This window comes from Paraflavitalea pollutisoli, assembly GCF_029360705.1.
Taxonomy (GTDB): domain Bacteria; phylum Bacteroidota; class Bacteroidia; order Chitinophagales; family Chitinophagaceae; genus Paraflavitalea; species Paraflavitalea pollutisoli.
On sequence record NZ_JARKMX010000006.1, the window covers coordinates 1 to 115,343 of the forward strand.

At 50.7% G+C, this 115,343-nt stretch carries 93 protein-coding genes (1 of these 93 running past the window's edge); 48 read left to right on the forward strand and 45 right to left on the reverse strand.

Annotated features, from left to right (window positions below; all coding sequences use genetic code 11):
• The coding region (locus tag P2W70_RS13150; protein ID WP_276481931.1) for a group II intron maturase-specific domain-containing protein at nucleotides 1–300 on the forward strand (300 nt) is incomplete at its 5' end.
• Between the two features lie 93 nt (nucleotides 301–393).
• On the opposite strand, the gene P2W70_RS13155 is transcribed toward P2W70_RS13150, so the two are convergent.
• The 3 genes from P2W70_RS13155 to P2W70_RS13165 all read right to left on the reverse strand — a co-directional run bounded on the left by P2W70_RS13155 (nucleotide 394) and on the right by P2W70_RS13165 (nucleotide 2,803).
• Complete coding sequence (locus P2W70_RS13155) at nucleotides 394–954, reverse strand: inorganic diphosphatase (protein WP_276481932.1); 561 nt, start codon at nucleotides 952–954, stop codon at nucleotides 394–396.
• Nucleotides 955–1,045: 91 nt separating this feature from the next.
• Nucleotides 1,046–1,462, reverse strand: a complete 417-nt coding sequence (locus tag P2W70_RS13160) for a nuclear transport factor 2 family protein (protein WP_276481933.1) — start codon at nucleotides 1,460–1,462, stop codon at nucleotides 1,046–1,048.
• 303 nt (nucleotides 1,463–1,765) lie between these two features.
• Entirely contained in the window at nucleotides 1,766–2,803 is a 1,038-nt protein-coding gene (locus tag P2W70_RS13165) for a PhoH family protein (protein WP_276481934.1), read from the reverse strand.
• A gap of 277 nt (nucleotides 2,804–3,080) precedes the next feature.
• On the opposite strand from P2W70_RS13165, the gene P2W70_RS13170 reads away from it, so the two are divergent.
• On the forward strand, nucleotides 3,081–3,449 hold the full coding sequence (locus P2W70_RS13170; RefSeq protein ID WP_276481935.1) for a winged helix-turn-helix transcriptional regulator: 369 nt from the start codon (nucleotides 3,081–3,083) through the stop codon (nucleotides 3,447–3,449).
• A 145-nt stretch (nucleotides 3,450–3,594) separates the two neighbouring features.
• Here the strand turns inward: P2W70_RS13170 and P2W70_RS13175 are convergent, their stop codons facing one another.
• The 4 genes from P2W70_RS13175 to ahcY form a co-directional block, all read right to left on the reverse strand.
• Complete coding sequence (locus P2W70_RS13175) at nucleotides 3,595–3,723, reverse strand: hypothetical protein (protein ID WP_276481936.1); 129 nt, start codon at nucleotides 3,721–3,723, stop codon at nucleotides 3,595–3,597.
• Nucleotides 3,724–3,730: 7 nt separating this feature from the next.
• Nucleotides 3,731–4,237: a YdeI/OmpD-associated family protein gene (locus P2W70_RS13180; RefSeq protein WP_276481937.1), complete on the reverse strand. Its 507-nt coding sequence runs from the start codon at nucleotides 4,235–4,237 to the stop codon at nucleotides 3,731–3,733.
• A gap of 141 nt (nucleotides 4,238–4,378) precedes the next feature.
• Complete coding sequence (locus tag P2W70_RS13185) at nucleotides 4,379–4,648, reverse strand: hypothetical protein (protein WP_276481938.1); 270 nt, start codon at nucleotides 4,646–4,648, stop codon at nucleotides 4,379–4,381.
• A 253-nt stretch (nucleotides 4,649–4,901) separates the two neighbouring features.
• Nucleotides 4,902–6,230 (reverse strand): adenosylhomocysteinase, encoded by a 1,329-nt coding sequence (ahcY, locus tag P2W70_RS13190; protein WP_276481939.1) that lies wholly within the window; start codon nucleotides 6,228–6,230, stop codon nucleotides 4,902–4,904.
• A 233-nt stretch (nucleotides 6,231–6,463) separates the two neighbouring features.
• On the opposite strand from ahcY, the gene P2W70_RS13195 reads away from it, so the two are divergent.
• On the forward strand, nucleotides 6,464–6,766 hold the full coding sequence (locus P2W70_RS13195; protein ID WP_276481940.1) for a hypothetical protein: 303 nt from the start codon (nucleotides 6,464–6,466) through the stop codon (nucleotides 6,764–6,766).
• 3 nt (nucleotides 6,767–6,769) lie between these two features.
• Here P2W70_RS13195 and P2W70_RS13200 read toward each other — a convergent pair whose 3' ends face one another.
• The 7 genes from P2W70_RS13200 to P2W70_RS13230 form a co-directional block, all read right to left on the reverse strand.
• A complete protein-coding gene (locus P2W70_RS13200; protein WP_276481941.1) occupies nucleotides 6,770–7,180 on the reverse strand; it encodes an RrF2 family transcriptional regulator in 411 nt (136 codons plus the stop codon).
• Between the two features lie 56 nt (nucleotides 7,181–7,236).
• Complete coding sequence (locus tag P2W70_RS13205) at nucleotides 7,237–7,461, reverse strand: response regulator transcription factor (RefSeq protein ID WP_276481942.1); 225 nt, start codon at nucleotides 7,459–7,461, stop codon at nucleotides 7,237–7,239.
• 317 nt (nucleotides 7,462–7,778) lie between these two features.
• Nucleotides 7,779–8,495, reverse strand: coding sequence for a 4-hydroxy-tetrahydrodipicolinate reductase (dapB, locus tag P2W70_RS13210; protein WP_276481944.1), 717 nt, complete (start codon nucleotides 8,493–8,495; stop codon nucleotides 7,779–7,781).
• A 17-nt stretch (nucleotides 8,496–8,512) separates the two neighbouring features.
• Nucleotides 8,513–9,223, reverse strand: a complete 711-nt coding sequence (locus tag P2W70_RS13215; RefSeq protein WP_276481945.1) for a DUF5683 domain-containing protein — start codon at nucleotides 9,221–9,223, stop codon at nucleotides 8,513–8,515.
• Between the two features lie 11 nt (nucleotides 9,224–9,234).
• Complete coding sequence (locus tag P2W70_RS13220) at nucleotides 9,235–10,155, reverse strand: ParB/RepB/Spo0J family partition protein (RefSeq protein ID WP_276481946.1); 921 nt, start codon at nucleotides 10,153–10,155, stop codon at nucleotides 9,235–9,237.
• A 75-nt stretch (nucleotides 10,156–10,230) separates the two neighbouring features.
• Nucleotides 10,231–11,031 (reverse strand): ParA family protein, encoded by an 801-nt coding sequence (locus tag P2W70_RS13225; RefSeq protein WP_276481947.1) that lies wholly within the window; start codon nucleotides 11,029–11,031, stop codon nucleotides 10,231–10,233.
• 153 nt (nucleotides 11,032–11,184) lie between these two features.
• Nucleotides 11,185–11,868 (reverse strand): metal-dependent hydrolase, encoded by a 684-nt coding sequence (locus tag P2W70_RS13230; protein ID WP_276481948.1) that lies wholly within the window; start codon nucleotides 11,866–11,868, stop codon nucleotides 11,185–11,187.
• Between the two features lie 84 nt (nucleotides 11,869–11,952).
• Here P2W70_RS13230 and P2W70_RS13235 point away from each other — a divergent pair, with 84 nt between their 5' ends.
• Both P2W70_RS13235 and P2W70_RS13240 read left to right on the forward strand, forming a co-directional pair.
• The gene (locus tag P2W70_RS13235; protein WP_276481949.1) at nucleotides 11,953–12,462 is read left to right on the forward strand and encodes an NADPH-dependent FMN reductase; all 510 of its coding nucleotides are present in this window, start codon (nucleotides 11,953–11,955) and stop codon (nucleotides 12,460–12,462) included.
• A gap of 126 nt (nucleotides 12,463–12,588) precedes the next feature.
• Nucleotides 12,589–13,827 (forward strand): metallophosphoesterase, encoded by a 1,239-nt coding sequence (locus P2W70_RS13240; protein WP_276481950.1) that lies wholly within the window; start codon nucleotides 12,589–12,591, stop codon nucleotides 13,825–13,827.
• A gap of 714 nt (nucleotides 13,828–14,541) precedes the next feature.
• On the opposite strand, the gene P2W70_RS13245 is transcribed toward P2W70_RS13240, so the two are convergent.
• Nucleotides 14,542–16,752, reverse strand: a complete 2,211-nt coding sequence (locus tag P2W70_RS13245; RefSeq protein WP_276481951.1) for a PAS domain-containing hybrid sensor histidine kinase/response regulator — start codon at nucleotides 16,750–16,752, stop codon at nucleotides 14,542–14,544.
• A gap of 91 nt (nucleotides 16,753–16,843) precedes the next feature.
• Nucleotides 16,844–17,536 (reverse strand): LytR/AlgR family response regulator transcription factor, encoded by a 693-nt coding sequence (locus P2W70_RS13250; RefSeq protein WP_276481952.1) that lies wholly within the window; start codon nucleotides 17,534–17,536, stop codon nucleotides 16,844–16,846.
• 288 nt (nucleotides 17,537–17,824) lie between these two features.
• Between P2W70_RS13250 and P2W70_RS13255 the strand changes: the two genes are divergently transcribed.
• Nucleotides 17,825–18,412 (forward strand): porin family protein, encoded by a 588-nt coding sequence (locus tag P2W70_RS13255; RefSeq protein ID WP_276481953.1) that lies wholly within the window; start codon nucleotides 17,825–17,827, stop codon nucleotides 18,410–18,412.
• Between the two features lie 76 nt (nucleotides 18,413–18,488).
• Here the strand turns inward: P2W70_RS13255 and P2W70_RS13260 are convergent, their stop codons facing one another.
• Both P2W70_RS13260 and P2W70_RS13265 read right to left on the reverse strand, forming a co-directional pair.
• Nucleotides 18,489–18,983, reverse strand: a complete 495-nt coding sequence (locus tag P2W70_RS13260; protein WP_276481954.1) for a DoxX family protein — start codon at nucleotides 18,981–18,983, stop codon at nucleotides 18,489–18,491.
• Nucleotides 18,984–19,195: 212 nt separating this feature from the next.
• On the reverse strand, nucleotides 19,196–19,777 hold the full coding sequence (locus tag P2W70_RS13265; protein ID WP_276481955.1) for a Crp/Fnr family transcriptional regulator: 582 nt from the start codon (nucleotides 19,775–19,777) through the stop codon (nucleotides 19,196–19,198).
• A gap of 17 nt (nucleotides 19,778–19,794) precedes the next feature.
• Between P2W70_RS13265 and P2W70_RS13270 the strand changes: the two genes are divergently transcribed.
• The 4 genes from P2W70_RS13270 to P2W70_RS13285 all read left to right on the forward strand — a co-directional run bounded on the left by P2W70_RS13270 (nucleotide 19,795) and on the right by P2W70_RS13285 (nucleotide 24,933).
• Nucleotides 19,795–20,355, forward strand: a complete 561-nt coding sequence (locus P2W70_RS13270) for a hypothetical protein (protein WP_276481956.1) — start codon at nucleotides 19,795–19,797, stop codon at nucleotides 20,353–20,355.
• Nucleotides 20,356–20,628: 273 nt separating this feature from the next.
• Nucleotides 20,629–23,031 carry an endopeptidase La gene (gene lon / locus P2W70_RS13275; protein ID WP_276481957.1) on the forward strand — a complete coding sequence of 801 codons (2,403 nt, stop codon included), beginning with the start codon at nucleotides 20,629–20,631 and terminating at the stop codon, nucleotides 23,029–23,031.
• Nucleotides 23,032–23,257: 226 nt separating this feature from the next.
• Nucleotides 23,258–24,304 carry a type IX secretion system protein PorQ gene (porQ, locus tag P2W70_RS13280; RefSeq protein WP_276481958.1) on the forward strand — a complete coding sequence of 349 codons (1,047 nt, stop codon included), beginning with the start codon at nucleotides 23,258–23,260 and terminating at the stop codon, nucleotides 24,302–24,304.
• Nucleotides 24,305–24,528: 224 nt separating this feature from the next.
• Entirely contained in the window at nucleotides 24,529–24,933 is a 405-nt protein-coding gene (locus tag P2W70_RS13285; RefSeq protein ID WP_276481959.1) for a response regulator, read from the forward strand.
• Between the two features lie 80 nt (nucleotides 24,934–25,013).
• Here P2W70_RS13285 and bioB read toward each other — a convergent pair whose 3' ends face one another.
• Complete coding sequence (gene bioB / locus P2W70_RS13290; protein WP_276481960.1) at nucleotides 25,014–26,021, reverse strand: biotin synthase BioB; 1,008 nt, start codon at nucleotides 26,019–26,021, stop codon at nucleotides 25,014–25,016.
• Between the two features lie 94 nt (nucleotides 26,022–26,115).
• Between bioB and P2W70_RS13295 the strand changes: the two genes are divergently transcribed.
• Nucleotides 26,116–27,408: a transglutaminase domain-containing protein gene (locus P2W70_RS13295; RefSeq protein ID WP_276481961.1), complete on the forward strand. Its 1,293-nt coding sequence runs from the start codon at nucleotides 26,116–26,118 to the stop codon at nucleotides 27,406–27,408.
• Here P2W70_RS13295 and P2W70_RS13300 read toward each other — a convergent pair whose 3' ends face one another.
• From P2W70_RS13300 to P2W70_RS13320, 5 genes are all read right to left on the reverse strand, one after another.
• Entirely contained in the window at nucleotides 27,409–28,911 is a 1,503-nt protein-coding gene (locus tag P2W70_RS13300; protein WP_276481962.1) for a sulfatase-like hydrolase/transferase, read from the reverse strand.
• A 25-nt stretch (nucleotides 28,912–28,936) separates the two neighbouring features.
• The gene (locus tag P2W70_RS13305) at nucleotides 28,937–30,313 is read right to left on the reverse strand and encodes a class I SAM-dependent methyltransferase (protein WP_276481963.1); all 1,377 of its coding nucleotides are present in this window, start codon (nucleotides 30,311–30,313) and stop codon (nucleotides 28,937–28,939) included.
• Nucleotides 30,306–30,488, reverse strand: coding sequence for a hypothetical protein (locus tag P2W70_RS13310; RefSeq protein WP_276481964.1), 183 nt, complete (start codon nucleotides 30,486–30,488; stop codon nucleotides 30,306–30,308). The genes P2W70_RS13305 and P2W70_RS13310 overlap by 8 nt, the downstream gene beginning before the upstream one ends.
• Nucleotides 30,485–31,597 (reverse strand): M42 family metallopeptidase, encoded by a 1,113-nt coding sequence (locus P2W70_RS13315; protein WP_276481965.1) that lies wholly within the window; start codon nucleotides 31,595–31,597, stop codon nucleotides 30,485–30,487. Before P2W70_RS13315 ends, P2W70_RS13310 begins: the two co-directional genes overlap by 4 nt.
• Nucleotides 31,598–31,751: 154 nt before the next feature.
• Entirely contained in the window at nucleotides 31,752–32,213 is a 462-nt protein-coding gene (locus P2W70_RS13320; protein WP_276481966.1) for a hypothetical protein, read from the reverse strand.
• 51 nt (nucleotides 32,214–32,264) lie between these two features.
• Here P2W70_RS13320 and P2W70_RS13325 point away from each other — a divergent pair, with 51 nt between their 5' ends.
• Both P2W70_RS13325 and P2W70_RS13330 read left to right on the forward strand, forming a co-directional pair.
• Nucleotides 32,265–33,251 (forward strand): long-chain-fatty-acid--protein ligase, encoded by a 987-nt coding sequence (locus P2W70_RS13325; RefSeq protein WP_276481967.1) that lies wholly within the window; start codon nucleotides 32,265–32,267, stop codon nucleotides 33,249–33,251.
• A 48-nt stretch (nucleotides 33,252–33,299) separates the two neighbouring features.
• The gene (locus P2W70_RS13330) at nucleotides 33,300–33,683 is read left to right on the forward strand and encodes a hypothetical protein (RefSeq protein ID WP_276481968.1); all 384 of its coding nucleotides are present in this window, start codon (nucleotides 33,300–33,302) and stop codon (nucleotides 33,681–33,683) included.
• Here P2W70_RS13330 and P2W70_RS13335 read toward each other — a convergent pair whose 3' ends face one another.
• Together P2W70_RS13335 and P2W70_RS13340 are read right to left on the reverse strand one after the other, a co-directional pair.
• Nucleotides 33,684–34,757: an oxidoreductase gene (locus tag P2W70_RS13335; protein WP_276481969.1), complete on the reverse strand. Its 1,074-nt coding sequence runs from the start codon at nucleotides 34,755–34,757 to the stop codon at nucleotides 33,684–33,686.
• A 45-nt stretch (nucleotides 34,758–34,802) separates the two neighbouring features.
• Nucleotides 34,803–36,152 carry a gluconate:H+ symporter gene (locus P2W70_RS13340; RefSeq protein ID WP_276481970.1) on the reverse strand — a complete coding sequence of 450 codons (1,350 nt, stop codon included), beginning with the start codon at nucleotides 36,150–36,152 and terminating at the stop codon, nucleotides 34,803–34,805.
• A gap of 100 nt (nucleotides 36,153–36,252) precedes the next feature.
• Between P2W70_RS13340 and P2W70_RS13345 the strand changes: the two genes are divergently transcribed.
• Nucleotides 36,253–37,269: a metal-dependent hydrolase gene (locus P2W70_RS13345; RefSeq protein ID WP_276481971.1), complete on the forward strand. Its 1,017-nt coding sequence runs from the start codon at nucleotides 36,253–36,255 to the stop codon at nucleotides 37,267–37,269.
• Here P2W70_RS13345 and P2W70_RS13350 read toward each other — a convergent pair.
• Nucleotides 37,237–38,439 carry a phospholipase D-like domain-containing protein gene (locus P2W70_RS13350; protein ID WP_276481972.1) on the reverse strand — a complete coding sequence of 401 codons (1,203 nt, stop codon included), beginning with the start codon at nucleotides 38,437–38,439 and terminating at the stop codon, nucleotides 37,237–37,239. The two genes, P2W70_RS13345 and P2W70_RS13350, sit on opposite strands and share 33 nt — an antisense overlap.
• A gap of 425 nt (nucleotides 38,440–38,864) precedes the next feature.
• On the opposite strand from P2W70_RS13350, the gene P2W70_RS13355 reads away from it, so the two are divergent.
• Entirely contained in the window at nucleotides 38,865–39,869 is a 1,005-nt protein-coding gene (locus P2W70_RS13355) for a helix-turn-helix transcriptional regulator (protein WP_276481973.1), read from the forward strand.
• 48 nt (nucleotides 39,870–39,917) lie between these two features.
• Here the strand turns inward: P2W70_RS13355 and P2W70_RS13360 are convergent, their stop codons facing one another.
• The 3 genes from P2W70_RS13360 to P2W70_RS13370 all read right to left on the reverse strand — a co-directional run bounded on the left by P2W70_RS13360 (nucleotide 39,918) and on the right by P2W70_RS13370 (nucleotide 43,419).
• The gene (locus tag P2W70_RS13360) at nucleotides 39,918–40,196 is read right to left on the reverse strand and encodes a hypothetical protein (RefSeq protein WP_276481974.1); all 279 of its coding nucleotides are present in this window, start codon (nucleotides 40,194–40,196) and stop codon (nucleotides 39,918–39,920) included.
• A 1,422-nt stretch (nucleotides 40,197–41,618) separates the two neighbouring features.
• On the reverse strand, nucleotides 41,619–42,149 hold the full coding sequence (locus P2W70_RS13365; protein WP_276481975.1) for an RNA polymerase sigma-70 factor: 531 nt from the start codon (nucleotides 42,147–42,149) through the stop codon (nucleotides 41,619–41,621).
• Nucleotides 42,150–42,753: 604 nt separating this feature from the next.
• Nucleotides 42,754–43,419 carry a sugar transferase gene (locus P2W70_RS13370; protein ID WP_276481976.1) on the reverse strand — a complete coding sequence of 222 codons (666 nt, stop codon included), beginning with the start codon at nucleotides 43,417–43,419 and terminating at the stop codon, nucleotides 42,754–42,756.
• Nucleotides 43,420–43,539: 120 nt separating this feature from the next.
• On the opposite strand from P2W70_RS13370, the gene P2W70_RS13375 reads away from it, so the two are divergent.
• Nucleotides 43,540–44,475 carry a hypothetical protein gene (locus P2W70_RS13375; RefSeq protein ID WP_276481977.1) on the forward strand — a complete coding sequence of 312 codons (936 nt, stop codon included), beginning with the start codon at nucleotides 43,540–43,542 and terminating at the stop codon, nucleotides 44,473–44,475.
• A 148-nt stretch (nucleotides 44,476–44,623) separates the two neighbouring features.
• Here the strand turns inward: P2W70_RS13375 and P2W70_RS13380 are convergent, their stop codons facing one another.
• The 4 genes from P2W70_RS13380 to P2W70_RS13395 all read right to left on the reverse strand — a co-directional run bounded on the left by P2W70_RS13380 (nucleotide 44,624) and on the right by P2W70_RS13395 (nucleotide 49,200).
• Nucleotides 44,624–46,048: a B12-binding domain-containing radical SAM protein gene (locus tag P2W70_RS13380; RefSeq protein WP_276481978.1), complete on the reverse strand. Its 1,425-nt coding sequence runs from the start codon at nucleotides 46,046–46,048 to the stop codon at nucleotides 44,624–44,626.
• On the reverse strand, nucleotides 46,045–46,854 hold the full coding sequence (locus P2W70_RS13385; protein WP_276481979.1) for a class I SAM-dependent methyltransferase: 810 nt from the start codon (nucleotides 46,852–46,854) through the stop codon (nucleotides 46,045–46,047). Before P2W70_RS13385 ends, P2W70_RS13380 begins: the two co-directional genes overlap by 4 nt.
• Nucleotides 46,847–48,307, reverse strand: coding sequence for a B12-binding domain-containing radical SAM protein (locus tag P2W70_RS13390; protein WP_276481980.1), 1,461 nt, complete (start codon nucleotides 48,305–48,307; stop codon nucleotides 46,847–46,849). The genes P2W70_RS13385 and P2W70_RS13390 overlap by 8 nt, the downstream gene beginning before the upstream one ends.
• 92 nt (nucleotides 48,308–48,399) lie before the next feature.
• Nucleotides 48,400–49,200, reverse strand: a complete 801-nt coding sequence (locus tag P2W70_RS13395; RefSeq protein ID WP_276481981.1) for a hypothetical protein — start codon at nucleotides 49,198–49,200, stop codon at nucleotides 48,400–48,402.
• Between the two features lie 448 nt (nucleotides 49,201–49,648).
• Here P2W70_RS13395 and P2W70_RS13400 point away from each other — a divergent pair, with 448 nt between their 5' ends.
• Together P2W70_RS13400 and P2W70_RS13405 are read left to right on the forward strand one after the other, a co-directional pair.
• Nucleotides 49,649–50,656: a glycosyltransferase family 2 protein gene (locus P2W70_RS13400; RefSeq protein ID WP_276481982.1), complete on the forward strand. Its 1,008-nt coding sequence runs from the start codon at nucleotides 49,649–49,651 to the stop codon at nucleotides 50,654–50,656.
• Nucleotides 50,653–52,200: a hypothetical protein gene (locus P2W70_RS13405; protein WP_276481983.1), complete on the forward strand. Its 1,548-nt coding sequence runs from the start codon at nucleotides 50,653–50,655 to the stop codon at nucleotides 52,198–52,200. The genes P2W70_RS13400 and P2W70_RS13405 overlap by 4 nt, the downstream gene beginning before the upstream one ends.
• A gap of 10 nt (nucleotides 52,201–52,210) precedes the next feature.
• Here the strand turns inward: P2W70_RS13405 and P2W70_RS13410 are convergent, their stop codons facing one another.
• The 3 genes from P2W70_RS13410 to P2W70_RS13420 are packed head-to-tail and all read right to left on the reverse strand — an operon-like array spanning nucleotide 52,211 to nucleotide 56,335.
• Nucleotides 52,211–53,458 (reverse strand): glycosyltransferase family 4 protein, encoded by a 1,248-nt coding sequence (locus P2W70_RS13410; protein WP_276481984.1) that lies wholly within the window; start codon nucleotides 53,456–53,458, stop codon nucleotides 52,211–52,213.
• Nucleotides 53,455–54,579, reverse strand: a complete 1,125-nt coding sequence (locus P2W70_RS13415; protein ID WP_276481985.1) for a glycosyltransferase family 4 protein — start codon at nucleotides 54,577–54,579, stop codon at nucleotides 53,455–53,457. The genes P2W70_RS13410 and P2W70_RS13415 overlap by 4 nt, the downstream gene beginning before the upstream one ends.
• The gene (locus tag P2W70_RS13420; protein WP_276481986.1) at nucleotides 54,572–56,335 is read right to left on the reverse strand and encodes an ATP-binding cassette domain-containing protein; all 1,764 of its coding nucleotides are present in this window, start codon (nucleotides 56,333–56,335) and stop codon (nucleotides 54,572–54,574) included. The genes P2W70_RS13415 and P2W70_RS13420 overlap by 8 nt, the downstream gene beginning before the upstream one ends.
• Before the next feature lie 461 nt (nucleotides 56,336–56,796).
• On the opposite strand from P2W70_RS13420, the gene P2W70_RS13425 reads away from it, so the two are divergent.
• The 8 genes from P2W70_RS13425 (at nucleotide 56,797) to P2W70_RS13460 (ending at nucleotide 75,069) form a co-directional block, all read left to right on the forward strand.
• Complete coding sequence (locus P2W70_RS13425) at nucleotides 56,797–57,669, forward strand: ROK family protein (RefSeq protein ID WP_276481987.1); 873 nt, start codon at nucleotides 56,797–56,799, stop codon at nucleotides 57,667–57,669.
• Between the two features lie 290 nt (nucleotides 57,670–57,959).
• The gene (locus P2W70_RS13430; RefSeq protein WP_276481988.1) at nucleotides 57,960–62,141 is read left to right on the forward strand and encodes a hybrid sensor histidine kinase/response regulator transcription factor; all 4,182 of its coding nucleotides are present in this window, start codon (nucleotides 57,960–57,962) and stop codon (nucleotides 62,139–62,141) included.
• A gap of 189 nt (nucleotides 62,142–62,330) precedes the next feature.
• Complete coding sequence (locus P2W70_RS13435) at nucleotides 62,331–65,198, forward strand: TIM-barrel domain-containing protein (protein WP_276481989.1); 2,868 nt, start codon at nucleotides 62,331–62,333, stop codon at nucleotides 65,196–65,198.
• A 58-nt stretch (nucleotides 65,199–65,256) separates the two neighbouring features.
• Nucleotides 65,257–68,430 (forward strand): SusC/RagA family TonB-linked outer membrane protein, encoded by a 3,174-nt coding sequence (locus tag P2W70_RS13440; protein ID WP_276481990.1) that lies wholly within the window; start codon nucleotides 65,257–65,259, stop codon nucleotides 68,428–68,430.
• 18 nt (nucleotides 68,431–68,448) lie between these two features.
• Nucleotides 68,449–70,059 (forward strand): RagB/SusD family nutrient uptake outer membrane protein, encoded by a 1,611-nt coding sequence (locus P2W70_RS13445; RefSeq protein WP_276481991.1) that lies wholly within the window; start codon nucleotides 68,449–68,451, stop codon nucleotides 70,057–70,059.
• A 29-nt stretch (nucleotides 70,060–70,088) separates the two neighbouring features.
• Nucleotides 70,089–71,297, forward strand: coding sequence for a glycan-binding surface protein (locus tag P2W70_RS13450; RefSeq protein WP_276481992.1), 1,209 nt, complete (start codon nucleotides 70,089–70,091; stop codon nucleotides 71,295–71,297).
• A gap of 79 nt (nucleotides 71,298–71,376) precedes the next feature.
• On the forward strand, nucleotides 71,377–73,299 hold the full coding sequence (locus P2W70_RS13455; protein ID WP_276481993.1) for a T9SS type A sorting domain-containing protein: 1,923 nt from the start codon (nucleotides 71,377–71,379) through the stop codon (nucleotides 73,297–73,299).
• 12 nt (nucleotides 73,300–73,311) lie between these two features.
• Complete coding sequence (locus P2W70_RS13460; RefSeq protein ID WP_276481994.1) at nucleotides 73,312–75,069, forward strand: glycoside hydrolase family 9 protein; 1,758 nt, start codon at nucleotides 73,312–73,314, stop codon at nucleotides 75,067–75,069.
• Here P2W70_RS13460 and P2W70_RS13465 read toward each other — a convergent pair.
• The 4 genes from P2W70_RS13465 to P2W70_RS13480 all read right to left on the reverse strand — a co-directional run bounded on the left by P2W70_RS13465 (nucleotide 75,066) and on the right by P2W70_RS13480 (nucleotide 78,579).
• Nucleotides 75,066–75,920, reverse strand: a complete 855-nt coding sequence (locus tag P2W70_RS13465; protein ID WP_276481995.1) for a hypothetical protein — start codon at nucleotides 75,918–75,920, stop codon at nucleotides 75,066–75,068. The genes P2W70_RS13460 and P2W70_RS13465 overlap by 4 nt on opposite strands.
• Nucleotides 75,920–76,522: a DUF5034 domain-containing protein gene (locus tag P2W70_RS13470; RefSeq protein ID WP_276481996.1), complete on the reverse strand. Its 603-nt coding sequence runs from the start codon at nucleotides 76,520–76,522 to the stop codon at nucleotides 75,920–75,922. The genes P2W70_RS13465 and P2W70_RS13470 overlap by 1 nt, the downstream gene beginning before the upstream one ends.
• 106 nt (nucleotides 76,523–76,628) lie before the next feature.
• Entirely contained in the window at nucleotides 76,629–77,390 is a 762-nt protein-coding gene (locus P2W70_RS13475) for an SDR family NAD(P)-dependent oxidoreductase (RefSeq protein WP_276481997.1), read from the reverse strand.
• 154 nt (nucleotides 77,391–77,544) lie between these two features.
• Complete coding sequence (locus P2W70_RS13480) at nucleotides 77,545–78,579, reverse strand: LacI family DNA-binding transcriptional regulator (protein ID WP_276481998.1); 1,035 nt, start codon at nucleotides 78,577–78,579, stop codon at nucleotides 77,545–77,547.
• A gap of 338 nt (nucleotides 78,580–78,917) precedes the next feature.
• Between P2W70_RS13480 and P2W70_RS13485 the strand changes: the two genes are divergently transcribed.
• The 9 genes from P2W70_RS13485 (at nucleotide 78,918) to P2W70_RS13525 (ending at nucleotide 92,737) form a co-directional block, all read left to right on the forward strand.
• The gene (locus P2W70_RS13485) at nucleotides 78,918–82,142 is read left to right on the forward strand and encodes a SusC/RagA family TonB-linked outer membrane protein (RefSeq protein ID WP_276481999.1); all 3,225 of its coding nucleotides are present in this window, start codon (nucleotides 78,918–78,920) and stop codon (nucleotides 82,140–82,142) included.
• A gap of 31 nt (nucleotides 82,143–82,173) precedes the next feature.
• The gene (locus P2W70_RS13490; RefSeq protein WP_276482000.1) at nucleotides 82,174–84,003 is read left to right on the forward strand and encodes a RagB/SusD family nutrient uptake outer membrane protein; all 1,830 of its coding nucleotides are present in this window, start codon (nucleotides 82,174–82,176) and stop codon (nucleotides 84,001–84,003) included.
• Nucleotides 84,004–84,014: 11 nt separating this feature from the next.
• Nucleotides 84,015–85,583, forward strand: coding sequence for a DUF5123 domain-containing protein (locus tag P2W70_RS13495; protein WP_276482001.1), 1,569 nt, complete (start codon nucleotides 84,015–84,017; stop codon nucleotides 85,581–85,583).
• Nucleotides 85,584–85,610: 27 nt separating this feature from the next.
• Nucleotides 85,611–87,038, forward strand: coding sequence for a pectate lyase family protein (locus P2W70_RS13500; RefSeq protein WP_276482002.1), 1,428 nt, complete (start codon nucleotides 85,611–85,613; stop codon nucleotides 87,036–87,038).
• Between the two features lie 85 nt (nucleotides 87,039–87,123).
• Nucleotides 87,124–88,113 carry a pectinesterase family protein gene (locus P2W70_RS13505; protein WP_276482003.1) on the forward strand — a complete coding sequence of 330 codons (990 nt, stop codon included), beginning with the start codon at nucleotides 87,124–87,126 and terminating at the stop codon, nucleotides 88,111–88,113.
• 21 nt (nucleotides 88,114–88,134) lie between these two features.
• Nucleotides 88,135–89,151 carry a zinc-binding alcohol dehydrogenase family protein gene (locus tag P2W70_RS13510; protein ID WP_276482004.1) on the forward strand — a complete coding sequence of 339 codons (1,017 nt, stop codon included), beginning with the start codon at nucleotides 88,135–88,137 and terminating at the stop codon, nucleotides 89,149–89,151.
• 31 nt (nucleotides 89,152–89,182) lie between these two features.
• The gene (locus tag P2W70_RS13515; protein WP_276482005.1) at nucleotides 89,183–90,826 is read left to right on the forward strand and encodes a glycoside hydrolase family 43 protein; all 1,644 of its coding nucleotides are present in this window, start codon (nucleotides 89,183–89,185) and stop codon (nucleotides 90,824–90,826) included.
• Nucleotides 90,827–90,916: 90 nt separating this feature from the next.
• Complete coding sequence (locus P2W70_RS13520; protein ID WP_276482006.1) at nucleotides 90,917–91,588, forward strand: RNA polymerase sigma-70 factor; 672 nt, start codon at nucleotides 90,917–90,919, stop codon at nucleotides 91,586–91,588.
• 129 nt (nucleotides 91,589–91,717) lie between these two features.
• Nucleotides 91,718–92,737, forward strand: a complete 1,020-nt coding sequence (locus P2W70_RS13525; RefSeq protein WP_276482007.1) for a tetratricopeptide repeat protein — start codon at nucleotides 91,718–91,720, stop codon at nucleotides 92,735–92,737.
• Between the two features lie 73 nt (nucleotides 92,738–92,810).
• On the opposite strand, the gene P2W70_RS13530 is transcribed toward P2W70_RS13525, so the two are convergent.
• Nucleotides 92,811–93,236, reverse strand: a complete 426-nt coding sequence (locus P2W70_RS13530) for an SRPBCC family protein (protein WP_276482008.1) — start codon at nucleotides 93,234–93,236, stop codon at nucleotides 92,811–92,813.
• Nucleotides 93,237–93,431: 195 nt separating this feature from the next.
• Between P2W70_RS13530 and P2W70_RS13535 the strand changes: the two genes are divergently transcribed.
• The 13 genes from P2W70_RS13535 (at nucleotide 93,432) to P2W70_RS13595 (ending at nucleotide 113,648) form a co-directional block, all read left to right on the forward strand.
• Nucleotides 93,432–94,547 (forward strand): FecR family protein, encoded by a 1,116-nt coding sequence (locus P2W70_RS13535; protein WP_276482009.1) that lies wholly within the window; start codon nucleotides 93,432–93,434, stop codon nucleotides 94,545–94,547.
• 298 nt (nucleotides 94,548–94,845) lie between these two features.
• Nucleotides 94,846–98,070: a TonB-dependent receptor gene (locus P2W70_RS13540; RefSeq protein WP_276482010.1), complete on the forward strand. Its 3,225-nt coding sequence runs from the start codon at nucleotides 94,846–94,848 to the stop codon at nucleotides 98,068–98,070.
• Nucleotides 98,071–98,104: 34 nt separating this feature from the next.
• Nucleotides 98,105–99,808, forward strand: a complete 1,704-nt coding sequence (locus P2W70_RS13545) for a RagB/SusD family nutrient uptake outer membrane protein (RefSeq protein ID WP_276482011.1) — start codon at nucleotides 98,105–98,107, stop codon at nucleotides 99,806–99,808.
• 404 nt (nucleotides 99,809–100,212) lie between these two features.
• Entirely contained in the window at nucleotides 100,213–101,781 is a 1,569-nt protein-coding gene (locus tag P2W70_RS13550) for a glycoside hydrolase family 28 protein (RefSeq protein ID WP_276482012.1), read from the forward strand.
• Nucleotides 101,782–101,795: 14 nt separating this feature from the next.
• A complete protein-coding gene (locus P2W70_RS13555; RefSeq protein WP_276482013.1) occupies nucleotides 101,796–103,739 on the forward strand; it encodes a glycoside hydrolase family 88 protein in 1,944 nt (647 codons plus the stop codon).
• Between the two features lie 170 nt (nucleotides 103,740–103,909).
• A complete protein-coding gene (locus tag P2W70_RS13560) occupies nucleotides 103,910–105,433 on the forward strand; it encodes a tagaturonate reductase (protein ID WP_276482014.1) in 1,524 nt (507 codons plus the stop codon).
• Nucleotides 105,434–105,485: 52 nt separating this feature from the next.
• Complete coding sequence (locus tag P2W70_RS13565) at nucleotides 105,486–107,138, forward strand: UxaA family hydrolase (RefSeq protein ID WP_276482015.1); 1,653 nt, start codon at nucleotides 105,486–105,488, stop codon at nucleotides 107,136–107,138.
• Nucleotides 107,139–107,153: 15 nt separating this feature from the next.
• Nucleotides 107,154–108,638 carry a glucuronate isomerase gene (uxaC, locus tag P2W70_RS13570; RefSeq protein ID WP_276482016.1) on the forward strand — a complete coding sequence of 495 codons (1,485 nt, stop codon included), beginning with the start codon at nucleotides 107,154–107,156 and terminating at the stop codon, nucleotides 108,636–108,638.
• Nucleotides 108,622–109,386 carry an SDR family oxidoreductase gene (locus P2W70_RS13575; protein WP_276482123.1) on the forward strand — a complete coding sequence of 255 codons (765 nt, stop codon included), beginning with the start codon at nucleotides 108,622–108,624 and terminating at the stop codon, nucleotides 109,384–109,386. The genes uxaC and P2W70_RS13575 overlap by 17 nt, the downstream gene beginning before the upstream one ends.
• Nucleotides 109,387–109,434: 48 nt before the next feature.
• Complete coding sequence (gene kduI, locus P2W70_RS13580; protein WP_276482017.1) at nucleotides 109,435–110,265, forward strand: 5-dehydro-4-deoxy-D-glucuronate isomerase; 831 nt, start codon at nucleotides 109,435–109,437, stop codon at nucleotides 110,263–110,265.
• Nucleotides 110,266–110,307: 42 nt separating this feature from the next.
• On the forward strand, nucleotides 110,308–111,324 hold the full coding sequence (locus tag P2W70_RS13585) for a sugar kinase (RefSeq protein WP_276482018.1): 1,017 nt from the start codon (nucleotides 110,308–110,310) through the stop codon (nucleotides 111,322–111,324).
• Nucleotides 111,325–111,329: 5 nt separating this feature from the next.
• Nucleotides 111,330–111,986 (forward strand): beta/alpha barrel domain-containing protein, encoded by a 657-nt coding sequence (locus P2W70_RS13590; protein WP_276482019.1) that lies wholly within the window; start codon nucleotides 111,330–111,332, stop codon nucleotides 111,984–111,986.
• Nucleotides 111,987–112,079: 93 nt separating this feature from the next.
• Nucleotides 112,080–113,648 (forward strand): MFS transporter, encoded by a 1,569-nt coding sequence (locus P2W70_RS13595; protein WP_276482020.1) that lies wholly within the window; start codon nucleotides 112,080–112,082, stop codon nucleotides 113,646–113,648.
• Nucleotides 113,649–114,165: 517 nt separating this feature from the next.
• On the opposite strand, the gene P2W70_RS13600 is transcribed toward P2W70_RS13595, so the two are convergent.
• The 3 genes from P2W70_RS13600 to P2W70_RS13610 form a co-directional block, all read right to left on the reverse strand.
• Nucleotides 114,166–114,483 carry a DMT family transporter gene (locus P2W70_RS13600; protein ID WP_276482021.1) on the reverse strand — a complete coding sequence of 106 codons (318 nt, stop codon included), beginning with the start codon at nucleotides 114,481–114,483 and terminating at the stop codon, nucleotides 114,166–114,168.
• Between the two features lie 79 nt (nucleotides 114,484–114,562).
• Entirely contained in the window at nucleotides 114,563–115,141 is a 579-nt protein-coding gene (locus tag P2W70_RS13605; RefSeq protein ID WP_276482022.1) for a Crp/Fnr family transcriptional regulator, read from the reverse strand.
• Between the two features lie 94 nt (nucleotides 115,142–115,235).
• Nucleotides 115,236–115,343: the 3' portion of a ThuA domain-containing protein gene (locus tag P2W70_RS13610; protein ID WP_276482023.1), read on the reverse strand. The gene runs 615 nt beyond the window's last position; the window shows 108 of its 723 coding nt (coding positions 616–723); its start codon lies off the right edge, out of view; its stop codon occupies nucleotides 115,236–115,238.

A 115,343-nucleotide genomic window follows, 5' to 3' on the forward strand; every position in this document is an offset into this window, starting at 1 on the left:
GTACAGTACTTCAGACTGAACGAGGCAAAGAGCGTATATGTCGAACTTGATAAGTGGGTTCGCTGCCGCCTTCGACAATGCTACTGGAAACAATGGAAGCTGCCTTGGACGCGGGTGAAAAAGCTCGTCAGTTTGGGGACGCCCGACTGGCAGGCTTATCAATGGGGCAATAGTCGTAAAGGCTATTGGCGGCTGAGTCACAGTCCTATCCTGAAACGGGCACTGAACAGCTCTTTACTCAAAAGAGAAGGGTACCTATCCCTTACGGAATTAAGTACCCTTCCAACGTTTTTATTCTGATGTGCCGCCGTATACGGGTCCGTACGTACGGTGGCTGGAGGGGACGGCGCGGCATAAACCGCGCCTCCTACTCACTTACCATTCAGGAGGTGCTTATTGTGTAAGCAGCTTATGGCTGAAATGTTCTTTGTACATGCTGATGGCATCGTTGACGACTTTCAGGGCCATGGATTTGTCGCCAAACTCTTCTACTACTACGGTCTTGTTTTCCAGCTTTTTGTACTCTTCGAAGAAATGACGGAGCTCTTCAAAGAAATGGCGGGGCAACTCTTCAATGTTGTTGTAGTGGTTTACACCGGGATCGTTGGCTGCTACAGCAATGATCTTATCATCGGCATCGCCGCTGTCGACCATTTGCATTACCCCGACTACTTTCGCTTCCATCAGACACAGGGCCTGTACGGGCAGCGACGTGATCACCAGGATATCCAGTGGATCCTTGTCATCGCCGTAGGTTTGAGGAATGAAGCCATAGTTGCAGGGATAATAGAACGATGAATATATTACACGGTCGAGTTTTAGCAGACCGCTTTCTTTATCGATCTCATATTTGGCTCTCGAGCCTTGTGGAATTTCAATCACTGCATTTACGATCCTGGGGGCATTTTCGCCATAAGGCACACCATGCCAGGGATGAGAAATTGTTGTGGTCATGCTGATTTCTATTGATGTTGTACTAAAGTAATATAGAATTGAATCAGGCAGTCAATCGTTGGGGACGCAATTAGAACGTAATTCGCGGCAATTAATTTTTCAAAGTCTCCATTTTGATCACAGATTTCAGGTCAACCAGCCATTCACCGTTCACTTTTACGATGCGGATGGTGGTGGTGTCTGTGGGGTGAAAGGAGTTATTGTACTTATAGTTGGTTACGGAATCATTCACCGGTGTTACTTCGATGGGCCGGATGCTGGCTTCACTGAACGAGTGTTTGTCTGCACTTGTCATTCCCTCGTAATTCTTATGTTGCTTTTTCAGCAGGATGAGGTTGTCGTCGTCTTTCAGCAGATAGAACTTCGCCTTTTGGTAATCGCCGTCGAGAGAGGCCCGGATAAATTCGCGACCGGCATCTTGTGCGTCCGTTGCTTTTTCATATCCTCCGTTGCCTCCGCAGGCAACCAGTACGATGGCCAGGGCAGCTGCAGTAACATATCTAATCATAGCGCAAAAGTAAAGGATTCGGGGTGAAAACCATCCCGGACTCTCGTAATGCCGTTTTAATTGGGGGGAGTGGGACATTAGGCGACCTGGCCGGCCAGGAGGGCGATGGGGCAGCATTGCCAAAAGGAGGCCTTTGGGCGGTTTAATGGCCTTTACGTATGAACCGGATCGCCATGGCGCATTTTGCCGGACTATTCCCAGGGTGTTTGGGTGAAATCCGGTAAATAGCCTTCCTGGTGTTAGGGGGGCGCACAATAAAAAGCCCTCCCGGTGGGGAGGGCTTAACGTATGTCTTTGTTATGCTTAGCCTTCAGACTGTGGTCTTTCGTCGAATTTGTTGTGGCGATTGCCTTTCCAGTTGCCGGGGGTATATTCCGGCGGCGGATTGTCTTTGTGATCGCGGTCGTAGGCCTTGATGATGGCTTTTACCAGGCGGTGACGTACTACGTCTTCTTCATCGAGCTCGATATGGGCAATGCCGTCGATGTTGCGCAGGATACGGACTGCCTTTTCCAAACCACTGCGTTGGTTTTTGGGCAGATCGACCTGGGTCATGTCGCCGGTGATGATCGCCTTGGCGTTGGCACCGATACGAGTCAGGAACATTTTGATCTGCAGGTCGGTGGCGTTCTGGGCCTCGTCAAGGATAATAAAGGCATTGTCCAGGGTACGGCCACGCATGTAAGCCAGCGGTGCGATCTCGATCACCCGTGTGCTCATATAATACCCCAGTTTGTCGGCGGGGATCATATCATCGAGCGCATCGTACAAAGGACGCAGGTAAGGATCGATCTTTTCCTTGAGGTCGCCGGGCAGGAAGCCGAGGCTTTCACCAGCTTCTACCGCAGGACGCGTGAGGATTATCTTCTTGACCATTTTGTTCTTCAGGGCGCGTACGGCCAGGGCTACCGCGGTATAGGTTTTACCTGTACCGGCAGGTCCGATGGCAAACACAATGTCGTTCTTTTCCCCTTCCTGCACCATCCGTTTCTGGTTGGCTGTGCGGGCGCGTACGGTTTTGCCATTTGGGCCAAATACCAGTACATCGTTGGGATTGCGTTCGATAAAGTTATCAACGGTTTCCGCATCATCTCCGCCGAGTATCTGCTCAAAATAGTTCGAACTCATGTGGCCATTGCGCTGGAGGTATTGAACGATCAGATCGATCTTCTCCCGGGCTGTATCCACCTGTTCGGGCGAACCGCTTAATTTGAGTTGTGTACCACGTGAAAGAATTTTTAGTAGCGGGAATCTTTTTTTGAGGATATCTAATTTGCCGTTGTTAACACCGAAGAATTCAATAGGATTAACTGCGTCGAGGTTGATGATAGTTTCTGTCAAGGTGCATCAGTTTAAGTTCACAAGAGTGTACCGATTAATGCCGATACTACTTTCCCAATCCATCTATTCCAAATATAATTTTTAGAATAGGTTCAACACAAAGTTACTTATTAACAACGTGTGGAAACCGGCTCTGTTCTTAAGTTTTTGTAAAACAATTTCATGCCAGCGGATCGAACCATTTACGGCCGGATTTGTTTGGTATATTTTCGTAACCGGTTTTCCTACGGAAACCGGGTTTCCAAACGCTACCAATTTAATCGTCGTTATGGCTTTTATGACTGAGATTCTTGAGAAGCAAAAAGTTAGTGGTCCGGAATGCAGAAACCGCATGATGCCTGTTCAGGATGCGCTGGACATTTTACACGGGAAGTGGAAATTACTCATCCTGATGTCATTGTCTGACGGACCGATGCGCTTCAAAGAAATTCAGCGCCAGGTGGAAGGCATTACTGCTAAAATGCTGTCGAAAGAATTGAAAGATCTCGAGATCAATGAACTGGTAGCCCGGACTGTTTACGACACCACGCCTGTGGCTGTCGAGTACACAAGAACCCCTTATGGGCATAGCCTGAAAAAGGTGATCGATGAACTCCATGCCTGGGGATTACAACACCGCAAACGCGTGATGCGCAAAAGCAATTAACGGGTCAATCAGGGAATGGGCGTAAAGAGGGGTACCAGTGACCCTGCCTTAGCCTGTTTGTAGCCCCTGGATATCCCCAGGGTAAAAACCCCTATAAGTACTCTATAAGGTCTCTATAAGTGCTCTATATGTTTACTATAGCCCACTACCGGTTGAATAACGAAGCGAAGGCCGTTGCCTGTTGTGGGTGAGGACATCCATTGTCATTGGCGCTGTTGAAGACGGCTGGCGTGGTGCTCCAGCTGGAAGGCTGGGCTATGTGGATGAGGGGCATGTTGTAACTAATCTGTTTTCTTGAGGCTGCGTATCAGTTCCCCATAGCTCATGTTGCGTGAAAGGCCATTCACGGCCTCTGCGATGCGTTTTGTTTTGGTGGCCTCTGTTTTCGCACTTTCTATCCATTTACTGAAATAGGCCTGGTGCGAAGGTGCCAGCGATGTAAAGAACGTCATGGCCGGGGGATCATCGCTGAGGCATTCCATCAACTCGGGCGAGATGGCCTGTGGTGTCTTGTCCTCCTGCAGTTGTACCTGCAGCATCGCTCCTTTTTTCTTGCTGATGGCCTTGCGCATGCCTGCGTTGACGGCCAGTATAAAGGAGCCTCCGCCATGAGGTATCAGGGCAACTCCCTTGATGGGGTGTTTGTCAAGTTTTCCTTTTACCCGGAAGCTTTTTTTGCAGCCGGGTTTCAGGGCGGTGGCGATGTCCGGAGTGATGTGGATGTACGTCCAGCCGGTTTTATCGCCTGCTTCTGCAAACTGTAATAATGTCGATGTGAATTGCACCATGGCTGACAGCTGCGATCACCTGGTTGGTGGCTGGTGAAGTGGCAGTACTTGCAATTTACTAATCTGTGGGGAGTAATGAGTAGGGGCTGGAAGATCGGGGCTTCGGGAGGGGTATAAAATAGAAAAGGGCCTACCGGCCCATTAAAGATTGCGAAGTTCTTCTTCTATTTGGTCGTGAAATTGTGCTTCCGTATCCATTATCCAGCGTGGCAGCGACTGCGGCATGATCTTCCAGTTGCCGTCTTCTTTTTGCATCCTGAACAGGATCCGGTTACCACGATCGTCCACCACATCAACGGTAAATATACCTTCATTTACACCGCCCAGCTTTCTGAAATTAAACTCTCTGAGGCGGCCTTCTACTTTCAGCAGTTTGGTGAACTGAATGTTCTTTACAAATTGAATGCGCATATACTTCTATTAAACATTTGAGTTATCAATTCTCATGCTACACTTTGCCAAAACCTTCTTAATAAACTGAAAAGTTTTGCACAGCAGTATTAGCCAAAGGCTTAAGGTATACGTGAGGGGATATTTGATGTGTTGGTAAGCAACATCAATGAGGTGTAAAGGTACGCATTATATTTCGTTTGCCGTGCAGGTAAAAATAACCCCCGCCTGGCAAAACCGGGCGGGGGGCTTATCTTAACGCTGTACAGCGTGATTAGTACCTGTAATGTTCGGGCTTGAAAGGACCAGCCTTGGGGATACCCAGGTATTCGGACTGTGCATCGGTGAGCTCATCGAGTTCAACGCCGATCTTCTTGAGGTGCAGGCGGGCTACTTTCTCATCGAGGATCTTAGGCAGCACATATACTTTGTTCTCGTACTTGTCGGTATTTGTCCAAAGTTCCAGTTGGGCCAGGGTTTGGTTGGTGAAAGAGTTACTCATCACGAAGCTGGGGTGACCTGTAGCGCAACCGAGGTTTACGAGGCGACCTTCTGCGAGGATGATGATGTCTTTTCCGTCGATGTTGTAGATATCAACCTGTGGCTTGATGGTATCTTTGGTATTGCCATAGTTGGTGTTGATCCATGCCATATCGATTTCGATGTCGAAGTGGCCGATGTTACATACGATGGCTTTATCCTTCATGGCACGGAAATGCTTTTCAGTGATCAGGTCGCGGCAGCCAGAAGCGGTAACAACTATGTCAGCTTCTTTTACAGCGTCTATCATCTTTTTAACTTCAAATCCGTCCATAGCAGCTTGCAGGGCACAGATGGGGTCGATCTCGGTAACGATCACACGGCAACCTGCACCAGCGAGGGAGGCGGCGGAACCTTTACCTACGTCACCATAGCTACCTACTACGGCTACTTTACCGGCGAGCATCACGTCGGTTGCACGACGGATGGCATCTACCAGTGATTCTTTACAACCATATTTGTTGTCGAATTTGCTCTTGGTTACGGAGTCGTTTACGTTGAAAGCGGGGATAGGCAGGGTACCTTTCGCCATTCTTTCGTACAGGCGGTGAACGCCGGTAGTTGTTTCTTCGCTAAGACCCTTGATGTGTTGAACCAGTTCGGGGTATTTGTCGAATACGATGTTGGTGAGGTCACCACCGTCGTCGAGGATCATGTTGAGGGGGCGGTCGGCAGCACCAAAAAACAGTGTTTGTTCGATACACCAATCGGCTTCTTCAATGCTTTGACCTTTCCAGGCATAAACACCGATGCCGGCAGCAGCGATGGCGGCGGCAGCGTGATCTTGTGTAGAGAAGATGTTGCAAGAGCTCCATTTTACTTCAGCACCAAGGGCAATGAGTGTTTCGATAAGAACGGCAGTCTGGATCGTCATATGTAAGCAACCGGCAATGCGGGCACCTTTCAGGGGTTGGGTGGGACCATATTCTGCGCGCAGCGACATAAGGCCTGGCATTTCAGCTTCGGCGAGGCGAATTTCTTTGCGGCCCCATTCTGCCAGACTGATGTCCTTTACCTTATAGGGTAAGGTGAAGTCAATGTTTTTTGATGAGATTGTTGACATATTGTATTTATTTCGGTGCCAAAGCTACAATTTAGGGCTGTAACGGCCAAGTAGACAAACCTGATGTTCCCCGATATTACACTGGGCTGGCATTTGCAACCGGTTTAGGTCTTATTATTTAGTGAGAAGGCTGAATAATACGGGATAAACGATGATTTGTACCTTTAACAGCCTGAAGCATTGCCACCAAATGCCATTAATTTTGGGTCAATAATTTAATAAAAAGGTAGCCCATGTATACTTATGATACCGTATCGGAGGCGCTCAATGGCCTGCGCCAGCGGGGATATTCAGTTGATTTCAACCGGGATTACGATTGTATCATCTGCAGTGAGCGGCAATTGAGCCTTCAACCCAATGAGTTTACTATCACGGAGGTATACCGGTTTGAAGGGCCTTCGGACCCGGCCGATGAAGCGGTGGTCTATGCAATCGAATCCAGTAGCGGAGAGAAGGGCACCCTGGTAGATGGTTTTGGACCCAGCTCCGAATCAGCCAGCGACGCCATGGTTCAAAAGCTGGCTGTTCGGCGATAGGATCTAGTGTTTGGCGATATCGGCCACCGTTTTCTTATCGAGGAGCTTGAGGGTGGCATCACGTACCTGGATCATGGTATCGTGCAGTCCACATTGCTTTTCATCGCAATTCTTACAACGCTCGTAGAAATAAAGACTTACACAGGGCAACATGGCTATTGGCCCGTCTATCAGGCGCATAATCTTGGCCATGCTCACTTCTTTGGGCGCTACTTTGAAAAAATAACCGCCTCCTTTTCCCTTTTTACTTTCCAGGATACCTGCTTTTTTCAGTTCGAGCAGGATATTCTCCAGAAACTTCAGGGGGATCTTCTTCTTTTTGGCGATCTCGGCGATGAGTACCGGCTGATTGTCCTTTTTTTCAGCCATGTACATCAGGGCTTTGAAAGCATATTGGGCCTTTTTAGACAGCATGTGATGTATTGATTTGGCGGCGAGAAGTTATAATTTTTTTTTGATTGGTCATCAGCCTACACCAGCTTGTGCACATAGGCATATTTGATAAGCCCGATGACGTTATTGGTGTTGGTTTTTCTAAGGATGTTTTTCCGGTGTGTTTCTACCGTACGTTCACTAATACTTAGTTGGTCTGCGATCTGTTTGTTGTTCAATTCCTGTTCAATTAAACGAATCACTTCCAGCTCACGATGGGTCAGGGAGGCACCCTCCATGGGTGATTGCAGCTGCTTTTTCATACTATCAGATTAATTTTCAGATGATAAGGTTTGTGGTTTAACGGGCTGTTTACCGATTTATTTATGTTTAGATGCCGGATGAGGCCTTTAGGTTGCCTGAGCCGTCATAATAACGTGTGGCGGATGATGAACCTCCGGGTATCGATGTGCGGGCAAGCCGGTGATGGCCGGTTGGTTGGGTTGGTAGGGTCGGTTTAAGATAAAGGCGTTGGCAGCCATGACTCGAGTGTCCATGCAGCGCATTTTGGTTATTCCCGAAAAATTACATCAATTGTTCAATAGCAGGAAAAAAAACTGATCATTTTAGTCGACTATGATCAGATCCCCAGTACATCACTCATCGAGAATACACCTTGCTTGCCATGGATGAATTCTGCAGCCAGTACCGCACCCGTTGCAAAACCTGTACGGTTGTGGGCGGTATGCCGGATCTCGATATCGTCTATCGCCGAGGTGTAGGAAATAATGTGCGTGCCGGGCGCGGGATCGATGCGTTCGCTGCGTATCACCAGGTCTTCCCGTTGCTGGCTGGGTTGGTTGACCCATTGCTTTTTGCTATCGCTGTTGTCCAGGATCTGCTCTGCCAGGGTAATGGCGGTGCCGCTCGGTGCATCCTTTTTCTGGGTGTGGTGCACCTCGGTCATGGATACATTGTACTCCTTGTGCGGGGCCATCAATTCGGCCAATCTTTTGTTGATGGCAAAAAAGATGTTGACGCCTACGCTGAAATTGCTGGCATACAACAAGGCGCCTTTGCGGGCCAGGCTGTAATTCTTGGCTTCTTCGTAGCGCGACAACCAACCAGTTGATCCGCATACTACGGGCACACCGGCATCTACGCAGCGTAGTACATTTTCATAGGCACTTTCGGGACCGGTGAATTCAATCGCAACATCCGCCTTGCGGATATTATTGATGGTATTGTCTTCCAGGTTTTCGATTCCCACCTTCAACACGATCTCGTGACCCCGTTGTACAGCGATCTCTTCGATGGCTTTACCCATTTTCCCGTATCCGATAAGGGCTATTTTCATGTACAGTATGCCTTTTTTTAGCGCAGCGAAGATATATTTTTTGGTCGATTATTACCGATGGAGAGTACTAAACTTAAACCGGCTGCATTACCGGGTAGTAATGCAGGCTTGATGGAGAGCGACAGGTCATCGCTGACATCAAAGTCTTTGAGGTGGGCATCTACCGTGGCGTCTACCACATTGAGTCCCCAGAATACCAGGCCAAAAAGTATGGCATAGTCACGGTTCTTGCGAAAATCGTTGCGGTAATTGATGAGCGAAGAGGTTTGTCCGGCCTTTACCAGGGGGAGTAGCTGAGGATCGACCTTGTTGAGTGTGTTGGGAGGAAAGGTCATGACGCTAGTATTCGTAATCGGATCCTGTTTGCTAACTCCCAGATCCGATACTTTCACCGCATAGCTCGTACGTCTGTACCATTCCTGATTGTAATACACGAGGTATGCCGGTATGCCCACAGCGGCCCAGACGATCGGCACTTTCCAGTACTTTTTATTGTACACCTGACCCCAGCCTGGTATGAGCGCCGAGCGAAGGGCGGCTTTACGGGGGCTGTGTTTTTTGATCGTATCTACCTTTTTGGCGGAATCAATGGGCGTTATTTCCTTCACCTTGCCACTGCGCTCGTCGACGAGGAGCGTGGGGCGGGGGGGGACGGTATCCTGTTTCTGTTGTGCCGAAGCCAACAGCGGACCAAACAGTACGATGATTGCGAGGATTACTCTGAACATGCAAAAGAAACTTAGTTGGCATTCACACCAATCGCGTCCAGTATTTTGTTGAGATCCTGGATGGAGTAATACTCAATGGAAATACTACCGTGTCCTGTTTTGTTGTGGTTGAGTTTTACTTTGGTGCTGAAATGCGATGCTAAATTATCTTCTATTTTCTTGTAGGTAGGGGGGAGGGAGCTTTTTACGCTATTTTTAACAGCGGCCCCTGTCTTATAAAGTCTGCGTACCAGGTCTTCCGTTTGTCTTACGGAAAGTCCCTTACTCTTGATCTCGTTGAAGATGAAGAGTTGCTTGTCGACGGTATCCACGTTGATGATAGCGCGCGCGTGGCCCATGCTGATCACGCCGGTGCGTACAGCTACCTGGATATCGGGTGGCAATTTGAGTAGGCGGATATAGTTGGCTACGGTACTTCTTTCCTTGCCCATGCGCTCTGCTACCTGCTCCTGGGTTTGGCTCAGCTCTTCCATCATACGTTTGTAGCTGAGGGCGATCTCCATGGCGTTGAGGTCTTCGCGTTGCAGGTTTTCCAGCAGGGCGAGTTCCAGCAATTGCTGGTCATTGGCCTGGCGGATATAAGCGGGTACATCGACGAGGCCTGCCAGTTTGGAAGCTCTCCACCGGCGTTCTCCCGATATGAGTCTGTATTTATTGTTGGGCAGGGTAGCCACGGTAATCGGCTGCACCAGGTCGTGCAGCTTGATGGAGGCCGCCAGTTCATTCAGGGCTGTTTCATCGAAGTCGCGACGTGGCTGCTTGGGATTGGGTTCAATACTTTCCACGGGGATCCGCTGCATCGTAGTTACCTGCTCCACCACCTGGGTTTTGAGGCTACTGCCGGCCGTATTCTTCAGATCCGAATCAATGCTCTGCAAAAGAGACCTGATCCCTTTTCCCAATAACTCCTTGTTACCCTTTTCTTTTGACATCTTTTATTTTTTATACGCCCAGCCTTGTTGATCACCGGCTGGTGAGGCTACCGGCGTGGCCGGTATTATTTGCTGCTATTCAAGTATTCTTTCTTCCTGTTTGATCTTCGTCATATCATTCTTCTGCAGGATCTCTTTGGCCAGGTTGAGGTAGTTCATGGCTCCCTTACTTTGACCATCGTACAGGATGACGGGTTTACCCACGCTGGGCGCTTCGCTGATCCGGCTATTGCGGTGGATGATGGTATTGAATACCATTTCGTCAAAGTGTTTACGTACTTCATTGACCACCTGGTTGCAAAGGCGCAGACGGCCATCGTACATGGTCATCAGAATTCCTTCGATCACCAGCTCGGGGTTCAGTCTGCTTTGCACGATCTTGATCGTGTTGAGCAATTTACCTAGACCTTCCAGGGCGAAGAACTCGGTTTGTACGGGAACGATCACGGAGTCGGAGGCTGTTAACGCATTGACGGTGATAAGACCCAGCGACGGAGAACAGTCGATGATCACAAAATCATAATCGTTCTTCACCGGCTCGAGAATGCCTTTCAATACACTTTCCCGGTTGGGATAATTGATCATCTCAATTTCCGCACCAACCAGATCGATGTGGGAGGGGATCACATCGAGGTTCGGGATCTCCGATTTCAGGATCACATCTTTGGCCTGCGTACCGTTGACCATGCAATCATACAGGCTTTGCTGTATGTTGTGCAGGTCGAATCCTACACCGGTTGTGCTGTTGGCCTGCGGATCGGCATCTACCAGCAGGGTCCTGAATTCGAGGACGGCCAGACTGGCAGCTACATTGATCGCTGAAGTGGTTTTTCCTACACCGCCTTTTTGATTGGCTACTCCAATTACTCGCGCCATTGTTTGTATAAGGTTGTTATTTTTTACGTCTATCGTGAATCTTTTACCGGCCCTGCTGCGTCATTGATGAACATAGCTTTTTCGATCGGAGCGCCATAATACTCAATAATTCTTAAATCAGCCTGACTGATTTATTGTGTGATTGATGAAGTATTACACATCGATCGTATCGCCGATCTTTACCAGTTGCAATTGCGCACCGGTTGCTGCAAAAGTTTGAATGGCTTGCTGGTGGTCTATTTTTATATAACCAAAGGTGTCGTAATGCACTCCCACCACCCTGGTGCATTGAACCATCCGGGCGCATTCAGCAGCATCGGCAGCATCCATAGTAAAGTTGTCCCCAATCGGTAAAACGGCAAAATTTAGTTTTGCCCAGCGGGGTATCAGTTGCATGTCGGTGGTGAGTGCTGTATCGCCACTATAGTAGAAGTTTCCTTCATCTGTATAGATAATGAATCCCATTGGATTACCTCCATAACTGCCATCGGGCAGGCCCGATGAATGCTGTGCCACGACACATTTTACGGTGAAGTCGCCAAAGTTCCATTTACCGCCTGTATTCATCTGGTGTACGTTGGAAACTCCCTGTTTGGTCAGCCATTCTCCCACCTCCCAGGTAGCAATTACCTTGGCGCCGTTACGGGTAGCGATCCGTACGCAGTCGGCGATATGATCGGCATGTCCGTGCGAAACCAGGATATAGTCGGCGGCCACCTGATCGACATCTACAATATTATTAGCCAATTCGTTATAGGTAATAAAAGGATCGAACAACAGTTTCTTACCTTTGACGATCACCGAAAAACAGGAATGGCCGTAATAGGTTAATTTCATAAAAAGTTTTACAGGACGGCAAAAGTACGGCTTCGCTATAAAAAAGTAGCAACCAAATACCGTCCAGGCGATTAATGCTTTAACATGAGCGAGTTTTACACGTTTATTTCCGGTACCAACCGCGTAGGCAGCAATACCATTAAAGTGGCGCAGCACTATCAGCACCTGCTGGAGACACAAGGCCTGGCAACCCGACTGGTGTCGCTGGAGGGGTTGAAATCGGTGGAGAGGACACCCGAATACACGCAACTGGAGCAGGATATCCTGATCCCCGGCCGCAAATTTATCTTTGTATCACCCGAATACAACGGTAGTATTCCGGGCGTACTGAAGGTGATGCTCGATATCTCCGATTATAAAAAGGCCTGGTGGGGCAAAAAAGCTTTGCTGACCGGCGTTGCCCTGGGGCGTTCGGGCAATCAACGCGGTATGGATCACCTGACCAGTATACTACATTATCTTAAAGTGATCGTCCATCCCAACAAATTGCCCATCTCCTCTGTAGATAAACTGCTGAATGGCGCCGGTGCTATCCATGACCAGGCAACGCTCGACGCCATCCGCCACCAGGTAGACGAATTCATTTCTTTTTAAGCCTGTTACAATATCCTCGTCTTTCGTACGTCTACCCCGGTAATCTTTCATGCAAATCAGGCCCATCGGCAATGGCCGTGGCTGTTAAAGGTATTTGCATGCTTTTAAAAGTTAAACTCTCTTTCAATGCGTAATGCTGGTTTTACCTGGTTTTTGTTGGGACTCATGATCCTGCTGGATATTTATGTTTTCCAGGCCGTTAAAATGATCGCTCCGGCGTCGCCGAGAGGCCGCCTGATCGTAACAGCGGTATACTGGCTACTGTCGGTGGCATCTATCGCCATGATCGTGGCCTTACCTTATAGTAATTCCGCCACCTGGCCCAAATGGATCAGGAGCTATGTCTTTGCCATCGTGATCGGTTTATTCGTCAGCAAACTGCTGGCTTCGCTGTTTATCGCGATCGACGATATCCGGCGGGCTGGTACCTGGGCCATTGCCAAGGTGAGTGGCCGGGCTGCTGCGGCGCCGGCCGAAGGGGGCATTTCCAGGTCTGTTTTCCTCAGCTGGATCAGTCTGGCCGTGGGTGGCGGATTGTTTGGCACCCTGCTGTACGGGTTCAACAATAAGTATAAATATCATGTCAATAAGCTGCGGCTCAGCTTTGCCAACCTGCCTGCTGCCTTCAAGGGACTGAAGATCGTGCACATCTCTGATATCCACTCAGGCAGCTTCACCGACCGTACTGCGGTGGAAAAAGGCATCAAAAAGATCATGGAACAAAAGCCTGACCTGATCCTGTTTACCGGTGACCTCGTCAACGACCGGGCCACGGAAATGGATGACTACAAGGAGGTGTTTGCCCAACTGAAAGCCCCGTTGGGTGTTTACTCTACCCTTGGCAACCATGATTACGGTGATTATGTTCATTGGGAAAGTGCGGAGGCGAAGTCGGCCAACCTGGAAAGCCTCAAAGCCGTGCACGGAGCAATGGGTTGGAGGCTGCTGATGAATGAGCACGTGGCTTTGGAAAAGGACGGACAGCATATCGCCCTGCTGGGTATCGAAAACTGGGGTGCCAAAGGTAATTTTCCCAAGTATGGTAAAATGGAAGAAGCACATGCGGGCTCCGGGCAATACCCTTTCAAAATATTAATGAGCCATGATCCCAGCCATTGGGAAGCGGAGGTGCTGGATAAATATAAAGATGTAGACCTGATGCTGGCAGGCCATACCCATGGTATGCAGTTTGGCCTCGAGGTGCCCGGTTTCAAATGGAGCCCTGTACAATATATGTATAAGCAATGGGCTGGTTTGTATGAGATGGATAAGCAGCGATTGTATGTAAACCGTGGTTTTGGCTTTATTGGATACCCGGGCCGGGTAGGTATTTTACCGGAGATCACGGTGCTGGAATTGGCGTAACGCAGCATAAATAACTGGCCCATGGCCAACAACACACAAGGCGGTTTACCAGGGGTAAACCGCCTCTTCACCTTCATCACGAAAAAAGTAAAAGCTACTAATGCCAGAGCCGAAACCAGTTAACATTAACCATTGTACCAATCCTTCAAATAAGTTTCGCTCACGAATCACTACTGTTTGAACTGCATACTGTGTTTGGTTGGGTCACTGCATACTGAACAATTAACCTTTGGTACAGAAGAAGCACAGGAATCTTCAATGAGGTACGGGGATTAAAAACGAGCACCCAGGATTAGCAATAATTTCAATTCGGCACATTGAACTCCACAAAAAAAGAATAAGGGTAAAACGGACTGATCAATTATCTCATGTGACTTTAAAATCTTTCTCATGTGACCCGCGTCATTTATTGCTACGCCAGGTGTAGGGGTCGGGTCTTTCAGTCGGGCGAAATATGATTGGGAGCGTCTGGTAAAGTTTAGGGCTTAGGGGCGTAGGTTAAAAAATCTTTCCCTATTTGTTAACCTCTCGTTGTAATTACATTACAAATATACACCCGTGATCAGGGGGCCTGTGGCTGCAATCGGTGAGCCAGCCGTATTTGTAGCCAGAAACCTGGGAATGGCCGGTGAATGCGTTCACGGGACACAGTATCAGATACAGAAAAACCTGCTCCACAGAGCAAGTTTTTCTGTATTACATTGATTATTAGTGTTATAATGTGTACTGGGTGATCAGGCGGTTGATTTCCATGAGTAATAGCTGACGGTCTTTGTCCAGCTGCTGGAATGCCACCGACAGGTTATTGGAGCCGGCCCGACTGGTGGCCAGCTTCTCCAGGTTTTCCAGTTGGCGGAAGAATCGGGTATCCCTGCCAAACACAGACACGGTAGACTGTATATGGTGGGCCAGGCTGGCTACCTGCTTTTTGTCTTCCTGCTCGATCGCTTCCCTCAGTTTGTCCATTTCGCTGGGAAACTGATTAAGGAATTGCCGTATAATATTATTGAGGAATGCACTGTTGCCCATTACCAGGTCATAGACAAAATCGATATTGATATTACTCATACTGGCTTTCAGGTTTTCAAACGCATGTTTCTGACGGGCCAGGTATTTCTTCATCAGGTTGAGCAGTTCCTTTTCCTGTATCGGCTTGGAGATATAATCGTTCATGCCATGGCTCAGGCATTTTTCCCGCTCGCCGGCCATGGCGTGGGCCGTCATGGCAATGATGGGAATATTGCTTTTGAGCTCATGCCGTATGGTACGGGCCGTGATATAGCCATCCATGACGGGCATCTGGATATCGAGCAATACGAGATCAAATTTATCCATCTTCAGTTTATCGATGGCCTGCTGCCCGTTTTCGGCAAGCTCATAATGCAGGTTCCAGTGCTGGAAGGTGTGCTTCATCAGCAGTTGATTCATTTGGTTGTCTTCCACGGCCAGGATTTTCACATCCTCGAAGGTTCCATTGAGGGAACTTGCCGCATCGGATGATTCACCGGGCAGGGTATTGTCGTGCATAGGTAGTATTTCGTATGGCAGATCAAATATAAAAGCTGTGCCTTTGCCAGCTTCGCTTTTTACATTGATGGAGCCTTCCTGTAATTCGATCAGGTTGCGGACAATGGAAAGGCCCAGTCCGGTACCGCCATATTTGCGGGTAGTATGGGCTTCACCCTGCTCAAATCTTTCGAAAATGGAATCGAGTTTATCGGTGGGAATGCCGATGCCGGTATCCTGTACAAGGAAGCGGATCCTGATCGTATCGGCCAATTGTTGTACGGGGGCGATCTTTACCTGAATGCCGCCTTCATGTGTAAACTTGATGGCATTGTTGATGAGGTTGACGAGTATCTGCGTGAGCCGCACGGCATCTCCGGTAAGGGTATCCGGAATGGATTCCTGTATCTCGAAATGGAGTGTCAGGTGTTTTTCGCGTACCCTTGGCTGGAACATCGTTTCAAGCGAACTGCACAATCCGCGCAGGCTGAAGGGGCTTTTCTCGATGCGCAGCATACCGGCTTCTATCTTTGAGATGTCGAGGATATCGTTGATGATGGTGAGCAGGCTTTCGCTGGCCGACTGCACGAGGCGCACATATTGCTCCTGCTCGGGTGCCAGGCTTGTTTTCTGCAACAGGTTGGTAAAGCCGATCACGGCGTTGATGGGTGTCCGGATCTCGTGGCTCATATTGGCCAGGAACTGTTCTTTTACGTTGGCAGATTGCTCAGCATCCCGTTTGGCCTCTTTGAGGGCGTCTTCCGTTTTTTCCTGTTCCGACACGTCGAATACGGTTGACCTGTTGGATACATATTCATCCTGCTCATTGTAAATGGCAATCGCATTGAGTGATACGGGGATGAGAAATCCCAGCTTGTTCATCATGTTGAGCCGTAGCTCACGCAGTTCTCCGTTCTTCTTGAATTGCGGAAAGCGGGTTTCCACGATGGCGGCGCTGGCTTCGTCGAGCACATCGGTAAACTTCAATTTACCGATCACCTCCTCCCGCCGGTAACCCAGCCAGTTCAATTCGGTTTGGTTGATGGCCTGGAAATAGCCGTCTTTGTCGAGGGAGTGATAGCCACAGGGGGCGTTGTTGTACAGGTCGTGGATCTCTGCCGATACCTTCTCGAGGTTCTGGCGAAAGCGGAACTCATTGGCATGGGTCTGCTCCAATTGCAGGATCAGGCTCTGCTGGCGGCGTAGCCGGCGGATAATGATATAGCTTAATAAAAAGATGGCAACGATCGAGCCGGAGGTCAGGAAACGGCTGATGGAGAGTACCGAACGCTCTTTAGGGCCAATACCGGTAAGGATCGACTCCAGCCGCAATTGCAGCATGATGCCGGTAGCGATAAAGACGATGAGCAATAGGACGATCAGCCCAATAAAGTAACTGTGCTTAAGCTTCGTTTTCATGTGCAGGTTCCATTTGTGCTTTAGATTCCAACTGTCGGGCTACCGGCAACATGGGGTACTATGTTGCCAGCGAGCATCACGGCCATTCGTATTACAAAAATTTCAACTTCTTCATAAGCTGGCTGCGATAACTGTCGGCTACGGGAATGGGGGTGTTCATGATATTCAGTACCCCATCTTCAATACTGTCGATCTTGTCGAGGGATACTATATAGCTGCGGTGAATGCGCATTAGTTTTGCCGAGCGGATCTTTTCTTCCACCGCCTTGAGCGTGGTATGTACAATATGCCATTTGCCGGGTGTATATATCTTGATGTAGTCACCCATGGCTTCTATCCATAATATTTCATCCAGCCTGATCTTCTTCAGCGCGCCATTGTCGCGAATGAAAATATTATCATCATCGACATTGTTGACTTCCGAATTATCGCGTTGTAACACTTCACGGGCTTTGTCGATGGCCTGTAGCAGCCGGGGCAGTGTAACCGGTTTCAGCAGGTAATCGGCCACATTCAATTCAAATGCTTCCAGTGCATAATCCTTATTGGAGGTGGTGAAAATTATCAGCGGTTTTTTGGGAAGGGAGCGCAACAACTCGATACCACTCATGCCCGGCATTTCAATGTCGAGAAACACGATATCGGGTGAGTGGCGCGTGATCTGCTGATGGGCTTCCATCGCATCGCGGCATTCTCCGATCACTTCTACCAGTCCCGTTTGCGTCACCAGATGGCTGAGCAGCATCCTGGCCATTTCATTGTCATCAACTATGAGGCATCTCATATTTTTCAGAGGAATAGAAAACTTTGGTTAAAATGGTAATGTTGAAATTAAGGTATGAAAAATATAGCAATGGAGCAGCCATCAATTATTTTTTTAATCCATTCCTGATGTCATTATCGCCTGTTTGGATGGTCCAATGCGGGTATGCATCTTGCATTTCATACAGGACAGGTTGGCGAATTAATTTTTATATCTTTCTTCACGATCGATATAATGAATTAACAACCAATTTTGTTTCCTTGGCATATAAGTTGAATTTTCTTCTATGAACTAAACATCAATTGATTTATGAAAAAGAAATCACTGGCTCTGCTATCCTTTGCGCTGGCCCTTTCAACCCTTACGTTCGCACAAGGTTTTCACATTGGTGCCAAAGCAGGCGCCAACATTTTTAAAGTCGACGGTAAATCATTCAAGGAAGAGTATAAGTTTGGCTACAACCTGGGTGCATTTGCGGAGATCAACTTTAATGAAAAATGGGGTATCCAACCCGAGTTGCTGTGGAGTCAAACCAACTACAGAACCGGCGATCAATTTTCCGATCTGTATCCCGGTGGTAAGGAAGATGTGGAAGGTAAACTCAATTACATCAATATTCCTTTGCTGCTGACCTTCCGTCCGGTAAAAATATTGTCGCTGCAGGCGGGACCTCAATTCGGTATCATGACCAGCCAGGACAAAGACCTGCTGGGTGAAACCAAAGAGGCTTTCAAAAGCGGCGACTTCTCCATGTTGGGTGGCGCACAATTGAACCTGGGTGGTTTGCGTGCCGGTGCACGGTATGTGATCGGCCTCTCCAACATCAACGATATCGACAACAAAGACAAATGGAAAAATCAAGGTTGGCAGATCTATCTCGGTTTTGCGATCTTGTAATCCTGTCTACATACAGTAGCAAAAGGTCCTGTTGCCGCCGGCAACAGGACCTTTTGCTTTTCAGGGCTATCTGTTCTTATCGTATAGCCGGCTGGTGGCGGGTTGATGTTTGCGCTCCGCTAGCAGCGCGACGTGTCGTGAGCCACCTGTCGATGGAGAACTTTCCACTGCCATTGATCGCGATCACCAGGGCGATGGCCCAGTACAGGATGTCGAACTCATACCCTTCGCCCGGGTGATTGCCAAACCAGTTCATGAAGAAGCCATTGGCGGCATGGTCCAGCACGAAAGCGCCGGCGATTACGATGCCAGTCAGTGCTGCATTGATACGGCCCGCAAAACCTATGATCAGCAAGAAAGCGCCCAATGATTCGATGAGTATGATCAGTGCGGCCAGCCAGGCTGGTAAGCCCACCGTACCGGTAAAATATGCTATGGTATTGTTCCATCCATAGCCACCAAACCATCCAAATGTTTTTTGTAATCCATGGCCCAGCATCACGGTACCGAGCGCCACACGGAGAATAAGCCAGCTATAACTATCTGTCGTTGCTAATAGATCTTTGCGCATATGGGTATGTTTTTCTTGCTTGAATTGATACCACAAAATTGCACGCGGAAAGGGGGGCTTACCAATACCAGGAGATAAGAAAAACACTTAACATAGGATAAGTTTCCAGGTGATACCGGGTAGGCAGAAACCTGTTCGGAAATGGGTGACCAGGGTAACTGCAGACTGCCTTGGGGACGAAATCGTTTACTGCCGGATGGAAGATTGGCCAATCAGGACCGGTTGAGGCGGTGACGGCGTATACGGCTCAGCGATTCGGGGGTAATACCGAGGTAAGACGCGATGTGCTTTTGGGAAAGGCGTTGTTCAAATTGCGGGTATCGTTCCAGGAATTGCAGGTAGCGTTCCTCCGCCGAAAGCATCATATTGTCGCTGATCCGGCGCTGCATGGCGATATAGGCATTCTGTAGCAAAATACGGTAGAAGCGATCAAATTTGGGTATATCTATGTACAACTGTTCAAGCTGCTCTTTCCCAATTAACAGCAATTCGCAGTCTTCCAGGGCGTCTACATGGTAGATTGCAGGTTGTCCGCTCAAAAAACTATACATATCCCCGGTCCACCAGCCCTCGAAAGCAAAGTTGATGATCCGTTCCTGGCCACTGTCATCGACCTGGTAAATTCGCAGGGAACCCTTATTCACAAAGCATTCCTGCCGAAATACATCACCCGCCTGGACGAGGTATTGGCGCCGCCGCAGGCTCCGGGGCTTCAGGATCGAAGTAAATCGCTCGGTTTCCGCTGGTGTCAGGGTGATAAACCGGGCAATGTTTTTGAGAATAAGATCATACATCGGATAAAGATAGCCTTATGGATACAAACAATCCCGGTCTCGTAGCGGGTGATACAACGGTGCTGCCTCCCCCCGCCTATACACCTGTTAGAGAAAATGAACAGGTGTTACTCTCATTGGGTATAACGGCCGATCACATTGCGGCCCTGCCCCTGATCGTGCAGAATGGTGCAGCTGCCTTCCTGGTGCTGGAAATTCGCAGCGAGGAGGTTTTGCCTCTGTTACAGCCGGTATCGTCCGTTATGCACATGCTGGCGGTGCAATACCAGCTGGCTGGCTATTGTCTCTTTTACCGCCACCAGGGCAGTCGGGACGAGGTGGTAGCCCTGCCTTACACCTTACCGCTGGCAGATGAAATGCCCACGGCAGACCATGCCGAAGTCGCGTTGACGATCGCCACCCCGGCGCTGGCCACTGCCGCGCTGGCCTGTTACCTGTACGATATTGCAATGATCAAGAAAGAGGTGGTACACCTGCACCTGATCGATCAAGCGGCAGGTGCAGAGGATGCCGTATCGGCGCGCCTTCACGTTCAAGACGGTAAGATCCAGGGTGTTTCGCCGATGATGAACCGATAGCACAATCATACTGTTTTCGACTGAAAAATAGGCCTTTGGCCAGTTTTTGATGATAGATACGACAATTTAAGACAGTCGCTGACTGATACCAGTTTGTACCTTTGGATCGTCTGAAGGTCCCGTCCCGGTGGATAACCTGCCTGATTAACCGGACGTTCTGTCCTCCCTTTCCGGTTGGCATCAAACTTGACCTATACACCCTTCACTCCAAAATCTGCGGATTTTAAGACGGGACGTGTTATTTTGTCATAGATAAACTGTAGTATGAGTCGTATGAAAGAACCCTCAATCTTATTTCAGTCGGAAGACGATATGGACTTCATCCCTATAATTCCCCTCAATGAAAATGAAGGCGATAATGGACCAGAGATCCCCATCCCGGATGAGTTGCCTTTGTTGCCGCTTCGAAATACGGTATTGTTTCCCGGGGTGGTATTACCCATCACGGTAGGTCGCGATAAAAGCATTAAAGCCATCAATGATGTCTATAAGGCTGACAAATTGGTAGGTGTAGTTGCTCAAAAAGACAGCAATGTCGAGGATCCAACGATCACCGACCTCGAAGATATTGGTACGGTAGCCCGCATCATCAAGATGATCAAGATGCCCGATGGGGGCACCACGGTGATCATCCAGGGTAAAAAGCGTTTTAAGATCGAAAGCATCCTCTCGGAAGATCCTTATTTCAAAGCCCGGATCTCCCTGCTGGAAGAAGACGATTCGCCCAAACTGGAAGATTTCGAAGCCTATGTGGCCAATATAAAGGATTTGGCCACGCAGATCATCAACCTGTCACCCAATATTCCTTCGGATGCGGCGATCATCCTCAAGAACATCGAAAATCCTTCTTTCCTGATCCATTTCATCTCCAGCAACCTTAACACCGAGTTGGTCGAGAAGCAAAGGTTGTTGGAAATGAACAATATAGAGGCTCGGGCCGACCTGCTGATGCAGCTTTTGCAGCGCGAACTGCAGTTTGCCGAACTGAAGAACAAAGTCACTACCAAAACCAAGACCGAGCTCGACAAGCAGCAACGGGAGTATTTCCTGCAGCAGCAAATGAAGAGCATCAAGGAAGAGCTGGGTGGTGATACCAATGACCGTGAGATCCGCGAAATGAAGAACAAAGCGGAGCACATGAAATGGTCGGAGGCGGCCAAAGAAATGTTCAAGAAGGGCGTAGAAAAGCTGGAGCGCATGCACCCCAGTACACCCGACTACTCGGTCGTCTACAATCACCTCGATCTGATGCTTGACCTGCCCTGGGGCACCTTCACCAAAGATCTTTATGACCTGAAGAAGGCCCGGAAAGTGCTCGACCACGATCATTATGGTATGAACAAGGTGAAGGAACGGATACTCGAATACCTGGCCGTATTGAAACTGAAGGGCGATATGAAGAGCCCCATCCTTTGTTTCATCGGCCCTCCCGGTATTGGCAAAACTTCCCTGGGTCGCAGCATCGCCAATGCCATCTCACGTAAATACGTTCGCATCAGCCTGGGTGGTTTACACGATGAAAGCGAAGTACGTGGCCACCGCAAAACATATATTGGTGCCATGCCTGGCCGTATTATCCAATCTTTGCGCAAGATCAAATCTTCCAACCCGGTGATCATACTGGATGAGATCGACAAGGTGGGATCCGACTTCCGCGGCGATCCGTCTTCGGCCCTGCTGGAAGTGCTCGATCCCGAACAAAACCACACATTTTACGATAACTACCTCGAGCTGGAGTATGACCTCAGCAAAGTGCTGTTCATCGCTACCGCCAATGATATCAACAATATCCAGCCGGCCTTGCGCGACAGACTCGAGATCATCGACCTCAGCGGCTATGCCGTAGAAGAGAAGATCGAGATCGCCAAACGGCACCTGCTGCCCAAACAGAAAGATGCCCATGGCCTGAAGAATATTCCCTTAAAGGTGGGCGACAAAGTATTGGAGAAGATCATACAGGACTATACCCGCGAAAGCGGTGTACGTGAGCTCGATAGGTACCTTGCTTCAGTAATGCGTTATGAAGCAAAGGAATATGCTCTGAAGGATAAGATCAAAAGTACCGTTACCGCAGGCGATATCGAAAAGATACTGGGCAAGCCCCGATTCAGCAATGAAATGTACAAAGTGGCTAATATGCCTGGTGTAGCAGTAGGATTGGCCTGGACCTATGTAGGCGGTGATATACTTTTTGTGGAGACGAGCCTGAGCGATGGAAAAGGGGAGTTGAAGCTGACCGGTAATCTCGGCAATGTGATGAAGGAAAGTGCTACTACTGCGCTGACCTGGCTGCAGTCGAACGCCCGCAAGCTCGATATCGATCCTGCCATCTTCGAAAAGAAGACGATCCACGTGCACGTGCCGGAAGGAGCAACGCCCAAAGATGGCCCCAGTGCAGGCATTACCATGATGTCGGCTATTTGTTCGGCCCTCACAGGTCGTCGTATCAAGTCGTACCTGGCCATGACCGGGGAGATCACCTTACGCGGTCAGGTATTGCCTGTAGGCGGTATCAAGGAAAAGGTATTGGCAGCCAGAAGAGCTGGTTTGAAAGAGATCATCCTTTGTTGGCAAAATGAAAAGGATATCCAGGAAATCGATAGCAGCTTTATCAAAGGCCTTAAGTTCCACTATGTGAAGACCATGCAGCAGGTGTTGGAACTGGCGTTGGTGTAAGGCTGTTTCCCTTTAATGGGATTTTAATGAAATAGCCTTTTCATCCGTGAACAAAAGAAAGCAGACCGCGTTATATTAGCATAGTGGTCATCACGAAGACAATTCAAGATTACTATAAATTTTTCATGTTGGTTGTTTTAAGGGTTAAAGGAATTCCTCCATATCCATGGAGGAATTTTTTTTGCTACCAGCTTGAGAATTATCACTTATTTTCGTCGCATACCACATGCGGAAACTACTGCTAATACCCGTTTTAGTGATGATCCAGTTGTATGGGGTGGCGCAGACCCTGGGTGGTAATACCGTTTACAATTTCCTTCGGCTGCCCAATACCCCGGAACTCACTGCATTAGGCGGCATCAATATCTCCAATCAAACGAACGACATCGGAATGGCCTGGCACAACCCGGCTTTGTTGAGGGCATCGATGCATACGCAAGCCAACTTCGTATTCAATGCTTTCTACGGCGATATCCGTAATTATCATCTCCAAATGGGGTATCGGCATGAAGCCTGGAAGACCGATTTTTCGATGGGGGTCAACTATTTCAACTATGGTTCAATACCCGCTACAGATATGCTGGGTAACCAATACGGTGATATACGTCCTGCCGATTACGTCGTTCAGCTATCCGCCAGCCGCCAATACCTCGAACGCTGGCACTATGGGGCAACTGTAAAATTTATCTATTCCAATTATGGGACCTATCGATCTTCGGGTATGGCCATGGATATCGGTATCAGTTATGCAGATACCGCCAACCTGTTGCAGGCTTCGCTGGTGATCAAAAATATGGGCACGCAACTGAGTGCTTATGCCGGTACTGCGCGTGGTGACCTTCCTTTTGATCTGCAAATGGGTATCTCCAAACGACTGGCTAAGGCGCCCTTGCAATTCTCCCTGACAGCGCACCGCCTGCATCAATTCGATATCCTGTACCGTGATACTGCTTTCAATCAGGAGAATGGGTTTGATCAGAATATCGGCGATAAAAAGTTTACGTTCGACAAGTTATTCCGTCATATAGTCTTGTCTATGCAGTTGTACATCACGGATAAGATCGAGGTGAGTGCAGGGTACAATCACCTGCGCCGCCAGGAACTTAAAGTGGGCAACACAGGCAATGGGATCAATGGATTTTCGTTGGGAGTAGGGGCGTTGTTCAAAAAGCTGCAGATCAGGTATGCCCGCAGCTACTACCAGAATAATACCGCCTATAATCAATTAGGTCTTTCGATGGCCCTGAAAGACCTGAAGACAAAACTGCATTGAGTGAACCTTAACGGGTATAATTGTTTACCCTTAGTCGTGTTTAACCGCTTTCTCAGTCTTTGTGAAATTTAACATACAAATTGCTTTCAATGGGCTGCTTTCCGTTATTTTTAAACACTATGAATAGCTGGGATAATTGCATGCACAGGTGTACCGGGAACAGGAATTGATTGTGCTAATAGGGAAGCACAATTGTGTAAGTATCTCAAAAAAAGAATTGTTGAATGATCACAGTGGTTATTGCCGATGATCACCGCATGGTGCGGGAAGCATGGAAACTGGTACTGAATCGCGACAACCGCTTGTCGGTGTCTGCACTTTGCGAAAACGGATTCAAGGTGGTAGAAGTTTGCCGGGACAATCCTCCCGATGTAGTATTGATGGATATCAATATGGATCCGATGAATGGTATCGAAGCCACGAAAGCCATCCGGGAATTTTCGAACGATATCAAGATCATTGGTATTTCAGTCCATACTGATCTTTCCTATATACATGCCCTGATGAAAGCCGGTGGCAACGGATACGTTACCAAGAACTCTTCCGGTGAAGAAATGATCAATGCCATCCTCGAGGTCATGGAAGGCCGCTCCTATTATTGTAAAGAAATTGCTGAATATCATTTGTAACAAGGTTGTCTTTGCCGACAGCCGATAACAAAAAAGCCTGAAGCAGCTGCCTCAGGCTTTTTTGTTATCGGTCAATGATGTTAAATCGTTGTTGCAGCCATCGTATCATGGTGATGGTGGTGTGCAGCTGCTTCCGCTTTGAAAGCTTCTCTTGGTTTTAACCCCAGCATATCGAACATCGCCATGTCCTCGTCGAAAGTAGGGTTGGGCGTGGTGAGTAGTTTGTCTCCTGCAAAGATCGAGTTGGCCCCTGCCATAAAGCACAGCGCCTGATCGGATACACTCATGCTGGTGCGGCCTGCACTCAACCTTACCATGGCACGCGGCATCAGTATGCGTGCGGTGGCAATCATGCGTACCATATCCCATACGTTTACTTTGTCGTTATGGGCCAGCGGGGTACCTGCTACCGGCACCAGCGCATTCACCGGCACACTCTCCGGATGTTCGGGCATGGTGGCCAGGGTATGCAGCATATGGATCCTGTCTTCGTGGGTTTCTCCCAAGCCTACGATACCGCCGCAGCAAACAGATACACCAGCCTTCCGTACATTGTCGAGTGTTTGCAAACGATCGTCATAGGTGCGGGTGGAGATGATTTCCCCGTAGTATTCTGAAGAGGTGTCGAGGTTGTGGTTGTAGGCATACAGACCGGCATTGGCCAGCTTATGGGCCTGGTCTTCCGTGAGCATGCCTAGTGTACAACATACTTCCATTCCCATCGCGTTGACGCCTTTTACCATGTCCAATACACGATCGAAGTCGCGGTTGTCACGCACTTCCCGCCAGGCGGCGCCCATGCAAAAACGGGTAGATCCTGCCTCCTTGGCCTTTTGGGCATATGCCAGCACTTCCTCTTTTTTCATGAGGGCCTGCACATTGACACCTGTATTGTAGCGTGCCGCCTGCGGACAATAGGCACAGTCTTCGGAACAGCCACCGGTTTTGATGGATAAGAGTGTACATACCTGTACCTCTCCGGTGTCATTGAATTCGCGGTGGATGGTCGCGGCGCGGTAGATCAGCTCCAACAGTGGTGTATCGTAGATGGCTTTTACTTCGCCTTTGGTCCAGGTTGTCTTTATCATGGTTATTTCACTTAACAGTGGCAAAAATGATGTGCCAAATGTATAAAAAATTATGGTGCCTATAAATGTATATCTTTAATGGCAAAAGGCTCGAATGAAGCGTTTCGTCGTGATGACCTTGCTCCTGGTAGTTGTTTTTTCCTTCAATTATATAACCCGAACCAGGTTGCCATTAGCTTACGCGGATCTTGCAGACTATAGTTTGTTGTATACTACAGAAGACGGCCTTTATGTAAAAAAGCTCTGGCTTGAACATGACTCAATTGCCATGCAGGTGAATGGCGTTGCGGATAAGCAAGACTATTCTATAGTGACTTTAGGGGCTCATGGAGAGAGAAGCGAGCCGGTAACCTATCGGGGTACTACTTTACGGTATAAGCCAGAGGCGGGTAAACCACGGGTCATGGTAACGGTAAATAACCAGGACTCTTTCAGGTTACAGCTATCCACCTCCTTCCCCGATACGTCGGAACCAATCGATGCAACAGTCTCACAGGATTTTGAAATAAGCAGTCCTGATATCATGATAGAACCGGCCAGCATCAGGTCCATGGACGACTGGGCTGCATCGGCGTGGTGGAAGACGGAGCGGGTTACTCCGGCTCAGGTGCAGCAGGTGTTAAGAGATTCCATCCATATACAGGGCCAGGACAATTCGGAGCAAAGGATCATCAAGATCGCAGCTTTTATTTTGGCAAGAACCCGTGGCAAAGGCCCAAGGCCTGCCGCCTTTATGACATCTCTGCATCCCTTGGAGCAATTGCGGGAAGTTCAAAACAACCGTTCGGGGCTTTGGTGTGGTAATTATACTGCGATGTTCTCGTCCCTGGCAACGATAGCGGGTATTCCCGTACGTACAGTGGGTACGGGAGGGGAATGGAGTGGAGTAGGGAAAGGCGTGCATATGTTTTGCGAGGCATACATCCGGGAAAAGAAATGCTGGGCTTATGTAGATCTGCTGGCCAACACTATGCTGATTAGTCAGCAGGGGCGGTATCTCAATGTACTCGATGTACACCGGTTGCTGCCTTTTCAATTGCCCGATTCGGCGATCAGCGCCTATACTTATCAAAATGATTCGGTAGTACTAAGACCATTCAACACTTTGCGCGAAATACCAGCCCTTTACTTCACACCCAATACAGTATTTACCTTTTACTATGACCGCTATTTCCGCATGTACCCCGCAAATGGTTGGTCCAGCCGTATTGCCAATTTCTTCAGCATGGCACCCTATTATGCCTTGTACAGCGATAATATGAGCGTCGTTAAGACAAACTACGAGTTTTACATGCGGCTTGTCTCCAATGGGCTGCTGGTAGCGGCTGCATTGATATGGAGTGTTTACCTCCTGTTGTGGTTTAGGAAAGGACGCAGGCGGCAATGATTACCACAATTTTTGAACGTCATGGTAACTAAAAATTGTCGAGTCTTTCTGTAGCGGAATTTTTGCCTTGAAATACTTATTGAATAACAATGGGAAGGTGTTCACCGTACTGATATGATCATACATGGCTGAATATTCTCCGTCCGGGTAGTAGATGGCAAACAGGTTGTTGTATTGATATTGTTTCGGGTCTACCTTTTCCAGTGCCCGATATCCATGATCGCTTACCAGGATGATGACCCTTGGTCTTGCGCCTGTATGCTTGATTTGATGTACCATCTTTTTAATGAGGGTATTGCAATATTTGAGTTGCGATAGGTAATACGCTTTATCACCCTCCGTCCTAAACCAGAGAGAATCGGGCGTACGTTGACCCGTGCTGTCGAAAAAATAGGGGTCATGCGGCAATAGGAAATGAGTATAGACAAATGCAGGTCCCTGTTGCTCAGTGGCTGACGCATGAAGCAGTTGTTCTTCGGCTTTAAAGATCTGTTGAAGGTGCAGCTTGGATAAAGGGAGACGTCTTTCTATAAAGTCAGAAGTGCCCATTCCGAAATTCCACAAAACGTCCTTGGAAAATCTCGCTGGTAACGTCTGAGATAGTAAGGTACTCGTTGGGTTTGCTGTAAAATTGATATCAAGGGCGGCATCATGTAGTGGTAGCGGGAAACAGGAGTTGTTGACTATCGAGTAGCCGTTGCTGATCAATAGCTCGATCACCTTACTTTGGCTGATGCTGCCTGTACCACGGCAAAACTCCTGCAGGTCATTGGTAGAGGGTGGGTGCTGGTGATAGTCCATGTTCAAAATGCTGCCCAGGGAGAATGGGGTGAAATTATAGTTGCTGCTGGAATTCCGCGCATAAAAGAAGCCTTCCTTTCGAAAGAAGGTGTCCATAGAATTGTTGCTGAAGTCCCAGTATTCCTGCAAAGAACGTTGGCCGGCATAGCCGTCAAATACAATGAAATAGACGTCCGGCTTTACACAGGTATCGCAAATGGCGGTTGTTAGCACCGGATCGCTGGTAACCTTGCTAGACAATTGATTGGTTAACCAAAGGTTGTTTTTAATCAGCACACGACCTGCTTCTATCACGTTGAAAATAACCAGTAATAAATTGAGGTACAGGAATGCAACTGGAAATGAGTTCTTTTTTGATCTTTTTAAGATCATGAAAATGATCAAAGCACAAAGAGCCTGGAAAGGAAGTATAAATTTGAAATGGGCTAAAAAAGGCAGCACCTTCTTGCAACTGGCCAGTATACTGCCAAAGAAGAGGTACACAATCGATAAATAAAGCAGCAGCAAAGCATACCGGCTATAGCGGGGCCGGGCAATAAAAATTACCAGTATTACAACATGAATGCCCAGGATCAGCAGGCTGGCGGAATTGTAAAAATCGTCCGCCCGTAGTAACGGAAAGTAAAGATTGAGGGTATTTAGCACGTAGAAGATGGGCAGCAATACGATAAAGAGCGGATGCCTGCTAAATAAATTCTTCATGGTAGCAACAATGGTTGGGTATTGTTCAGTTCTTTCTCCTCATCAGGTACAGCAAACGATGGGTGCCGGGCACAGGTTCTACGGCTGTGATCGTGAAATGACGGGAAAATGTATCCTCGAATACGGGCCTGGTGTATTGCTGAAACACATCCTGGCGGCTGGCCAGCATTTGCTGTACCTTTTCATCTTCCCGCGGTACGAATTCTATGATCAATACGGGTGCAATATCGCGGAACCAATCGGCCAGTAAATCCAGCGGAATATTCTTACCGATCACCAGGTGGTGTACCAGGGCGAGGGCCAGTACCAGGTCGGTTTGCAGCCTGCTGAAGAAAGCAGCTCTTTCCCGGTTATGAAAACCAATGGCCGGTGAAGGATTCGCCACGTCGAGGATCAGGGGCAGCAGGTTGGTGATATTCTTTTTGCGCACTTCCCGGTAAAGCCGGCTGATACACTGTCCATCCACATCAGACGCAATGACGGGAATGCCCTGCGCTGCCAGTAGCTTGGAAAAGTAGCCATCGTTGGCACCAAGGTCAAGGGCATTGCGGACTGACAGCTGCCCGATGAACCGGTTGAAGATGATCTCCTTGGCCTGCAGGTATTCCTGGCTAAGGATGCTGTCATCATAATAGTTGTTCCAGGTCGTTTTATAGGTTCGTTCGCCCGGAAATCTTTGCAGGATACTCTCGAGATGGCTCAGCAGGTCGAGTAGTTTCTTCTTTTGAAATTGTACGGTATGGGTGGCCGGCTTACGCGCACCCCGCTGTACGGTATTCTGCAGGTATACATGCAGCCATACACCGAGATTGAGGTTGCTCTTCCAGGGCAACAGGCGGGCTGTTACATCCACCGGTACCCCTTCGATATAAACGCTCAGTATTTTTTGAACATCTTTTTTCAGGTAATGCTCCAGGTACAGGGGAAACAAGAAGCATTGGCAGAATTGCCGGTAGGCCACCCAGGGTTCGCTGGGGACATAGGGCTCGAAAGAAAGGGTATCTATGAAAACAGGTCTGCCGGCGACGAACTGAATGTTGAACGGTGTAGCGTCTTTCAGGATCATACCATGGTCCAGGGCCGTACGCATGATCTGCAGGGTCAGCAGTGCTGCATCCCGCAGTTGCTCAAAGCTCCATTCGTACGGATAAGAAATGAAGGGTACCACTTCCGGCAATAAGGTCTTGTAATGATCGGCGGTTACCGGGTGAGGTGCTGCTACTTCCCTATGGCCGATCAACTGTTTTTTGCCTGTCAGCTTTTGGTAGAGTCCGGAGCTCATGAGCTGATCGTAAGCGGCTGCGTAAGACTGGTTGACCTGTCGGTACAGGTTTCCCTCCGCTTCATAGATAAAGCCGGAGGGGTCTTTAAAGGATGCCGGATGCTGCTGGTAGTTAGTCATTTACTGGGTCGTTCCCGGTCGTGTCTTCTTTTTTGGGCCTGAAAAAGAAGGCCTTTATCCGCCAGAATATGTTCCTGAAGTAGAACATCGCGCCCAGCACGGCAGCAATAATGGCCTGTACCAGGTAGCTTCCGCTACCTGGATCGACATACAGAAAAAGTTGGTTCACTGTCATAGGTAGCTCAGATTCGTTTTGGGCGTTAACGTCAGCAACGTCTCATACATCAGTTGGATCGTTTGCTCGATATCGCTTTTGTGCAGCATTTCAACGGTAGTGTGCATGTAACGCAGCGGAATGGAAATGAGTACAGAAGGACAACCGTCATTCGCATAAGCAAATGAATCGGTATCGGTACCCGTACTACGCGAAACCGTTCTCAACTGCACTGGTATCTTTTTCTTTTCTGCCACGTCCTGTACCAGGTTGAGCAGTTTATTGTGTACCGCCGGACCATAGGCGAGTGACGGACCTTTACCGCAGGCTACATCGCCTTCGATCATCTTATTGACCATCGGGGTATAGGTGTCGTGGGTAACGTCAGTGATGATGGCAATATCGGGTTTGATGCGACGGGCGATCATCTCAGCGCCGCGCAGTCCGATCTCTTCCTGCACCGCATTCACTACATACAAGCCATAAGGCAGTGTTTTCTTGTTCTCTTTCAGCAGGCGCGCTACTTCAGCAATCATGAAACCACCAATGCGGTTGTCGAAGGCGCGGGCGATATAATAGTCGTGGGCCAGTTCGTCGAAGCCATCCTGGTAGGTAACGACCGAGCCAATATGAATACCCAGGTCTTCTACTTCTTTACGGGTGCGGGCACCGGTATCGAGAAACAGGTTGTCGACCTTGGGTTGTGGGTCTTTTACATCGGGATTGCCGAGGCGGGTATGGATAGCGGGCCATCCAAATACGCCTTTTACCATGCCTTTTTTGCCATGGATGAATACCCGTTGTCCGGGAGCGATCTGGTGATCGACGCCACCATTGCGCTTCAGGTACAACAGACCTTCTGCCGTAATATAATTGACAAACCAGCTGATCTCGTCTGCATGTGCCTCGATCACTACTTTGAAGGGCGCTTTGGGATTGATCACACCTACTGCGGTACCATAAGGATCAACAAAGGTGGTGTCTACATATTGTTTGAGGTATTCCAGCCATATTTTCTGACCACTGTACTCAAAACCCACGGGGGAGGGGTTGTTGTGGTAGTTCTTCAGGAATTGCATGGATGTTTTCGTAATCACCGATTTGGACCCGGAGGTCTCCTTTTTAGCCATAGAATATCTTTAGTAAGCTCAAATGTAATTAAATCTGCATTAAATAGACACATTGGTCCTTTTCGTGGCAGTATAGCTCCCGAAGCGGGCAGCGATACTGGTGAACGGGCCATTGGACAATAAAGTATGTAAAGCAGGAAGTATACCGGAAGGATCAGCGAATGATGACTACCTGTTCCGAGATCACCGTATCGCTGACGTTACCTGCACGGTCATGCAGGGCAAACCGGAAGCGGATCGAGTCGGGATAAAACCGGACGCTGTCAATCTTTTGGGGTGCTTCCGCATCTACGAGGTATCCATGGTATTTCAGGGTCAGCAATATTTCTCCGTTTGCCTTGGAAGGAAAAGGAGGGATCATTTCGAAGAATTCGTCATTGGTGCGCTTATTGCCAAACTGCCCGTCGACCTTATTCAGGCGGTCACGCTTGATGTACAGGGTATCATCGACGTCGCCTTCTTTGTCGGCAAATTCCAGGGTAATGCTCAGGGGCTGTCCATCCTGCACTTCCATCGGGCTGATGGATTTAATTTTGATGGAGGGTTTCGTCTCCGGTTTATCTTTGCCACAGGACAGTGCCAACAATATGGCCGCACAAAAGGTTATATATCGCATATTTTTTAACATTGTGTACAAATTTAACTGCTCCCGGAGTATCGTTTTTTTATGATTTGTGAACATGAAGATAAAGTTTTTTCAACGGACGAAGCCAATTTCGAACAACGGGCCGTCGAGCTGTTTCATTTTCAATACCAACACAATCCCGTTTATAATCAATACGTAAACAGCCTGCCGATCGTTGGGGCCGCTGTGCGTCGCCTGGCCGATATCCCTTTTCTGCCCATCCAGTGTTTCAAGACCCACACGATCAAGACCACCGAATTTGAGGCCGAAGCTGTTTTTGAGAGCAGCGGTACCACCGGGTCCGTCAACAGCCGCCATTATGTAAAAGACCTGGGCCTGTATAAGCAGAGCTTCGGGAAGGCTTTCGAACGCTTTTACGGAGCTGTAGAAGACTGGTGTGTGATCGGCCTGCTCCCTTCTTACCTCGAACGGCAGCATTCATCCCTGGTGGTGATGGTCGACGAGCTTATCCGCCAGAGCCGGCACGAAGCCAGCGGTTTTTACCTCTACGAGCACGAAAAGCTGGCGGTAGTACTGCAGCAGCTGGAGGCCCGTGGCCAAAAGACCCTTCTGATCGGCGTCACCTTTGCCTTGCTCGATTTCGCAGAAAAATACCCCCTTGCCCTGCGCCATACCGTGGTGATGGAAACCGGCGGCATGAAAGGCCGTCGTGAAGAGATCACCCGCCAACAGGTACACGATATCCTGAAAGCCGCCTTTCATTTGCCCGCGATCCATGCCGAATATGGGATGACGGAGTTGCTGTCGCAGGCATATGCTGCCGGGGCAGGCATTTTGCAGTGCCCACCCTGGATGAAAGTGCTGGTGCGGGAAGAAGATGACCCCTTTGCCATTCACCACGCCGGCAGCGGCGTACTCAATGTGATCGATCTGGCCAATATGTACTCCTGTTCCTTTATTGCTACCGAAGATGTAGGACGAGTGTATCCCGACGGTAGTTTTGAGGTACAGGGCCGGATGGACAACAGCGATATCCGCGGATGCAGCCTCATGGTGGTCGGACTGTAGTGCAACGTTTTGCCTTCATCAATCATCAATAACCAAATTGTAATCGCTATGAAGCAAACCATGTTGGCCGTCATCGCAATGGCCTTTGTATTTGTGCAATGTGGGGTAAACAAAAAACAACCAGCGCAGTCCTGCGTACAGGGCAAGATCCTCCGCATCAGCTGTGCCAGCTATGTCGTACAGGCATTGAATGTAGATACGCTGGGTGAAAATGGCTGGAAGAACCAGCTGGACTCAGCGGCCCAGTCATTTGACCATGTATTTGATGTCACGAACAAATGTAAATTGCCGGCCGACCTGAAAGCAGGCGACACCATCTATTTTACCGTGCATCCCACACAACCTTCCGACTGTGTCAGCTGCATGATGTTCGACGCGCCGCCTGCTGTGAAATATGATCTTCAAAATGTGTCGAAAGAACCCTGTAAATAATTACCGGTAGGGAATATCAAACAAGCCTGAACAAGGTACGGTACATTGGCGGGTATGGCTCTCAAAAGCCAGTTCCATCATCCGCACGGTATTGTAACCATGTTCAGGTTTTTCTTTGAGGGGCGCTCCGTTGCGGATGGTCTGATACAGGTTTTCGTAATAGCCGCCATAATGACCTGCTTTGGAAACGACCTTTTCCTTGATGATCTTACCGTCGATCTCTGTATGCAATAGTCCAAAGATGCTTTCGTCTTCCCGGCCCCAATTATCGCCACCCGGTAATTCGCCCGCCCGCAACCGCGCTTCCTGCGGATCTTCGCCATACTTAATGAAGGAACCGGCTGTACCATGGATCATATACCGGGGACCGGGTTCCCGCACCAGCATACTGGCATGCAGGATCACTTTGGTAAAGCCATAGTCGAGCCGCAGGTCAAAGTAGTCGTCGACCTTTGCATGCGGCCGCTGGCGGCGTATATCGGCGGTGATGGAGGTGGGCAGGCCAAACAGGTACAGTACCTGGTCGATGAGGTGGGCACCCAGATCGTACAGAATGCCGCTGCCCGGCAAATCATGTTCGCGCCAGGCATTGGGGCGCGCTTCGGCCCGGTAACGATCGTAGTGACCTTCAAATTCATGTATGGTGCCGAGCAATTGCTGGTCGAGCAGGTCGCGGATCGTGAAGAAATCACTCACATACCGGCGGTTTTGGTATACGCTCAGTACCTGTTTGCTCACAGCCGCCAGCTCTACCAACTGCCTGGCTTCCGCCACGGTGGTCGTAAAAGGTTTTTCTACCACCACATGTTTACCGGCCTCCAGGGCTGCTATTGAATAGGGAAAATGCGTCTCGTTGGGCGACGTGATCACGATCAGGTCGGTGGAAGGATCGGCTACCAATTCTTCAAAGGTGCGCACCACCTTTACCGACGGATATTGTTGTTGAGATAGGTTTTTGGTTCTTTCCAGTACGGCCACCAGTTCGTACTCCGGCATGGTGGCGAAAAACGGCGCGTGAAAAACGGTTGCAGAAATGCCATAGCCTGCTAAGCCTACGCGGATGGGATTTGCCATGCTGTAATTTTTGGCAAGATAGCCAATTTGCTTTTGGCGTGCTACCTACACCACCAGGTCGAGCAGCAATACGCCGATCAGCCCCATGATGCCAACGATGGTTTCCATCACCGACCAGCTACGCAGCGTATCCCGAATACTGAGGTTGAAATATTCCTTGTACATCCAGAAGCCACTGTCATTGACATGCGACAGCATCAGGCTGCCGGCGCCGATCGACAATACCATCAGGTTGGGGTCTACATTGAGTTGGGGCATTACCGGGGCGATGATACCGGCCGTGGTCAATCCGGCTACGGTAGCAGAACCGATGCATACGCGGATGATGGCGGCTATCAGCCAGCCCAGTACCAGCGGATGGATAGCCCAGCCCTTGAGTAGCCCAGCAATTTCGCCGCTGACACCGCTGTCAACGAATACCTGCTTCAAAATACCGGCTCCCGCCACGATGAGAACAATGAGGGCTACGTCTTTTACCGCTTCACCAAAAACATCCATCACCGCTTTCATGCTTTTACCCTGGGCAATACCGAGGGTAAAAATGGATGCCAGCAGGGCCAGCAGCATTACGATATTGGCATCGCCGAAAAATGCCAGCAGGGTATTGTTCGTTTCGTTGGTACTGACGAGGTAGGGTAGTACCGTGGTCAGGGCCAGCAGGATGACGGGCAACAGGGAGGTAATAAAACTATTGAAGGTGCCGGGCAGTTGCTTCTCGGGGATCGATTTGGGCCGGAAGGTTTGCAGCGGTTGGGAAGGGATTTTTTTGAGGGTGCTGGCGAATACAGGGCCTGCCACAATGATCGCTGGGATGGCCACCACCAGGCCGTACAGCAACGTCAATCCCAGGCTGGCATGAAACTGACCGGCCAGCGCAGTAGGCGAGGGGTGGGGAGGCAGAAAGCCATGCGTTACCGACAGTGCGGCCAGCATCGGCAGGCCGATATACACCGCCGGCAATTTAAATTGATACACGACCGAGAAGATCAGGGGCACCATCAGCACAAAACCTACATTGTAGAACAAGGGAATGCCGGCTACAAAGCCCGTGATCATCAGCGCCCACTGAATATATTTTTCGCCAAAGGCCTTCATCAGTACGGACGTGATCTTTTGCGCCGCGCCACTTTCCACCACCAGTTTGCCCAGCATGGCGCCCAGCATAATGATGATCGTCAGCGAACCAAGGGTATCGCCAATCCCTTTCTGGATCGACTGGTTGATCTTGTTGACGGGAATGCCCAGCCACCAGGCTGCCAGGATCGACACGATCAGGAAAGCGAGAAATGGATTGCACTTGCCCCAGGTGATGAGCAGTATCAGCAACAGAATGCACAGCAAAACAGTCAGGATATGCTGATAGGGCTGCAAGGTCGTTATTTGTAGTTGGAGCATGACACGTACTTTAGGCGATGTTACTTGCTGACTAATTTAGTCAATTATTGGTATCGCTACCCTGGTAAATGAATTGCTATCAGTAACTTGCTACAAGGATATGGATTCGTTGACACATATCGTACTGGGGGCCTGCATCGGTGAAGCGATCGCGGGCAGGCAACTTGGTAAAAAGGCGATGTTCTGGGGAATATTGACACAGAGCTTGCCCGATATCGACTTCATCGCCTCTTTCTGGATGACACCCGCCGATGAGCTGTTGGCGCATCGCGGATTTACCCACTCGTTTTTATTTGTGGCCATGGTAGCGCCGCTGCTGGCGCTTGCCGCCGACCGATGGCACCGGCCACACAATTACAGCTGGCGGAAGTGGACGGTCTTTTTTACCATCGAAATGCTGGTGCATGTATTGCTCGACGGTTGCAATGCGTATGGAACAGGCTGGTTTGAGCCCTTCTCGCACTACCGTGTTTCGTTTCACCTGTTGTTCGTGGCCGATCCCTTGTTTTCCATCTGGCCTGGTATCGCTTTCGCGGTATTGCTGTTTTCCCGTACTACATATACCGCGCGCCTTAAATGGGCCCTGGCTGGGGTAGCCGTCAGCCTGCTGTATATCTTCATCAGTGTCTACAATAAAAGCGCCGTCGACCAATCTGTTCGGGAGATCGCCCGGCAGCAGGGTATCCGGTACAACCGATTGCTGAGCACGCCAACCCCGCTCAACAACATGCTGTGGTTCGTAGTACTGCAGGATGAGCGGGGATTCTATATCGGGCACCGTTCGGTACTCGATCCACCCGGCGATACCAGTTTACTGCATTACCAATTACAGCACAAGGAGTATCTGGAACCGGTGAAGGACGTAGAAGAGGTGCATCGGCTACTCCGGTTTTCGCAGGGCTATTACGTGATCGAGCGGGTCGATAGTGCCCTGCTCTTCAATGACCTTCGATTTGGCCAAATGGTTGGCTGGCAAAATCCCAACCATGGATTTGTATTCCACTATTACCTGCAGCGACCCGATGAGAATCTGCTGGTCATGCAGCGGGGGCGGTTCAGCAACTGGAACAAGGAGGCTGTGCGCTCACTTTTTCGCCGAATTCGCGGCCTTAAATGATCGTTGCTTGAAGTAAAAGGTAAAAAGAAAGAAGAGCATCCTCACGATCTGGTAGCAGGCATGCTGATACAGGCGCTTGAAATAATTGTACCGGGTACGGTAATCTTCTTCGGTCACCAGCTCACAGTCGCGGTCGATGATCTGTTCGATATGTCGCTGCATGGAGTGGGCAAAGGCTTCCTGTTTTACATCGAGGTTACATTCGATGGTCGCAAAAGCGCTGATGTTATTCACATTGTAGGAGCCGATCGTACACCACTTCCCGTCGTAGGTAGCGATCTTGGCATGCAGTACACTTTGATTGTATTCGTATACCTCGATATTGTTATTGAATATCCACCGGTAAATGTATCGTTCGGCATGTTTGGCGAGCATCACGTCCGATACGCCTGCCAGCACCAGTTTAATACGTACCCCTTTTTTGGCGGCACGCGCCATCTTTTTGCGGAGTAGCATGCCGGGCAGAAAGTAGCTGCACATGATATAGATATGAGACCGGGCGTCTTTGAACATTTCGAGATAGCTGGTCGTGATCTGGCTTCTCTTCTGCACCCAGTCATTGCGGCGCAGACGTACGGCGCAGTCCTGGAGCGTGATACCTTCTACGGCTTGTGTCTGCCACAGCAGTTTGCGGCGTTCTTTGCCGAAGCGTGTGAACAGCTCGAGGCACACCCGGGTGAGCTCGGGCACGATGTCACCCTGGGCATAAATGGCCCAGTCGAGCCAGGCCGGATGGCCAAATCCATCATTGTATTTGTTGCTGATGTTGACGCCGCCGATGAGGCTGTGAAGTCCATCTACCACGAGTATTTTGTGGTGCAGGCGCCGGCCAAAATAGAAGTATTCGCTTTTCAGGATGGGTTGAAAGAAGCGGAAATGGATGCCTGCGGCCTCCAGCTGGTGTACAAAAGCTGTCGACATATCCTGGGAGGCATAGCCATCCGGCAGCAGATATACCGCTACACCACGCCGCGCGGCGGCCATCAGGGCGTCTGCTACCAGTTGGCCGGTGTCATCTTCGTCGTAAATATAGACCTGCAGGTGAATGAACTGCCTGGCCTGGTTGATCAAGTCTACCAGGAGCGCAAAATACTCCTTGCCGCCACGTACCAGCCGGGTATTGTTGTGGTGGGTATACGAGTAGGATGGTTTCGATCTTACCAGGGCCATAGACTACAAGCTACTGAAATAATTAATGCTGCTATTGAACCAGGATCCGTGTGCCTGGCGGCGGTGCGGGTTTGTTGCGTTGGGCATAACCCATCGCGCTACTGGTTGCATCATGACTCTGCAGTATAAAATCCATGCCGCCCCCGATTGGTTGCTGATCCGCCCCGCCCGGTGTTCCACACATAGGGCTGGTATCGTCCCACCTTGGCTTGGTGTACGGTCAACAGTGGCTGTCTGCACGGCGCAGTGATGCGAACGTATCCGGCACAGGACTTGTCCTGCATCAATAAAGTGCCGGGTTAGGTTGAATGCCTTATCCCTATTTAGTAGTAAGCTCTTATCGATTGATGAATAGGTTGTCCATAACTGCTATATTATAAGTGCTTTGTTGTGGAAGTTGCTGATGAGAGAGATAAAGTAATCCTATGGATATAAACATTATGACGCGTGAACAGGTGCCTGTGACCCCTACGCACCACCTTCCTGTTTCGCTAGCCCGCATTACAGTACCCCATGCACGGCCCACGTACAGTGTCGGGGATTTTGGTGCTTTGCTGCTGCTTGAGCAAACCGCTCCCGGTCTAAGCATTTTATACAAGACGTATTACATCCGGCATACCACCAGTTTGTACGAAACAACGGGCACAGCTACTTTTTACCTGTGTATGCCGGTCAATAGGGCATTGCGTTGTCAGCAGCAGGGTTTGTCCAGGCTGCGAATACCGGAGGGGCAGTTCAATATCTTTTATGCCAACCCGGTGCATACTCAGTACTGGTTCGAAAAGGGTAGGAAATACCAGGTGTATGAGCTGCATTATACGGCAGCGATGCTGGAGCCTTTGCGGGCAGCTTTTCCGATTGTAGATGAGTTTTTGCTCAAGACTGAGCTGGCCTTCTCCGGTCAGTTAGGGACTACCCATACCCATATCACGCCGGAGATGTTGCGGCTGCTGGAGCAGATATGCACCTGCCCGTTTACAGGTGTGATCAAGGATCTATACCTGCATAGCCTGGCAGCACGATTGCTTTTGCTGGCCGTTACCAGGCTTTCGCTCGTGAAAACGCCAGCAATGGACTTGAAACTGCAGCCTTATGAGCTGTCGCGGCTGCGGGAAGCCTGGGAGTATTTGGTGCAGCACCTCGATCAACCCGGCACGTTGACGGAGTTGTCGCAGGTGGTAGGCCTCAATTCTTTTAAGTTGAAACGTGGGTTTAAGCAGTTGTATGGGATCACCATTTTTGAGTTCCTGCTGGAAGCTAGGATGGAAAAAGCAAAACGCCTGTTGCGGGAGAGCGATATGTCGGTACATGCTGTCGCCATCAGCGTGGGCTACCGGAATATTTCGAGTTTTACGGTGGCGTTCAAAAAAAAGTATGGGATACTGCCGAGTGAAACACAGAAGATCGGGCGTGGTGCATGGCCCGGTTGAGGCATCTGTAAAATGCCATTGGTCCGGGATACAGGTGATATCCGGAGCCTACTCTACTTCGGTGGTAGTAGTAGCTGACCGGCCTTGCCGTTGTATCATGGCGGTGACACGCTCGAATCCGGCTACGACGTTGAACTTGTTCATGGCAGGAAGCGTAGCCTGCAAATAATAGATATTGGTCAGATCGGCCACCAGTTGCTGATGAGAGGGACTTTCTGCTTCCCACATGGCCAGTGTAGTGGCTTCTTCTGTGCTGAGTGTGGTGCACAGCTTGCGCTTGATAAGTCTGGCGATAAAGAATTCCTTCTTAAATAGCTCTTCTTTCATTGGATGAATGTTGTTTGTTGTATGCCGGCGGAACATACAACAGATCGTACTGATTGGTATGTTAGCCAATCCACCGTTGGCCGGTTTTACCAGGATGAGGGAGAGAGGAAGGAGCCGCAACTATTAATATAACAACTGGAGCAGCACTTTGTACTAAAAGAAGTGGCAAAAAATATCATTAAAATTTTCAGGCTCAACAAACGGTCTATTGAGGAAAAAGATACATGGCAAGGATTGCCTTGATTTATTCTTCTGGTTAATAACGTATAAGCCAACGTGTAATTACAAATTGTATTATTCTTGATACAGGAATACTAATGGTTTACCCCTAATTGGCAATAATTATTAGGTTAAGCGTCATTCATGGAAATTTTTATCCCGGTAACATAAACAAGAAGGCTTAATCGGTTGGATATTTAGGGGGTAAAGAATAGTAGGATACGCGGCCAGCCGGCAGATGGATCTCCAACTTGCCGGGCCTGCGTTGAAAAACGGTTGTATGATAGTAACTCTTCTTACAATCCGGGTGACTGGCCATGGTTTGTTGCAGCACTTGTTCCAGGGACCCATGTTATGTTTAGGTTAGAGGGTCAACATAACACCAGGGTAAATAGGTAGCCGCAGTGTCTGTTTTCCCTGCTCTGTCGCTCCTGGCAGCGAAATCAAAAAAAAGTAAAGAGGTTTACCAGGCCGGGCACCCGGATTATAATGCAAAAAAAGTTCATTCCTGTACGACAGGTCTATGAACTTCTATAAAGCGAGGGTTGTGAAATCTTGATGGGTGAAACGCCAGTATGGAAAAGGGAGCATGTCGGGTGTCCTGGCAGCGAGGGGCCTGGTTGCCGCACAGCCTGTGCTGTTAAAAGTAAATCCTTCAGTGCTTCAGGCCTGTTACGCTGGTGAATGGAAAAAAAGAGCCAGGTAAGATTACCCGGCTGTGGGGATTCCTGCACCTCTTCTGTACCCTGAAGAGTGCATGATGCACATGAGGAAACATAAGTGAACATCGTTCACAATATCTTGAATTGGTTGCCCAAAACTTGTAAGGATAATGTAGTACTGTGTGTTGGTTGATGTTGGTAAGTAACCTTTCGAGAACAAAAATTGAAGGGAGAGTAGAAACACTCCCTTGTTGTGACCCAACCAAACAGTCACATGAGATCAAAACTAACTGCTTTAATACAACAAAAGAGTGCTTTATTTGAGCAGTTGTTCTGGTTCTGATATAAAAAGCTTTACATGCCTATACGATCCCTTGTTGACTGATACAATGTTGACGATTCCTCTTCTCCTACTTCTTCTCAACTTTTGTGGTATCAGTCCTCTTTCTATTTATAAAACAACTATTGTAACATTTCGTACTAAAGAAAAGTCAAATATATTTTTATTGAACTGATTCAGGTATAATTGTCAACAATACAGTTATCCTAACAGTTCCTTACTATCGAACTTGGTGCGCAGTAATTGTAGGCCACGTGATTTCTGGTTCCTGACCGTATTGATGGATATGTCAAGTTTGTTGGCGATCTCCTGGTTTTTTAGCCCGCTGAGAAAGCTCATTTCAAGTATCGTGCGGCATTGTATGGGTAACCGGTTCAATTCTTTACCCACTACACCCAGTACCTCGGCCCGTATCATCTCGTTTAACGCAAAACTTTCTTTCTTCTCCGAGATGTACAACAATTCGGCCTGGGATACATAATCGCGCTGGTTTTGTTTCAACATGTTGAGGCAGGCATTCCGGGTGGTTACATACAGGAATGCCTTCACGCCATGCTCCGTTTCGAAGGCATGCCGTTTGTCCCACAACTTCATAAAAGACTCCTCGACAATATCTTCTGCTACGAGTGGGTCCTTCACGATGCGCTCGGCAAAGTAGCAAAGCGAGTTGTAATGACGGTCAAAGAAAAACGCGAAGGCTTTTTGATTATCTTCTTTCAGCTCGGTCAACAAGTTTGAACTTGTGCAAGTTTCCTCTTGATACATCAGCAACGGGTTTTTTTAACGGTTTAAACAAATAACGTACGAGCAATAGGCATCAACTACAGGATGGAGCAATACATTATTGCCAATCCCGGCGGTGAATACTTTTTTGTAAGGAAATAAAAAGGACAAGTAATGCTCAATCAGAACATTCAAACATTGTTTCGATGAATTGCTTAACCAGAAAAGGAATATTCAAAAGGGTGTATCCAGGCGATACCTACCCAATGAATACTTGCTACCAGAGAGCTTACTTTTACCAAAAAAGGAGGAGGAATACTATTTTCAGCAACAATACTACCTATATTCTTTAAAATGACAAAATCATCCGCCGGGTTTTGTAACGAATGTGATCAATTTTAATTTGACTAACCGGATACACTAGATGATTTTCAGAAAATACGACCGGTTTTTGATCATTTTAGACAATTTGCCACGATAATTTAGAAGTTCCCATAGCTCACCATAACTGTATGACTGACTGGCACAACCGTTGTAGCAAAATCAACGAGAGTCGTTGATTTTACGGTAACTTATTAAGTGTCAACTTGAATTTTAAAACCTACAATGATAATTAATCAATCCCCCCAATAAGGGTCTTGATCAGGATCATGAAATCGAGCCGGGATGAGGCATTGCGCAGATAATATAGATCCCATTGATACCGCAACACGGCATGCCGGCGGTCGGTAACCGGGCCATGAAACCCTTTTACCTGGGCTAGTCCGGTAATACCAGGTCTCACCAGGTTGCGTAGTTTATAACCAGGAATGAGGAGGGCAAACCGCCTGCAATCTGAATACATATGTGGCCGTGGTCCTACCACACTCATATCTCCCAGCAATACATTGACAAACTGTGGCAGTTCATCGATATGCCAGTTGCGCAACCAGGCTCCCACACGGGTAATCCGTTTGTCACCTGGGCAGGCTGCCTGGTAGTCGGCTGCCCGGTTCACCACCATCGTGCGGAATTTATAGCAGAGGAAGCTGCGGCCACCGCGGCCTACTCTTCGTTGAAGGAAGAATACCGGCCCTTTCGAGTCTGCATACAACAACAGTGACAACAGCGGAGTCATCCAACTCAGTAACAACAGTAAAACCAGCAAGGCAAGCCCGATATCAAAACAGCGTTTCAGCATAAAGAAGCCGGGCTTGCCCGCCACCATCGGGCGATAGCATACCTGCGTATGCGGGGCAGCTATATCAATAACTGGCGATGAGCCGATGAGTACATCCATGGTGAACCAATCAGATAGTGAAGCCGGATCGTTGCAAACCATCGTTCCATACAAGCAACCTTTTTAGCACAGACCCGGTATTGAATAGGAATACGGACTCCTTTCAAAAACAGTTGCCTGATGTACGCCATTCAACCACCCGCGATCAATACCAACAAAATACTTGAGGCCAGCATACTGCGCACCCTGGCGTGGTTCGATCTGTTTCGATATCCCATCACCGCAAACGAGTTGTTATATTTCCTCGACCGACCGGCGACACCCGATGCATTGAAGAAGTCATTGACACAACTGCAGGCGTCCCGGCAGGTGTATATGTTGGGTGGCTTTTATGCCCTGCACAATGATCCTGCTTTGGTGATAAGGCGCCGGAAAGGAAATGAAAAGGCAACCCGTATGTTGCGAAAAGCCTACCGCATAGGGCGGTTGTTGTACTGCTTCCCCTTTGTTCGGGCCGTGTGTATTTCGGGTTCGCTGTCCAAGTGTTTCGCTGATGAACAGGCAGATATCGATTTCTTTATCGTTACCAGCGCTAACCGGTTGTGGATTGCCCGTACTGCCATGCACGTGTTGAAGAAGTTGTCCTATTGTTGGGGTGGACAGCATAGTTTTTGCATGAATTTTTATATCGATGAACAGGCGTTGGAGATTCCCGAGCAAAATTATTTTACCGCCATTGAAATGATTACCCTGCTGCCGGTATGTGGAGAGGCGACTACGAACAATATGATGGCTGCCAATTCGTGGATACAGCAATATTTTCCCGCGGCACGTAATAAGGAAGCATTTTATACCAATAACCAGCGCGTCGACCAGCTTAAACATGGCATCGAATGGTTGATCGATCGGTTGCCGGGAGCTGCCCGCCTGGATGATTACCTGATGCGTATCACCGCCAGCCGATGGCAGGAGAAGGAAGCTGCTGGCCTTACCAACATGCGTGGTGGAAAAATGGCCTTGCTAACGGCGAAGCATTTCTCCAAACCCAATCCACGTTATTTTCAGGTGGAGATCCTGGAGCGATACCGGCGAAAACTGGAGATGGTTTTGAAGTAGGCGGGGCTGTTGCTTCCCCAATGCCTGTACACCTCGTTGTCTGGTAGCCTTGTTGCCTGTGGCCGTGCTAGCTCGTTGCCTTTCTTCCTCGTGCCTCACTTCCTTTCCTCGTTGCCTTGCTGCCTCGATGCCTTGTTGCCTCGGTTCCTCACTGCCTGATGGCCTCGTTGCCTTTCTTCCTGCCTTCCTCCAACGACATGCGCCGCTGCGCCAATATCGAACGTAACTTGAACATGGGTAGCTTGAATAGATTGGCCAACGGCTTCTTCAATGCCTTGTGGTAATACATTTCATTGTTGATCATCTCGATCGCATAATCATAGTACCGCCGCGTATACGTGCGCTGAAAATCGATATCGCGGTCGGTACTGGTTTCCCAGGGCAGGCTCGTGACGAACCGCTCTTCTACCTCTGCATACAGCGGCGTGCCCTTGATGGGGTAGGTGACGGTAATGGTAAAAAGGTCGGGGTCGGAGGTCTTCAGGTGATGCACGGTTTCGAAGATGTCTTCCTTCGTCTCACCAGGATAACCAACCATAATGAAGGTGCCTGCTTGTAAACCATGATGCCGGGCCAGCCGTATCATATCGCGTACCTGCTGCACCTCCACCCGGCGGTCCATCAGGTCGATGACCTTTTGCGAACCACTTTCTGCACCGATCCACACCCGGTAACATCCACTGGCTTTCAGTTGCAGGATCACCTCCTCATTCATCCGGTCGGCCCTGGTGATGCATTCGTAGGGCATTACAATTCCCCGCCTGGTCACTTCATCGGTGAAATCACTCAACCATTTATGACTTACAGTAAACACATCGTCCACAAACCAGATACTGTCTACGGTATAATGTGCCTGGATCCAAGCGATCTCATCGGCCACGGCCTGTGGGCTGCGTCGCCGGTAGCTTTGCCCGTATACCGCCCGGCTGCACCATTTGCAGGAGTAAGGGCATCCGCGCATCGTGCTCACCGATATCGTGTTGGTGCCGTGTTTGCCTTTCCACGCATCGAAGTACAATTGCAGGTCAACCTGCTGCCGGTTGGGCATGGGTAGTTCATCGAGGTTCTTTTGTTTGGCTCGCTCCCTATTCTGCATCACGCCACCGTGTTCGTCGGTATAAGCGATGCCATCGATGGCAGAACGGTTGGGCATACCGGTGCCCGCCTCGTATTGCACAATCTCCAACATGGTTTGTTCTCCTTCTCCCAGTACCAGGTAGTCGGCTCCCTGCTCCAGGAAATTGACGATGTGGTTGCGTACTTCCGGTCCACCCAAGACGATCTTTGTATGGGAGAGTGCAGGTGATTGGCGGATAAAACGAATGATGCGCAATACATTGAGTTTTGTCATCAGGTTCGTATAGATGCCCACTACCTGCGGTTGGTCGTGCAGGAGTGCCGAACATAGTTTGTCGAAGGAAGAAAAGGTGCTGTCGAAAACCCGGTTGTTATAACCAAACTGTTCGAGGTAGGCGGATATATAGAGAATGCCCAGGGGCACATAAGGCCGCATGATGGCCTGTTCTTTCGCATCCTCTTCAATAAAATATCCATGAGTGAGCAGGATATTCATGGTACATTCTTTTTTAGTAAAACATAGGTGTGATCGGCCAGGGCGCTTAATAGGGGTAGTGGTTGACTTTTTGTGTCGAGCCATACCAGCAGGTGAAAAAGCCGGGGGTGTTTACGCATGGCGGGTTCCAGGTACGAGGGAGGGATGAATAAACCAACCGGTTTGGCCGTGAGCAGCCTGAAGGTTGGTAGCCTTCTTGAGAATTGCCGTACCGAATAATAGCTGATCGACTGTTGCACGGTATCGGTGAGTCGTGCCAGTTGTGGCCGTTGCGTCCATCGCCTGCCTGCTTGTCGCCAATGGCCCTTGAGCAGGTAGTAGCAGGATTCCCACCAGCAATATTTACCAAACAGTACCAGCGCCAGGTGCCCCTCGGGTTGCAGCAGGGCCTGAAAGGTTTTACCCAGTTGATGGAGTTGCGGAGGCGTGATACAGTTCAGTCCGGCAAAGTTGGAGAAAACCAGGTCGAATGGTACATGGTCCTGCAAGCTGCCCAGTTCATGGAAAGCGCAGGTGAGAAATTGCGGGGCCACTACGTCGTTGTGTTGTGGTCCTTTGGCATTGGCAGCGTCGATCATGGCGGCACTTTGGTCTGTAGCTACAACCTGGTGTCCCAGGGAAGCCAGCCACCAGGCATCATCACCGGTACCGCAATTGATCTCCAGGATACGCAGCGAGCCTTTGCCTGCCAGGAATTGCAGCAGCCAGCGGCGGGCGACCTGACGTTGGGCTTGTCCTGTCAGACTTTGACCGAAACCCAGGTCATACCCGGCTGCCAAGGCATCAAAGGCGGCCATTTTATTCATACGACAGTTGTTTCAGTTGCCAACGCCCCAGCACCGTGCGGGGAAGATACAGGCAGGCAGCAGCGATCTTTTTGAAGTCGGTGCCCTGCAAAGAGAAGGGATGGCGCAGTCCTTTGCGTAATAACTGCCAGCCCTGTTCGGTGCGCAATACATGGTGTACATGGCGGTGCAGCTTTTTATAAAATGCCGGGGAGTATTTATTGCGGAACATCAGTTGCAATTCGTCGGAGTCGGTCCAGTTGGCTTTGCTGTGCAAATCATGTTTCACCCGTTCGTAAAACAAGGTGCCGGGCAAGGGATAGGATACCGAAATGCCGAGCTCGGCCGGCATTAGTTCGCGGATCAGCTGAATGGTCTTTTCAATATCTTCCCTCGTTTCTCCGGGATAGCCAAACTGAATAAAGAAACCTGGCCGTATATGGTGTTGCTTCAGCAATTGGGTGGCCTGCCTGATCTGGTCGATGGTAGTGCCTTTGTCCATCGCATCGAGAATGGCCTGTGAGCCACTTTCGGCACCCATCCAGGCGTTTTCGCAACCAGCTTTGGCCAGCCAGTATACATAGTCTTCCTGCACCAGCAGATCGGCCCTCGATTGGATCTTGAAGCGGAGGGACAGTTGTTCCTGTTCGCAGAGCGTGGCAAACTCTTGCACCCAGCCTGGCTTCAGGCCAAAGATGTCGTCACAGAACCAGATATGATCGAATTGGAATTGTGCTTTGAGCAGTTGTAATTCACGTACCACGTGGCGGGGAGAGCGGGAGTGATAACGATTGCCATAGATCGGTTTGGCGCACCAGTTACACTTGAAGGGGCAACCACGGGTGGTGCCCATATTCATCGAGAAATAGCCGGTGCTTTTCAGCCACATAGCCCGATAAGGGGTAATGTCTACCAGGTCCCAGGCAGGCAGTGGCAGGCTGTCGAGGTCACGGATCACGCCCCGTTTGCCGGTTTTAACTACCGTGTCTGCTGACCGGTAGGCAAGTCCTGGTATATGGCTGCAGGAGGTAGTACCGGCCTGAAGGGCATTGACCAGTTCCAGCAACGTCATTTCGCCTTCGCCGAGAATGATATAATCGGCCCCTTCCTGGAGGTATTGCTCGTAGTGATCGGTGGAATCGGAACTGCACACGATCACCGTACATCCCCTGTCCTTTGCCAGGCGTGCCATGCGAAAAGCTGCTTCCCGCATATTGGTGAGGCACATTTTGGTCAGGTAATTGAAGCCGTCATCATACAGCACAAAAAAGTTGGGCGCAGCCCGGTCAAGGTGCGGCACCACATCGGTTGCTGCGGTGGCAAACATGGTATCGAACAAGCTCACGGCATAGCCATGTTCCCGTAGCTGTGCGGCGGCATACAAAGTGCCCAGCGGGGCATAGGGTTGACCGGTAGCCCATTGCTTGGGGTCGAATCGAAGGAAATAGGAATGGCTCAATAAGATCTTCTTCATAATCCGTTCAGCGCAAAGGGTAGGTACACAGTGCTACTAATAGTACGGCTACCGGAAGCGCAGGTTGCCTGGACCAACAAAGAAGTATGATCTTACCGTACGGCCAGTATTTTAGCAGCACCAGCCCGCGGCACCTGGTCTACCTGTTGGTTGTATTGCAGGCGGCCGTAGCGGATGCCGATCGCCAGTACCATCGAATGGTGACTGTCTGGCATATCCAACGGATATTCCAACGTAAACGTGAAGGGAGGCGCTCCTTCCGTACAGGGAAACCAATCTCCCAGCACCAGTTGGGTTCCCATTTCCTCATACTGTTCTGCACTCGCTGTATACCTGCCTACTGGCTGGGAATACAGATCGGGTACTACGCCGAAGGTGACCATCAGGCTGCACAGCGGGTAATAAGGCGAAGGGTGGAAGTTGATGCCGGTGGTCAATTGAGGAATGTGGATACTCGCCTTCCTGTTGGCTTTGTCCAGCGTCCATTCGAGGTGGTTGCGTACAATGCCATCGAAATGCACCAGCCGGTTGAGTGAATAGCCAGCCAGTACAGCAGGCCAGTGCGATAGTTCAATACTACGCTGTCCGAGTTTACTGGTTTTATCCATTTCCTGTACTGGCTTTAGCAAGGCGTTGAGGGGACCGGCGATATTCTTGTCGGCCAGGGCTTTCAATGGCATGATGGTGTGCATGATAAAGCTGGCGGACCGTGATCGGCCGCCAAATTCGGCATTGATGCGCCGGGTCTCTTCAAACTGTGGATCGTTCTTGATCTTGTCTCGGGAGGCGCCACCTTTTCTCCGCCGCACCGTGCGGTTTACACCATACATCTTGTAAAACGAATAGTTGCCATCGCCGTCCCTTGGGGTGGGATCTTCCTGATTACGTGCCATAAGTCGGTAATAATTGTGGTGATTGAATACAGTAGCTGACCTCAGGCGTGGTTGGTTGGGACACGTAACTACTCCCTAAGATAAGCAGAATATAACCTGATAACAAATTGTTCATGACCCGTAGATAAGCTGTACCTATACAAGGACGGGTTATCTACAGCTTATCTACGGCTTATCTACGGGTTATCTACGGCTTATCTTCCAGATTGGCGGTCAAGTAGAGGCCATTCGTTGACCCGATAGGGGTGTAATGACCGAAAAAAAGTGGAAATTTTTGTGCAGGTAGTGCGGAGCAGGGGTTGTAGCGGCAGGCAGCCCGATACGTAGTCGTGACTGACTGGGTTGCCTGTGCGAACCTTTAATTAAATTATTGTCGGATAGGCGATTGCGTGCAACCGGAATACGCTAACATTGTGGGGAAGGCTACCTGTACGGGGCCTGGCCAAGTATGGACATCAGTGTTGTTATTCCCACCTGCAACCGGAAACAGCGTTTGCTGCAATTACTGCACAACCTGCAGCAATCGGTGTATCCGCTGCATGAAATCATCGTTGTCGATGCGGGGGAAGACAGGCTGACCGTAGAAGACCTGGCGCCCTATGCCCACCTGACTATTCATTATCTCTCTTCAGAAAAATCGGTTTGCATACAACGGAACAAAGGTATACAGGTAGCCCGGGGCGAATGGATATTCCTGTGTGACGATGATATGGAAGTGCCGGCCGATTACCTGCACCTGCTTGCGCAGCATGTGTCGTTGCATCCATCGGCCGGCGCGGTATCCGGTCAGGTGTTGCAGCAGTACCACGGTAAGTGGACGGCCAGCTATGCGATACAGTCATCGAGGGCCTTGTTGTTTCATTATATCTTTCAGCTCAGCATTTGGGGAGAGATCCGTTGCGCAGGGAATAACCTGTTGGTGAGGCGGGTGCTGCAATACTACCAACGCAAAGGTAATCACATCACGCGGGCAGGCTGGCCGGTGATCACTGATTTCAGGGGCGACTATTTCACCACGCCGGTATATGGATTGGGGGCTTCGCTGGTGCGGCGTGCCTGGCTATTACAATCGCCTTACGAAGAGGTGCTCGACCGGCATGGTATCGGCGACAATTATGGCGTCAACCTCGGTTTCCCCGTACCGGGCGTGCAGGTGCTCAATAAGGCGTTCGTATATCACCACCATGCTCCCGAGAACCGCCTGCAACGCCCCTTACAATACTATCGCCGTATGCTGGCTTTGCATTATTTTACAAGAACCCGTCGGGAACTTCGATCGGTGAAAAAGGGGTGGCTGCTCTGGTCGCTGGCAGGTAACCTGTTGGGGTTTGTACGGCGCGGTGACTGGTACATGATCCGCGCTGTGGTGAAAACCGGTTGGCGTATCACCTGGGAGCAGAATCCTTACACCCGTGCGGCCAAAAACAACCAAAAAGTAGTGGAACCTTTGCTATGACTTCTTTTGCAACTGTTATGCCTGGTCGCACCGGAAAGATACTGTCTTACGAGCAACTGGCATTGTGGACGGTCTTTGGTATGTACCTGCTGTTGCTGGGATTGGCCATCGTTCACCACGAACCCTGGGGCGATGAAGTGCATAGTTGGAATATTGCCAAGGGCAGTGCTACCTACCTGGATGTGATCCGTAACAGCCGTTTTGAAGGGCATCCTCCTACCTGGTACACCGTGATGTGGCTGGTATCGAAATGCACCCACCATTTCGTGTATGTGCAAGTGGTACATGGCATACTGGCAGCGACGAGTGTGTGGCTGATCCTGTTTTATGCACCTCTGCCATTTTGGTCGCGGCTATTGGCTCCCTTCGGTTACTTTTTGCTGTTTGAGTATGCTACACTGACCCGCAATTATGCGATTGGGGTACTGTTGGCTTGTTGCATCTGTGTGGTGATGCACCGGCCATTCAAGGGACAATTGTTGTGTTATTATGCATTGCTCCTATTGCTGTCCAACACCCATTTGCTGGGGCTGCTATTGGCTGGTAGCATTCATGTCTATTATATCCTTGATCGCTACGCAAAACAACCGGGAGCGGCAAAACAGGCAGGTAGCTTCCTGCTTGGTCTGTTGTGCTTACTGCCTGCTGGTTATTTTATCACGCCTCCTACCGGCAGTGCCCTTGATTTCGATTTTTGGCTCAAAAGGATGTTCTCCTCGGCCCAATCCAATTTCATGATCACGGTGCAGGCGCCACTCCGCGTGTTGGTACCATTGCCCGCCTGGTGGCAGGATCATTGGTGGAATACACAATTCCTGCTCGACTGGCAAGGCAGCTATCGGTGGCTCAAATACGGTACCCCATTGCTGGCTTTGTTCATTGCAGGGGCCATGATCTACGTATTGCGCCGGCACCGGCCGTCGCTTTGGTTGTTCCTGACCAACTTGTCGGTCACGGCTTTGCTGAGCATGACCATCTTTCCCATTGGTTGTGCCCGGTATGGTGGCTATATTTTCATCAGTTGGATCGTGGCGTGGTGGCTATCCTGCTACCACGTAGCGCCGTTACCGCGGAAACAGCGAATGGCCAATGGCTTGTTGATCATGCAGGCGCTGGCTGCACTGGTGGCCATCGGCCTCGACTGGAACCGGCCCTTTTCCAATTTCAACCGGGTGGGTGAATTGGCGCAAAAAGTTCCTGCGAGTCGAACGCTGGTATGCGATTACTGGGGGCTGAATGCCGTGGCGGCCTTTATGGACCAGCCCATGTACTGCATGGACCTGCAGCAGGAAACCGCTTACTTATTGTGGAATGAACGCATGGCGGAACTGATGCGATCCCCTTACCGTTATTCGCTGGGGGCGCAACAATTGAACAAGCAGGGCGTAGCCCAATTTTATATGATCTCTTCCAATCCGCCGCCAACGATAATCCGCCTCGATGACCGGTTGGAAAAGCTATATGCCGTAACGCTGGTCGACAAGCGGGAAGGTGCCGTTGAATCGGGTGGTAACCTGTATCTGTACAGTATACAGCCTCGTTGATTTGCCCTGGTTATTTCAGGGCCATCCTGCGTGTAGGGAAAGGCTGCCGGGCAGCCACTACCTGCCGGTAGTGGGCCGCTGCCACCCGGGCAATGGCTTCAAAAGAAAGCTGGTCGTGCCACCAGGCCATACAAGCCTCTCCGGTTGGTTGCAGCGGCTGGCGCATCGCCTGCCCGGCAGCTGTCACGAACGAAGAAGCATCACCCGGTTGCCAGAACGCTCCCAACCTTCCTCCATCGGTCATCATCCGGAAACTGGGAATAGCCGTTACGATGGGCACGCAACCACAGCGCAACGCTTCACTCAACGCATAACCACTGCCTTCATGGTGACTGCCCAGGATAAAGTAATCGGCACTGTGGTAGTAGTTCATCATTTTTTCATGCCCGATCCTGCCCAGCAAATGGACACTGTTCTGCAATGTGGGGTGCTGTTGTATACGCTGGCGTACGGCTTCTTCCAATACCCCTTCGTGGTAGATCATATACAGGCGGGCTTGCGGGTGTTGTGCGGCCACTTGGGCAAACCCCTCTAAAATAGTGAGCGGGTCTTTGTTGTCATCGAGCCGGCCCACCCACAGAAAAACCGGGGCACCTGACAGGCCGGTTAGTTGGCGCATGGCAATTCTGTTGGTAAAGACAGTACCATCGTTCTTGCGAAATGTTTCGGCCTTCAACCCACCGCTGTTTCCACCGGGTTGGAGAATAGGAGCCTTATCACGTGTGTCATAATCAAAGAAGGTGGCGCCTTCCATCACGGGCATAATCTTGTGGTAGGGGGCGGCACGCATGAACCATTCGGCCCCCTGCTCATGGGTAGTGAAAAAGAAAGCATCGGCCACGCTGTTGAGCAGGTTGTGCAGCAGGCGTTTGATCCGGCCGGGCGACCGGCCACCATGGTGTTGCACAATGATGGCTGTTTTACGGGGCAGCATCCAACGCAATACAAAGGTGGGCAGGGATAAGGTCAGGCTGTGCACCTGCACCACATCGGCATCGAGTTGCTTCACCTGTCGCACCAATTTCCAGGGCACCTGCCAGGCGCGGAAGTTGCCTCCCCGTTTGTCTGCACAGAAATGATGCTGGATACCACGCTCTTCATAATAACCATCCCGGCCAAACCGGGTTACGATCCTACTTTGTACGCCTTCGGCCAGGAGCGCCTCCGACCAGCCTGTGGTCGTATAATATTGCCGAATGAATGCCCTTTCGTCGTGGAGGCGTTCGTCATAAAAATAAAAGAGTTGGATGACTTTCATGTGCGTAGTTTTTCATAGGAGGCAGTTAGCGTGGGGAATTTGTATTCACTGTCAACGGTAGTTTCCGGGCGGAATAGTTGCATCAGGGCCCGTGCACTGTCTTCCATGGTCTGATACAGTATTCGTTCATGCACCAGCTGTGCATCCTGCAACAGCTCCAGGGCTTTGGCTTCCATCTCAGCGGCATCCTTTACTACATGCCAATGTGGTACGGCATGGTCAAACGGATAACAATAGCTGATGACATGAGCGCCGCCATACAATGCCTCGAGGCATACCGTGCTGCAACCTTCATAGTGGGAGGTGTGCAGGAAGAGGCGGCTGCGCTGCATCAGGGCCAGTATGTCGGCATGTGGTTTTCCGCCCAGCAAGCGGAGATGGTCGTGCAGTTGCAACTCGTTGATCAGGGCTTCCACTTTCGGTTGCTCACGGCCGATGCCGCAATGGATTGCCTGGAGCCCGGGCAGGGTTTGCCGCAACCGGTTAATGATATAGGTATATTGATCATATTGTTTGAGCGGCTCGAAGGAGCCGGCGGCCATGATATCGATATCGCGCGTAGCGGGCCATACAGCGGGAAAGCTGCGTGGGTCGATGGCGTTGGGAACCAGGTGGCGTGGCCGGATGCCGTGGCTGCGCTCATAGCGATCACGCAGGGTAGTACCCATGGCAGCGAGCTGGTCACCGTGTGGGCGGATGAGTTTTACCCACCAATTGGATCTTTTTGCATCCTGCCCGCAGATCCAACTAATATGTGGAATGCCGTACCGCTTACCGAAATACTGTGCCAGCAAAGCGCTTTCTCCATTCCAGCAACTGAACAATCCGATGATATGGCATTGCTGCTGTAATTGCTGCAAGGCCCGCCATACTTTTCGGTAAAGCACCCATTTTTTGATATTGGGTTTGTGCAGGCCATCGAATGCCTGCACGGTGATCCCATGCCATTGGTAGATGGCTTCGTGACAGGGATGCAGCAAGGATAGCACGGTGATCCTGGTATCGGGATGGTTTTCCTGCAGGGCTTTTACCATCAACTGTTGAGAGGGTACCCACCAGGTGGCTGACTCGTGCTCGGGAAAGGCGGGGGTAATGACGACCAGTGTGTTGGGCTTAGGCATCGAGTCGGAGTATTTTGTTACAAAAAGAAAGGCTTTGCTGGTGGTGGGTAATGAGGATCACTATACGACCCTGTTGGCACAGTGACTGGAAGTGTTGCAACAATGCCAACTCGGCAGCAGCGTCGAGTTCGTTGAAGGGTTCATCGAGTATGATGAGGTCGGCATCTTTGTACAGGGCGCGGGCGATGGCAATGCGTTGGCGTTGGCCTCCGCTGATATTGCGTCCCTGCTCGGCAATAAGGTTGTCGGCGCTATCTTGTTGAAACAGGGTAGATAGTCCGGCCGAATGCAGGGAGTGTTGCAGCTTTTGGGTGTGGTGTGGCGCTTGCTGCAGGGTAACGTTGTGCTGTAAGGTATCGTTGACCAGGAATGGCTGTTGCTTTACATATGAGATCGAAGGCCAGTATTGACGGCGTTGCTGTCTGTCGGCCGGTTGGCCATTGATCAGTATCCTGCCTTGTTGCGGCTGGAGAAAACCGAGCAGCAGGTTCAGGATGGTGGTTTTGCCCTGTCCCGAATGGCCGGAGATGCCCAGGAAATCACCGGCTTCGAGCGACCAGCTCAAGTGGCGGAGTACAGTTCGCTGGCCAAAGCTGAAAGACACCTGGTCGAAAGCGATATGCCGGATGGGGGAGGGAATGTGCGCGGTAGCGGCGCCGTTGGGATCGGGAGTGGTCGTTTGGTGTCCGACGGATTGGCTTGCCTCGCTCGGGAAGCTATTAGGCTGTTCTTGTTCTTTCTTTACGCCATTCTGATGGTCGGTCGATGTTGGTGGGATATCCTGCAAATCATCTGCGGTATAACCATAGGTTTGTATCTGCCCGATGGTGTTGAGTATTTTAACGATGCCGGGAATGATCTTGTACGCGGCGGCCATAAAAGCGCCGATCGTGATGATGGCTTCAGGCCCCGCATAGCCACCCCATTGGTGCAGGGCGATCAGCAGGAAGAGTCCGGTCAAGGCAAATACTTCCATCAACCGGGTGGGTAGGCCCTGCGCGATCAGGGTGTTGGCAAAATGGGTGTTAAACTGCTGTTGCCGTTGCATATACCTTTCCAGAAAGTCCTTATTGCGGTTGTAGATATTGCTTTCCACGAAACCGTTCAGGGCCTCTTGCAGGTGTTGCAGCGCTTTTTCGCTGCTGTGGCGGGTTTCGCTGCGCACCTGGCGCAGGCGCCGTTTTACGAGGTAAGAGATCCCGATGACGGGAGGTAACAGCAGGAGGAAAAGCAAAAGAAACAATTGTGCATTGAATAGCAGGATGGCTGTGATGGTTAGCACGATCAGCCCGGTTTGGGTGATCACGGTTTGCAGGCCGGCCAGGATATGCTGGCAGAAATCGATGGGTTGATAACTGATGCGGCGGATGTGGACCGAAGAGTCGACGTTGATGAAGTTGGTATAGGCGCCTTCGAGGTATTGCAGCAGTCTGGACCGGGCCATGCGGGTAGCCACGGTAGCCAGGAAGCGGCACTGACGGCGGTACAGGTCAAAGCCGGCGAAATTCTTGACGGCAAATAGTAGCAGGAAGCTGGCAATGGGCAGCAGTCTATGGCGGTCTTGCATAGGGGTGGGTAGCCAGGGGATGCCGGGAGCGGTGGCCGGCTGGGTGTACAGGCGCACGATCAGCAGCAGCAAGGCCAGGCAGGCGATGTCGGCGAGGGCCACGAAAAGGTCGAGCAGGGCGAGCAGACCCAGGCGCCGTCGCTCGTCCTGGCTAAGGATGGAAATAGTTTTTTGGATAATATGTTTCAACCGGTACTGGTTTGTTTTAGCTGGCTAACAGTCCCTTTCCATACGCAGGCGAAGCAGGGGCGGTTGCCGACGGGGGAAATTGAGGCGCCCGGGTCGCAAGGATGGCCGACAGAACTGCCTGATCCGCTGGCCGTCAGTGGCTTGGCGGCCGGGAAAACCTGCCTAATGGTGGCAATGATTAGCCTGTATTGACGTTATGGGGAAACCCGCGGCACCCTCGAACCAGCCGGAGTGTTGTAGCTGCTGCAAACCGTTTTCGGCGCTGCAAACAGGCTTGCTAAAACGTGTTGCCTTTACGATCTGTTAACAGCCGGCGCTGGCGGCAGGCATTTGGGTAGGCTATAATAATATTAGCTAAAACGGTATAGTTAGCGATCCGGCGAGTATATTTGCAGTCGCAACCAACATTTGACCCAACAGTAAAACCAGAACGATAGGCAAGACCTAAAATTGATTTGCCCATGAACAACCCTTTAGTGGCCGGTGTCGATATCGGTGGATCCCATATCACAGCGGCCCTGGTGGACCTCGAGGTCCGCAGTGTGTTACCTGCTTTTTCCGTACGCAAGCACATCAATGCGCAGGAAGATGCTGCCAGCATCGTAGCTGATTGGTGCGCTGCCATCAAAGATGTTTTTGATGGCCAACCTGGTTTGCCACGTCGTGTGGGCATTGCGATGCCAGGTCCTTTCGACTACGAGAATGGTATTTCCTTTATCAAAGACCAGAATAAATACGAAGCGCTGTATGGCCTCAATGTGAAAGCCATGATGGCCGAGCGGCTCGACATCAGTCCCGACCAGATTCGGTTGATGAACGATGCCGGTTGCTTTTTGCAGGGAGAAGTCGTAGGCGGCGCCGCCCGTGGCTACAAAAGTGCCATCGGCGTTACCCTGGGCACCGGCCTGGGAACAGCCACGTTTGTACAGGGAGTAGCTAAAGATGCCAACCTGTGGTGCGCTCCGTTCCGCGATGGTATTGCCGAAGATTATATTTCTGCCCGCTGGCTGATCAACACGTATGCGGAGCGCAGTGGTACTACCGTCGACAATGTAAAAGGACTGGTAGCGCTGATCCCCACCAATCCCGGTATCAAGGAGATCTTCAAAGAATTTGGGCAGAACTTCGCTGCTTTCCTGACCGATTTTATCCGCGACATCAACCCCGAAGTGGTGGTCATCGGTGGTAATATCGCTAAAACATCCGAGTGGTTCCTGGCCCATACGGAGGCTGCTTTGCTGGCGCAATCCATCGCTACGCCCCTGCGCATTGCCCGTCTTGGCGAAAACGCCCAGATCATGGGCGCTGCTGGCTGCTGGATGGAAAGCTTCTAATCAACCCACATCATTGTATCAATATATTGCTGCACAGGTCTTCCCGGCCTGTGCAGTTTTGTTTTTGGGCCTATTCAGGAGCCATATCACGTTGTGCGTTATAGGGTGGATAAACCAACGCCTGTCAGGTTGTGGCTACTCCGGCAATACATTGCCTACAGACCCAATTAACACGTTTCCGCAAGACCAACGTTATTAAGTGATTGTCCTTATTTTGCTGTGGAAGGGTGGAAGGCACCCCCCAATTTTTCTTCATTCAACCAAAAAGGCGTAATTTTTTGCAGTCGCTTATGAGGAAGCTTGCTATTATAGTTATGCTCAGCGCCCTCCTGGGGCGTCTGTCAGCACAGACCCAACAGTACCAGTTCGCACGGATTGATATCAGCGAGGGACTCTCGCATAGTCAGGTCAATACCATTTTCCGGGACAGCAAAGGTTTTATGTGGATCGGCACCATGAGCGGCCTCAACCGCTACGACGGCTATGCCTTCACCACCTACCGCCACAACCTGCACGACTCCACCTCCCTCAGCGACGACTTTATCGTACGGGTTTTCGACGGACCCGATAATACACTCTGGATTGAGAACCGCAATGGCCTCAACGTATACGATCGCACCACGGAGCAGTTTAACCGCAATGCATCAGCCTCTCTGGCGCGTTATGCACTGCCGCCTGCCTCCGTCACCAGTATCCTGCACGACAGCCGCGATGCCTTCTGGTTTGTAATGGGACAGGCCGGCCTATATAAATATGACCCGGCCACGCGTAAAACCGTTCGCATCGTACACCATGACGCGATGACGGCCAACCCCGTGTCCATCGGCGAAGACAGCAAGGGCAATATCTGGGTCGTCTTCAACAATGGTCATATCGAACAACTGGAAGGAAGAACCGGCAGCCTGCTCTTCAAAACCGATCAGCTCGCCACGTATGGCCATTTCGAATTGCTCAACTATTCCTTGTATATCGACGCTGAAAGCGAACTCTGGTGTTTCGTGCCCAACGATCCACGCGGCGTCTACCACTTTGATCCTGCCACCAACAAACTGGAGCATATCACCGAAACCGGACCGCTGCGCCTAAACAACAATCTGGTCACCGGCCTGGTGCAAGCCAATAAAGGACAGATCTGGGTGTTTACCGATCACGGCGGCATCAATGTGCTCGACAAACAACGCCGTACCAGCCAGTACGTGATGCACAACGACGATGATCCGCGCAGCCTCAGTCAGAACAGTCTTACCACCGGCTATAAAGACAAAGCCGGCAATATCTGGGTAGGCACCTACAAAAAAGGACTGAACTTTTACCGGGAGCGTACTGCCCGTTTTCCCTTATACGATCACCAGCCTGCCAATCCCCGCAGCCTTCCTTATAGTGATGTCAACAAATTTGTGGAAGATGCGGCCGGTAATCTCTGGATCGGCACCAATGGTGGTGGTCTGCTGTATTTCGACCGCACACAGCAAACCTTCCGCCAATTCCTGCACAACCCACGCGACGCCAACAGCATCAGCAACAATGTGATCGTGAGCCTCTTCATCGACCACACCCAGCGCCTGTGGATCGGTTCTTATTACGGCGGATTGGATTGTTACGACGGCAAACGGTTTACGCATTACCGGCACAGCGATGACCCGCGTAGTCTGGCCGATAACCGGGTCTGGGAGATCTTTGAAGATTCGCGCCGCGAACTCTGGGTGGGTACGCTCAATGGCGGCCTCGACCGGTTTGACCGGCAAAAGAATATTTTCTATCACCACCTGCCCACCGGTGGCAACTCGGTCAGCTCGGGATACATTGCCGCACTGACCGAAGACAAGGCCGGGAAACTATGGATCGGTACCGCCAACGGTGTCGACGTACTGATCAGGCAACCCAACAAGGCCGATAGCTTCGCGCATTACTACAATATTCCGGGTAATACCACCAGCCTCAGTAACAACAATGTGATCACCATCCTGGAAGATAAAAAAGGGCAGATCTGGATTGGTACCCGTGATGGACTCAACCTGTTTGATCCCAAACGCAACGCCTTCCACATCTTCCGGCGCGATGATGGCCTGCCCGATAATGCCGTGCTTACCTTGCTCGAAGATGATGCCGGCGATCTCTGGGCCGGTACGCCCAATGGCATTACCCGTTTCAATGCCCACTATGATGAACGCAAGCAGGGTTATGTGTTGCAAAGCCATCATTACGATGAGCTCGATGGTCTGCAGGGTACCGCTTTCAATGAAAATGCGGCTTTCAAGACCAGCCGTGGCGAACTGATCTTTGGGGGTGCCAATGGATTCAACTTGTTTCAGCCCGGTGCCATCACCCCCGACAAGCAACAATCGCCCCTGGTATTTACCGACTTGCGCATCTTCAATAAAAGCATCGGCATTGGAGAAGCTGTCAATGGCCGGGTCATATTGCCACGCAGCGTATCGCAGACAGAAAATATCACGCTCCGCTACAACGAAAATGTGTTGTCGATCGAGTTTGCTGCGCTCAATTTTGTCAATGCCGACCGCAATAAATATGCGTATAAGCTGGAGGGCTTCAACGAAGACTGGACCTATACCGACGGTAAAATGCGGGTAGCTACCTATACCAACCTCGATCCGGGCGATTATGTATTCCGGGTGAAAGCCTCTACCAGCAATGATATTTGGAATGCGGGCGAACTGGCCTTACAGGTGAAAATATTACCCCCATTTTGGAAAACGCCGCTGGCCTATGTGTTGTACGCGCTGGTACTGGGGGGCATCCTGTGGTTTAGCCGACATATGATCGTACAACGGGCCCGCATCCGATTTCAGCTGGAGCAGCAGCGCAAGGAAGCGCAGCGGATGCACGAACTGGATATGATGAAGATCCGTTTCTTTACCAATGTGAGCCACGAGTTCCGCACTCCGCTATCGCTGATCCTTACCCCGGTCGAGAAAATGCTGCAACACGCGGAAGATGAAACGCAACAGAAGCAATACAGCCTCATTCACCGCAATGCCCGCCGCTTGCTCAACCTCGTCAACCAACTGCTCGATTTTCGTAAAATGGAGGTACAGGAGCTACGGCTGAACCCTGCCGCGGGTGATATCGTACGATTTACCAAAGACATCAGTACCTCTTTCAGTGATATCGCCGATAAAAAGAATATCCGCTTTAATTTTCATACGACGGTCGATACCCTTGTCACTTACTTCGACCACGACAAGCTGGAACGTATTCTTTTCAACCTGGTGTCTAATGCTTTCAAGTTTACCCCGGCCAACGGCAGTGTGACCGTTTCCGTGCACCAGGAGGATGGGGAAGCGGGCAAGACCAACCTGGCCATCCAGGTCAAGGATACCGGCATCGGCATTCCCAAAGAAAAGCAAGAGTTGATCTTTGAACGATTCTTCCAGCACGAGACGCCGGGCAGTATCGTGAACCAGGGCAGTGGTATCGGGCTGTCCATCACCCGCGAGTTTGTAAAGCTACACCAGGGCACGATCACCGTGGCCAGCGAACCGGAGCAGGGTAGCTGCTTTACGGTGAAGTTGCCGCTCGAGGTATTGCCGGCAACGGCTATCAACCCGCTGGTAAAGCAGGGAAACGAAACAGCTCCTGATAATAATATATATACCTGGCAGCCCCAAGAAGCGGCGCTCGCCACCAAAGACATTCCTGTGCCGGTAACCGCCGAGCTGTCGACGATGTCGGACGGAGAAGCCGGCAACCGGAAGAAAATGCTATTGCTGGTAGAAGACAATGAGGATTTCCGCTTCTACCTCAAAGACAATCTCCGGCAGCATTTTACCATCATTGAAGCGGCCAATGGCCGGGAAGGGTGGCAGAAATCGCTCGGCCATCACCCCGACCTGGTGGTGACCGATATCAGTATGCCCGAGATGAACGGCATCGAACTGTGTAAGAAGATCAAGAAAGACCAGCGCACTTCGCATATTCCCGTGATCCTGCTAACCGCCCTGGCGGGTGAAGAACAGCAGCTGAAGGGATTGGAGACGGGGGCCAACGACTATCTCACCAAACCTTTCAATTTCGAGATCCTGTTGTCGCGCATCCGGAACCAGTTGTCGCAACAGGCCCTGGCCCGCAAAACCTTCGAAAAGCGCATCGACCTGCGGCCAGCCGAACTGCTAACCACTTCGCCCGATGAACAATTCCTGCACCAGGTGATGGAGCTGATCGAGAAGAATATCGCCAATCCCGATTTCTCGGTCGAGGAATTGAGCAAAGGAGTATACATGAGTCGTGTGGCCCTGTATAAGAAGATCCTGGCGCTGACGGGCAAAACGCCGATCGAATTCATCCGCTCGGTGCGGTTGAAACGGGCAGCTCAGTTGCTGGAAAAATCACATATGACCGTGGCCGAAATTGCCTACGAAGTTGGCTTCAATAACCCCAAATACTTCTCCAAATACTTCAAGCTGGAGTACCACGTATTACCCAGTCAATGGGGCGCAGGACCCGCCCGCTGAAACATTTTATATACAAGTTTTTATTGACAATCAATGAGTTGATGCTAGCGGTTAACATTTGCATACCCATTCATAAACATCTGCATACCCTGTAAAACCAGTCGTGTATCTACATTTATGGAGCAGGCCCGGGCTACTTCAGCCGACCACTGTCCGAGGCCGGATTGTAAACAAAACGAACTGATTGCTATGTGGAAGATCACGACTTCTTTATCTTTTTTAGTGGCCGCCCTATTGGCTGTATCCACCCTTTCGGCCCACTCCATCCAACCCGGTGACTACTCAAAACTCGATGATGGTATTATTGTAAACGTCAAGCGTAGGGTCACCAACGGGGTTCGCCTCGTGCGCCTGCAGGCGGTGACCGATCGCATCATTCATATTACAGCCACCCCGCTCGACAGCTTCACCAACGTACAAAGCCTGATGGTATTACCGCGTAAAAGAATGCCGGTAAAATGGGACGTTAAAGACGAAAAGGAGCAGGTGGTCCTGTCTACACCCGCCTTGCGGGCCATTGTATCCTTAACGACCGGCGAGATCAGTTTTACCGATCTTTCGGGTAAATTATTACTGGCCGAACCCCGGGAAGGAGGGAAGTCATTTGACCCCGTGGTGGAAGAAGGGGAGCCTTCTTTTCAATTGCGCCAGACCTTTCTCCAGACACCCGGCGAGGCTTTTTACGGATTGGGCCAGCACCAGCAAGGGCTGATGAACCAACGAGGCTACCAGGTCGATCTGGCGCAAAACAATACCGAGATCGCAATTCCTTTTCTGTTGTCTACCAATAATTATGGCATCCTCTGGGATAATTACTCCATCACCAAATGGGGCGATACCCGTCCATACCAACCGTTGGGTAACCTGAAGCTCTATGCGGCCGACGGTAGTAAAGGCTGGCTCACGGCTACCTATGCGAAAAAAGGAACCCCCGACCAGGTCATCGTGAAGCGTCCGGAATCGGCCTTGTCTTATGATTGGTTGAGCTCGCAAAAGGATTTTCCGGCAGGCATTCAGTTGGGGCAAACGGTGGTGAACTGGACCGGCGCCATCGAATCGTCTTTTACCGGTGTACACAATTTCTTATTACGTTATGGTGGTTATTGTAAGATCTGGATCGATGGAAAGTTACTGGCTGATCGTTGGCGGCAGCCCTGGATGCCCGGCACAGCTGTATTGCCGGTTGCAATGGAGCGAGGTAGAAAATACGCCCTCCGCATTGAATGGAACCCCGATGGGGATGTTTCCTATATATCCTGCAATTGGTTAAGCCCGCTGCAGGGTGATCTTCAACAACAATATGGTTTCAGTGCCGAATCGGGTAGTCAGCTGGATTACTATTTTATCCAGGGTAAGAACCTGGATGAAGTGATCGGTGGTTACCGCGAGGTGACCGGCCAAAGTTCTATTATGCCCAAATGGGCGATGGGCCTGTGGCAAAGCCGCGAGCGGTACAAAACGCAGGACGAGATACTAAACACCGTGAAGGAATTTCGCCAGCGCAAGATCCCACTGGATAATATCGTACTCGACTGGTCGTACTGGAAACAGAACGATTGGGGCAGCCAGGATTTCGACAGTGCCCGTTTTGCCGATCCGGTGGGCCTGATCAACACCCTGCATAAGCAGTACAATACGAAGTTCATGATCTCGGTTTGGCCCAAGTTTTACGAGGGGCTACCTATCTACGACACCTTCAATAAACAAGGCTGGTTGTACAAACGTAATGTGGCCGAGCAGCGGCGAGACTGGATTGGTACGGGGTATACCTCTACCTTCTACGACGCGCTCAATCCACAGGCGCGGCAAGCATTCTGGAACCTGATCAACAGGAAACTGTATGCCAAAGGTGTGGATGCCTGGTGGCTCGATGCTACTGAGCCCGATATTCATTCCAATATGTCGGTAGAAGCGCGCAAGGAAACCATGAACCCCACCGCACTCGGTTCATCCACCCGCTATTTCAATGCCTTCCCGCTGATGAATGCACAGGGTGTATACGAAGGACAGCGCCGGGTAAATCCCGATACGCGCGTATTCATATTGACCCGTAGCGCCTATGCCGGTCAGCAGCGTTATGCAGCCGCTTCCTGGAGTGGAGATATCGCGGCCCGCTGGCACGATATGCGCGACCAGATCGCTGCCGGCCTCAACTTCTCCATGTCGGGCCTGCCGTACTGGACAGTCGACATCGGTGGTTTTGCAGTCGAGAAACGGTATGAAAAAGCACAGGGGCAGGACCTGGAAGAATGGCGGGAGCTCAATACCCGCTGGTACCAGTTCGGTGCTTTCTGTCCGCTGTTTCGGGTACACGGTCAGTTTCCCTTCCGGGAGATCTATAATATAGCACCGGAGGAACATCCTGCTTACCAGAGCATGATGTACTATAACAGGCTGCGTTATCGCCTGATGCCGTATATCTATTCCCTGGCGGGCAATACTTACCACGAGCACTATACGATCATGCGTGGACTGGCGATGGACTTCCCCGCCGATCCGCAGGTACGCAATATTGGCGATCAGTTTATGTTTGGTCCTTCGCTGCTGGTGAATCCGGTCTGTGACTACAAAGCTACTTCGCGGTCCTTGTACCTGCCGGCCGGTACCCAGTGGTACGATCTCTATACCGGTGTGCAGCAGGCTGGCGGCAATACCATCACCGCGCCGGCACCGATGGAGCGTATGCCTTTGTATGTAAAAGAGGGCAGCATTATTCCGGTAGGCCCCGCATTACAATTCACCAGCGAAAAACCGGCCGATCCGATCACCCTGTTTGTGTACACCGGTCAGGATGCACAGTTTTCGCTGTATGAAGATGAAGGCACCAACTACAATTACGAAAAGGGGGCTTTCAGCCGCATTCCCGTGCAATATTCGGAAGCGACAAAGACGCTGACAATCGGCGATCGCACCGGTAGTTTTCCGGGTATGCTGGCCAAAAGAACCTTCCGTGTAGTATGGATCAGCAAAGATAAACCGCGTGCTTTCGATGCCGATACCACACCAGACCAGGTGATCAGGTATATGGGAAAGAAAGCTACCGTCACGATGAAATAATGACCTGCTTATAGACCTGTATCTTTTTTTTTGACTTGCATAACGTAAACGATCACATATGAAAAAGACCAAAACTGTCAACAAACCGGTATCACTGTTGTGGATACTGGTGCTGTGTATGCTGGCCATCTCTCCGGGCTACGCACAGGACGGAACTGCTAAGCGTAAGATTTCCGGTAAAGTAACCGGCAAGCTGGGCGAAGAGCCTGTCGTATCAGCTTCAGTAACCATTAAAGGCACCAGTCAGTCAGTTTCTACCAATGGCCAGGGTGAATTCGCCATTGAAGCCAAAACCGGCGATGTGCTGGAGGTGAGCTCGGTAGGTTACGCCACCAAGGCTGTAAAAGTAGGCAGTAGTGCAGTCGTTGAGATCCGGCTTGATAAAGACTACAACGACCTGCAGGATGTAGTCGTGGTAGGGTATGGCCGTATGAAGAAAACCGACCTCAGTAGTTCGCAGGTAACGGTCACTTCTACCGACATCAGCCGCACCGTCAATACTTCGCTGGAGCAGGGGCTGCAAGGCCGCGCTGCCAACGTGTATGTTACTTCCAACAGCGGCCAGCCTGGCGCGCCCGCCTCGGTACTGATCCGCGGTATCAACTCCCTGAGCTATAGTACGCAACCGCTGTATGTAGTAGACGGCGTGCAGATGCGGATTGGCAACGCTGGTGGTGGTGACAATACCGGTACCAATCTGTTGTCGACGATCAATCCTGACGATATCGAAACGATGAACGTGTTGCAGGGACCTGCAGCCACATCGATCTATGGTTCAGCCGGGGGTAATGGTGTGGTGATGATTACCACCAAAAGAGGTAAATCAGGCGAAACCAAAGTAAATTTTAACACCCTGGTTAGCATCCAGGATGTGCCGGACAGAATTCCTGTGATGAACCTTCGGGAATACGCCACCTACCGCAATGAGTTTGCCAAATCGGGCGGTGCAGCATTCGAACCTACTTTTGCCGATCCGTCGGTACTTGGTGAAGGTTCCGATTGGCAGGCCGCCTTGTTCCGTCGCACCCTGTTGCAGAAATACAGCCTGGGCCTGAGTGGCGGTAATGATCGCACGACCTTCTATACCGGTGCGGAATACTTCAAACAGGAAGGTGTTGCCCGCGGTTCAGGATTTGAGCGCTATTCCGTACGTCTTAATCTCGACAACCAAACCCGTCGCTGGTTAAGGATCGGTACCAACCTAAGTGTCAGTCAGGTACGCGAACAGGTCAATACCAGCAATGGCGACCTGCTCAATCTAGCCATCAGTCAAAACCCAAGTGTACCGGTAACCAACCCGGATGGTAGCTGGGGTGGCCCTGTTTCCACCCAGTTCCAGTTCAGCAATCCCGTGGCGCTGGCATCGATCAACAACAACCGCAACAAGGCAATGGCATTTACTGGTGGCTTATATGCTGATATCACGCTGCTAAAAGGGCTGGTTTTCCATAATGAGGTCAACGGCTATTTTCAGTACAAGAATAAGTACATCTTCAAGCCTTCTTACAAGTTCAATGGCCTGGAAAACGCCATCACCGAATCGAGCCGCACGGCAGAAAACGACTATTGGTGGGGTTTGCAACAACGTTTGCAATACGACTTCAGGATCAACAAGCATGTCTTCACCGCCATGGCTGGCCATGAATCCAACGAAAATGGTTGGGAAGGATTAGAGGGTATGCGTCGCAACTTCGTATCCAATGCCGTGCAGGAATTGTCTGGTGGGGATGCGCTCACGGCGACGAATAACAGCAGCAAAGGATCAGTTGCCCGCGAATCGTTTTTTGGCCGCCTCAACTATGTGTATGATGACAAGTATATCCTTCAATTCGTTATTCGGAGGGATGGTGCGTCGTCTTTCGGAGAGGCAAACCGTTGGGGTAATTTTCCGGCTGTATCTGCAGCCTGGAGGGTTTCCAAAGAGAAATTCCTGCAATCTGTTGACGCCATTAACGACTTGAAATTACGGGTTGAATATGGTGCAAGTGGTAATTCGAGTGCCGATGGCTATTGGGCTGCATTGTACAGTGTGCCCACCGCCTCTGGTACTGGCTACCTGTCGCAGAACTTTTCCAATCCTTTTATGAAATGGGAAAATTCCGTGACGACCAATTTGGGCTTTGACCTGCGTATGTTCAATAACCGACTTGAAATAATCGGTGATTTTTACATCAAGAAGGTGGATGACCTGCTCACCATCAACGATTATCCATTCTATTCCGGGGGTGACATGAGCTACTCGTCTGGTTATATACGCTTCCCGACGACCAACGTAGGCTCCATGCGTAATAAAGGTTTCGGCATCACCATTAATTCCGTGAACGTCGAAAGTCCGTTTACCTGGAAAACGGGCGCCAATTTCTCGGTCGATCGTAATGAGATACTGAGCTTCTATCAAAATTCACCGATCAACAGCACGTATAAGACCAGCTCGCTGATCACTTCATCCCGCATCGGTCAGCCGGCGGCCTTGTTTACCGGCTACTATGCGGAAGGACTGTTCCAGAATATCGATGAGATCAAGAACCACGCAAACCAACTGAGTGGCGCTAAGCTGATCAGTCCTACACAGGGTACCTGGGTAGGAGATGTGAAGTTCAAGGATGTGGATGGACCCAATAAAGATGGTAAGCCGGATGGGATTGTCGATCAGAATGACCGTGTGGTTATTGGTAATCCCTGGCCTAAGTTCACTTTTGGCCTCACCAATACCTTCTCGTACAAAAATTTTGACCTGAGTGTATTGATCATCGGTGTACAGGGTAATGATATTTTCAACTATACCCGGTATATCAATGAAAACCCACAAGGTACCGGTGTATTCAGCAACTATTTCAGGTCGGTAGCCGACTTCGCCCGTCCCAGCAGTGTGGATGCCAACGACGCCAGCACTAAATTGAACAATCCTGGCTACCAGATACCCCGTATCACTACCAATACGGCCAATGGTAATTTCCGGGCCAACCAATGGTACATTGAAGACGGCTCTTATGTTCGTATCAAGAACGTAACCTTGTCGTATATCGTGCCTGCCCGTTGGTCTTCCAAGGCAGCCATGAAATTCCTGAAGGTGTCGGCTGGGGTGCAGAACCTGGCTACGTTTACGAAATATAAGGGGTATGATCCCGAGGTAGGTATGAGACCTGTTAACGGGTCGCTGGCAGTGGGTGTCGACGATGCCCGCTATCCTTCTACCAGAATGTATTCTTTCAGCCTTACCGCTGAGTTCTAACCATTAAAATTGCTGTATATGAATAAGCTCATATTATTATTAACGATACTGGTGCTGGCGCAGTCCTGCAGCAAAGAGTTTCTCAACCGACCGCCGGAAGATCGTTTGATCGCTGACATCTTTTACAAAACGACCGACGAGGTGCGGGCTGGAACCGCTCCCCTGTACAATGTCGTATGGTTCGATTATAACGATAAAGCAGCCCTGTCATTTGGCGATGCCCGGGGCGGCAATATGATCTCCAATGACCGCGACGCGTTTTATCGCTTTGCAGTAGCTGCCACAGACGTCAATACGCTGTTGCCAGCCTACAAATCTTTCTACAAGATCATTGCGCAGAGCAATCAGACCATGTACAATATCCGTAAAAATGCTACGGCGGTACCCGCCGATGTGCGTAATGCGGCTATTGGTGAATGTCGTTTCATGCGCGCCATGGGATATTATTTCCTGGTGAGCAACTGGGGCGCTGTACCCATCATTTACGACAACGTGACGCAGATGGGTGATCCCAATGTAACCCGCAATACCATCGAGAGTATCTGGGAACTGATCCTGAAAGACCTTAATTATGCCGCTCAGCACCTTCCGCCGACACCGTTTGGAGAAGGCCGGCTGACTAAATACTCAGCAGAAGGCATGCTGGCCAGGATGTACCTTACACGTGCCGGTGTGGGTAGTGGAGCTACCCGCCGCAAAACCGACCTCGACAGCGCGAAATATTTTGCAGCTGATGTGGTGCACAATGCGCCGAACGGCCTGGAAGCAAATTACGCTGATCTGTTTCGCGGAGAGAACCACAACAGTTCTAAAAACAATAAAGAGAGCCTGTTCTCCATCCAGTGGATGCCCATCAAAGATCCCTGGGGTATTAACAATTCCTTCCAGGCGTATATGGCCCGCAATGGAGATATCACCGGCAGTTGGGATGGATGGGGGGCTGCGCATGGCGCTTCTGCCAACCTGGTGAATTACTATGTTAGCAATCCCAACGATTCCATCCGTCGCAAAGCCACCTTTATGTTTGATGGCGACTTTTATCCTGAGATACGAAAAGATCTGGGCGGCTATCGCTACACCTTTACCGATATCGCCAACACAAAGAAGTATATCATTGGTTCAGTCAAAGACAATGGCGGCAAGGGCAGCGAAATGTGCGCTTACATCAATACGTATATGCTGCGTATGGCAGAAGTATACCTGATCTATGCAGAATCTATCCTGGGTGATGCCGCCACTACTTCCGATGCCGAAGCGTTGAAATATTACAATGCAGTACGCAAACGGGCCGGTATGCCGGAGAAGTCCTCCATCACCTTTGATGATATCTTCCTGGAAAAGCGCATCGAGACCGTATTTGAAGGCATCTATTGGTATGAGCTTATGCGCCTGTATTACTACAACCCGACGAAGGCCAAGAACATCATCAATGACCAGGACAAAGGGTCGTATACATTAACGTACAATGCGGGGTCCAATCCACGTACCTGGAAGCCTGTATTCACCACGGCGAAGTATCCGGTAACGGATGCCACCATGTACCTGCCACTACCCGAGGCAGAGCTGGTGAAAGCTCCCGGACTGGCCAAGCCAGCCGTGCCGTTTGATTTCAGCGTATTGCCCGAGTAAATTTTACCTAACTTCTAATCTTCGCACACATGCGTAATTACATAAGATATTGTATGCTGCTCCTGGCCCTCGTCACCGCCCTGGTGGCTTGTGACAAGGACAAGGACGGCGCACCTACGATCGCCCGCCTGCGGGCGATCGACCCTGCTCCCAATGACTCCACGCTGACCAAGGCAGGTCCTGGCCAGACGGTGGTGATACAGGGTAGCGGCTTTGCCAGTACCACCCAGGTCTACTTCAATGGTTATCCGGCACCGTTCAATTCTGCGTTGCTGGCCGAGACCAATATCGTTGTCACTATTCCGGCCGATATGCCTTTTGCCAGCCTGAAAGTGGAAGACCTCAACAAGGTAAAAGTGGTGACGGCCAATGGGGAGGTCGTATTTGATTTTCCCATCGTACCACCCGCACCGGTGATCTCGTCGATGTCAAATGAAAATGCAGTGGCTGGAACACGGGTAACGATCAATGGCAATAACTTCTTCTTCATCGACAAAGTGACCTTCCCGGGTGGCAAAGAAGTTACCTCGAATATCACTTCCAACAGTACGGGTACGCAACTGGAAGTAACAGTACCCACGGGTATTACAGCTTCCGGCCCCATGAAAGTGTCGAACCGCTATGGTGCCGGTACCTCTGTTTTGCTCTTCAATGACTTTACCACCGGTGTACTGCACAATGCCGATAATGTAGACAAGATGGAATGGGGTGGCGAAGCGGTTACTGACAACTCGGCCTATCCTGGTGGCCATGGTAACTTTGCCCGTATCAAAGGTACCGCGATTGCCGGTGGCGATGGCGGTTGGTGGAATGGCAACAAATCGATCAATACGCATCCCGGGCAATGGGTGCCTGCTGCCGATCTCAACAAGCCGCTGGATAATTATGCCGTCAAGTTTGAGATCAATGTAAAAGTGCCCTGGACATCGGGTCATATCTATATCGTGCGGGATGGTGACTGGACTTACCTGGCCAATTATGTGCCCTGGAAAAAAGCCGACGGCAGCGCTGCTCCCTTCACGACCAATGGCTGGCAAACGGTAGAGATACCGCTCACCCAATTCAAGACCAAGGCCAACGGGGTAGATGGTTCGGGGGATCCTGCTCCATCGCTGACGGCCTTCCTGAAAAATGCTACTTCCTGGAAGATGAACATCATGTTTGTGAACCTGGAAAGTACCGCCATCGAAAAACTGGAATTGAACCTTGACAATATTCGTGTTGTCAAAATAAAATAACCACGGTTAGTGGAAAGGCGAACTGGCAGGTGGTGTGATGATTGCCACCTGTCTTTTTTTTAGCACCTAAACGGATACTGTGAAGACACGCTTGTTTGCTATTTGCTGCATCCTGTCCGCCAGCCGATTGCTTGCTCAGGATCCCGGATTCTTCCTCAACGACTGGCAACCCGTCAACATCGTAGCGCCGGCCTTCAATACCGTTGCCAAGCCTGCGGGCACCGCTACGGTAACGGTGACCATCGATGCGGGTACGATAGTCAATAAGGTATCGAAATACCTGTTTGGTAACAATGCCAATCCCTATATGACCCAAATGGTGACCGAGCCGGTATTGATCGATCACATCAAACAACTGGCCCCCAACCTGATCCGGATGCCGGGTGGCAATATCAGTAGTGTTTATTTCTGGGATAGACAGCCTGGTACACCGCCGGCCGATGTGCCGGATTCTTTGTACGATTCGGATGGCAAGAAGGTGATCGCCGGTTATTGGTATGGAAAAAATACAGCAGGCTGGACGCTCTCGCTGGATAACTACTATGCCATGCTGCAGCAAACCAACAGTACCGGTATCATCACCGTCAACTACAGTTACGCACGGTATGGTACGAGCGCCGATCCTGTAAAACAGGCTGCGCATTATGCGGCCGATTGGGTACGCTATGACAATGGGCGAACGAAATTCTGGGAGATCGGCAATGAAGATGCCGGACCGTGGCAGGCGGGCTTCAGGATCGATGTTACGAAAAATAAGGATGGTCAGCCGGAGGTCATTAACGGTGGTCTGTATGGTGAACACATCAAGGTGTTTATCGACTCGATGAAGAAAGCGGCGAGCGAAAAAGGCCATACCATTCATATCGGTGGGCAACTGATCCAGTACGATGCCGCCAATTCCTGGAATGTGCCCGACCGTGCCTGGAACAGTGAGTACTTCAAAAAAGCGGGCAACGCTGCTGACTTTTTCATCATCCATTCTTACTACACGCCCTTCAATGAAAATTCAACGGCCAGTGCCATCCTGGCTACTGCCGCTACAGAAACGGGCAACATGATGAACTGGATGCGTACCACCACACAACTGGCCGGTGTTGCGTTGAAACCCATTGCGCTGACGGAATGGAATATTTTTGCTGTGGGGTCCAAACAGGCCGTGTCGCACATCAATGGACTGCATGCTACGCTCACACTGGGTGAGCTGATCAACAACAAATATGGTCAGGCCTCCCGCTGGGATTTGTCGAATGGTTGGGATAATGGCAATGATCATGGTACCTTCAGTGCGGGTGACGAACCGGGTGTTGGCAAATGGACACCACGACCATCTTTCTACCATATGTATTATTTCCGCAAATACTTTGGCGATCAGCTGGTAGCCTCCTCCGTGACAGGCAACAATGAAGTGGTAAGTTATGCTTCCACTTTTGCTTCCGGACAGGCAGGGGTGGTGCTCGTCAACAAGGGCACGGGCACGCAACATGTCAAGCTGAACTTCCAGAACTTTGTGCCGGGTGGGCGGTATTATTGGTATACGCTGACTGGCGACAACGACAATGGGGAGTTTTCCCGTAAAGTATTGGTGAATGGTAATGGACCAACTGGTGTAGCGGGTGGACCCGCCAATTACGTGGACCTGAAAGCGGATGCCGCAAATTGCGACAATGATGTGCGGATCAGTTTGCCCCCACGTTCCGCCAGTTTTATATTGGTGGAAAAAAGCAGTGTTACCAGTGTGGTGGATATCGATCCGGACGGCAAGATGGTGCAGGTGTTTCCCAATCCAGCACCCAAAGGTCGGTTCAATGTGCGGTTACAAGGGTTTACACCGGCCGAACCACTAAGTTTACGGATCGTCAATACAGCCGGTCAATCATTGTTGGCCACCAGCATTCGTGGGCAGCAACTGTATGCGGCGAAACAATGGTTGCCTGCCGGTACTTATCACCTGCAGGTGATCACTGCCAAAGGCAGTACTACAAAAAAACTGATCGTACCTTAAAAATTGTGCAATATGGTATCGAAAGCATGGAAGATGATCTTGGTAGGGTTGATGGGCAGTGCAACGGTACAGGCACAGGGGCCTGTAAACCCGGTTCGCATCAACCAGGAGGGGTATTATACCAAAGCGCCCAAGTGGGCCGCCGTCGTTGGCAATACTATATCAGACGATTATTACCTGGTCAGCGTACCCCGCAATGACACGGTATACCGGGGTAAGCTGGGTAAAGAGCAGCCGTCTGCCAATTCTTCGCTGCAGACACGGCAAGCAGATTTCAGCAGCTTTACCAGGCCCGGCAGCTATCGGTTGTTGGTGCCGGGACTGGAGGCTTCTTATCTATTTCGTATCGGTCAGCATGTACACCATGCTACCGCAGTAGCCCTGCTGAAGGGATTCTATTACCAGCGTGTATCTACACCCTTGGAGAAAACGTATGCTGGTATCTGGCACCGGCCGGCGGGGCATCCCGATACAGCTGTGATGATACATCCAGGCGCTGCCAGTGCCAACCGGCCTGCAGGCACGGTGATCGCCTCACCCGGCGGCTGGTACGATGCCGGTGACTACAATAAGTATATTGTCAACAGCGGTATCACCATGGGTACCTTGTTGGCGGCCTATGAAGATTTTGCTCCTTATTTCGATACACTGCGTACGCATATACCCGAAAGCCCTAATAAAATACCCGACCTGCTCGATGAAGTGCTGGTCAACCTGCGCTGGATGCTGACCATGCAGGACCCGGCCGATGGTGGTGTATACAACAAATGCACCAATGTCAGTTTCGATGGGATGGTGATGCCGGGCGTTACCAAAGCGCCGCGGTATGTGGTACAAAAAGGAACGGCAGCTACCCTCGATTTTGCGGCGGTGATGGCGCAGGCGGCAAGGATCGCCGGCAAGTTTGCCAAGCAATTGCCGGGACTGCGTGATTCCTGTCTTGCGGCAGCCCGCCTGGCCTGGCAATGGTCGGTAGCGCATCCTGACCTGCCGTATGACCAGGATAAACTCAATAAGGAATTTACACCGGTCGTCAGCACGGGAGGATATGGTGACCGCAATTTTACCGATGAATGGTATTGGGCGGCGGCAGAGTTATGGATCACTACGCAGGACGAGACCTATACAACAACCATTGCCAAAGAAGAACAGCAATTGGTGTCGATCCCCTCCTGGGCCAATGTGCGGATGTTGGGGCAGTACTCGCTGTTACGTCATGGCAAACATTATGCATCGAGGTTTCCTGCTCAGGCTGCTGCTATGCGCAGTAAGCTCCTGGCCTATGCCGATGGCTATGTGGCTGCCGTGCCGCAAAGTGCTTTTGGTACCGTGATGGGGCGCTACCGTACAGACTTTGTATGGGGCAGTAGTTCAGTGGCTGCCAACCAGGGCATCTTGTTGATCAATGCGTGGATACTCACCGGCAATAAAAAATACGTATCAGGGGCTTTGAGTAACCTGGATTACCTGCTCGGGCGCAATGCCACGGGGTATTCTTTTATTACCGGTATCGGGACTTACCAGGTGATGCACCCGCACCACCGGCCTTCTGTAGCTGATGGTATCGTGCCACCGGTGCCGGGCCTGCTATCGGGAGGCCCCAATCCTGGTCAGCAGGATCATTGTAAATATCCCTACAACGAACCGGAGACCAGTTTTACCGATGCCGATTGTTCTTATGCCAGCAATGAAATTGCGATCAACTGGAATGCGCCGGCGGTTTATCTGGCTGCTGCGGTGGAGGCATTGCGTGTACGGGTAGGGTATTAAAAGTATAAGGGGTTTTTGTACTTTTTGTTTTTAGGCGAAAGCTGTTTGGCCCTGGGATTGGGATGGGGCTTCAGACAAATGGTCAATCCCACCTGAGGCGTAAAGGTAAACACGTGTTCCCGGTATGGGATCGCTTCCGAAAGTAATGTTTTCGTATCGAGGTCCTGGATCGTTTTGTTGAATGTAAAATTCGCTTTGAAATAGGTGCTGTTCAATTCGCCACTAACAGCCAGCCATCGGTTGATCCGGTATTTGGCTACGCCTGCCAGGCCTATGGTGAAAGCAGTTGGGCCATTGACAGGTGGGTATATAAAGGCCAGTTGCTGGTAATGGTTGCCCCCTTTTTCTTTCAGGTAAATAATATAGTCGGTGGTGCTGAAATCTGTAATACCGGCGGAGAGTTTTGGAAAGAATAACCAGTTTTTTTTCTCCCAGCGATACGTGACACCTAACATCGCACGCATTCCCGCGATACTGCTAAAGTTATTTCGTTCTAATCCGGGATAGGGATCGATCAGGTAGCGATCCGCATACTGGCTTTGCAAAGCCGCATAGAATTTTTCTTTCCGGCCATCTTTCGGCGAATGGACGTTGCCGATACTGAATTCGAGGCCCCAGCGCGGATGAAAGAAAACGCCGAGGGAATAGGATAGGTTAGAACTGGTATTGCTATAGTTGACCAGTTGGTCAGTAGGGCGCCCGCTCAGTAATTTGCTTACAGGCAGGCTTGTGCCGGCGCTTACACCCAATTGCCATTCCAATTTCCCATTATAGCTTTCCTTTTGCTGTTGGGCGGTCAGGCTACCAGCGTGCAAAGCCACCAGTATGAACAGCATGATCTTTTTGTACATCAGAGCAGTTTTACAGAAGGGGTAGTAGATTCCAGGATACGACCATCAGACAGGTGGTACTGCACTTTGAAACTGTGTTCGGGACCCAGGGTGGGCGGGGTCATCAGGAGGATGTCTTGGGAGGGCTGGAGATCGGCCTCCTCGAAGAGGGTAGGGCGCCAGTCCTTCACGTAGTCGCTCAACAAGGACAAGGTATAATTGTGAAAGACCTTGAAATAGGGGCTGATATCGGAGCCCGCGGGATGGGTGTTGTCGAAGGCATTGGTGGTAATGATGTGGATGGCCTGGATAGAGTCTTTGGCAAGATAGGAAGAGGCTGGCTCGCAACCACAACTTAAGGCATAGGCGGAAGAGATGAACAGGGAAGGCCGTTTTTGCAGGCAGGCCAATCGTTCCCGTTTCAGGAAGACCCGGACGCCATACGCAGTTTTACGAACGGTGTCGGCCTGGCTTTCCGCGGGTTGGGTACCACTGTTGTCCAACTGGCGGACGGTAATAGATTGGTTGCTATACCGGAAGGTTAGTGTTCCCACACAACCGCAGCAGGATACCACTACTTCGGCGATGAGGGGGAATAGCAGGAGGAAAATGACTTTTTTCATGGTGAAGGGTAACCGCTATAGGGGCGGTGTCCCAATATGACCACTTATCTGCACAGTTAGTTGCTTGGCTGGTCATTTTTTCCTCCTGCGGAACCTTTTTTTCGGATTACAGAAAGATGCCCCCTGAAACCTCGATGCGTTGGGCGGTGATCCAGGCGGCCTCGGGTGAACAGAGGAACGCGATCACGCCACCAATATCGTCGGGTTGACCGGTACGCCCCAGCGCAGTTTGGCCCACCAGTACATTACGGATCTGGGGATTGCCGAGAGAGTGGCGGGTGAAGTCTGTTTCGACGGGGCCGGGTGCAATGGTGTTGGCAGTGATGTTGCGACTGCCGAGTTCTTTGGCGAGGTAACGCGTAAACACTTCGATGCCACCTTTCATGGCCGCGTAAGCGCTGTAACCGGGTATGGCAAAGCGGGCCAGGCCCGAAGAAAAATTGATGATACGACCGCCGTCAGCCAGCAAAGGCAGCGCTTTCTGCGTCACGAAATAGGTGCCTTTGAGGTGTACATGGAACATATCGTCGAACAGTTGCTCACTGGTGGTGGCGATCGGACTGGTACCATCGATACCGGCATTGTTGACCAGGAAGTCGAACTGCCCGCGGCCAAACTGATCCTTCAAAACCGAAGTTAGCTCGGCGAAGAACGCATCGAACGTGTGGGATTCGCCGACGTCTAAGCGCAGGGAAGCCGACATCAATCCCATTTGTCGAATGTCTGCGACGACGGCGTCTGCTTCTTCTTTTTTGCTTCTGTAGGTGAGGATGACATGAATCCCCTTTTTTGCCAGGGTGAGGGCTGCATTTTTACCCAATCCCCGGCTACCGCCGGTAACGAGGGCTATTTTGTTGGTAGTTGACATCTTTTTTGGTTTTAGTACACCACAAAATTGCCAGATATGCCTGGATGAGGCATGGTGACAGATTCAGGAAAAATGGTGACTGTTTCAGTTTTTGGGAAAAAACCGGTCAACCGGGCTAGGGGGGCAGTATGTGGGGGGGATGCTTACGCAACGCTTATTTCTTCGGCAGGGAAGATTCGCGTATCTGCAGTTCCGGGGTAAGGGTACGCTTTTCAAATTGCTTGACGGGCCGTTTGCTTTCGATCAATTGCAGCAGCAACTCTGTGGCGTCACGCCCTATTTCATAGGCGGGTTGGCGCACGACGGTGAGGGGCGGGCTTATGAGCTCGGCGATATCCGAGTTGGAGAATCCTACCAGGGCAATGTCTTCCGGTACCCGCAGGCCACGTCTTTTCAGGGTTTTGAGGCAGCCGCTGGTGAGTTTGTCGCTCATGGTGACGATGGCATCGGGTTTTTGCTTCAGGGTAAAAAGCCGGTTCACGGCTTCTTCGATTTCGGAGAAGATCATGCCACCATAAAAACAATGTTTGATCAGCCCGTCTTCAGGTTTGAGGCCATTGGCCAGCAGCGCTTCGCGGTAGCCGGCCAGTCGTTCGGACGTAATGGACAGGAATTCGGAGTTGGCGATGGCAGCGATGCGCTTGTAGCCATTCTGTACGAGGTGTTCGGTGGCTTCGTACGCTCCTTTGAAATTATCGACGATCACGCTATGGGTATCGATCTCTTCTGTGATCCGGTCGAAGAATACGATGGGAAGGCCCTTTTCGTGCAGGGCTTTGAGGTGACTGATATCGTTCGTTTCGGTCGATACGGAGATCAGCAAGCCATCTACCGAGCGGGAGGCGAGGTAACGCAGGTCCATGACTTCGCGTTCATACGACTCGTGGCTTTGCGAGATGATCACATTGTAGCCGCGATCGTACGAGATGGATTCAATGCCATTGATGATCTGGGAGAAGAAGTTGTTGGCGATCTCGCAAACGACCACGCCGATGGAGCGGCTGCGTTTCTCCTTGAGGCTGAGTGCAATCGGATTGGGACGATAGTTCAGCTTTTCGGCACAGTCCAGTACCAGCTGTTTCGTTTCGGGGCTGATCTCATAGCTGTCGCGCAGGGCTCTTGAAACAGTCGATGTAGATATTCCGAGTGCTTTAGCAATATCTTTAATGGTTACTGCTTCAAATTTCATATGCCTGCCGTTGGTTTGATGAGGTCCGTTTGTCGTCGGTCACTAAGATACAGTTTTTCTTGCAGAGCCCTGTAAAACATTCACTTGTCATTTTGACACAACGCCATCGTTGCCGGGAACGATTGCGTAAATAAAAGAAATCAAAGTCTTTCACAATCATGAAAAAGGGTATAGCATTGTTGTGCTATTTGCTAACGAATAAATTGCTTGCTTATGCTTAGGAAATTACTTGCTCCTGGTGGATACTGCTCCACGTACCTCCCTCATCTTATTATTGATTCTCCGCATATTCAGTGACCCCAACATAAATACCGAACATTTCATTTAAAAACTGCTGTATGAAAAGACTGTTGATGCTATTGGTGTTATTTATTGCATCAAAAGCCCTCCATGCCCAGAACGCCGTAAAAGGAGCCGTGGTCGATGACAGTACCGGAGCCCCTGTGCCGGGTGTTTCTGTCATCCTGGAAGGTACCACCAATGGAGCTCAAACCGGCACCGATGGTCGATTTACCATCGTCATCCCGGCTACTGCGAAACGACCACAATTGACTTTTACGTCGCTGGGTTTTGTGTCGCAAACGATTGCTGTAGGTTCTTCTACCCTCATTAACGTTCGTCTGAGGAAAAACCTAAGTTCACTCGACGATGTCGTGGTGATCGGTTACGGTACTTCCAAAAGGAAGGATCTGACTGGCGCCATTTCTTCTTTATCAGGTAAGGAGCTGGAGCGTATACCAGTGGCCAATGCGGCGGAAGCGCTGACGGGTCGTATCCCGGGTGTGATGGTGACGACGACCGATGGTGCGCCCGGTGCAGAGATCGTGATCCGGGTACGCGGTGGAGGCTCTGTTACGCAAGACAACTCGCCCCTCATCATCGTGGATGGTTTTCCGGTGGAAAGTATGAACGATATCGCCACGACCGATATTGAAAGCTTCGATGTGTTGAAAGATGCATCGGCTTCTGCTATTTATGGTGCCCGCGGTGCCAATGGGGTGATCATTGTGACGACCAAGCGGGCCAAAGCTGGTAAAACGAATATTTCTTACAACGGCTTTGGTCAGATGCGCACTTTCCCCCGTAAACTGAAGGTATTATCACCATATGAGTTTGTGCTGGCGCAATATGAATATGCCCGCTTGCGGAGTCAGGCCGAAGTGGATGCCTTCAGCAAATACTTTGGGGTGTTTGAAGACCTGGAGCTGTACAAAGCGCAAAAGGGCACCGACTGGCAGGAGGAACTGTTTGGTCATCCGCAAACATCGCAACAACACAACGTTAGCCTCGCAGGCGGTACCGACAAGACCAAGATCAACCTGAGCTTCACCAATAACCAGGATGAAGGGTTGATGACCGGTTCATCATATGCTAGAAATTACCTGAGCTTCAAATTGAATCACGAGATCTCCAAATCCCTGAAGTTTGATGCGGGGGTTCGTTACAGCCGCGCCACCACGATGGGTGCGGGCACCTCCGGTCAATCCAGTGTACGGGTCAGTGATGGCATCACCACACGCCCGGTAAACGGACTGGCCGACCAGATCGTGCCGGATGAAGTGTCGCAGGACCAGGGAGATGATTACGATCAATTCCTGAAAAGCCTGATCCCTCCCACCAAAGTGGTAACGCAGGATTACCGCAGGAGGCTCAACAATACCCTCAACCTCAGCGCTGCCCTGAGCTGGAATATCATGCGCGGCCTCAATTGGCGCACAGACTTCAATATCGACCGCGTACAGGATGAAACCCGTCGTTACTACGGACCGCTGACCGGCGAATCCAGGAATGTGGGTGGTAACCTGCCGCTGGGCGAGATCACGGATGAACTTAGAAATGGCTACCGGATCTCCAATACCCTGACCTACCAGTTCAAACTCGGCAAGGACCATTCCTTCACGGTCATGGGTGGCCAGGAAATGCTCGATGGAGACGGCGTCTATAAATTCATGCGGGCGAAATATTTTGCCGAAAACCTGCTGCCCGAGAAGTTGTTTTCCAATATGTCATTGGGCACCGTTGATCGTCTTTCAACACACGACCGGATCGGTAGCTCGTTGCTGTCGTTCTTTGGCCGGGTGAATTACTCCTTCAACAGCAAGTTCCTGGCAGCATTAACTTTCCGGGCTGATGGATCGAGCCTGTTTGCTGAAGATAATAAATGGGCATACTTCCCGTCTGCTTCATTGGCCTACCGCTTGTCGGAAGAGCAATTCATGCGCGATATCGACTTCATCGACGACCTGAAGTTCCGCGTGAGCTATGGGGAAGCAGGTAACAACCGGGTAGGTCTCGATCGTTTCAAAAAGACCTATGCCATCTCCGATGTACGCACGATTGGTTTCGGCGATGTAGCCAATCCTTATTATGTGTTCGCCTCCACGGAGCTGCCCAATCCCTCCCTTCGCTGGGAAACGACGGTTACGCGTAACGCAGGGCTCGACTTCACCTTGTTCAAGAACAAGGTCACCGGTAGCCTCGACGTATACTGGAACACCACCAAGGACTTGCTGGTAGCGCAACCCATTCCGCAAACGACAGGCTTCAGTACCCAGATGATCAATATCGGGCAAACCTCCAACAGGGGAATCGAACTGGGGTTAAATGCTACCGTGCTGACAAAGAAAGATTTCACACTCAACGCCACGTTCAATATTGGTACCAACACTTCCAAGATCGACGACCTGGGGGGCGCTACGCAGATCGTAGTTGGATCCAACTGGGCCAGCACCGATTTGAAAGCACAGGATGATTTCCGTGCGCTGGTCGGGGAAACCGTAGGTCTGATGTATGGGTATGTAACCGATGGCTTTTACACCTCCGACGACTTTGCTTCCAACAACGGTACAACCTATGTACTGAAAGACAAAGTGCCCAATGCAGCCACCGTACTGGGTGGTATCTCGATGCGACCCGGATTGCTGAAACTGAAAGACCTGGATGGCGATGGCTTTATTACTGCCGACAAGGACCGCCAGGTGATCGGCAAGGCCCTGCCAAAATTCCAGGGAGGGTTTGGCCTGAACACCACCTTTAAAGGATTTGATGCCTCCGTATTCTTCAATTTTGTATACGGCAATGACGTGTACAACACCGGAAAGATCGGTTTGAACATGCTGTACCGTAATACGTATGGCAATATGCTCAACACCATGAATTCGAACGACCGCTATAAATACATCGATGCAAACGGTGCCCTGGTGACGGACCTGCAAAAATTAGCCGAGTTGAACAAAGATGCCAAGATCTGGACGCCCTTCTCCATGGGCACTGCATCGCCGGTGTTTCATTCCTGGGCAGTGGAAGATGGTTCTTTCATCCGGTTGAACAATATTACGGTGGGTTATTCTTTGCCGAAGAATATTATCTCCAAAGCGCTGATGAGCCGCTTCCGGGTGTATGCTACGGTATACAACGCGTTCCTGTGGACCAAATACACCGGTTACGATCCCGAGGTAAGTGCCAACCGCAATACAGGTTACAATGCCCTGACGCCGGGCGTCGACTATTCGGGTTATCCGAAAAGCCGAACCTATACGGTGGGTCTTAATGTGACATTCTAACAGCACCTCTCAACACCGAAAAACTATTTGTATGAAACGACTTGCTATATACAGCCTTGCGCTACTGCCACTGGTTGCAGGATCCTGTAAGAAATTCCTCAATAAGGAATTTGAATCTTCTTTCACCCCGGATTATATCTATGGCAATGAGACGGATGCCAAGAAGGCCGTTAACGCGGTGTATGCCCTGTTTAACCAGGATGCCTTCACTTCCCGGGTGTCTAACAACTTCACCGGCAACTCCGATGTGGAAGTGGGTGGGGTAGGTGCCACTCCTGACAACTCGCGCCGGGATATCTGGTCTTTCGAAGCGACCAGCGCCAACCAGGATCTGCTCACTGTCTGGAACAATGCCTACAATGCCATCAACCGTGCGAATGATTGTGTGGATGGTATCGTTGCCAATGCTGCCTATAAAACCAATCCTGCGCTGAAACAGCTGGCTGGCGAAGCAGCTACCTTGCGTGCCTATTGGTATTACCTGTTGATGAACCATTGGGGAGATGTTCCTTTCTCCATCAAGTCAACTACTGCAGGTGATAATTTCTTCCTGCCCCGCACGGGCCGCGACAGCATACTGACCTATCTCATTAATGACCTCAAGAAGTTTGAACCCGATATGATGTGGGCCAGTGACCTGGATTTTGGTATCGAGCGCATCAACCGCGAATTCGTGTTGGGTATGATCTCCCGGCTGTCGCTGATGCGCGGTGGTTACTGGTTGTATCCTGATATGAAGATGAGACGGATGCCCGACTACCTCGACTATTACAAGATCGCCAACGACGCTTGTAAGAAGCTGATCGAATTGAAACCGCATACGCTGACGCCCAATTTCAAAGAGATCTTCTACAACGAATGCCAGGGCTTAACACCACTGGGTATGGATGTGTTGTATGAGGTGGCCTTCCATCCCGGCTTTGGTGATGTGGGTTGGTGCAATGGCGTACGTGTGGATGCAGGCGCCCATGCCTATGGTTCTGGTTCCAATTACCTGAGTTTACCACCCAGTTACTATTACTCCTTCGATACGCTCGATAAACGCCTGGAGACTACCTGCTCGATCGTCTATTTTGATGGTACCCTGCAGGAAATTCCTACCGCGGTTACTGGCATTGCTCCCGGCAAGTGGAACCGCCTGTGGCTGAAAACTGCCCCCGGTTCTGCTTCAGCCAAAGGAACCGGTATCAACTGGCCGCTGATGCGCTACAGCGATGTATTGCTGATGTTGGCCGAAACGGAAAACGAGATCAATGGAGCGCCTACGGCTACTGCGAAAGATGCCCTGGCGCAGGTACGTAAACGTGCTTTCGATGCCGCCAACTGGAGCGAAAAGGTCGATGCCTATATTGCTGCCCGCTCGTCCAAAGAAACATTCTTTGAAGCGATCGTGGATGAGCGTGCCTGGGAGTTTGGTGGTGAGTGTCTGCGTAAATATGATCTGGCCAGATGGAACAACTACGGCCAAAAGATCGTGGAAGCCAAACAAATGATGGCCGAACTGGGAGCTGATGCCTTTGCCGGAACCGGTACTTACGCCAATTATCCCGACTATCTCTACTACAAAAAGACGGTAGGCAAAACGGCTGCTTTCTATTCCAAATACAGAAAGCCTGCTGTAGCACCACCGGTGGTTGATTTGCCAGCCAAAGGAGATAATCCCGATGGCTATATCCGTGTAACCTGGACACGTGGATTGTGGAACAATACAACCAGTCAGCCTGGCGACTTCATCGTGCGCAGCTGGAGAGGGTATGCTGACAACAGTGGTGCAGAGGCTGTAAAATACATATTGCCTTTACATGGTTCTGTGATCACCAATAGCCAGGGCACACTGAGAAACGACGGATACGGATACTAAAACTAACCAACATGCAAATCAAACGTTCTATAATAAAGCTGTTATGCGCCTGCTTGTGTGCAGGGCTGCTGCTCGCTGCCTGTAAGAAAGATGACATGACGGAAAAGGTGCGGATGTTCAGGCCCGTCATCAAAGCGCCGTTGGCGTCTGAAGGCAACTGGATCGAAGTCAGCTGGCAGGCGATCAAAGATGCTCAATCTTATACGGTGCAGATCAGTACCGATACTTTCAAAACGGTGGGTGTTTCGGCACAGGCCGATTCTGGATTGTATGTATTTGAGAACCTGGCCTGGGACAAAATGTACTGGGTGCGGGTACGCGCGAATGCGACCGACACGGTTTTCAGTTCCAAATGGGCTACCCTGGGCTCCATCAAAACGATGAAGTTCCCCACGATCCTGAAGTCGCCGGCGATCAGCGACCTTACCCAGGAAGCGGTACGTATACGGTGGGCATCGGATGGTGCAGCCGTCACCTCTCTCAAAGTGAAATTGCTCTCGGATAGCTCGTTCGTGAAAGATATACCCTTGACGTCGGATGATGTCGCCAATGAATTTAAAGTAGTGGACGGTTTGAAAGATGGTACTGCTTACCTGATCTATCTTTACAGTGGCACAACGATCCGTGGGTGGGAAACTTATAAGACGAAGGCAAAACCAACAGGTACGATCATTGATCTGCGTACTGCAGAATACAAGCCCAGCCTTTTGGCAGATACCCTGCCTGACCTGGACGCAGGCAGCATCGTATTGCTGAAACGTGGTCAGCTGTACGAGATTGGCGGTACCATCAACCTGGCCAAATCGCTCACCATCATGAGTGCCGAAGATTTTACGACAACGGAACGGGCTACTATCTTATTCAAAGCCAATTTCAACATCGTAGCCGGTAGTGTAATCGATCTGCTGTCTTTCTCCGATCTCAATATGTACAGCGATAGCTACACAGGTCGGTATGTCTTCAATATCAATGCGGCCTGTACCATCGGTAAGATCCAGTTTGAGGCTTGCAGTGCCAAGGTGTTCCGTGGTTTCACCAGGTTGCAGTCTGCCGTAATGACCGTATCGGAATTTGTGATCAACAACTGTGTACTCGATAGCATTGCCGATTATGGTGTCGTCAACGTGGACAACGCCAACTGTAAGATCAATGATATAAAGATCACCAACAGCACCATTTCAAGGGCGCAAAAAGTAGTAGCCGGTAAGCAGGCTGCCAATACGCTCACCATGGAGAACCTGACCTTTAATGAAGCGGCACGCGGTGGTAACTTCATTGTCGACTTCAATGGCGTAGCGATCAATACCGTCAGTTTCAAGAATAACATCATTGGGGTTGGCCTGGCCAATGGCAGTAATGTTACGGTGAATGGTATTCGTATCAGCACGGGTAATATCGAGACGACGAACAACTATGCGACCAAAGACTTTGTGGCAGGTACCAATCCGATTGCCGGTTTGACACCTTATGCCAAGAATGCTTCGGAACTGTTTACCGATCCGGCCAATGCCAATTTCAAGATCAAGGACAATACCTTCCCCGGACGGGCCACCGCTGGTGATCCGCGCTGGAGGCCTTAACGACAACGATCCATACCAAGGTTATACATGAAAACGATGAGAAGCACCCTATTGAGTAAAGCCTTTGTTGTTGCCTGTATCGTGTCCTGCAGCGCCCAGCAAAAAAGCGCTACGGTGATACCTGGCGATAAACCCATCGCCTTTCCCGGCGCAGAAGGTTTTGGTCAGTATGCAACAGGCGGCCGAGGGGGAAAGATATATATCGTTACCAACCTCAACGATGGCGGCCCCGGGAGTTTCCGGGAGGCCGCCATCGCCAAAGGACCCCGTACCATCGTCTTTGCGGTATCGGGCACCATACACCTCGAAAGCAATTTGGGGATTGCCGCCAATGTCACCATTGCGGGGCAGTCCGCCCCGGGAGATGGGATCTGTATTGCCGACCAGCCCGTATCCATCGCCGGCGACAACATCATTATCCGTTATCTGCGTATCCGCATGGGCGATAAATACCAGAAGGGCGGTATGGTGGATGGGAATGGCGCCGATGATGCCCTGAGTGGTACACGCCGCAAGCACATCCTCATCGATCATTGCAGCTTGAGCTGGAGCACCGACGAGGTGATGTCGATTTACGCAGGCGACAGCTCTACCCTGCAATGGAACCTGCTGGCCGAGCCACTCAATTACAGTTATCATTTTGAGACTGGTGATAAGGATTATGAGCACCATGGTTATGGTGGTATCTGGGGTGGCAAACACCTGTCGGCCCACCACAACCTTATCGCACACTGCAACAGCCGCACGCCCCGCTTTGAAGGAATTCGCAATGCGCCGGAAGAAAATGTAGATTACCGCAACAATGTTATCTACAATTGGGGGCACAACAATACGTACGCCGGTGAAGGTGGCCGCTATAACATCGTCAACAATTATTACAAATACGGACCGTCCACCAGCAAGCAGATACGGTCGCAATTGCTGAACCCCTATAACCGGAACGATATTCCTTATGGCAAGTTTTATGTGAACGGGAACTATGTAGATGGAGCGACAGCGGTCACTGCCGACAACTGGCTCGGGGTGCGACTGGGCAACGGCAAGGATAAGGACGATCCCGCACAGGCAAAACTTGAACAGCCTTTTTCCATTGTACCGGTAACCACACAGTCCGCAGAAAAAGCCTACGAACTGGTATTGCGGCAGGTGGGTGCCATCCGGCCCAAACGCGATACGATGGACCAGCGCATCGTGAAGAATGTGGAGGATAGAACAGGTGGTTTGATAGATGTGCAGGGCGGTTTTCCGCACGGCACAGCTTACGAGCTTACAATCAGTGCCTGGCCTGCGTTACATTCTATCGCAGCCCCCACAGATACAGATAAAGATGGCATCCCCGATGCCTGGGAGCAAAAACACCAATTGAATCCCAACAATCCGGCTGATGGAAATTTGTACACCTTGCACAAAGGATACACCAACCTGGAAATGTACCTGAATGAACTGGCACAATAAAGGCATGCGCCATGGGATGGTACGGGATAGCTCTCGCGGTCAATAATTGTATTTTGCCGGTTTCGACAATAGATAGCTTACGACCATGAAGAAAATTTTTTGCCTCCTGCTGAGTTGCCTGATGATCTCATTACAGATGATCGGTCAGCCAACGACCTACCCCACCTCATTTACCGTTGCACAAGATGGGAGCGGTAACTTCAAAACGATCCAGGAAGCTGTGAATGCGGTACGTGATCTGTCGCAACAACAGGTGACCATCCACATCAAAAAAGGTGTATACAAAGAAAAGCTGGTCATCCCTTCCTGGAAATGCAGGATATCGCTGTTGGGAGAAGACAAGGACAGCACCATCATCACCAACAGCGATTACTCGGGAAAGGCCTATGCGGGTCTTGATTTCGTAGGTCGCGACAAATACAGCACGTATACTTCCTATACTGTATTGATCCAGGGCAATGACTGCACGGCCGAAAACCTGACCATCCGGAATGATGCCGGACGGGTAGGGCAGGCGGTAGCGCTGCATGTGGAAGGAGATCGATTCGTGATGTCCAACTGCAAGCTGATGGGTAACCAGGATACCTTGTACGCTGCTACGGAAACCAGCCGGCAGTGGTACCGCGATTGTTTTATCGAAGGCACCACCGATTTCCTGTTCGGCGAAGCGACAGTCGTCTTTCAACGCTGCACGATCAAAAGCCTCAGCAATTCTTATATCACGGCGGCGGCCACCACGGCTCGTCAGCGTTTTGGGTTCGTATTCTTCGATTGTACGCTTGTTGCTGATAGTGCCGCTAAGAAAGTTTTTCTCGGCCGACCGTGGAGGCCCAACAGCAAGACTGTTTTCCTGAACACAACAATGGGTGACCACATTGTCAAAGAGGGTTGGAACAATTGGGGAAATGCGGAGAATGAAAAGACCGTCTTGTACGCGGAATACCAAAGCGTGGGTCCGGGTGGGCAGGCTGGTCAACGTGTATCATGGTCGCGCCAGCTGAGTGCCAAACAAGCAAAACAATATACTTTTAAACATATTTTCGGCGATTGGGAGCCAGCCGTAAACCCACAATAAGTTGATAATATTGTATTCATTATGAAGTCATTGATCTGCATCGCACCCGGACAGTTTGAATACCGTGACAAGGAACAACCACAGCCTGCACCGGGGCAGGCCCTGATCCGTATCCGCCGCATTGGTGTCTGTGGTACCGACCTGCACGCCTTCGAAGGCACCCAACCATTTTTTACGTATCCCCGCATACTGGGCCATGAACTGGCTGGCGAACTCGTCGATACCGGTGGCGCTGTAGGTTTCGAAAAAGGAGAGACGGTTTCCTTTATACCCTATTTCAATTGTGGCACCTGTATTGCCTGCCGCAACGGTAAACCCAATTGCTGCACCAATATCAAGGTGTGTGGCGTGCATGTAGATGGCGGTATGGTGGAATACCTGGCTGTACCTGCCGATAAATTATTACATGGCGAAGAGCTCGGCTTCGATGCACTAGCATTGGTAGAGCCGCTGGCCATTGGCGCCCATGGATTACGCCGGGCAGGGGTAGAAGCTGGTGAATTTGTGCTGGTCGTAGGGGCGGGTCCTATTGGACTGGGTATAATTGCCCTGGCCAATATTGCAGGTGCCCAGGTGATCGCACTCGATGTCAACGAGCACAGGCTATCCTTTTGTCGCAACAAGCTGGGGGTGCAATATACCATCAATGGTGCCCAAGAAGACGTGGTGGCCCGGTTACAGGCCATCACCAACGGGGATATGCCTACAGTGGTGGTAGATGCAACTGGTAATGGCAAGGCGATCAACAATGCTTTCCAGTATATGGCGCATGGCGCCCGGTACGTGTTGGTGGGTTTACAGAAAGGCGATATCTCCTTCCCGCATCCGGAATTTCACAAACGGGAAGCGACGCTGATGAGCAGCCGCAATGCCACTCGCGAGGATTTTGAGCATGTGATCCGCTGCATCCGGAACCAGCAGATTGATCCCCTCACTTTTATTACCCATACGGTTCCTTTTAAAGCTACCAAAGACCAGTTTGCCGGTTGGCTCGATCCCGCCAACGGCGTGATCAAAGCTATGGTAGCCATCGACTAGTCATCCAATCTTTTTGTTAAAATACTGCTTCATGCGTTCTACGTTTGCCCTTGCTATCATTGCCTGTTTGTCGACCTCAACCGTACCTGTCCATGCCCAATCGGGTGCCGCCGTTTCCAAAGTATGGGTGGCCGATAACGGCAACGGTACGTATAAGAACCCCGTGATCGACGCTGACTATTCGGACCCGGACGCTATCCGGGTGGGCGAAGATTATTACATGATCGCTTCCAGCTTCGATGCCATTCCCGGACTGCCGATCCTGCATTCGAAAGACCTGGTCAACTGGACATTGATCGGTCACGCCTTGCACCGCCAGCTGCCCTTCGATCATTTTTCCAAAACACAACATGGCAATGGGGTATGGGCGCCTGCCATTCGCTACCACAAAGGCGAATTCTATATTTACTCGCCCGACCCGGACTTTGGTATCTACGTGATCAAAGCAAAAAACATACGCGGTCCCTGGAGTGAACCTATCCTGGTAGAAGGTGGTAAGGGATTGATCGATCCTTGTCCATTTTGGGATGAAGATGGTAAGGTATACCTCACGCATGCTTATGCGGGCAGCCGCGCGGGCATCAAAAGTGTGATCGTTGTGAAAGAAATGAATGCCGAAGGCACCCGGGTAACCAGCACAGGTAAACTGGTCTATGATGGCCATGCTACCGATCCGACCATCGAGGGACCTAAGGTGTACAAACGCAACGGATACTATTACCTGTTTGCGCCCGCAGGCGGTGTCTCCACCGGTTGGCAACTGGTGCTACGCTCGAAAAACATCTATGGCCCCTATGAACGCAAGGTAGTGATGGACCAGGGCAGCACGCCCATCAACGGTCCCCACCAGGGTGCCTGGGTCAATACGCCGGGGGGCGAAGACTGGTTCCTGCATTTCCAGGACAAAGACGCGTATGGAAGGGTGGTACACCTGCAACCCATGAAATGGGTCAACAACTGGCCGGTGATCGGGGTCGATAAAGACGGAGATGGTAAAGGGGAGCCTGTGTTGGTGTACAAGAAGCCGGCGGTGGGCAAAACCTATCCGGTGGCCACACCTGCCGACAGTGATGAGTTCAACGGACGCTTGCTGGGACTGCAATGGCAATGGCAGGCCAATCCCAAAGCGACCTGGTCCTTCCTCGATCCTTCCTGTGGGGTGTTACGCCTGTATTCCGATAAGATCCCGGATTCGGCCAGGAACCTGTGGGAGGTGCCCAATGTATTGTTGCAGAAATGGCCAACCCAGACTTTCGATATGACCACACGCCTCACGTTCACGCCCAATCCAAAACTGGAGAACGAAAAAGCAGGGCTGGTCGTGATGGGGCTCAGCTATGCAGCCATCTCGCTGAAGAACAAGAAAGACGGTATCTGGCTCGTATACAATACCTGTAAGGATGCCGCCAAAGGAACGGCTGAAACGGAAAAAGTGCTCACACGCCTGGGTGACAGTTCCGTTACCGTTACGCTCCGGGTACGGGTGCTGCCAGGTGCCATATGTCGTTTTGGTTACAGTACCGATGGGAATAGTTTTACCGACTTAGATACTGATTTTCAAGCTGAGCCGGGCCGTTGGATCGGTGCTAAAACAGGCTTGTACTGTACCCGCCCGGGACAAACCAACGATGCCGGTTTTGCAGATGTGGACTGGTTCCGGGTAACCAAACCCTGAGGGATCGGTAACGATTGCGTAAATAAAATCAGGATATTGCTGTAGATTTAACGCTAATCTCCCTACACTTGTCGGGACGATTGTAAACCTATGTCCCAATGCTTGCGCCCCATACAGGATGCTATCTGTACAGGTCATGAACCTGCCCTGACCGAGCTCTACCGGCTGTTTAGTAAACGCCTGCTCCATTTCGCCCGCGCCATTACCCGCTCTCCCGAACTTGCTGAAGAAATTGTGGAAGATGTATTCGTGAAGCTTTGGACCAACCGTGCCCGCATATCCGAAGTGGATAACCTGACGGTGTATTTGTATGTCGCCACCAAGAACCAGGCTTTGAATGCCGTATCCCAAAAAGCACGTTCCCTGATACAAGCGCCTTTTGATGACCTCGATATAGAAAGCAGTTACCTGACTGCCGATCCCTATAATGATTTGGTTACCGCCGAGATCATGAAGAAGATGCAGGAGGCGGTAGATAACCTGCCTCCGCGTTGCAAGATCATCTTTAAATTGGTGCGGGAAGATGGCTTAAAGCACCGGGAAGTGGCGGAAGTATTGAATATCTCCATCAACACGGTCGACGTACAAATGGCCATTGCCATTAAAAAGATCTGCACGGCCCTGGGCATCGATCGCCACCTGCGGCAGGCTGATAAAGCATCACGCCAAAGCGGAAGGATGCCCGACAATTCACTGCTTTTGTTCGTTTGTTATGGATTACCGCTGACCGGCGCACTGGCCTCGCTGCTACCGGAAGCGTAAGAAATAGCTGGTAAGTCATCCGGATCTTCCCTCCGACCGGCCACTCATGTTAAAATATGATCTTCCTTTCGCATTTTACGGCCAGTATCTTATATTTAACTTCTATACAACTCTTCTTTACAACGTTTTATGGCAGAATTGGGTAATATGGAAGCAACAGCGGCAGCGATCCGTGCCGGCGAAAAGGTGTCAATCGATGATGGGCTGGAGGTTTGGGCGTTTGCACCATCGCCGCAGCCCGATGTAGAACGATTGGGTACGCAATATGTAGCCATGGCCGTCAATGCAGGCCAGGCCTGTCTTTACAGGCGAGCCGCCGACCCGGTTTCTCCCGATACCCGGTTGTTCCTCATCGACGAAGAGCGCATTGCGCTGTACAGTTTTTCGTTGCGCGAGCTGGGCAACAGGGCAGCTTTGAGCAAAAAAACGGCCGCGCTGCGGGAAGGCAAGATCAAAGAATACCAACCGCTACTCGACGAGTTTGGCGATTGTGCCGGCTGCCGTTATTGGGTGGCCAATGAAATTTCCCTGGCGGTACACGACGAACGGGCGCCGCAAGCCTGGGAGGCTGTCAGCCTGCAACTCTTCACGCAATTGGCAGAGAACGGCGATGCCCGCGCCTGTCATGAACTGGCCAATCATTTTTATTTTAATACGTCGGATAAAGAAGCCGTCATCAAATGGCGCCAACTGGCCATTGCGGGTGGTGAATCGGACGACCTGAAGGAACTGGCGGATTTCATCATCGATGAGTACCCCGACAGGATCGAACTGGCCTTGGATACCCTGCATACCATGCAGCAATACCACCTGAAAGAGGCCTGGGCCTGGTGGAAGGAAGGGAAGATCTACACCCAGGGGATCGGCGGTATCAAAGCCGATCCGCAGCGGGGCATGGAATTGGTGCAAAAGGCCAGCGATCTTGGGCATACGGTGGCGAAAGGAGACTTAGCGCATTATTACCATAAAGGCATCGGCGTTGCCAAAGACCTGCACAAAGCGCTGGCGTTGTACCAGGAAGCCAACGAAGCATCGCGCACGTTCAATAACCAGTATTTCAGTACCGATGACGACTCCGACGAACCACTGGAAGACGGTGATTACGAAGATGAGATCGAGTTGATCAAAAAAGAGATTGGAAAGAAATAAGGGATTCAAGTATAAAAATAAAGGCCGCCCCATCGATGGGGCGGCCTTTATTTTTAACGAACAGTATCTGCGATTAATTCGATTCCGTGTACTGCTTGAAGTTGTCAAGGATGGCTTGCCAGCCAGCTTGTTGCATCTCGATCGGGTTGGTGTCTTCTGCTTCGAAAACAGAAATGATATGCGTTTTGCCACCTTCTTCATTAAACGTATTCCGCACTTTGCGGTCGTCTCCCAGGGTATAGGCAATCAGTTTGTTCTCCTCCACTTCGTCGTATACACCTCCAAAGTCGAAACTGAAGCTGCCATCTTTGGCGGCCATGGTGGTAGAAAACTTGCCACCGGGCTGCAGGTCGTTGGTCGCCGCCGGCGCATGCCAGTCGGGGGAGGCGAAAGCCCAGTTCATGATGTGTTGCGGCTCGTTCCAGTATTGCCATACTTTAGCTACCGGTGCGTTGATCGTAGCTTCAATCGTTAATTGGGTTCTTTTGGTCGTTTCCATGATTATGCTTTTAAAGTTGAGTGATTCGTTGTTTGATGAAACAAACTTACAGCTACTTCCATAATCCAACTTGGATAAAACCGACAAATAGAAGGTGTTTTGCGACCCGTTGAAAAAAGTTAAAAAAAATCCTTCAATGGCTTAATGGTGTTTTTTCAAATTGCTGTCCTTCCTGGTATAAAGCCAACTGGCAGCATGGAAAGACCCGAACATATCTGGTTCCTCCTGTCCCGCAACCTGAGCGGGGAGGCATCACAAACAGAACATGAAGAACTGATGCAGGCCCTGCAGCAGCAACCTGCGCTGATGCAGCAATATGAGCTCCTGCAGCGCTTGTGGAAGCCCAGGCAGACTGTGCCAACAGAAGAGATAACGGCCAGGGTTAACCAAATCCTGCAACGATCGGCCAGCGAAGTGCCCGATACCCGGGAGCAGCCAGATCAACAGCCTATAGCAGATCTGCGGGTAGCACCGGTCAGGAAATTATGGCGTGGCATCCGGCGATGGAGTGGGGCGGCGGCCGTCGTGGGTATCTTATTGGCAGTGTACGTACAACACCAGAAGACCCCGGCAGTCACCGTGCCCGAAAACGAGATCGTGGCCAAGAAAGGCAGTAAGACCCGCACCCTGCTGCCCGATGGATCTACGGTTTGGCTCAATGCAGGCTCCAGTATTACTTATGATCCCGCCTTTACCGGCAATGCCCGTGAAGTAACCCTCCAGGGCGAGGGATACTTCGATATCGTGAAGCAGGCCGGCAAACCGTTTATCGTGCACGCCGGTGACATCAACATACGCGTATTGGGCACCGCCTTCAATGTAAAATCATACGACGAAGAACCAACGATAGAAACGACGCTTATTCACGGTCTCATCCAGATCACCCGCAAAGCCGATTCAACCGGTATACCCATCTTCCTCCATCCCAACCAGAAGATCGTGCTACCGAAGTCGGCACCATTGATCACAGAGCCCATGACCAAACCGGCGGTGCCATCTCCCGCCAGGGTACAACCGGCCATTGTACACCTCGATAGCAGCCTGAAAGAAAATGAGCGGTTGGAAACAGCCTGGATGTACAACCGGTTGGAGTTTCGGGGAGACAGCTTTGCCGAACTGGCCAAGAAACTGGAACGTTGGTACAACATCACCATTCATTTCCAGGATGAGGAGGTGCGTAACCTTGTATTCAATGGTTCTTTAGAGAATGAAACTGTGGAGCAGGCCTTTCAGGCATTGACATTGGCCACTGCTTTTCGCTTCGACATCAAGGGAAACGATGTATACATACGGTCTGCCAATAAAAATTAACGCTTAATAAGAAACGAATGCTATGCCACCTGATAATTGAAGCAACCTACGCCGTTAACCCGGTACCCTTGTTCCGGAACGGTCTCCACAATATTGGCCTGCAAAGGCTATAAAAAGTGAACGGAGAATGTTGCAGCATTCCCCGTTCTGTACAGGTTAAAATTGGTGTACCCGCCGCCATAGGCGGCGGGAATTGTTAACCCATAATGTTCACTAAAGTATGAAAAGTTTTCTAACGGGGACGCGAAACCCTGCCCGGGAATCGTGGCATCCTATGCTTTCCAAAGCACTGCTTGTTATGAAATTGACTACTATTTTGCTTATTGCGTTCGCCCTCAATGTGTCAGCCACAGGGTATGGGCAGGAACGGTTGAGTTTCCGGTTTAAAAAGACCGAGATCGCCGGCATCCTGACCAGCATCGAGAAGGCGACTCATTACCGATTCCTCTACAATGACCAGCTCCGCAGCATCCGCCAGAAGGTCAACCTGGAGGTGGAGAATGCCAGCATCCGGCAGACCCTCGATCAGCTGTTCCTAAAGACCGGCCTCATCTACCTGCTGATGGAAAACAACCTCATTGTGGTGAAGGAGCAGATGGCCGCCACGGCAGAAAAACCCATTACCGGCAAGATCACTGATGACAATGGCGTGCCCCTATCCGGTGTTACCATCCGCATCAAAGGATCTGAAAAAGGCACCACCACCAACGATCAGGGCCTTTTTTCCCTCAACGCCGATGACGAAGATATACTGGTGTTCTCCTACGTTGGCTATGAAGCCCAGGAAACCAAAGTGGGCGCACGTACGGCGATCAATGTATCGCTGACATCTGCGGCCCGCAACCTCGAAAATATTGTGGTGATCGGATACGGCGCGGTCAAGAAAAGAGACCTCACTGGCGCTGTAGTATCCGTCAAAAGCGACGAGATCAAAAAAGTACCATCCGGCAACGTCATGGAAAGCCTGCAAGGAAAACTACCCGGCGCCGACATCATGCGTACCAGCGGATCGGCTTCTGCTGGTGTCAACATCACCATCCGGGGCAACCGGTCGCTCATGGCGAGCAATGCCCCCCTGGTGATCGTCGATGGTATACAATACAACACTTTTCAGGACATCAATCCCAACGATATTCAGTCGCTCGAAGTATTGAAAGATGCCTCCTCTACAGCCATCTACGGATCACGTGGCGCCAATGGAGTAATACTCATTACCACCAAACGCGGCAGCAATGGCAAACCTAAGATCAGCCTCAATTCTTACTACGGTGTATCGTCGGTATCCGACTATCCTGATTACATGAATTCCGACGAGTACCGTGCCTGGAGAAGGGAAGCCAACCGGCGCATTCCCCTGGCAGGCATCAACCCATCGGGCACCTGGACCAGTGAGGCAAATGATGGACTCCTGTTCAGTGCAGAAGAACTGAAGAATCTTGGCAATGGCATCAATACGAATTATTCCGACCTGTTGTTCCGCGATGGCAGCCAACAGGAACACCAGGTAGGCGTGTCGGCCGGCAATGACAAGACCAAGGTATACCTCTCGCTCAATTACTACAATGAAAAAGGATTGCTGAAAGGAGATGAGTTGAAGCGGTATACCGGTCGCATGAACGTCGACCAGACGCTGGGTAAGTTCGCCAAAACGGGTATGCAGATGCAGCTTACGTATTACGATATCGACGCACGCACCAACCCCATGGATGAGGCCAGCAAGGTAGCACCCTGGTCTACACCCTATGATAGTGCCGGCAATATCATCTTGTTCCCGGTCAACGACCAGGCACGTTGGAACCCGCTGGCCGACGAGCAACCCGGTGTCGCGACCAACAACACACTGATCACCCGCACACTGGCAGCTACCTACCTCGAGTTGACGCCCTTCAAAGGACTTTCTTTGAGAAGCAACCTCGGGTTCGTATTTACCGACTCGCGCCAGGGCGCTTTCTTCGATCTCAACTCCATGTCGCAACGTGGCCTGCGGACACTCGGTTTTGGTGTAGCCACCAGGGGCCGTAATACCAACTGGGAAAATATCCTCACCTACAATAAACAAATAGGCGAGCATAACTTCACCCTTACCGGTATCACCACGTTCTGGGAGATCAACAATGAATTCATCCAGGCGCAGGGCAACAAACAAATACTGCCTTCCCAACTGTTTTATGCCTTGCAGAACTCGACCGAAAACCTCGGTATCACGAGTGGTTATTCGAAAGAGAACCTCGTGTCGTATGCGGGCCGTATTAATTATTCCTTCAAAGGCAAGTACCTGGCTTCCGTCAGCGTGCGCACCGATGGATCGTCCAAACTGGGTCCTGGCAATAAATGGGATGTGTTCCCCGCCGCAGCCCTGGCTTGGCGCATCAGCGATGAGGCCTTCCTGCAAAACGTCAGCAAACTCAACGACCTCAAATTACGGCTGAGCTATGGTGTAACAGGAAGCGATGCCATCACCGCCTACAAAACACAATCTACCCTCATACGTATCCCCAACGCCTTTGGCGATAATCCAGCCCTTGGCTTTGCTTTCAGCGATACCATCGGCAATGCCAACCTCCGTTGGGAAAAAACAAAGGCGCTCAACCTGGGTATCGACTTCGGTTTCTTTGCCAACCGGCTGTCGGGTAGCATCGATCTGTACCAAACCAAAACCACCGACTTGCTCACCTTGCGCAAACTGCCTATGACCTCGGGCGTATCGGCCACGTTCGACAATGTCGGTAGTACGCAGACCACGGGTATCGATATCAACCTGAATGCTGCTGTAATCCGCAAAGAGAATATTAGCCTCAACCTGGGCCTCAGCTTCTTCACCGCCAAAGAAAAGATCACTTCCCTCGTAGGGGGCATCGATGATCCCCTCAATGAGTGGTTTGTAGGTTACCCCACCCGGGTGTCTTATGACTTCAATAAGATCGGTATCTGGCAGCTCGCCGATTCCACCCTGGCGAAGAAGTACAACCAAAAACCCGGTGATATCCGGGTCGAAGACATGGGAACCAAAGACTCTGTCATCAGTGCCCTGAACGATCGAAAAGTGGTGGGCCAACTGGTGCCGAAATGGAATGCTGGCCTCAATATCGACTTCCGCTACAAGAACTTCGACCTGAATGTATTTGTCTTTGCCCGTGTGGGGCAGACCATGGAATACGCTTACTACAGCCGGGTACACCTGCCGGGCCGTGAGAATGGCGCCAGGGTCAATTACTGGACACCCGAGAATCCTTCCAATGATTTCCCCCATCCACGCACGAGTAGTTCGTTCGCGGCGTTGCCCTATTCGTCTACACTGGCCTATGTGGATGGCTCTTTCGTCAAGATCAGGAATATCACCCTGGGCTACAACCTGCCCAAGCCATTCCTGAACAAATTTGGCGTATCGGGCATGCGCTTCTATGTGACCGGCAAGAACCTTTTTGGTTTTTCGAAGATCGACAACTACGATGTAGAGAGGGGAGGAGCGCTGAACGATCCGCTGACCAAACTGGTCGTAGCCGGTATCAACGTTGACTTCTAAACATCCAGGAATCGCACCAACAAAAAAAGTAAACATGAAACGAATTACCATATACCTGGCAGCGATGGTCACCATGATGGTGCTGGCTGCTGCCTGTTCAAAAAAACTGGAAGAATACAACCCCGGTGGTCTTACCGCCGACGTGGTCTTCAATACACCTGCGGGCTTTGAGGCAGGTGTTAGTGCTGCCTATAGCTACAACCGCCACCTCTGGGGCAAGGAAGCTGGTTATCATCTGTATGAAGCATCGAGCGATCTATGGGTAAGCGGGGTAGATGATCCCAATACCGAGCTGACACAGTTTACAGCCGGTCTCAACTCCACCAACGTGATCATTACGGCCAACTGGCAAAGATTGTATTCCGTCATCAATCTCTGCAATGCTTTGATCAGGCGGGTGCCGCAGTCCGGATTATCAGATAACCTAAAGGGCACCCGCGAGGCGGAGTTGCGTATGTTACGTGCCTGGTATTATTATACCATCGTAGAGACCTGGGGAGGGGTACATTTTACCCTCGACGAAACCAGTGGTATCGTCACCACCGCCAATCGTAAACCGGTAGATACTTTTTACCAGCAAATACTGACCGACCTGCGGTGGGCAGCGCCGCGCCTGCCCCTCACCACCAGTGATGTAGGTCGGGTAACCAAACCTGCAGCAGAGGCATTTCTTTCCAAAATGTTTCTATATACCAAAAACTACGACAGCAGTTTTTATTATGCCAATAAGGTGATCAATGATTATGGCTTGGCCTTGCAGACAAGCTATGCCTCGTTGTGGAATATGGCTACCCAGTCGAATAAAGAGATCATCTGGGCAGTGAATTATTCCACCAACCTGGCCTTGAATGATTTTCAGGGACCAGCCGGTGCGATCGTCTATCCTGGTGGGCATCCACGGGGCGCGCACAATGGCCACCTGATGTTCCTGCAGAAGTACGATGTGCGCCCCGGCATGGTGCGCGATATTCCTTATGGCCGTCCTTTCAGCCGGTACATGCCGTCGCGATTCCTGCTCGACCTGTACGATGAAACCAAAGACGCTCGTTATGCAGGCAGTTTCCAGGACATCTGGTTCAGCAACAAGACAACGGCGACCACGTATGAGCGAACCCTGACCACCGGTGCCAAGCAGAACTTTACACTCAATCCTGGTGATACGGCACATTGGATCCCCAAGAGCACGGTCGTGACCAATGCCTTCCGCGACAGCCGTAAATACGAGATATTCGATCGTACCAATGTGTACAATACGAACGGTACGCCGAGAAATACCTCCAACTTCATTTCACTGAAGAAATTCCTCGACCCTACGCGTCCTACGGTAGCGGAGCAGCAAAGTGCCCGCGATGCGGTCGTTTTTCGCCTGGCCGACATCATCCTGATTGCGGCAGAAGCTAAACTCAACCTGAACCTGAAAGCCGACGCAGCAGATCTGATCAATAAAGTGCGGAGGCGTGCCGTACTCACCGGTTTACCAGCCAATACACTCGATATTACCGATGCCGACGTGACCATCGACTTCATCCTCGATGAGCGGGCGCGTGAACTGGCTGGAGAGCAATGGCGTTGGTTCGACCTGAAGCGTACCGGCAAGCTCGTGGACCGGGTAACGCAGTTCAATCCACAGGCGGCACCCAATATCAAGCCCTACCACAACCTGCGGCCGATCCCACAAAGCCAGATCGATGCCGTTTCTAATAAAACGGAGTTCATACAGAATCCTGGATACAACTAACCACTCCCAGACCTTCCGGACAGCAAGGCATACAAACAGGCGCGGCACGATAGCCGCCTCCTGGTTAACCAAAAGGAATACAAGTGTCTGGGTTTTACGAAACCCTTGTACAACCAACCAACACGGCCGGCCCGGTAGCTTACCGGGCCCTCAGGCCGTTTGCCGTAAAACCAGCAACCGCAATTCACCCGGAAAACGAAAACGCTTTCGGCAACGTTTGCGTAAAAAAACAGTGGAAATGAGTTCGTTAATAATGAATATCTGATTACAATTGTTGTCCGAACCTTCAATCACTGTCACCAATTACCCGTGCGGCGGAAACGATTACAATGAAAAAGACCACACAGAAATTAGCATTGCTTGTCATATGGGTTTCAACTGCCCTACAAGTTTCGGCACAAACGATGCCGAAAATAGCTCAACCCATCTTTAAGAAAGACACATTCAATATTGTCAAATATGGCGCTGTTGCCGATGGCGTTACGCTCAACACCACAGCCATTGGCAAAGCCATGGAAGCCTGTAACAAAAAAGGCGGTGGCGTAGTACTGGTGCCTGCCGGTTTATGGAATACAGGACCTATTGTACTTAAAAGTAATGTCAACCTGCACCTGCAAAAAGGGGCCGTGATACAGTTCACAGACGACTTCAACCAGTATCCGCTCGTAAAAGGCAACTGGGAAGGGTTGCCGCAATGGCGCAACCAATCGCCTGTCTCTGCAGAAGGACAGGAGAACATCGCCATCACCGGTCATGGTATCCTCGACGGCAACGGCGACGCCTGGCGGATGGTGAAAAAAGACAAACTCACCGAAACGCAGTGGAAGAAACTGGTGGCCTCCGGTGGTATCAGCACCGACGGCCGTACCTGGTATCCGTCAGAAAAAGCCCTCAAAGGCTCGAAGCTGAAAAATCCGGGTGTGATAGATCCCGCTCAACCGGCTGCCTTTTATGATTCCATCAAAGACTTTCTGCGGCCCAATATGGTGGTACTGACCAAATGCAAAAAGATACTGTTGGAAGGGATCATCGTGCAAAACTCACCGGCCTGGTGTCTGCACCCGCTGATGAGTGAAGACATCACCTTGCGCAATGTAACCGTCAAGAATCCCTGGTATGCGCAGAACGGCGACGGTATCGATCTCGAGAGCTGCAAGAACACGTTGATCGAGAACTCCACTTTCGATGTGGGCGATGATGCACTGTGTATGAAGAGCGGTCGCGACGAAGCAGGTCGTGAGCGGGGCATGCCCACCGAAAACGTGATCATCCGCAACTGCATCGTTTACCATGCACATGGTGGCTTTGTAGTAGGCAGCGAGATGAGTGGTGGCGCCCGCAATATCCATGTCAGCAACTGTACCTTCATCGGTACCGATATCGGCATCCGGTTCAAGACCACCCGTGGTCGCGGCGGCATCGTGGAGAAGATCTACATCAACGACATTTACATGAAGGACATTCCCGGCGAGGCCATCCTGTTTGATATGTACTATATGGCCAAAGATCCCATTCCCCTCAATGGTGAAAAGCGGGAAGCGCCCAAGGTAGAGATGCTGCCAGTCACGGAAGCAACACCGATCTTTCGCGATATCCTGGTGAATAACGTGGTGTGCAACGGAGCCGAAAAAGGGATCTTCATCCGTGGCCTGCCCGAAATGCACATCCAGAATATCCGGTTGCAAAACATGGTATTGCAGGCCAACAAAGGAATTGATTGCAGCGAAGCAACCGGCATCAGCTTCAGCAACATCAAGCTGATCACAAAACAAAGCAACCCGGTGGTGGATATACTCAACAGCGACAACCTGAGTTTTAAAAAGATCACTTACCAGGATGGAGCAGACCTGCTCTTCCGCGTAGGCGGTGACCGCAGCGGTAAGATCGCCATCACCGATACCGATGCCTCCAGGGCCAAGCAAAAAATACAGTATGAATTTGGTGCCTCTGAAAAGAGCGTTACCCTGAAATAAATCGATTGCCCGTCATGAAGAAATTCCTCGCTATAACCTGCTCTGTGGCTGCCCTGCATCACGCAACAGCCCAAACCAGTACAAAAATGACCACCAACCCTGCCACCAAATGGTCGCAGGAAATGGCACATACGGCCATGAAGATCTGGAGCGATTCCTTTGCCCTGACACCCGATAAGCCAGCCCGCTGGAGCTACGACCAGGGCGTGATCCTGAAAGGAGTCGAAAGCATCTGGAATGCCACCGCCAACGTGCGTTATTACAACTATATCCAACGCAGCATGGACTTCTTCGTACAGGAAGATGGCACCATCAAAGGCTATCGTCCCGACGAATACAATATCGACCACATCAACAATGGCAAACTCATTCTCTTCCTGTACCGGGTGACCGGCAAGGAGAAATACCGGAAGGCAGCCGAATTGTTGCGTAAACAATTGCTTACGCATCCACGAACAACAGAAGGTGGATTCTTTCATAAGAACATCTATCCCTCACAGATGTGGCTCGATGGCCTGTATATGGGTCAGCCATTCTATGCTGAATATGCCAAGGTATTCAATGAGGATACGATCTTCAACGACGTAACCCGTCAGTTTGTGCTGATGGAAAAACATGCCCGCGATCCTAAGACCGGTCTGCTATACCATGGCTGGGATGAAAAACATGTGCAGAAATGGGCCAATAAGGAAACAGGACTTTCACCGCATTTCTGGGGCCGTGCCCTGGGCTGGTACGGCATGGCCATGGTCGATGCACTCGATCATTTCCCTGCTGGTCATCCCGGTCGTGATTCCATCATCGGCATCCTCAACCGTTTTGCCAAAGCAGTCGTAAAAGTACAGGACCCCAAAACCGGCGTCTGGTACGATATCGTGGACATGCCCACTGAAAAAGGCAATTACCACGAAGCTTCCGGCTCTTCTATGTTGGTATATACCCTGGCCAAAGGGGTACGCCTGGGCTACCTGCCGGCTAGTTATGGGCCGGCTGTGCAGAAAGGCTATGCCGGGCTCATCAAAACATTCATAGAAACAGATGCCAACGGGCAAACCAACCTCAAAGGCACGGTAAAAGTATCAGGCCTCGGTGGCAACCCATACCGCGACGGCAGCTTTGCTTACTACATGAGCGAGCCCGTGATCGTGAACGATCCGAAAGGCGTAGGCGCCTTCATAAAATGCGCGGCGGAAGTAGAACTGATTCCCACACAGTCTGTAGGTAAAGGCAAAACGGTATTGCTCGATACCTGGTTCAACAACGAGTGGAAGAAAGAACCCAATGGCACCAAATCACGTTTTCACTATACCTGGGATGATAAGGCCAACAGTGGCTTTGCTATGCTGGGAGATATCTTCCGCACCTACGGTATGCGTACGACGCAATTGGAATCTGCACCGACCGCACAAAACCTGAAAGGGGCATCCGTATACATCGTCGTAGATCCCGACACGAAAAAAGAAACAGCCGATCCGCACTTCATTCAAACGGCTGATATCAAAGCCATCAGCGAGTGGGTAAAGGCCGGTGGCGTATTGCTGCTCATGGGGAATGATACCGGCAATGCAGAGTTTGAACATTGGAACCAGCTGGGCGCTGCTTTTGGCATTCACTTCAATGAGAACAGCCTGAACCGCGTGCAGGGTAATCAGTACGAACAAGGGGCCTTTTATCCAACGGCACAGGATGCGATCTTTAAAACAGCGAAGAAGATTTACATCAAAGAATACAGCAGTCTCGAGGTGAAGCAACCAGCTACGGCGGTATTCAAAGATGCCAGTGGCAAGGATATCGTGATGGCCGTGGCCAAATATGGTAAAGGAACCGTGTTTGCAGTAGGCGATCCTTGGTTCTACAACGAGTATGTTGACGGTAGAAAGCTGCCGGCTGAATACGAGAACTACAACGCAGCCACCGATCTTGTAAAATGGCTGATCGCACAAACGAATAAAAAATAAAGGTAAGGCCTGTGTGAGCGGGCAGTGAACATGGGATACAGGCAGGAAATAAAGAAAAACAACGATAACGGTACGCCAATGGTGTACCGTCATTGTCGTGTAATTACATTACCAGAAACCATTAGCGTCGCCCGGGCATTGGGTGAACGCTGGAAATTATAAATACAAGTATGAACCTGTCAAAGAAAACGCTGGCAAACATGAAGACACCTGGCATCGAGATGCCGGCTGCCGGATATTTTGAATTACCTGAGAAAGTATTGCAATTCGGTACCGGAGTACTCCTGCGTGGACTACCCGATTATTTCATTGATAAAGCTAACAAACAAGGCATTTTCAATGGTCGCATCGTAGTAGTGAAATCGACGGGTGCGGGTGCCACCGATGCATTTGCCGAACAGGATGGTCTCTACACACAATGCATTCAGGGCATCGAAGATGGACGGAAAGTAGAAGAAAAGATACTCAACGCATCGGTCAGCCGCGTGTTGGCTGCCAAAAGCGAGTGGGAGGAGATCCTGCGCTGCGCCGCCAATCCCGACATGCAGCTCATTATTTCCAATACTACTGAAGTAGGTATCACCCTGGTAAAGGACAATGTACATGCCTCACCCCCAGAATCATTCCCGGGCAAACTGCTTGCATTCCTCTACCAGCGCTTCAAGGTGTTTCAGGGCGATAAAACCAAAGGCATGGTTATCGTGCCCACTGAACTCATCCCCGACAACGGCAAGAAACTCGAAGCCATCGTACTGGAGCTGGCGCACCAGAATGGACTGGAAACAGCGTTCCTGGACTGGCTCGAAACCTATAATTATTTCTGTAATTCATTGGTCGACCGCATCGTACCTGGCAAATTACCGGCAGTACAGCACCAGCAAATGGAAGCCGACAATGGCTACCGCGATGAACTGATGATCATGTCGGAAGTGTACCGCCTCTGGGCTATCGAATCCGATAACGAGCAGGTGAAGGCCGTACTTTCCTTTGCGAAAGCCGATACCGGCGTGGTGATCGCCCCGGATATCAATATTTTCAGGGAGCTAAAATTGCGTTTGCTCAATGGTTCACATACCTTTAGTTGCGGACTGGCGCACCTGGCGGACTTTCCGACCGTGAAGTCGGCCATGGATGACGCGACCTTCAACGCCTTTATCGGTACCCTCATGCTGCAGGAAATGGTACCCGCTGTAGCCAGCGACACCATCTCTGTAGAGGCTGCTAAGGATTTCGCTTTCAAGGTATTGGACCGGTACCGCAACCCCTACATCGAACACCTGTGGTTGAGCATCACCGTTCAATATTCATCCAAGATGAAAATGCGCAACATTCCGCTGTTGCTCCGCCACTATGAAAAAGCCGGTAATATTCCGGAATACATGGCGCTGGGCTTTGCCGCTCACCTGCTGTTCATGAAATGTACCCAGGGTGACGATGGCAAGTACTACGGTGAATACAATGGCAAGAAATACTTGGTGAACGACGACCACGCCGCCTGGTATGCCGCCAAATGGGCTGATACGGAAGCCCCGGCCCTGGTGCAAAAAGTATTGAGCGATACAGCTTTCTGGGATACCAACCTGGCTCAACTGCCTGGTTTTTCCGAAGCAGTGACCAACAAGCTCGACTACCTGATCAAGAAAGGATCCATGGCTGCTATGAAAAGCCTGCAAACCGACGGCGTGACAGCTTAATACGAACCATACCCAAACCCTCGTTGTTTAAAAGGAAAGGAGTAATACAGATATGAAACAGATCGTGCTGAAAGTGCATCCGAAAGACAATGTGCTGGTGGCGTTGCAGGACCTCACCAAAGGACAGAAAATTACCTACAATGGCAGCGAGTACACGCTTGTGGAAGATATTCCTGCCAAGCATAAATTTACGACCGAATCCCTGCCTGCCGGCGGTGCCGTGACCATGTATGGTGTCCTGATCGGTAAGGCCAAAGAAGATATTGCGGTTGGTGCACGTATCTCGACGTCCAACCTGAAGCATGCGGCAGAAGAATATGCACTGTCCGACACCCGTCGTACAGGCTGGCACCTGCCCGATATCAGTCGCTGGCAGAACGCGACTTTCAATGGATTTCACCGCGCCGATGGCAGTGTGGGTACCGCCAATTACTGGCTGGTTGTACCGCTGGTATTTTGCGAAAACCGCAATGTGGAAGTATTGAAGGAAGCGCTGCTCGAAGAGCTGGGTTACGCCCGGCCAAAAAAGTATAATGATTTGACAAAACAACTGATAGCTGCCTATCAGAATGGCGTTAATATTGACACCGTGGAGTTCAAAGACACCGCGTCCGGCAACGGCGAGGCAGGTCGTCATTTGTTCCCTAATGTCGACGGGATTAAATTCCTGGCGCACGAAGGTGGTTGCGGTGGGATCCGGCAGGATGCACAGACCCTCTGTGGATTGCTGGCGGGCTACATCACACACCCCAATGTAGCGGGTGCTACTGTATTGAGCCTCGGTTGCCAGAATGCGCAGGTAACGATGCTGCAGGAAGAAATTGCTAAAAGAGCACCCAACTTTAGCAAGCCCTTGTACATCATGGAGCAACAGAAAGTAGGGCTCGAAACCGATCTGCTGGCGCAAGCCGTCAAGCAAACTTTTGCCGGTCTCGTGGAAGCTGATAAAAATGGCCGCAAGCCCGCACCACTCAGCAAGATCTGTATTGGTCTCGAGTGTGGTGGATCCGATGGTTTCTCCGGTATCTCGGCCAATCCGGCGGTGGGTTATACCTCCGATCTGCTGGTGGCTTTGGGAGGCTCGGTGATCCTGTCCGAATTTCCGGAGTTGTGCGGCGTAGAGCAGGAGATCAGCGATCGTTGTGTGACGCAGGACAGTGCCAAAAAGTTCATTGACCTCATGCGTTCCTACAATGCCCGTGCAGTGGCCGTAGGATCGGGATTCGATATGAATCCGTCGCCCGGTAACATCAAAGATGGTCTCATTACCGATGCCATCAAGTCTGCTGGTGCCGCCAAAAAAGGAGGTACTTCTCCGGTAGCCGATGTACTCGATTACCCCGAGAAGGTGACCAAACCGGGCCTCAACCTCCTGTGCACACCCGGTAACGACGTAGAGTCTACGACGGCTGAAGTGGGCTCCGGAGCAACCGTAGTATTGTTTACGACAGGTTTGGGAACGCCCACCGGCAATCCGATCGCACCAGTGGTGAAGATCTCCAGCAACACGATCCTATACAACAAGATGCGCGATATCATCGACCTCAATGCCGGTACCATTATCGAAGGAGAAGAGACCATCGAACAATGTGGCGAACGGATTCTGGATTATATTGTGAAAGTAGCCAGCGGAGAAACCATCGTACATGCTGTAAGGCACGGACAGGATGATTTCATTCCCTGGAAACGTGGCGTGTCATTATAAATTGAAACACTTATTATGAAGAATTTCCTGGACGAACATTTTCTGTTGCATAGCAAAACAGCCCAGAAGCTGTACCATGACTATGCGAAGAATATGCCCATCATCGACTACCATTGTCACCTGCCCCAGCAACAGATCGCAGAAAACAAGCAGTTTGAGAACCTGACGCAGATCTGGTTGTACGGCGATCACTATAAGTGGCGTGCGATGCGTACCAATGGTGCCGACGAAAAGTATTGCACCGGTAATGCCTCCGATTATGAGAAGTTTGAGAAGTGGGCAGAAACAGTTCCCTATACATTACGCAATCCCCTATATCATTGGACGCACCTCGAGTTGCAACGGTATTTTGGCATCGATAAAGTGCTCAACCCCGATACCGCCAGGGAGATCTATGAAGAGTGTACCGCCAAGCTGCAAACACCCGATTTCGGTGTGCGCAACTTGCTTCGTAAAATGGACGTGCGCCTGGTGTGTACTACCGACGATCCGGTCGATAACCTGGAGTACCACGCGCAACTGCAGGCCGAGCGTTTTGAAATACCCATCCTGCCAGCCTGGAGACCCGACGCAGCGATGAATGTAGACCATACTGCCAATTTCAATAAGTATGTAGCCCGCGTAGAGAAAGCTGGCAATGTATCGGTCGGTTCTTACAGCGACTACCTCACAGCCCTGAAGAAACGCCATGATTTCTTCGCAGCCCATGGTTGTAATGTATCGGACCACGGCCTTGAAGAGATTTACGCAGAAGATTATACAGATTCCGAGATCAACGCCATCTTCGACAAGATCCGCAGTGGCAAAGACCTCGACCTCACAGAACGCAGAAAGTTCAAATCGGCCATGCTGGTTGTATTTGCCGAGTGGGATTGGGAGCGTGGTTGGGTGCAGCAGTACCACCTCGGTGCGTTGCGCAACAACAATAGCCGTATGTTGAGTCAGCTGGGACCTGACACAGGCTGGGACTCGATCGGTGACTTCCCCCAGGGAAGATCGCTGTCGAAATTCCTCAACAGGCTCGATACGGATGACAAGCTCACCAAGACCATCCTCTACAACCTCAATCCCGCCGACAACGAACTGATGGCTACGATGATCGGTAACTATAACGATGGTTCAGCAGCGGGTAAGATCCAGTGGGGTTCGGGCTGGTGGTTCCTCGATCAGAAAGACGGTATGACCAAACAGATCAATACGCTTTCTAATATGGGATTATTGAGCCGTTTTGTGGGTATGCTCACCGACTCAAGAAGTTTCCTGTCATATCCCCGCCATGAGTATTTCCGTCGTATCTTGTGCAACCTGTTTGGTGAAGAGATCGAAAACGGTGAACTGCCCAATGACATCCCCTGGGTAGGCAAAGTGATACAGGACATTTGTTTCCACAATGCCAAGAATTACTTCAACTGGCAGTATGTAGAGAAACAATCGATCATCACGGAAAAAAATATTCTAAAAAGCGGTAAATCACATCATGGCAATTCTGGATCACTTTAGTCTGAAAGGAAAAACAGCACTCGTAACAGGTTGTAACAAAGGCATCGGAAAAGGAATGGCACTGGGCCTGGCAGAAGCCGGCGCTGATATCATCGGTGTATCGGGTTCACTCGAGCTCAGTGGCAGCGATATCGAAAAGCAGGTAACAGCCCTCGGTCGTACGTTCAAAGCCTACCAGGCCGATCTCTCCGATCGCAACAGCCTGAATGCCTTCATCACAAAAGTAAAAGCAGAAAACCCCACGATCGACATACTGGTCAATAATGCAGGCACGATCATGCGTAAGCCGGCAGCCGAACATCCCGATGAATATTGGGATAAGGTCATGTCAATCAACCTCGACGCACCATTTATCCTGGCCCGCGAGATCGGCCGCGACATGGTAGAGCGGGGTAGTGGTAAGATCATCTTCACCTGTTCATTGCTCACCTTCCAGGGAGGTATCAATGTACCCTCCTATGCAGCCAGCAAAGGCGCGCTGGGTAGTCTGATCAAAGCACTGGCCAACGAATGGGCAGCCAAAGGCGTGAACGTGAATGGCGTAGCACCTGGATACATCGCAACGGATAATACGGAAGCATTGCGCGCCGATCCCGTTCGCAGCAAGTCCATCCTGGATCGCATTCCCGCAGGTCGCTGGGGTGATCCGGAAGATTTCAAAGGCGCTGTGGTGTTCCTGGCTTCAGAAGCATCCAGCTATGTGAATGGAACCATCCTCACCGTAGATGGTGGCTGGATGGGCCGCTAAGCGCAGCAAGAACAACTCGTACAACGTATAATAAACTCGAATAGGATCATGGAGATAAGATTTCAGAATAGTCCGAAGGAAACCAGCCGCATGAATACCGCGGAACTGCGGGAGAATTTTCACATTCCCGGCCTCATGCAGGATGACCAGATCAAATTGGTATACTCGCATTACGATCGCGTGATCGTAGGCGGGGCAAAACCCGTTGCCAAAGCAGTGGAGTTACCCAATCATCCGGAACTTCGGGCCGATTATTTTTTAGAACGCCGCGAGTTGGGCATTATCAACGTGGGTGGTGACGGTGTCGTAGAAGCGGATGGCGAAAAGTTTTCCCTGCGCAAACTCGACTGTCTTTACCTCGGTAAAGGCGTTAAGAAAGTAAGCTTCACCAGCAACGATGCGAAAGCGCCTGCTGTGTATTATCTCCTGTCTTCTCCGGCTCATGCTCCCTATCCTACGCGTAAGTTGACGCGGGAAGAAGCATCTCCCACAGAAATGGGAGATCAAACTACCGCCAATCGCCGTACGATCTATAAGTACATTCATGCCGACGGCATTCAGAGCGCACAGCTTGTGATGGGCCTCACCGTTTTGAGCAGTGGCAGTGTCTGGAACACCATGCCTGCGCACGTACACACCCGTCGCATGGAAGCGTACTTCTATTTCGATGTGCAGGAAAACCACCGGGTGTTTCACTTTATGGGTGAGCCCACCGAGACAAGACACCTGCTCATCGCCAATCATGAAGCGATCGTGTCGCCGCCCTGGTCCATCCATTCCGGTTGTGGTACCGCCGCTTACTCCTTCATCTGGGGTATGGCCGGTGAAAACTACACCTATACGGATATGGATGCTGTAGCCATTGCCGACATCCGCTAATCGACAACAAATACACTGCTATCATATTTCAGCGAAGCACACATGAAAGGAACCGTATTTTGTTTTGGAGAACTCCTGCTGCGCATGTCGCCCGTACTGAACCGGGAATGGATCAGAACGAACAGCATGCCGGTCTATATCGGAGGTGCCGAACTGAATGTTGCCACGGCACTGGCACGCTGGGGATTGCCCACGCAATACAGCACCGCCTTGCCCGACAACTACCTCTCCAAAGAGATCTGCGACGAGATCAATACCAAGAAGATCGATACGTCTACCGTCAACTTCTCCGGAAGCAGGGTAGGGGTCTACTACCTGCCACAGGGAGCCGATCTTAAAAATGCGGGCGTGATCTATGACCGCGCTTACTCTTCCTTTGGTTCGTTACAGCCTGGCATGATCGATTGGGACGAGGTATTGAAAGATGCCACCTGGTTCCATTTCAGTGCGATCAGCCCTGCCTTGAATGAGAATGTAGTAGCCGTATGCAAAGAGGGAGCAGCAGCAGCGGCCGCCAAAGGCATTACGGTCTCTATCGACCTCAATTACCGGGCAAAGCTGTGGCAATACGGCAAGAAGCCGGTGGAGATCATGCCGGAACTGGCGCCCTATTGCGACGTGATCATGGGTAATATCTGGGCGGCCAATAGTCTGCTCGGCATTCCTGTAGATCCCAACATACACATCGAGAACAAGAAAGAAGAACTGTTGCAACACGCGATCACGACTTCTGAAACAATACAAAAACAATATCCCAAGTGCAAGGTGGTGGCCAATACCTTCCGCTTTGATCAGGGCGATGGTGGCATCCTGTATTATGCAGCCCTCTATACCGGAGGAAAACTGTACCATAGTGCGGAGCTCACGGCGGCTAAGATCATCGACAAGGTAGGTAGTGGAGACTGTTTCATGGCTGGACTCATCTACGGACTGTACAATGAACAGCCTGCCCAGCAGGTGATCGATGTGGCAGCGCAGGCGGCTTTCGGCAAGCTCATGGAAAAGGGCGATGCTACCAACCAGGAAATGTCTGCCATCCTGGCACAACTCAAGAAATAACCAACATGAACGCGATCATTACCAAAATAGCGGAACAGGGCGTATTGCCACTCTACTTTCATCCAGATGCTACCGTGAGCGTAGAAGTGCTGAAGGCCTTGTATGCAGCAGGTATCCGGGCGGTAGAGTATACCAACAGAGGGGAAGAAGCCCTGGAGAATTTCAAATTGCTGAAAGATACCCGCGACCAGGAGTTGCCCGAAATGCTCTTGGGTATTGGCACCATCAAACGCAAGAAAGAAGCCAAGGCCTTTATCAAAGCGGGGGCCGATTTCATTATAGCGCCAGGCATCATCGAAGAAGTGGCCGAGGCCGTACACAAAGAAGAAATGCTGTGGATACCGGGTTGTATGACCCCTTCCGAGATCATCCGTGCCGAAGAAGCCGGCGCTAAAATGGTGAAACTGTTTCCCGGCAACCTGCTCGGACCTGGCTTCGTAAGCGCCATCAAAGAACTGTTTCCCGGCATCAGCTTCATGCCCACCGGTGGCGTAGAGGTAAGCAAAGAGAACCTGGCCGGTTGGTTCAAATCGGGGGTAGTAGCCGTCGGTATGGGCAGCAAACTCATCACCAAAGAGATTCTGGAAAAGAAAGACTACGCAACATTGGTGAGCAAAACCCAGGAAGCCATTGCCTTGGTAAACGAAGTACGGGGAAAATAAAGCAGCCGTATGCTGCAGGCTGTAATGGCGGCAGACAACGGTTGACATTGCCCCGCCCATTATAAACCCGACCATCAACAAAAAATAACGATCATGCACCAAGCCATAGGCAAATACAGGTGGACAATTTGCGGCCTGTTATTCTTCGCTACCACGGTCAACTACCTCGACCGACAGGTATTGAGTCTCCTGCAACCAAGATTGGAGGAACTGTTTAGCTGGTCGAGCAGCGACTATGCGAATATTGCAGCCGTCTTTCAGTTTACCTACGCCATCTTCATGTTATTTGCCGGCCGCATCATCGACAAGCTGGGCACCAAAAAAGGGTATGCCTGGGCCATCGTGATCTGGTCGATTGGTGCGATCATTCACTCGCAGGCTGAGCCCATCGGTAAAACCGTAGGTGCCCTCGTAGGTGCTGCCGGTGCTTTCTCTGTGATCGGATTCATGGTATGTCGCGCGGTACTGGCATTGGGCGAAGCGGGTAACTTCCCCGCTGCGATCAAAGCGACTGCTGATTATTTTCCCAAAAAAGAACGTTCACTCGCTACCGGGATCTTTAACTCCGGTGCGAATGTAGGAGCGATATTGGCACCGCTTACTGTACCCTGGATCGCAGATCATTGGGGATGGGGCGCTGCGTTTGAGATCATTGGTGCGATTGGATTCATCTGGTTGCTCTTCTGGTGGTTGTTCTATGAAAAACCCGAGAAGCAAAAAAGACTGTCTGCTGCTGAGCTGGCCTATATTAAATCGGATGATGAAGAAAAGACAGCTACACCTGCTGTAGACGGCAAAGAAAAAGTGTCCTGGTTCAAATTGTTGACGTACCGTCAGACCTGGGCATTTGCGATTGGTAAATTCTCTACGGATGGTATCTGGTGGTTCTTCCTGTTCTGGTTGCCAGCTTACCTAAAAGCACAATACGGCATGACCGGTGATGCCATTCAAATACCACTGGCTGTATGTTACACGTTCGCCATGATTGGTAGTATCTCCGGTGGTTGGTTCCCGATGTACTTTATGAAGAAGGGCTACCAGGCGTATGATGGTCGTATGCGCGCCATGTTGTTGATCGCCATCTTCCCGCTGGCGGTATTGGCAGCACAGCCGCTGGGGTATATTAGTTTCTGGGTGCCGGTGTTCTTTATCGGTATCGGTACAGGTGCACACCAGGCCTGGAGTGCCAATATTTTTACAACGGTATCCGACATGTTCCCCAAGAAAGCAGTGGGTTCGGTAGTAGGTATCGGTGGTATGGCCGGCGGCTTGGGTGGTGTACTCGTTACCAAGATCGGTGGCTGGTTGTTTGATGCCTATGGTTCTACCGGTGTGGCCAATTCCTGGGCCGCCGCCAGGGCAGCAGGCTTGGGCGAGTATGTGGACAAAGTGCAATCCATGAGCTTGGTAACGAAGTTTGGTGATGCAGTCGATATCAAGGTAAAAGCGTTGACCAATATTTCAAAAGACGTGGTAGAGCAGATCAAGGCGGTTGATCCGACGGCATTTGCCAAAGTGCTCGAGATTCAAAAGCCGCTGGTGCAAGCCGAAATGGGCACCGCTTATACGATAATGTTTACGATCTGTGCATTGGCTTATCTCTTCGCCTGGTTCATCATGAAGAGTCTTGTTCCCAAATACAAACCGATTACTGACCTGTAAGCACAGGTATAGATACAAAATAGCAAAAGGGCTGACCGGCAATGGTCAGCCCTTTTGCTTGAAACAGGGGTACAGTAACTAGAATTTGACGATTGCGTGTTCCCAATTCACCGCCTGTTGTAGCCAGGAATAACTTGTATTGTAAGGCTTGTAATCGTACATTTGAATGCCAACCTGGCAGCATTTTTGCGCTTTATTAGAATCGACCAGCTCCACCACCAATGAGCCTAATTGCCACAAAAACTGGAATTAAGTTCAGTTTTTAGAAACTGATAGCCAGATAATAGCTCTCCAATAGCGCCCTCCGTCCAAACTAACACACCTTTATCGAGACCTTATAGAGACCTTATAGGGACCTTATAGAGACCTTATGGAGACCCGAGCAGTAAGTAAGCCCATATCAGACCAATACCAGACCCTGATCAGGTACTGGTCTGGCCCTGGTCAACAAATGGTCATTAGACAGGACATCCTCTTCAGCTGCCACTCCGGCAGTGTCATCCACGCCATCATCTACTTACTTCGACACCACCTTCAGGCCCACGATCGAGCCGATCAGCAGGAAGATGAACAACATACGCCAGAAATCGGCGGGTTCTTTATACAAAGCAATACCCATGATCACGGTACCCACCGCGCCGATACCCGTCCACACAGCGTAAGCCGTACCGATCGGGATGGACTGGATAGCTTTATTGAGCAGCAGAAAACTCAGCGTAATACAGAGAAAAAAGGCGCCTGACCATTTCCAGTTGGTGAAGTTGTTCGACAACTTCAAACAGGTCGTAAAGCCCACCTCAAATAAACCCGCAATGATTAGAATGATCCATGCCATAACCTTCCGATTTAGTCCGCAAAGCTCGGTGGAAGGGAGGACCTATTTTTTAACCTATGTTAAAAAAGGAAAGCGCAGGCTACCGCAATTCCGCACGTATGCGGCTGAGTGTCACCTGCGATACGCCCAGGTAAGAGGCGATATGGCCCAACTGCACCCGCTGGATCAGCGCGGGATTGGTCTCCAGCAGGTTTTTATATCGCTCGATGGCAGATTGAAATTGAAGGCCAATAAAGCAGGATTCCGTTTTGATCAGCTCATGTTCCGCCAACCGTCGTCCCCAATTGGCCAGCTCGATCTGCGTATCAAACAGCTGACGGATCGCTTTGTAGGAAATACTGTACAGCAACGAATCTTCCAGCAACTCTACCGATTCATAGCCCGGCTTATCCGCCACATAACTATTGTAGGAGAAGAAAACATCCCCCTCGGCCCCAAACCAGAAAGTGATCTCCCGCTCATCGCGGTAACAAAAGGCACGGGCGATGCCTCGCTCGATGAAATACATCTTGTGCTCTACACGGCCCTCCCTGAGCAGCACGTGGTTTTTAGGATGCGATTCCTCCGTCAGCAGTGCCGTAAAATCTTGCAGCAGGTCCTCCGGCAACGCATACAACTGTTGAATATGGGCAATGATGTTCTTCAGGGTGCTGGCCATTTAATAGCTGCAAATTAGTACAATCGCAGATATGGCAAGCCGGTCAACCGATCGGTCAGCAAATCTAAGCAGTAACACCAGACAGTCTATCCCGCTATTTCTTTTTCATCGCCCACTGAATGCCACCAAGCAGGTGCTGCAGGTACAGGGTGTCTGTGGTAAACGACTCCGGGGTATGTCCGAGCTCGGTATAAAACGCCCG

Coding starts and splice junctions, on each gene's coding strand:
- P2W70_RS13430 (WP_276481988.1), top strand. CDS start 57,960: ATGAGGAAGCTTGCTATTATAGTTATGCTCAGCGCCCTCCTGGGGCGT.
- P2W70_RS13520 (WP_276482006.1), top strand. CDS start 90,917: ATGTCCCAATGCTTGCGCCCCATACAGGATGCTATCTGTACAGGTCAT.
- P2W70_RS13370 (WP_276481976.1), bottom strand. CDS start 43,419: ATGGATGTACTCATCGGCTCATCGCCAGTTATTGATATAGCTGCCCCG.
- P2W70_RS13195 (WP_276481940.1), top strand. CDS start 6,464: ATGTATACTTATGATACCGTATCGGAGGCGCTCAATGGCCTGCGCCAG.
- P2W70_RS13585 (WP_276482018.1), top strand. CDS start 110,308: ATGAAAGGAACCGTATTTTGTTTTGGAGAACTCCTGCTGCGCATGTCG.
- P2W70_RS13265 (WP_276481955.1), bottom strand. CDS start 19,777: ATGTATGATCTTATTCTCAAAAACATTGCCCGGTTTATCACCCTGACA.
- P2W70_RS13225 (WP_276481947.1), bottom strand. CDS start 11,031: ATGGCGCGAGTAATTGGAGTAGCCAATCAAAAAGGCGGTGTAGGAAAA.
- P2W70_RS13390 (WP_276481980.1), bottom strand. CDS start 48,307: ATGAAGAAGATCTTATTGAGCCATTCCTATTTCCTTCGATTCGACCCC.
- P2W70_RS13220 (WP_276481946.1), bottom strand. CDS start 10,155: ATGTCAAAAGAAAAGGGTAACAAGGAGTTATTGGGAAAAGGGATCAGG.
- P2W70_RS13525 (WP_276482007.1), top strand. CDS start 91,718: ATGGCAGAATTGGGTAATATGGAAGCAACAGCGGCAGCGATCCGTGCC.
- P2W70_RS13160 (WP_276481933.1), bottom strand. CDS start 1,462: ATGATTAGATATGTTACTGCAGCTGCCCTGGCCATCGTACTGGTTGCC.
- P2W70_RS13495 (WP_276482001.1), top strand. CDS start 84,015: ATGCAAATCAAACGTTCTATAATAAAGCTGTTATGCGCCTGCTTGTGT.
- P2W70_RS13185 (WP_276481938.1), bottom strand. CDS start 4,648: ATGCGCATTCAATTTGTAAAGAACATTCAGTTCACCAAACTGCTGAAA.
- lon (WP_276481957.1), top strand. CDS start 20,629: ATGAAAGAACCCTCAATCTTATTTCAGTCGGAAGACGATATGGACTTC.
- P2W70_RS13435 (WP_276481989.1), top strand. CDS start 62,331: ATGTGGAAGATCACGACTTCTTTATCTTTTTTAGTGGCCGCCCTATTG.
- P2W70_RS13530 (WP_276482008.1), bottom strand. CDS start 93,236: ATGGAAACGACCAAAAGAACCCAATTAACGATTGAAGCTACGATCAAC.
- P2W70_RS13480 (WP_276481998.1), bottom strand. CDS start 78,579: ATGAAATTTGAAGCAGTAACCATTAAAGATATTGCTAAAGCACTCGGA.
- P2W70_RS13555 (WP_276482013.1), top strand. CDS start 101,796: ATGAAGAAATTCCTCGCTATAACCTGCTCTGTGGCTGCCCTGCATCAC.
- ahcY (WP_276481939.1), bottom strand. CDS start 6,230: ATGTCAACAATCTCATCAAAAAACATTGACTTCACCTTACCCTATAAG.
- P2W70_RS13565 (WP_276482015.1), top strand. CDS start 105,486: ATGAAACAGATCGTGCTGAAAGTGCATCCGAAAGACAATGTGCTGGTG.
- P2W70_RS13270 (WP_276481956.1), top strand. CDS start 19,795: ATGGATACAAACAATCCCGGTCTCGTAGCGGGTGATACAACGGTGCTG.
- P2W70_RS13395 (WP_276481981.1), bottom strand. CDS start 49,200: ATGGCACGTAATCAGGAAGATCCCACCCCAAGGGACGGCGATGGCAAC.
- P2W70_RS13310 (WP_276481964.1), bottom strand. CDS start 30,488: ATGACAGTGAACCAACTTTTTCTGTATGTCGATCCAGGTAGCGGAAGC.
- dapB (WP_276481944.1), bottom strand. CDS start 8,495: ATGAAAATAGCCCTTATCGGATACGGGAAAATGGGTAAAGCCATCGAA.
- P2W70_RS13595 (WP_276482020.1), top strand. CDS start 112,080: ATGCACCAAGCCATAGGCAAATACAGGTGGACAATTTGCGGCCTGTTA.
- P2W70_RS13465 (WP_276481995.1), bottom strand. CDS start 75,920: ATGTACAAAAAGATCATGCTGTTCATACTGGTGGCTTTGCACGCTGGT.
- P2W70_RS13385 (WP_276481979.1), bottom strand. CDS start 46,854: ATGAATAAAATGGCCGCCTTTGATGCCTTGGCAGCCGGGTATGACCTG.
- P2W70_RS13475 (WP_276481997.1), bottom strand. CDS start 77,390: ATGTCAACTACCAACAAAATAGCCCTCGTTACCGGCGGTAGCCGGGGA.
- P2W70_RS13445 (WP_276481991.1), top strand. CDS start 68,449: ATGAATAAGCTCATATTATTATTAACGATACTGGTGCTGGCGCAGTCC.
- P2W70_RS13450 (WP_276481992.1), top strand. CDS start 70,089: ATGCGTAATTACATAAGATATTGTATGCTGCTCCTGGCCCTCGTCACC.
- P2W70_RS13170 (WP_276481935.1), top strand. CDS start 3,081: ATGACTGAGATTCTTGAGAAGCAAAAAGTTAGTGGTCCGGAATGCAGA.
- P2W70_RS13400 (WP_276481982.1), top strand. CDS start 49,649: ATGGACATCAGTGTTGTTATTCCCACCTGCAACCGGAAACAGCGTTTG.
- P2W70_RS13515 (WP_276482005.1), top strand. CDS start 89,183: ATGCGTTCTACGTTTGCCCTTGCTATCATTGCCTGTTTGTCGACCTCA.
- P2W70_RS13180 (WP_276481937.1), bottom strand. CDS start 4,237: ATGGTGCAATTCACATCGACATTATTACAGTTTGCAGAAGCAGGCGAT.
- P2W70_RS13240 (WP_276481950.1), top strand. CDS start 12,589: ATGCGTAATGCTGGTTTTACCTGGTTTTTGTTGGGACTCATGATCCTG.
- P2W70_RS13295 (WP_276481961.1), top strand. CDS start 26,116: ATGAAGCGTTTCGTCGTGATGACCTTGCTCCTGGTAGTTGTTTTTTCC.
- P2W70_RS13470 (WP_276481996.1), bottom strand. CDS start 76,522: ATGAAAAAAGTCATTTTCCTCCTGCTATTCCCCCTCATCGCCGAAGTA.
- P2W70_RS13200 (WP_276481941.1), bottom strand. CDS start 7,180: ATGCTGTCTAAAAAGGCCCAATATGCTTTCAAAGCCCTGATGTACATG.
- P2W70_RS13325 (WP_276481967.1), top strand. CDS start 32,265: ATGATTTGTGAACATGAAGATAAAGTTTTTTCAACGGACGAAGCCAAT.
- kduI (WP_276482017.1), top strand. CDS start 109,435: ATGGAGATAAGATTTCAGAATAGTCCGAAGGAAACCAGCCGCATGAAT.
- P2W70_RS13235 (WP_276481949.1), top strand. CDS start 11,953: ATGAGCGAGTTTTACACGTTTATTTCCGGTACCAACCGCGTAGGCAGC.
- P2W70_RS13545 (WP_276482011.1), top strand. CDS start 98,105: ATGAAACGAATTACCATATACCTGGCAGCGATGGTCACCATGATGGTG.
- P2W70_RS13355 (WP_276481973.1), top strand. CDS start 38,865: ATGGATATAAACATTATGACGCGTGAACAGGTGCCTGTGACCCCTACG.
- P2W70_RS13175 (WP_276481936.1), bottom strand. CDS start 3,723: ATGCCCCTCATCCACATAGCCCAGCCTTCCAGCTGGAGCACCACGCCA.
- P2W70_RS13320 (WP_276481966.1), bottom strand. CDS start 32,213: ATGCGATATATAACCTTTTGTGCGGCCATATTGTTGGCACTGTCCTGT.
- P2W70_RS13500 (WP_276482002.1), top strand. CDS start 85,611: ATGAAAACGATGAGAAGCACCCTATTGAGTAAAGCCTTTGTTGTTGCC.
- P2W70_RS13340 (WP_276481970.1), bottom strand. CDS start 36,152: ATGCTCCAACTACAAATAACGACCTTGCAGCCCTATCAGCATATCCTG.
- P2W70_RS13360 (WP_276481974.1), bottom strand. CDS start 40,196: ATGAAAGAAGAGCTATTTAAGAAGGAATTCTTTATCGCCAGACTTATC.
- P2W70_RS13540 (WP_276482010.1), top strand. CDS start 94,846: ATGAAATTGACTACTATTTTGCTTATTGCGTTCGCCCTCAATGTGTCA.
- P2W70_RS13350 (WP_276481972.1), bottom strand. CDS start 38,439: ATGGCCCTGGTAAGATCGAAACCATCCTACTCGTATACCCACCACAAC.
- porQ (WP_276481958.1), top strand. CDS start 23,258: ATGCGGAAACTACTGCTAATACCCGTTTTAGTGATGATCCAGTTGTAT.
- P2W70_RS13330 (WP_276481968.1), top strand. CDS start 33,300: ATGAAGCAAACCATGTTGGCCGTCATCGCAATGGCCTTTGTATTTGTG.
- P2W70_RS13305 (WP_276481963.1), bottom strand. CDS start 30,313: ATGACTAACTACCAGCAGCATCCGGCATCCTTTAAAGACCCCTCCGGC.
- P2W70_RS13460 (WP_276481994.1), top strand. CDS start 73,312: ATGGTATCGAAAGCATGGAAGATGATCTTGGTAGGGTTGATGGGCAGT.
- P2W70_RS13510 (WP_276482004.1), top strand. CDS start 88,135: ATGAAGTCATTGATCTGCATCGCACCCGGACAGTTTGAATACCGTGAC.
- uxaC (WP_276482016.1), top strand. CDS start 107,154: ATGAAGAATTTCCTGGACGAACATTTTCTGTTGCATAGCAAAACAGCC.
- P2W70_RS13255 (WP_276481953.1), top strand. CDS start 17,825: ATGAAAAAGAAATCACTGGCTCTGCTATCCTTTGCGCTGGCCCTTTCA.
- P2W70_RS13560 (WP_276482014.1), top strand. CDS start 103,910: ATGAACCTGTCAAAGAAAACGCTGGCAAACATGAAGACACCTGGCATC.
- P2W70_RS13415 (WP_276481985.1), bottom strand. CDS start 54,579: ATGCCTAAGCCCAACACACTGGTCGTCATTACCCCCGCCTTTCCCGAG.
- P2W70_RS13380 (WP_276481978.1), bottom strand. CDS start 46,048: ATGAATATCCTGCTCACTCATGGATATTTTATTGAAGAGGATGCGAAA.
- P2W70_RS13230 (WP_276481948.1), bottom strand. CDS start 11,868: ATGAAATTAACCTATTACGGCCATTCCTGTTTTTCGGTGATCGTCAAA.
- P2W70_RS13535 (WP_276482009.1), top strand. CDS start 93,432: ATGGAAAGACCCGAACATATCTGGTTCCTCCTGTCCCGCAACCTGAGC.
- P2W70_RS13155 (WP_276481932.1), bottom strand. CDS start 954: ATGACCACAACAATTTCTCATCCCTGGCATGGTGTGCCTTATGGCGAA.
- P2W70_RS13490 (WP_276482000.1), top strand. CDS start 82,174: ATGAAACGACTTGCTATATACAGCCTTGCGCTACTGCCACTGGTTGCA.
- P2W70_RS13375 (WP_276481977.1), top strand. CDS start 43,540: ATGTACGCCATTCAACCACCCGCGATCAATACCAACAAAATACTTGAG.
- P2W70_RS13285 (WP_276481959.1), top strand. CDS start 24,529: ATGATCACAGTGGTTATTGCCGATGATCACCGCATGGTGCGGGAAGCA.
- P2W70_RS13590 (WP_276482019.1), top strand. CDS start 111,330: ATGAACGCGATCATTACCAAAATAGCGGAACAGGGCGTATTGCCACTC.
- P2W70_RS13410 (WP_276481984.1), bottom strand. CDS start 53,458: ATGAAAGTCATCCAACTCTTTTATTTTTATGACGAACGCCTCCACGAC.
- P2W70_RS13505 (WP_276482003.1), top strand. CDS start 87,124: ATGAAGAAAATTTTTTGCCTCCTGCTGAGTTGCCTGATGATCTCATTA.
- P2W70_RS13440 (WP_276481990.1), top strand. CDS start 65,257: ATGAAAAAGACCAAAACTGTCAACAAACCGGTATCACTGTTGTGGATA.
- P2W70_RS13315 (WP_276481965.1), bottom strand. CDS start 31,597: ATGGCTAAAAAGGAGACCTCCGGGTCCAAATCGGTGATTACGAAAACA.
- P2W70_RS13550 (WP_276482012.1), top strand. CDS start 100,213: ATGCCGAAAATAGCTCAACCCATCTTTAAGAAAGACACATTCAATATT.
- P2W70_RS13215 (WP_276481945.1), bottom strand. CDS start 9,223: ATGTTCAGAGTAATCCTCGCAATCATCGTACTGTTTGGTCCGCTGTTG.
- P2W70_RS13485 (WP_276481999.1), top strand. CDS start 78,918: ATGAAAAGACTGTTGATGCTATTGGTGTTATTTATTGCATCAAAAGCC.
- P2W70_RS13335 (WP_276481969.1), bottom strand. CDS start 34,757: ATGGCAAATCCCATCCGCGTAGGCTTAGCAGGCTATGGCATTTCTGCA.
- P2W70_RS13600 (WP_276482021.1), bottom strand. CDS start 114,483: ATGGCATGGATCATTCTAATCATTGCGGGTTTATTTGAGGTGGGCTTT.
- P2W70_RS13205 (WP_276481942.1), bottom strand. CDS start 7,461: ATGAAAAAGCAGCTGCAATCACCCATGGAGGGTGCCTCCCTGACCCAT.
- P2W70_RS13245 (WP_276481951.1), bottom strand. CDS start 16,752: ATGAAAACGAAGCTTAAGCACAGTTACTTTATTGGGCTGATCGTCCTA.
- P2W70_RS13605 (WP_276482022.1), bottom strand. CDS start 115,141: ATGGCCAGCACCCTGAAGAACATCATTGCCCATATTCAACAGTTGTAT.
- P2W70_RS13345 (WP_276481971.1), top strand. CDS start 36,253: ATGGATTCGTTGACACATATCGTACTGGGGGCCTGCATCGGTGAAGCG.
- P2W70_RS13405 (WP_276481983.1), top strand. CDS start 50,653: ATGACTTCTTTTGCAACTGTTATGCCTGGTCGCACCGGAAAGATACTG.
- bioB (WP_276481960.1), bottom strand. CDS start 26,021: ATGATAAAGACAACCTGGACCAAAGGCGAAGTAAAAGCCATCTACGAT.
- P2W70_RS13425 (WP_276481987.1), top strand. CDS start 56,797: ATGAACAACCCTTTAGTGGCCGGTGTCGATATCGGTGGATCCCATATC.
- P2W70_RS13300 (WP_276481962.1), bottom strand. CDS start 28,911: ATGAAGAATTTATTTAGCAGGCATCCGCTCTTTATCGTATTGCTGCCC.
- P2W70_RS13260 (WP_276481954.1), bottom strand. CDS start 18,983: ATGCGCAAAGATCTATTAGCAACGACAGATAGTTATAGCTGGCTTATT.
- P2W70_RS13250 (WP_276481952.1), bottom strand. CDS start 17,536: ATGAGATGCCTCATAGTTGATGACAATGAAATGGCCAGGATGCTGCTC.